Raw genomic sequence first — 114,167 nt, 5'->3', positions numbered from 1 at the left:
GCACGGACTCGCCGGCCGCCCGGCCCGCACTCCGGACTGGCGCCAGTGGACCGACCTGGCCCGCGGCTATCTCGCCCTCGTCCTCATCCTGGTCCCGAGATCCCGCCCCCGGCCCACGCTCACGGTCTTCGTCGCGCCCCTCACCGGGCGGCCGGGTGCTCCGGGCTCGCACCGACCACCTCGCCGGGACCCCCAGAGCCCGCACGGCCCCCAGGGCCCGCGGCCGGACGCCAGACCCTGACCGCGACGGCGTACAGCAGCAGCCCCAGGACCACCCCGGCGCCCACGCCGAAGCACAGAGTGGGCACCAGTTCCCACGGCCCCGCGGCCGTACCCCGCCGCTCCCGCCACCGTGCCGTCCGCTGCACCGCGCCCGCCAGCGCGCAGCCGCCGATCACCGCGAACGCGCACCACCGGTCCCGCGCGGACAGCTCCGGCACCCCCGCCGCCGCCCCGCCCGGCGCCCGCCGCACCGCGCGGACCACGAACACCGCGATCACCACGGCACCGGCCGCCGAGGACCCGTACTGCAGCCAGGTGAACAGCGGCATGCCCATCGGCCGGTCCCGGCCGATGGCCGGAATCAGCCGTGTGCCCCACCGGTCGTGGTGCGTGAACGCGTCCCACACCACATGGGTGAGCGCGCCGAGCACCGCGGAGACGTACCACCGGCCCACCGGCGCCGCCCGCACGCGCGCGCGTGGCGCACCGCAGCGCAGCAGCGCGGCCGGCCTCCCCTGCCAGGCCCGCGGCAGCAGCGCCGGCAACGGCTCGCGGACCAGCAGCCACAGCCCCACGAGGGCCCAGGCGATGAGGACGTCGACCGTGACGACCCCGGTGAACGCGTGCGTGACCGTGCCGAACTCCATGCCGCCCGGCAGGACACCGGCCGCGTAGTAGGGCATGTCGGGCGCGTAGGAGCCCGCGACGAGCACCGCCGGTACCAGCCGGCCCCGGCCGCTGCCGTCCCGGCGGACCGCGGGCAGCACGGCCGCCGCGTGACTGAGCGTGAACGGCAACAGAGCCCCCTAGAGCGTCCGACGGCCCCGGCCCCGGCACCGGTGATCGGCTGCGCCCAGTATGCGTGAGCACGGTCCGGGTCCCCGCCGGACGACGACAGTTGGCCAACCGGTGAATTCGGGGCGCGAACGGGTGCCCGCTCAAAGCAAGTTGTCGTAGGGTCACCTGCGTCGCCGTGCTGGGCGCACGGCCGCACACACATCACACAGAGGGAACGGCGGCACAGGGGCAACCAGATCACGGGGTCAACCGTCACACCAGAGCGAGGCAGACAGACGGAGACGGACGCACGGACGTCCATGGGAGGGGTTCACTCTATGGCGGCGCATTTCGGCAGGCGGCTGCGCAAGGGAGCGGCGACCACCGCCGTGGCCGCGGCGGCGGTCGCGGCTCTCTCCGCGTCCCAGGCTCCGGGAGTGACCGGCGAGGACCCCGGCAGACAGGCGGCGACCGGCGCCTCCGCCCCCGTACCCGACGGGTCCGCCGCCGGCAACGCCACCGGCAACTCGCCCTATTACACGGACCTGCCACCGCTGAAGAGCCCCAGCCCCAGCCCCTCGGCCGGCGTCGGCACCCCCGTCGCCCGGGGCGGGGCCGAGGCCGGCATCCCGGCGACGGTCCTCGACGCCTACAAGAAGGCCGAGGCCGAACTCCGCTCCGCCAAGCCCGGCTGCAACCTGCCCTGGCAACTGCTCGCCGCCATCGGCAAGGTCGAGTCGGGACACGCCCGCGGCGGCCGGGTCGACGCCGACGGCACCACCGTCGGCCGGATCCTCGGTCCGCAGCTCGACGGCAACGGCTTCGCGCTCATCCCGGACACCGACGACGGCGCGTACGACGGCAACAGCACCTACGACCAGGCCGTCGGCCCCATGCAGTTCATCCCGTCCACCTGGGCCTGGGCCGGCCGCGACGGCAACGGGGACGGCAAGAAGGACCCCAACAACGTCTACGACGCCGCCCTCGCCGCGGGCCACTACCTGTGCCGCAACGGCTGGGACCTGTCCACCGACGGCGGCCTGCGCAGCGCGATCCTCAGCTACAACAACTCGCAGGACTACCTCGCCCTGGTCCTGAACTGGCTGGAGTACTACCGCAAGGACAGCCACTCCATCCCCGACGGCACCGGCGGCGTGCCCGAGCACCGCAGCGACGGCGGCTCCCCGCGCACCACCTCCCCGGGCCCCGCGCAGCCGCCCACCACCAAGCCGCACCCGAAGCCCCACAAGCCCGGCGGCGACGGCGACGGCAAGGGCGGCCACGAGACCCCCGGCCCCAAGCCGCCGCAGCCGCCCACCCCGCCGACACCCCCGACGCCCACGCCCCCGACGCCCACCCCGCCCTCGCCCCCGCAGACGCCCACCGACCTCGTGGACCACCTGCAGGGCCTGGGCACCGGAAAGCTCACCGCGACGGCCGGCGACGCCTTCGCCGACCCGGTCGGCGTCCGCGCCGAGACCAAGGTCGGCAAGTCCGTCGCCAAGGTCAGGATCAGGTTCACCCTCACCGGCGACACGGACGCCACCTTCGCCGGCGGCGAGACCGTGGCCACGGTCGTCACCGACGCCAAGGGCCTCGCGGCCGCCCCGGCGCTCCAGGCCGGCGAGAAGACCGGCGACTTCAAGGTCACCGCGGCCGTCGTGGGACGCTCGGTCAAGGGGGTCGACTTCACCGCCACGGTCACCGCGCGCGCCGCCGACACCCTGGCCCGCACCGGCGACACCCCGCTGACCTGCACCGCCGGCGGCGAGTTCGCCGACCAGGTCCAGGTGAAGGCGACGTACAAGGGCGCCGTCGCCGGCAAGGTCGCGGCCACCGCCACGCTGATCAAGTCCGACACGGACGCCACGGAGAACGACAAGGGCCCCTACTTCAAGGACGCCGACGGCAAGGCCGTACGCACCCTCACCGGTCTCCAGACGGACGCCAAGGGCCTGCTCACCCTCCCGAAGCTGTACGCGGACGACACCACCGGCACCTTCCTGCTCCGCCTCACCACCACGGGCGGCGCCACGCTCACCGTGGAACTGAAGGTCACGGCCGGCACCGCGCAGAGCCCGGCCCCGAGCGAGTCCGCCTCCTGACGCACGGCGGCACCCAGGGCGCCCCTCCGCTCCGGCGGGAGGGCGCCCTCGTTCGTGCGCGCACCGCTGTTCTCATCTCGCCCGCCCGTTGCTACGGTGCCCGACCTGACGAACCATCAGCAAGCCGTCAGGCACCGACCGTCCGCCGGGAGGCCCCGCATGCGCGCCCTGATCGCCGCCGCGACCGGTCTCGCCCTCGCGTTCGCCCTGGTCCTCGCGATCAGCGCGCTGGGCACGCCGTCGGGCCGGACGTCCCCCAAGCCGCTGCTGACGACGGTGCCCGCGCACCCGTAGCCGCGCCCGTCCCGGAGGGAGGCCGCAATGCGCCGCACGGCAAGCCTGGTCCTGCTCGCCTGCGCCGTGTGCTGCGCGGCGCTGTCCCCGCTGCTGCGCTGGTACGCCTTCCCGCGCCTGGCCCGGATCCCCGCCGGGCAGTACCAGGAGATGGTCCTGGAGGCCCGGAACGCCACCCTCCTCGACTACGGCACCATGCGCGCCGAGAAGGTCCCGAAGATCACCATCGTGCAGACCCTCAAGGGCGACGTGGCGGCCGCGAAGAAGATCGGGAAGACGGCCGGACGGCCCGTCGTCGTCTGGGACGGCCTGTCCTACGTCCAGGGCCCCGACGGCAGGATGGTCTCCAAGGTGCCCGAACGCTACATCTTCGACGCCCACACCCAGGACCCCGTCCACGCCACCGGCGAGATGGTCGACGGCGACCCGGTCACCCGCGAGGGCATCGAGTTCAAGTGGCCCTTCCTGACCCGGAAACGGGACTACGAGTACTTCGACGCCCAGACCCGCACCACCAGCCCCATCCACTACGAGGGCACCCGCACCTTCCGCGGCCTGACCGTCTACTACTTCGAGCAGACCATCCCCTGGACCAGGGTTCCGATGCCGAGGACCATGCCCGTGCAGGGCATCACCCCCGAGTTGGTCGCCAGGACCGGCACCACCCGCTGGTACTCCACGGTCCGCAGGTTCTGGGTCGAACCGGTCACCGGGGCCCCCGTCTACGGTGAGGAGATCCACCGGGAGGAACTGCGCGGCGGCACCCTGCTCGGCGGCCGCGCCAAGGTCACCGCGTTCGCCGGGCACGTGAAGATGCGCGAGGACTACATCGCCCACACGGTCGCCCTGGTCAAGCACAACCGGATCCTCGTCCTCGCCCTCACCTCGTACGTCCCCTGGGGCTCCCTCGGCCTCGGCCTGCTGCTCCTCGCCCTCTCCCTCTGGCTGGAGGCCCGCGCCCGCCACCCCCGGGGACCCGCTCCCGCGCGGACGGAGGAGCCCGCACCGGTCAGCGCCTGAGCCGCGCGTTGGTGTGCCGCGTGGGCTCCGCCGCCGCCGGGTCCTCCGGCCACGGGTGCTTCGGGTACCGGCCGCGCAGCTCCGCCCGCACCGCCCGGTACCCGTCCCGCCAGAACGAGGCGAGATCGGCCGTGACGGCGGCGGGCCGCCCGGCCGGCGAGAGCAGATGCACGAGCAGCGGCACGCCCGCGACGGCCGGCGTCTGCCGCAGCCCGAACATCTCCTGCAGCTTGACGGCCAGCACCGGCCGCTCCGGATCCCGGTAGTCGATCCGGACCCTGGACCCGCTCGGCACGGTGATCCGCTCCGGCGCCAGCTCGTCCAGCCGGCCCGCCTCCCCGCCCGCCCAGGGCAGCAGCCGCGCGAGCGCCTGCCCGGCGTCGATCCGGCCCAGATCGGCCCGCCGCCGGGCCCGGCCCAGCTCCGGCTCCAGCCACTCGTCCACGCGCGCGTGCAGCGCCGCGTCCGACACGTCCGGCCAGGGCTCCCCGAGGTGAGCACGCAGGAACGCCAGCCGCTGCCGCAGCACCTCCGCCTCCGGCGACCAGTGCAGCAGGGCGAGCCCCTCCTGCCGGAGCCCGTCGAGCAGGGCGGCCCGCACGAGGGCGGGGCCCGGATCCTTCAGGGGCCGTACGGCCAGCTCGATCGCCCCGAGCCGCTCGACGTGCCGGGCCACCACGTCCCCGTCGGCCCAGTGCACCTCGTCCCGCTCGGCGAACAGCGCCCCGGCGGCGACGCGCGCCACGTCCTCCTGCACGGCCGCGCCGAGCCGCACCCGCGCGTGCCCCTGCCCCGTGGGCCGGTCGGCGACGGCCACGACGACCCACGGAGCACCGCGCAGCGCCGACCCCCCGGCCGGCTCCGCGCGCGTCCCGGACGCCATGAGGTACGACCCCCCGTCGAGCCTGGCGACCCGCTCGGGAAAAGCGAGGGCCGCGACGAGCCCGGCGAGCCTGTCGTCGCCGGTGTCCGGTCCGACCCGTAGGGCCTCTTCCCGCCGACCCGCACCGGCGGGCGGCCGCGAGGACTCCTCCGAGACGCCCCGCAGCCGCCGCACCTCCGCGGCCCACCGCGCGGCGTAGGCGTCACCCCCGCGCCGGGCCCGACGCAACGCACCGGCAAGATCGTCCCCGTAGTCCCGGGGCACTTCCTCGGACAGCAGAGCGACGACCTCGGCCCCTCGGCCGCCCGTGTCCAGCAACGCCCGCCCCAGCCGGGGATGCACCCCCAGCCGGGCCAACCGCGCCCCGAACTCCGTGGCCCGCCCGGCGGGGTCCACCGCTCCCACCGCCGCCAGCACGTCCCGTGCCGCCGCCATCGCCCCGCCCGGCGGCGGATCCAGCAACGCCAGCCCGGAGGCGTCCGGATCGCCCCAGCAGGCCGTCTGGAGGGCGAACGCGGTCAGATCGGCCACGTTGATCTCCGGCGCCGGAAAGGCCGGCAGACGGCCGTCCTCGGCCTCCGCCCAGCACCGGTACACCGCCCCCGGCGCCTCACGCCCGGCCCGCCCCGCCCGCTGCCGCCCGGCCGCCCGCGACGCCCGCACGGTCGTCAGCCCGCTCAGCCCGCGCGCATGGTCCACCCGCGGCTCCCGCGCCAGCCCCGAGTCGACCACCACCCGCACCCCGGGTACGGTCAGCGACGACTCGGCCACGGACGTCGCCAGCACCACCCGGCGCCGCGCCCCGGGCGCCAGCACCGCGTCCTGCACCGCGGCCGGCGCCCGCCCGTGCACCTGGAGCACCTCGACGTCGCCGAGGTCCCCGAGCAGAGCCGCCACGCGCGCGATCTCGCCCACGCCGGGCAGGAAGCACAGCACGTCCCCGGCCCGCTCGGCCAGCGCCCGCCGCACCACCGACGCCACGTGGGCCAGGAGCGCCGGATCCACCCGCATGCCGTGCGGCGGCGGCAGCGGACGCGCCGGGGGAGCCCACACGACCTCCACCGGATGCGCCACACCCGCCGCCTCGACCACCCGGGCCCCGCCGAGCAGCCGCGCCCAGCCCTCGGCGTCCGTGGTCGCCGACGCGGCTACCAGGCGCAGCTCCGGCCGCAGCGCCTGCCGCACGTCCCACAGGAACGCGGCCACCGTGTCGGCGTCCAGATGCCGCTCGTGGCACTCGTCGAGGACGACGGCGTCCACCCCGGCCAGCTCCTGGTCGCGCTGGAGCCGCTGCAGCAGGACACCGGTCGTCACGACCTCCACGCGCGTGTGCCGCCCCACCGTGCGCTCGCCGCGCACCGTGAAGCCGACGCTCTGCCCGGGCCGCTCGCCCAGCAGCCACGCCATGCGCCGGGCCGCCGCCCGCGCCGCGATCCGCCGCGGCTCGGCCACCACGACCCGCCGCGCGGGACCACCGCCGACCAGCCCTGCCAGCACCAGCGGCACCAGCGTCGTCTTGCCGGTGCCGGGCGGTGCCACGAGCACGGCGGTGCCGCCACCCTCCAGGGCGTCGGCCAGGGCGGGCAGGGCGGAGCGCACGGGCAGCGCGTCGAGAGCGTCGTAACGGATCACGCCCCCAGTGTCGTACGGCCTGGAAATCAGCCCGCCCGCGAATCAGCCCGCACGCGCGCGTGCACGTACGCGGGGGGTGAGGGGGGATACGGCGGCTCAGCCCCGGTCCGAACCCCCGGCCGGAGGCGCCTCCGGCCCGCTCCGCTCGCACACGAAGATCGCCGTGCCCGGGATCAGGTTTCCGCGCAGCGGCGACCAGCCGCCCCACTCGGCGGTGTTCCAGGCCGGCCACTCCGGCTCCACCAGGTCCACCAGCCGGAAACCGGAGGCCACGACGTCCCGCACTCGGTCGCCGAGCGTCCTGTGGTGCTCCACGTACACCGCGCGGCCCTGCTCGTCCTGCTCCACATAGGGCGTGCGGTCGAAGTACGACGAGGACACCGTCAGGCCCTCCGGGCCCGGCTCGTCCGCGAACGCCCAGCGGATCGGGTGCGTCACCGAGAACACGAACCGGCCGCCCGGCCGCAGCACCCGGCGCACCTCGCGCAGCACCAGCCGCGGATCGGCCACGAACGGCAGCGCACCGTACGCGGAGCACGCCAGGTCGAAGGACCCGTCCGCGAAGGGCAGCGCGCTGGCGTCGGCGCACACCAGCGGAAACGATCCGCCGATCCGCAGCGCGTGCTGCAACTGGCGGTGCGAGAGGTCCAGGGCCACCGGACGCGCGCCCTGGGCGGCCAGCCAGCGCGCGCACTGCGCCGCGCCCGCGCCGATCTCCAGGACCTCCTTGCCCTTCAGCTCCCCGGGCGGGCCCAGCAGCTCGGCCTCCACCTCGTCCAGCCCCTCCGGGCCCCACACGAAGCGGTCGTCGCCGAGGAAGGTGCCGTGCTCGGTCTGGTACTCGTCGGCGTTGCGGTCCCACCAGCCCCGGTTGGCTCGCGCGCTCTCCGTGACATCGGCGTCACGCCGGGTGGCCTCCGGCTCGAAACCCTCGGATCCCTCCGGGTCGTACGTTTCCGGCTCTTGGATGATCGGCTCCCTCGTCGTACTCTTCCGTCCAACCCGCGGGGGACCCGTACGAGGGGATCTCATGGGCCCGCGTGGCCTGTCGGGATGATTCTTCTGCCGGGAATGCGGCGATCCGCCCCCGGTGTGCGCCTTCGCGCATTGACCATGTCCGGCCGCCCCCGTATGCTACAAGTTGCGCTGCGGGCCTGCGCTCCTCAGACGTAGCAGGCTGCGCTCGCATCTGTTGTATGTCCCCTCGGTTGTCGAGGCGCCATCACCAGTTCCTGGTGGGGCGCTTCCTTGGCTGTCCGGCTTCTGCAGAGCGAAACGGGCTCCCGGCGTAAGCAGTACCTACGACTTCAATGTCCGTACCGGAGCCCTTTCCCACATGACGAGCAGCACCGAGACCACCGCCACCACCCCGCAGGTAGCGGTCAACGACATCGGTAACGAGGAAGCCTTCCTCGCCGCGATCGACGAGACGATCAAGTACTTCAACGACGGCGACATCGTCGACGGCGTCATCGTGAAGGTCGACCGGGACGAGGTCCTGCTCGACATCGGTTACAAGACCGAAGGCGTGATCCCGAGCCGCGAGCTCTCGATCAAGCACGACGTCGACCCCAACGAGGTCGTCGCCGTCGGTGACGAGATCGAGGCCCTGGTCCTCCAGAAGGAGGACAAGGAAGGCCGCCTGATCCTCTCGAAGAAGCGCGCCCAGTACGAGCGTGCCTGGGGCACCATCGAGAAGATCAAGGAAGAGGACGGGATCGTCACCGGTACCGTCATCGAGGTCGTCAAGGGTGGTCTCATCCTCGACATCGGCCTCCGTGGCTTCCTCCCGGCCTCGCTGGTCGAGATGCGCCGCGTCCGCGACCTCCAGCCCTACGTGGGCAAGGAGCTCGAGGCCAAGATCATCGAGCTGGACAAGAACCGCAACAACGTGGTCCTGTCCCGCCGTGCCTGGCTGGAGCAGACCCAGTCCGAGGTCCGCCAGACGTTCCTCACGACCCTCCAGAAGGGTCAGGTCCGCTCCGGTGTGGTCTCCTCGATCGTCAACTTCGGTGCCTTCGTGGACCTGGGTGGCGTCGACGGTCTGGTCCACGTCTCCGAGCTGTCCTGGAAGCACATCGACCACCCCTCCGAGGTCGTCGAGGTCGGCCAGGAGGTCACGGTCGAGGTCCTCGACGTCGACATGGACCGCGAGCGCGTCTCCCTGTCGCTGAAGGCGACCCAGGAAGACCCGTGGCAGCAGTTCGCCCGCACCCACCAGATCGGCCAGGTCGTGCCCGGCAAGGTCACGAAGCTGGTGCCGTTCGGTGCGTTCGTCCGCGTGGACGAGGGCATCGAGGGTCTGGTCCACATCTCCGAGCTGGCCGAGCGCCACGTGGAGATCCCGGAGCAGGTCGTCCAGGTCAACGACGAGATCTTCGTCAAGGTCATCGACATCGACCTCGAGCGTCGCCGCATCAGCCTCTCGCTGAAGCAGGCCAACGAGTCCTTCGGTGCCGACCCGGCCTCGGTCGAGTTCGACCCGACCCTGTACGGCATGGCCGCGTCCTACGACGACCAGGGCAACTACATCTACCCCGAGGGCTTCGACCCCGAGACCAACGACTGGCTCGAGGGCTACGAGAAGCAGCGCGAGGAGTGGGAGCGCCAGTACGCCGAGGCGCAGTCCCGCTTCGAGCAGCACCAGCAGCAGGTCATCAAGTCCCGCGAGGCCGACGCCGCTGCCGAGGCCGAGGGCGGCGAGGCTGCGGCTCCGGCCGCGACCGGCGGCTCGTACTCCTCCGAGGGCGCCGACACCTCCGGTGCGCTGGCCTCGGACGAGGCGCTTGCCGCGCTGCGCGAGAAGCTGGCCGGCGGCCAGAGCTGACCGCAGCAGCTGAGGCTTAGCCGATAGCCGGCTGAGGGGTCGTACCTTCCGGGGTACGGCCCCTCAGGCGTTCCCGGCCGGTGAAGCCGTGGCCCCCGCCGCCGTGCCGGAAGGAACGTGACACGCCGCAGGGCAATCGTCGCTCAGCGGCGTGTCGCGGGAATTCCGCTGTTCCAGGGCACGTTGTCCATGAGGAACACGAGGAGGAGCGGTCACAGTGCTTGATCCGCAGGGTTTGTACGCATGGGAGCCGAAGGGCCTCGCCGTGGTCGACATGGCGCTCGCCCAGGAGTCGGCCGGCCTTGTCATGCTCTACCACTTCGACGGATACATCGACGCGGGCGAGACCGGCGACCAGATCGTCGACCGGCTGCTCGACTCACTGCCCCACCAGGTCGTGGCCCGGTTCGACCACGACCGGCTCGTGGACTACCGGGCCCGGCGGCCCCTGCTGACCTTCAAGCGGGACCGCTGGACCGGATACGAGGTCCCGGCCATCGAGGTCCGCCTGGTCCAGGACGCCACCGGCGCCCCGTTCCTGCTGCTGTCCGGTCCCGAACCGGACGTGGAGTGGGAGCGGTTCGCGGCCGCCGTGCGCCAGATAGTGGAACGGCTCGGCGTGCGCCTGTCCGTGAACTTCCACGGCATCCCCATGGGCGTCCCGCACACCCGCCCGGTGGGCCTGACCCCGCACGGCAACCGCAGCGAGCTGGTCCCCGGTCACCGCAGCCCCTTCGAGGAGGCCCAGGTGCCCGGCAGCGCCGAGTCGCTCGTCGAGTACCGCCTCATGGAGGCCGGGCACGACGTCCTGGGCCTCGCCGCACACGTCCCGCACTACATCGCCCGTTCCGCGTACCCGGACGCGGCCCTGACCGTCCTGGAGGCCGTCACGGCCGCCACCGGCCTGGTCCTGCCGGGCGTCGCCCACGCCCTGCGGACGGACGCGCACCGCACGCAGACCGAGATCGACCGGCAGATCCAGGAGGGCGACGAGGAACTGACCTCGCTCGTCCAGGGCCTTGAGCACCAGTACGACGCCGCGGCCGGCGCCGAGACGCGGGGCAACATGCTCGCCGAACCCGTGGAGATCCCCTCGGCCGACGAGATCGGGCGCGAATTCGAGCGCTTCCTGGCGGAACGCGAGGGCGACAACTGACCCGCGCCCTGCGCGGCTCCGCCGCGCGGGCGCGGCCGGCCCCACCGGCCCCCACCTGCCGGACGGCCCACGCAGCGGAGCGTCTAGGCTTCCGCTCATGCTGACAGTGGGCCTGACCGGCGGAATCGGCGCCGGCAAGAGCGAGGTGTCGCGGCTGTTCGTGCAGCACGGGGCGGTGCTGATCGACGCGGACCGCATCGCGCGCGAGGTCGTGGCGCCCGGCACGCCCGGGCTCGCGGCCGTGGTCGACGCCTTCGGCGCGGACATCCTGGCCGCCGACGGCAGCCTGGACCGGCCCCGGCTCGGCTCGGTCGTCTTCGCCGACCCCGAGAAGCTCGCCGTCCTGAACGCGATCGTGCACCCCCTGGTTGGCGCCCGCTCCCGCGAGCTGGAGAGTGCCGCGGCCCCGGACGCCGTGGTGGTCCACGACGTGCCCCTGCTCACGGAGAACGGCCTCGCACCTCTCTACGACGTCGTGGTCGTCGTCGACGCGACCCCCGGGACCCAGCTCGACCGGCTCGTCCGGCTGCGCGGGATGACCGAGGAGGACGCACGCGCGCGCATGGCCGCGCAGGCGACCCGCGAACAGCGCCGGGAGATCGCGGACATCGTGATCGACAACGACGTACCCCTGGACGCCCTGGAGAAGCGCGTCGCCGAGGTGTGGGACGACCTCGCCCGCCGGGCCCGGGAGCGCGGCACGGGCGCGGAGGGCGCGGAATAGCGGTCCGGACCGGCGCGTTGAAACGCTGGAGTGAGGGAAGGACTCTGTCGTGCCCGAGACCAGCGGTTCCACCGGACGTACGCCGGAAACGCATGTCATCGACTTCCGTGCCGCCGAGCATCTGCTCAACGCGCGGGACCCCCGGGGCGCGGTGAAGCTGCTCGACGGAGTCATCGCCGCGCACCCCGAGAACACCGCCGCCCGGCTGCTCCGCGCACGTGCCTTCTTCGCCGCGGCACAACTGCGGCCCGCCGAACTGGAATTCACCATCGTGCTGGAGCGCGAGCCGGACAACGCGTTCGCGCACTTCGCCCTGGCCCGCACCTATGAGCGCCAGGGCCGTCCCGACCAGGCCAAGCGCCACTTCCGGCTGGCCGCGGCGCTCGATCCCAACCCGGAGTACCTGAGGGCGGCACGCTTCGACGACTGACCCGCCCGTTGATCCGGTCCGGCCGTCGCGGCCGGTCACGGACGCCGGTGCCCCCGTCGGCCGGGATACGGCGGTTGGCCGTCCGGCGGCTGGTACGGCGGGATGTCACGGCCCGGCTGGTAGTGCGGGCCCTGCCGGATGTGCCGCAGAATCATGGTCATGTCGAGGGTGACCAGCAGCAACAGCACCCCGCAGGCAACCGCCCAGCCCGGCCGTCCGACCAGTGCGAACGCCGCCGTACCGAAGGCCGCCCAGACCAGCCCCCACACGCTCAGCCAGAACCGCGCCCGCAGTGCACTGCGCGCAGTCACCGGTTCACTGCCCGTACGCATCGGATCACCACTCCTGCCTGCAACGTACTCCGCGCCGGCGACCAGCATCAACAGCCATGCCCGCCGCCTCCCGCCTCGCCCGCCGTACGTCCGTGGAGCGGGCGCGAGCAGGCCCGAGCGGGCCCGGGCGGCTTCGGGCGGGCCCGCGAGGACCATCCCCGGGCGGCCGGTCACCAGTGATATGTCGAGCGGGGATGGTTCCCGTCCCGGGCGGAATAGCTCGAAGGAGTGAACCGGGGGAGGGAGGGAACGGGCGTGCGGTCGCGGCCCGTTGTCCGGGCATGAGGATCGAGATGCGTGAGGGCTACGAGGGCACGGGACCCGGTGCGATCACCCCGGACGGCTGCGCGGTCGAGCTGTACGCACGGCTGCCGGTGGGCGACGAGCCGGACATCGTCGCCGCCGCGGCGCCGGCCGGGGCACACATCCTGGAACTGGGCAGCGGGGTGGGCCGGGTGACCCACCCCCTGCTGGAACGCGGCTTCAGGGTCACGGCGGTGGACGAGTCCGCCGACATGCTGGCCCGGATCCAAGGGGCGCGCACGATACGCAGCTCCATCGAAGACCTCGACCTGGGCGAGACGTTCGACGTGGTGATGCTCGCGTCGTTCCTGGTGCACGCCGGTGACGAGGAGGTGCGCAGGGGCCTGCTGCGCACCTGCGTCCGGCATGTCGCGGAGGGCGGCTGTGTGCTCCTCCAGCGGGAGGGCGCGGACTACCACACGAACGTGCCCAGAGAGCGGGTCGACCCGAGCGGTTTCACCGTGCGGATCGCCTCGGTGGAGCCGGCCGGGGACGGGGTGCATTCGGTCCACGCGGAGTACGTGTTCCCGGACGCGGTCTGGACCCAGACATTCCTGTCCAGACCGCTGACGGAGGAGCAGTTCGAGTCGGCGCTGGCGGAAGCGGGACTGGAGGTGGACTCCTGTCTGACACCCGACGGGATGTGGGTGAGGGCAGTACCCACGGGGTGAGACGGTCCCGGCCGTGCGATGAGTTCCCGGCTCCGCACCGGTCTACCCCGGTGAAAGCATCCGGCATCGCTGCACCAGGAGACTCCATGTCCGAGACCACCGTCACCGCCGGCTCCCCGACGACGTCCACGGCCCCCGCGGTTCCGCGCGCCGGCCGGGCACGTGCAGCTCGGATCGCCCTGCGCACGGTGCAGGTCCTGCTCGCCCTGTTCTACGGCCTCGCGAGCGCCCTGCCCAAGCTCATCGCGCACCCGACCGCCGTCGAGTCCTTCGACCGGATCGGCTGGGGCAGCGGGGCCATGTACACCATCGGCGCGCTCGAACTCGCCGGAGGTATCGCCCTGCTGGTACCGGTGCTGCAATCCGTGGCGGCGATAGCCCTGAGCGCGCTGATGGTGGGGGCGTTCATCGTCCAGCTCACCGCGTTCGACGGCCAGAACGCCGCGACCCCGCTGATCCTGATCGTCCCCCTCACCCTGATCGCCTGGGCCCGCCGGAGCCACAACACCGACCTGGTGCGTCTGTTGCGCCGACGGTGACACCGCCTCCCACGGACCTCCGGAGCGGCCCGCCCCGGCTCACTGCCCGCGGGACCGCCCGCCGGACCCGCCGCGTCCGGCGGAGGGGCCGGGATGGGCGAAACCGGGGACGCGCGGGGAGCTGACGGGGGTGCCGGAGGCGGCGAGCCCGCGGAGACGTTCGATCTCGCGCCGGTCCCGCTTGGTGGGGCGGCCGGCTCCGCGGTCGCGCAGGCCGGCGGGAGCGACGGCCTCGCGGGGCGGGGGCGGAGGGGAGTTGTCGATGTAGCACTGGACGGCCACGGGAGCGCCGACCCGCTTGCGGATCAGGCGCTTGACGATCACGACCCGTTCCCGGCCCTCGTTCCGCAGCCGCACCTCGTCGCCGACGCGTAGGGAGTAGGCGGGCTTCACCCGCTCGCCGTTCACGTGCACATGTCCGCCCCGGCAGGCGGCGGCGCCGAGGGAGCGGGTCTTGATCAGGCGGACGGCCCAGATCCAGCTGTCGATACGGACGGTCTCGCCGTTGCCGGGCCCGGCGGCCTCGGCGGCGGCCACCGCGGCAGCGATCTTGGGATCGAGCGGCTGATCGGAGGCGGTGGGGGAGGGGGTGGGGGCGGCGCTCACCCCGCCCGGCGCGTCCGTTCCCTCGCCGGTCCCACGGTCCACGTTCTCGTCCGCATCCTCGGAAGCCATGCCCCGACCTTAACTCGCGGGGCCCAGGTCACAGGAAGCCTTTTCCGGGGAGCCGGCACGGGGCAGGCGGGGCGCCCGGCATCCCTGGCATCACACTGGCCCGCCTGCGTGAGTAGCCGGGGTGTGGACCGGCCGGTCCCGGCGCCCGGGCAGGGAGCCCGGCATGGCCCTGCGCCCCAGGCCCTGCCATAAGCGGCAGGTCTGCGGGCATACGGTGGCGGTATGGACGACAGCAGTGCGCTCGCCCGGCTCGACCGGCGCGTCGCCGACTGCCGGGCCTGCCCCCGGCTGGTCGACTGGCGTGAGGAGGTGGCCCGCACGAAACGGGCCGCGTTCGCCGACTGGACGTACTGGGGGCGGCCGGTGCCCGGTTTCGGACCGGCCGACGCCCGGCTCCTGATCATCGGGCTGGCCCCGGCCGCGCACGGCGGCAACCGCACCGGCCGCATGTTCACCGGCGACCGTTCGGGAGACGTGCTGTACCAGGCGCTGTACGACGTGGGGCTGGCCTCGCAGCCCACCTCCGTCCACGCCGACGACGGACTGGAGCTGTACGGCGTGCGGGTCACGGCGCCCGTGCACTGCGCCCCGCCCGCCAACAAGCCGACCCCGGGTGAGCGGGACACCTGCCGGCCCTGGCTGGTCCAGGAGCTGACGCTGCTCCGGCCGACGGTGCGGGCCGCGGTCGTCCTCGGTGCCTTCGGCTGGCAGGCGGCGCTGCCCGCGTTCGCTGCGGCGGGCTGGACCGTGCCCCGCCCCCGCCCGGCGTTCGCGCACGGCGCCCGGGTCGCGCTCGACGGCCTGGACGTCTTCGGCTGCTTCCACGTCAGCCAGCGCAACACCTTCACCGGCCGGCTCACCGCAGGCATGCTCCGCGAGGTGCTGCGCACGGCGGCGGACGCGGCCGGGCTGCCGTAGAGCCGGCGCCGCAGCCGCGCCGGTCGTGGGCATCCCCGGGGCCGTCGCCCGCCTGGCCGTCTCCTGGGCGGTGCTACGGCGCCCCCACCACCCGGCCCCGGTCCGGCGGAATTCGAGGAGCGGACGCCGGCGTGGCTGCGCCAGGGTGGACGCATGCCTTCCTCCTCCGACGCCGGCTTCCTCGCCACCACGGCCGACCGGCTGGCCGCCCTCCCCGCCGTCCGGGCCGTGGCCCTCGGCGGCTCCCGCGCCGAGGGCACCCACGGCCCGGACAGCGACTGGGACCTGGCCGTCTACTACCGCGGCCCCTTCGACCCGGACGACCTGCGTGCCCTCGGCTGGCCCGGCGAGGTCTCCGACATCGGCGGCTGGGGCGGCGGTGTCTTCAACGGCGGGGCCTGGCTGACGATCGACGGGCGCCGGGTCGACGTGCACTACCGGGACCTGGACGCCGTCGAGCACGAGCTGGCGGAGGCGGAGCAGGGCCGCTTCCGTGTGGAGCCGCTGCTGTTCCACCTGGCCGGGATCCCCAGCTACCTGGTCGTCGCCGAACTGGCGCTCAACCGGGTGCTGCGCGGCGACCTCCCGCGCCCCGTCGGCTACCCGCCGGCACTGCGCCGCACCGCCTTCGACCGCTGGTCCGGCACCGCCCACGCCACCCTCTCGTATGCAGAGGCGAACCACGCCCCGCACGGCCGCCTCACCGAGACCGCCGGAGCCATCGCCACGGCCGCCGCCCAGGCCGCCCACGCCGTGCTCGCGGCCCGCGGCGAGTGGGTGACCAACGAGAAACGACTGCTGGAGCGGGCCGGGCTGCGGGACGTCGACCCGGTGGTGGGCGCCCTGCGCCCCGAGCCCGCGGCCCTCGCCGCCGCCGTCACCGCCGCCGGGAGGATCATCGCCGGGGCGGTGCGCGGATCGGCGGCGGTGCGCGGATCCGGGGGCTTGCGCGAATCCGCGGCACGGCGCGGGTCCGGGTGATTGCGTTCATAAAGAATGCGGCTGTCCCGGCAGCTTTCACACGGGCGAAACGTCATCGTCCCGTTTCCGGGGGGAACGCGCTCTACCGTGGGAGCACTCCACCGGCCGCCGTCGTCCGAAGGCCCACCCCTGCCCTCGTACGAACAGGAGCCCCGTGTCCCGGCCCGCCGTACCCCTCTGGCTCGCCCACGCCTTCCGCGCCCAGCGCGGACCCGTTCCCTGGAGCGCGGTCTGCCGGGGCGCGCTCTCCGCCGGGCCGCTGCTGGCCGCGGGGCTGCTCGCCGGGCAGACGGCGCTCGGTGTGATCGCCGCCATCGCCGCGATGCTCGTCGGCATCAACGACCGGCCCGGCAGCCGGCGGGCGTCGGTGAAGCGGCTCGGGGTGCCCGCGCTGGCCGGGGCGCTGGGGCTGCTCCTGGGGACGTATGCGGGGCAGGGCCTGGCCGCCGTACCGCTGACCTTGGCGCTCACCGCGCTGGGGCTGGTCGCCGGCGGTGTCAGCGCCGTCGGGCCCGTCGCCTCCGCCGCCGGTACGCAACTGCTGGTCGCCGCGTCCGTCGGCGCCGGGATGCCGGCCGCCGAGAGCGGCTGGTTGCGGGCCGTGGCCTTCCTGGCCGGCGCCGGCTGGCTGCTGGTGCTGCGGCTCGCCCTGCCCAGCCCCGGCTCGCTCGCCGGGGACTTCCGCTTCGACGGGGAGCGGCAGGCGGTCGCCGACGTGTACGACGCGATCGCCGCGCTCGTCGCCGCCGTGGGCGGGGAGCACGCCACCGCCCGTCGGGCCGCGCTCACCGCCGCGCTCGACCACGCCCAGGACGCCCTCGCCGGTCCCCGGCTGCGCCGGTACGCCGGCTCGGCCGCCGAGCGCCGGCTGCACGCCCGGTTCGCGGCCGCCCTGCCCCTCGCCGAGGCCGCCACCGCTCTGTACTGGGTGGGGGAGCCGGTTCCGGCGCGGGCGGCGGAGGGGCCCCGGCGGCTCGCCGCCGCCGTCCGCGGCGACACCGGCACCGGCCCGCTGCCCGCCCCGCACCGGTCGGCGCCGGCCCAGCGCGCCCTGGACGACGCCCTGCTGGGGGCCGCCGATGCCTTCGACCGGGGCGAGGGCGCCCACCGCGGACTGCTCGGCCGGCGCCGGGGTGCCCGGCACGCGCTGCGGGCCGCGCTCGGGGCCGGCGGGCGCGAGTACGGGCTGCGGGTCGCCCTGTGCTTCGGCGCGAGCGCGGCCATCGCCCAGGCCCTGCATCACAGCCGCTGGTACGGGCCGCACACGCACTGGTACTGGCTGCCCGCCACCGCCGTCTTCCTCGTCAAGCCCGACCTCGGCCCGCTCGCGTCGCGGGTGCTGTGCCGGGCCGCCGGAACCGTGCTCGGCGCCGTGGTGTTCGCCGGCTTCGCCGCGCTGCTGCCGCGCCCGGCCGGGCTGATCGTGCTGGTGGCGGTGTGCGGCGCCGTCATCCCGGTCGCCACCCGGAACTTCGCGGCGCTCACCGCCGTCGTCACCGTCCTGGTCCTCGCCCTGGTCATGGCCGGCGGGGAGCCGCAGGCCTCGGTCAGCAGGATCGGCGAGACCCTGCTGGCCTGCGTCCTCGTGCTGGTCGTGGGGCATCTGCCGATGCCGGGGGAGCGGGGCGGCGGGGTACGGGCCCGGCTCACGGCGGCCGGCGGCGCCGCGCACGCCTACCTCCTGCACGTCCTCGGCGAGTCGGGCGACCGCGCCGAGCGGTGGGCGCTGCGCCGGGAGGCCTACCGGACCCTCGCCGAGGCCCGGACCGCCATCGCGCTCGCCGCCGCGGAGCTGCCCGCCCTCGCCCGGCACACCGAGGGCACGGACGCCGTCGCCGAGGTGCTGGAACAGCTCGTGGACACCACCACGGCCTGCGCCGTCCACCTCGACGACACCGGCCGGCTCACCCCCCGGCACCTGCATCAACTGCGCGAGGCGCTCGGGGAGCTGGAGCAGCGGGGCATGCGGGTGCCGGTGCCCGCCGCCGCGTAGCCCTCCGGGCCGGCCGCACCGGCCTGCGCACCCGACCGGCCGGAAAACGACTCCGTGCCGGGCCGGCCGGAAAAAATATCCGTGCCCCGCGATGAGTTCCGCTCCCGCCGGCGGTCACCACCCCCGAACCGACCGTCGGACAGGAGGGCACATGTCGCTTCCCCGGATCGTCTCGCGCGAACAGTGGCGCGCGGCGCGCGAGGAGTTGCTGCGCAAGGAGGAGGCGGTCAGACGAGCGCGTGAGGTCCTGGGCGCCGAGCGCCGGGGGCTGCCCATGGTGGAGGTCGACCCGGAGTACGTCTTCGAGGGCGGCGACGGCAAGGCCACCCTGCTCGACCTCTTCGAGGATCGGGCCCAGCTCGTCGTCCACCACTTCATGTTCGCCCCCGAGTGGGACTCCGGCTGCCCGTGCTGCGCCGCCTTCCTGGACCAGGTCGGCCACCTCGCCCACCTGCGCGCCCGGAACACCGCCTTCGCCGCCGTCTCCCGGGCACCGTTCACCCGGATCCTGCCGTTCAAGGCGCGGATGGGCTGGGCGGTGCCCTGGTACTCCTCGGCGCACAGCGACTTCAACCGGGACTTCGAGGCCACCGTCGACTCGGACGGCGATCCGGTCGAACGGCCCGGCCTCAGCTGCTTCCTGCGTGACCACGACCGGGTCTTCCACACCTACTCGGTGTACGACGACGGGCTGGACGGACTGGGCACCACCGCGGCCCTGCTCGACCTGACCGCGCTCGGCCGCAGCCCCGCCGGCAGCGAACGGCTCCGCCTCCACGACGAGTACGACGACTGAAAGGTGCCGGAACACCGATACGGACGGTCCGCTTCGTGTCACAAGGTGAACGGATCCTCACGGTCCGCGCCGATCCGGTGTCGCCATTGTCTCAGTAGCGTCACTGAGCGAGCCGATTCCCCTCTCCAGGGCGTTAACTCCTACACGGACGACGCTTCCTGGAGGTGCGAGATGGTGAACGGGCGAACGGTGCTCGAACGCTTTCCCGCCGGTGGTCCGCGGGGATCTTGGCCCGCGGAGGAGTTCGCACACGCGCGGCGTCTGGAAGGCCTGCGCGCCGAGGTCGTCATGGACCTCGCGACGGACACGTTCCTGGTGATCGTCCGCGGCGCCGAGACCGCCGACTGAGCCTGTCCGGGAAAGCATGCCGGAAGAGTCGGCCGGGAGATTCGGCCAGGCGAGTTGACCAGGCGCGTCGGCCAGGCGAGTTGACCAGGCGCGTCGGCCAGGCGAGTCGGCCGGAGGACTCGCCCCAGCGACGTCAGCCCGGCCTCGGCGCCGGCACGCGCGCCGTGAACTGCTGCGCCTGGAGCGTGTACAGACCGGCGTAGACACCACCCCTGGCCAGCAGTTCCTCCGGAGTGCCGGATTCCACCAGGCGCCCGTGCTCCAGCACGTGCACCAGGTCGGCGTGCCGTACCGAGGCCAGCCGGTGAGTGATCAGGACCACCGTCTGCCCGCCCCGCGCCAGCGCCCGGATCTTCTCGAACACCTCCAGCTCGGCCCGCGCGTCCAGCGCCGCCGTCGGTTCGTCCACGATCAGGATGTTCCCGCGCCGGTAGGCCGCCCGGGCGATGCCCAGCCGCTGCCACTGGCCGCCGGACAACTCGTGCCCGCCGCTGAAGTTGCGGGCCAGCAGCGTGTCCAGGCCGCGCGGCAGATCCGCGACCACCTCCCCGGCTCCCGCCTCGGCGATCGACGCGGCCAGCCGCTCCTCGGTCATCGGGGCGGCGGAACGGCCGACGGCCACGTTCACCCGGGCGGTGAACGGCCAGCGCTTGAAGTCCTGGGCCACCATCGCGATGCGCTCGGCGAGCAGCCGCCGGTCGGCCCGCGCGGCATCGACGCCGTCCCACAGGATCCGGCCCCGGTCGGGGGTGTACAGCCCAGCGAGCAGCTTGACCAGCGTGGTCTTGCCCGAGCCGTTCTCCCCGACGAGCGCGATGATCCGGCCGAGCGGCAGGGTGAGGCTGACGTCGTCGAGGGCGGGGCGGGGCGGGGTGCCCGGACAGCCGCCGGATGGGTCCGCGTCATGCGGGTAACTGAACGTGACGTTCTCGAAGCGGACCTCCTTCGGTTCCTCCGGCAGCGGCTCCCCGCCCGCCGGGATGGCCCGCTCGGCCGCCGCGACGTACATCCGCTGCAGATCGCCCACGAACAGGGCCTCCTCGTGCAGCTGGTTGATCTCCAGCACCAGCGTGTCCAGGCTCGCCGCGCCCGTGCGGATCGCGATCACCGCCGTACCGGCCACCGACAGCGCCATCGCCCCGGCCAGCAGCAGCGCACCCAGCGTCGCGTACGTCGCGAGAGTCGCCAGGCCCGTCCAGGCCGCGGCGATCAGACCGGTCCGCGCGGCCAGCCGGGACAGCCGGGCCTGCTCCGCCTCCGCGGTCTCCGCCATGGCCCGGAAGTGGTGCAGCAGGAACGGGCCGACCCCGTGCACCCGGATCTCGGGAGCGGCGCCCGGCTCCGTGAGCAGGCTGCTGATCAGCTGGCCGGCCCGGGCGTGCTGCACCCAGGTGTGGAAGGACTCGTAGTGGCGCCGGGCGTTGGTCAGCGCGCTCCACGCGCTGGGCAGGGTCATGGTGACCAGCAGGGGCAGCAGTGCGGGATGCAGCACGGTGAGCACGCCCGCCGCGGCGACCAGCGAGATCATCGCGTTGATCACCTGGGCGCCGTAGCCGATCATGTGCCGGGCGGACCGCGCGCCGTACTGGGCGGTGTCCAGCAGCTTGTGGAAGGCGTGGTCCTCGATCGCGGCCAGCTCCACGTTCGCCGCCCGCTCCAGGTACAGCTCGGTCGCCAGTCGCTCCACCTTTGGCTCCAGGCGTCCGGTGGCGTAGGTGGAGGTGGCCCGCAGCAGCGCGGCGACCAGCAGCACGGCGGCCATCACCACGAGGGCCGGGGCGGCCGAGCGCAGCCGCTGCCCGATGTCGGGGCCGGTGAGCAGCTCGCCGAGCGCGCTGTTCACCGCCAGCAGGCTCACCGCCTGGGCCACGCCCCGGCCCAGCTCGGCGGCGAGCAGCATCCGGGCGGCCCGGGCGTCGGCCTGCCGGGCCAGCCGGAGACTGGACGCCAGCATGCCGGGCAGCCGGGTCAGCATCGCCCGGAAGCCGAGCGCCAGGAAGGCGTCCGCGTGCTGGTTCCAGCCCATGTCGTAGCGCAGCGGTCCGCCGAACAGCAGCCGCTCCGACGCGGACACCTCGGGCTCGGCCGCCTCCCGCCTCTTGCTCACCGTGACCTCCCGGACCCTGACGGAACGGCCACTATCCCGGCCGCAGCCGCCGCCCGGCAGGGCGCGAGAGACCGTACGCGGGGGCGTGGAAGGAGCGCGCCGGGCACGGGGCGCGCGACCTGGGGGGATGGCCCGGCGGTGGGCGGGCTGGCTGCGCCGGGACGGTCCGGACGGCTGGGACGGGTCGAGACGGGTCCGGGTGAGGGGGCTCCTGTCGAGTGGCGCGGGGCCAGGTGGCAGGGGGCCGCGTCCGGCGGGCGGTGCGGGGCCGTCGTGCCGCAGCGGCTCAGAGTCGGCCGGGACCCCGCGGGCGTACGGGAACGTGTCCTGCGGGCGTCCCGGTCACGCCGGGACGGCCCGGGACCAGTCCGGGGCGGTCCCCGTCGCCCGGCACAGGGCCAGGTACAAGGGGATCGGCGGGGTGTACGGGACCGTGCCCTCCGGGCGGTGGATCAGGCGGGCGGTACCCGTGCTCAGGGCGCCGGTGGCGTAGTGGGCCGGGGGCGGCCAGGGCAGGGCGTAGTCGGAGTCCGACGGAACGATCCACCACCAGCGGGAACCGTCGGCGTACACACACCCCACCCGCGGCAGCCGGGGTACGACGAGCGGACCGAGGCGATCGGGCACGGCCACGGCGTCGAAGCCGAGCGGAGCCGTCATGCCGTCGGGCAGCGTGAGGCGGCGGTCCGGTTCCGGGGCCGGCCGCCGGCGCTGCAGCCGTACCAGCGTGTTCAGGCCGATGGCCTGCTCCGCCCCGGCGCCGACGGCCCGTCCGGCGCCGGTCACGGCCACTCTCCGGGCAGCGGGCGCTCGGGTACGCGGTCCAGGGGCGCGGTGGGCCGGTGCCGGTCCGGTTGCGCCACAGGCCGGTGCTGAACCGGGTGGGCGGCGTGCTCGTGCGGGTCTCCGGCCCCGTGCCGGTGCTGCTCGGGCATCCGGCGCGGCGGCTGACCGGCGGGCACGTGCCGGTGGTGCTCCGCGTCCCCCTGCCCGAGCCGCCCCGGTCCCCCCTGCTGCTCCGTCTCTCCCCGTCCGTCCTGGTCCGGCGCCCGTCCGCTCGCCTCGGCCGGCCGGTCCTCGTCGGAGTCGTCCGGCCGGCCCGGCTTGGGGCGGGCACCCCAGCCCAGGTCACCGCGCGGTTCCGCGGTGTCCTGGGCGGCGTCGGCCTGGCGGGGCAGCTCCGCCCAGACCGACAGCCCGGGACCGTGCTCCTGGGCACCCCAGGCCCGGCACAGCGCGTCCACGAGAAGCAACCCCCTCCCGTGCTCCTCATCGGCTCGCTGCGGGGACGGGTGGGGTTCGCCAGGAGCACAGCCCTGGTCGTGCACGGCTATGCGCACCATGTCGTCGTGGTCCAGCAACTCGCACACGACTCGGCTGCTCGCGGTGTGCACGATCGCGTTGGTGACCAGCTCGGACATGACCAGAGCCGCGTTGTCGCAGGTGTCCGCGCAGACCGACCAGCCGGCCAGCCGGGCGCGCGTCAGGCGTCTGGCCTGGGCGACGGAACCCGGATGTGGGGCCAGCTCGAAGCGGAACCTGCGCTCGGCAGCACCCCGCTGGGGGGTTGCTCCCGCCGCGGCGCCCAGACCGGAAGGGTCTGCGGCCGCGTCTGTTCCTAAGGGCGCGGACGGAATCACGCCTGCCACTATCTCCCTGCCACGGACACTTGGCAAGAGTCACTCTGAAAATTGCAGAGTGCTGTGTGACTCGGTCAGAGGCCGTGGCACACTGCTCGCAACAGCACCTCGCGCGGCGCCAATTGGAGTCGTCGGAGATCCGACCCGGTCTTCGAATGAGCCTTCGAACGGCGCCGCAGGGCTGTCGGGAATCTTCAGGGCAAGAGGCTTCTGCAAGCAGCCTCGGTGAGAGGCGTTGGGTGGAGGTGGGAGCGTGAGCGAGCCGCGGTCCGCGCCGACGGTGGGCCAGGTGGTCCTCGGCCGGCGCCTGTTGGACCTGCGGGAACGCGCCGGACTGAAGCGCGAGGAGGCCGCCCGCGTGCTCCGCGTCGCCCCCGCCACCGTCCGCCGCATGGAGATGGCCGAGGTCTCCCTCAAAATCCCGTACCTGCAACTGCTGCTGAAGGCCTACGGCGTCCCCGACGACGAGGCCGAGGTCTTCGTCCAGCTGGCCGAGGAGGCGAACAGGCCCGGCTGGTGGCAGCGGTTCCACGACATCCTGCCGGGCTGGTTCTCGATGTACGTCAGCCTGGAGGGCGCGGCAGCCCTCATCCGCTCCTACGAACCGCACTTCGTCCCCGGCCTGCTGCAGACGGAGGACTACGCGCGCGCCGTGCTGAAGTCCGGCGCCGTCGGCCAGACCAGCCCGGACGACATCGAGCGGCACGTCGCCCTGCGCATGCAACGCCAGCAACTGCTCACCCGTCCCGACGCACCCCGATTCTGGGCGGTGATGGACGAGACCGCCCTGCGCCGCCCGGTCGGCGGACCGGAGGTGATGCGCGCGCAGATCGACAGGTTGCTTGAGGCCACGAAGCTGCCCCATGTGACCCTCCAGGTCGCCCCGTTCGCCAACGGGCCGCACCCGGGCACGTACGGGCCCTTCGTGCTGTTCCGATTTGCCATGTCGGAACTGCCGGACATGGTCTACAGCGAGTACCTGACCGGCGCCGTCTACCTGGACGCGCGCACCGAGGTGGCGACCCACCTGGAGGTCATGGACCGCATGGCGGCGCAGGCCGCTACGGCACAACGCACGAAGGAGATCCTCCGGGATCTCCGCAAGGAGCTGTGAATGGATCGAATCAAGCCGCGCGGACGCGTCTACAACGGCATGCCCGCGCGGGAGTTGGGCAGCGAGGGGTGGCACAAGCCCTGGAGCGGCGGCAACGGCGGCAACTGCCTGGAGGCGATGAAGCTGGCCGACGGCCGGATCGCGGTACGCCAGTCGACCGATCCGGACGGCCCGGCCCTGATCTACACCATGGACGAGATGACCGCGTTCATCGAGGGCGCCAAGGCGGGGGAGGCCGACTTTCTGCTGTCCTGATCATGGCGTGTGTTGTTTGTATGCGACTTCCTTGAGTTCCTTATGGTGTTGAGCAGTTGTGATGAGCAGTTGGTCACGGGTGGTGACCCTGGTGACCCTGTGACCCGCAAACGGGAGAGCCGGAAGCCGGGCCGTAGCCGGGCGAGGCCCTCCGCATCGGCCGTCGGCCCGCCTCACTCCGGGGGCAGCACCTCGCACAGGGCCTCCAGCGCCGCGCCGTAGGCGTGTTCGGCCGGGGCTGCGTATCCCACCACCAGGCCGTCGCCGCCCGCCGTCGGACTCTGCGGATGCCGGAACCCGGCCAGTCCGTCGAGGGCGATGCCCTGCCACGCCGCGGCCTTCACCGTCGACCGCTCCGTGCCGGGCGGCAGCCGCAGCACCGCGTGCAGCCCGGCCGCGATGCCCGTCACCTCGATGTGCGGCGCCTGCGCGGCGAGCGCGGCGACGAGCCGGTCACGCCGGTGCCGGTACCGCTGCCGCATGCGCCGCACATGACGGTCGTACGACCCGCAGCCCACGAAGTCCGCGAGCGCGAGCTGGTCCAGCACGCTCGACCACCCCTCCCGCTCGCCCTTCACCGCCAGCACCGGCTCCACATACCGCTCGGGCAGGACCATCCACCCCAGCCGCAGCGCCGGCGACAGACTCTTGCTGACCGACCCGATGTGGATCACCCGATCGGGATCGAGACCCTGGAGCGCGCCGACGGGCCGGCGGTCGTACCGGAACTCGCCGTCGTAGTCGTCCTCCAGCACCACTGCCTCCCGCGCGCGGGCCCAGTCGATCACCGCCGCCCGCCGCTCCGGGTGCAGCGGGCCTCCGGTCGGGAACTGGTGCGCGGGCGTCAGCAGCACGGCCCGCTCACGCCCCAGCGCGTCCACCCGCGCGCCGTGCTCGTCCAGCGGCAGCGGTACGGTGCGCACACCGGCCGCCGCGAGCAGCTCCCGGTGGAAGCCGAGACCGTACGCCTCCACGCCCAGCGGACCGCGCAGCACCCCGCCCGCCGCCGGGCCCTCCCGGGTGCCCCGGCCGAAGAGCAGTCGCAGCGCGTGCGCGAAGCCCGAGCAGATCACGATCCGGTCCGGCTGGGTACGCACCCCACGCGCGCGTGCCAGGTACTCCGTCAGCGTCTCCCGCAGCTCCCGGCGCCCGGCGGGATCGCCCGGCCCGAACGCCTCGCTCGGCGCCGCCTGCACCGCCCGGCGGTACGAAGCCGCCCAGGCCGCGCGCGGGAAGGCCGACGCGTCCGGCGTGCCCTGCCGCAGATCGTGCCGCGGCCCACGCGCGCGTGGGGGCGCCTTCACGGGCGTACGCAGGGCGCGGCGCAGCGGTTCGGTCCGCTCGGCGACCCGGGTCCCGGACCCCTGCCGGGCGGTCAGCCAGCCCTCCGCGACCAGCTCCGCGTACGCATCGGCCACCGTGTTGCGGGCCACGCCCAGGTCCGCGGCGAGCGACCGGTACGGCGGCAGCCGGGTACCCGGAGCCAGCCGGCCGCTGCGCACCGCCTCCCGCAGCGCCCGGGTCAGCGCCGCCCGCCGGCCGCCCGGTCCCGACAGCTCCAGATGCAGGTCCGCACCGATCCGCTCCGCGGAATTGACCCACGAATCCGTCATGGAAATGCACCCTACCGTCGGTCTTTCGGGGCTCTAAATTAGAGGACATGACGACGCACACGACTGCCGCAACCGCCACCACCGCCGACCTCACCACGGGGATCGCCGCGGCCGACGCCTCCCGCACCCGCCTGGACCTCGCGAAGGCCGCACCGAAGGTCTTCCGGGCGATCGTCGGCTTCGACGCCGCCGCCCGCGAGGGCCTCGACCCCGCCCTGGTCGAACTGATCCAGATCCGCGCCTCCCATCTCAACCACTGCGCCTACTGCCTGCACATGCACACCAACGACGCCCGCAAGGCCGGCGAGAACGAGGACCGGCTCCACATGGTCGCCGTCTGGCGTGAGGCCCGGCACTTCTTCACCCCGAAGGAACAGGCCGCCCTCGCCCTCACGGAGGCGGTGACCCTGGTCGCCGACGGCGGCGTCCCGGACACCGTCTACGCGGAGGCCGCCGCCCACTTCGACGACCGGGAACTGGCCCACGTGCTCTCGCTGATCCTCACGATCAACACCTGGAACCGCGTGGCCCTGGCCACCGGGAAGGTCGCCGGCACGGACGAACGCACCCGCTGACGCGCCGCCCGTCACCACGCGGGAGCCGCCCGGGGGTGACCGGGAGCCGACCGAGGATGCCGGCGGTGCCGCCGCTCAGACCACCATCGGCCGGTCCGTCGGCGCTATCGGAGCCGGGAGCCGGGAACTCCCCGTCAGATAACGGTCGACGGCCGACGCGACCGCCCGTCCCTCCGCTATCGCCCACACGATGAGCGACTGCCCGCGCGCCGCGTCTCCCGCGGCGAACACCCCGGGCACGTTGGTCGCGAAACCGTCGTCCCGGGCGATCGTGCCGCGCGGCTGCAGCGTCAGCCCCAACTGCTCGATCATCCCGTCCTCCTGGTCGGGTCCGGAGAACCCGAGGGCGAGCAGCACCAGATCGGCGGGGAGCGTCCGCTCGGTGCCCGGCACCGGAAGCCGCCGCTCGTCGACCTCCATCAGATGCAGTGACCGCACATCCCCCCTCCCGTCGCCGGTGAAGCGGAGTGTGGACGCCGCGAACAGCCGCGCGTCCGCATCCGCCGCCGGTGCCGTACGCAGGTCCCGAGCCTCCTCGTGCGCGGCCGACAGCCGGTAGATCTTCGGGTACGTCGGCCACGGCTCGGTGTCCTCGTCGCGCTCGGCACCCGGCTGTGCGTAGATGTCCAGCTGGGTCACGGACGCGGCCCCTTCGCGCACCGCGGTTCCCAGACAGTCCGCTCCGGTGTCCCCGCCGCCGACGATCACGACGTGCTTGCCGGCGGCCGACAGCGGCGAAACCTCCAGATCCCCCTCACACACCCGGTTGGCCAGCGGCAGATATTCCATCGCCTGGTGTATCCCGTTCAACGTCCGGCCCGGCACCGGAAGTTCCCGCCACGCCGTCGCTCCCGTGGCGATCACCACCGCGTCGTACCGGGTGCGCAGCTCGTCCGCCGGGATGTCCCGGCCGACCACCGTCGACGTGCGGAACTTCGTCCCTTCGGCGCGCATCTGCTCGATGCGCCGCTCCAGGTGCCGCTTCTCCATCTTGAACTCGGGGATGCCGTACCGCATCAGCCCGCCGATCCGGTCGTCCTTCTCGTACACCGCGACCGTGTGCCCGGCCCGGGTCAGCTGCTGCGCGGCGGCCAGCCCGGTGGGCCCCGAGCCGATGACGGCGACCGTCTTCCCGGACAGCCGCTCGGGCGGCCTGGGCGGGGTGAACCCCTCTTCCCATGCCCGGTCGGCGATCGCGCACTCGACGTTCTTGATGGTGACGGCCGGCTGGTTGATCGCCAGCACGCACCCGGCCTCGCACGGCGCCGGACACAGCCGGCCGGTGAACTCCGGGAAGTTGTTCGTGGCGTGCAGCCGGTCGCTCGCGGCCCGCCAGTCCTCTCGCGACACCAGGTCGTTCCACTCGGGGATGAGGTTGCCCAGCGGGCAGGCCTGGTGGCAGAACGGGATGCCGCAGTCCATGCAGCGGTCGGCCTGCTTGCTGATGATGGGCAGCAGCGCCCCCGGGACGTACACCTCGTCCCAGTCCCGCGCCCGCTGCTCGACGGGCCGCCGCGGCCACTCCTGGCGCGGCGTGGTCATGAACCCCTTGGGATCGGCCATGGGCGTCTTCCTCGCGTACGGGCACCGGAGGCACCGGGTGTACGAAGGGCCGTGCGTCATCGGGCGGCACTCTTCCGGCCACGATACGTCCCGTCCGACGCCCGCGCAGAGTGGCGGACAGCGCTTTCTGCCGTTGGCGTCAGGGCAGCACCGGACAAGCCAGGGCCACCATCGGATCAGGCGAGCGCCATCCTCGCCCCATCAGGCGAGGGCCACCATCCTCATCAGGCGAGGGCCGCCGTGTAGAGCAGGGCCGCCGTGGCCGAGGCGACGGTCCGTATGTGGTTCCAGAAGGTCCACTCGCGCACGTACGCCGGCCAGTACGCGGCGGCCTCGGGCGCCCCCGGGGTGAGCCTGGCCAGCCGGTCGTTGCGGGGCACGTTCGCGACGATCGTCAGCCCGAACGAGCCCGCCAGGTACAGCACGCTGCCCAGCAGCAGCTCCACCTTCCCCTCGCCCGGCCACACCACGAACGTCACCACCGCTATCACCACGCTCAGCGCCGCCGATCCGGCGAACACGGCCATGAAGGCCGGCCGCACCGCGGCGACGTTGATCGAGTTCATCGCCGCCACACCCTGCGCGGGCGGCAGCGCCGCCAGCCCCCGCATCACGAAGGCCGAGAACCCGTAGAAGACACCGGCCACCAGCCCGGCCCCGAGGATCCCCACCACGACCAGCACGAGGAACGGTCCCTCGATCATCCCCACACCCCCCTCCCGCTCCATTCGGATCAGCCGCCCCCCTTAGGGGCGGCACGGCCCCGGAAACCCGGCCGAGGCTGAGCGAGCCCCATGCCCACACGTCCCCCGGAACCGTACTCCGCACTTCCGCGCCCTCAGCACCTCCTTGCTTTCCCCGTCCTCACCCCGCGTCCTCCGCCCCGGCCCCCTGCCACGCACGCAGCACCCGCTCCACCGTCGGGGCGATCCGACGTCGAGCCTCGTTCCACGGCACCCCGCGCATCAGCAGCTCGTCGTACGGCGTGTCCACGTGTCGTACGCCCGCCACCACCGCCGATATCACCGCCCCCTCGGTCAGCGCCCGCCCGGCCGGGCTGCGCCCGACACGGCCACTGCCCCGCACCGAGGCGTGGGCCGCGACCGCCCGGGCCCGCTCGGCCGGACAACCGGGGAACAGCCGCAGGATCTCGGCCGCGAACGCCGCCACGAACCGCTCGTCCTCCACCGCCCTGCGTCGCGCGTCCCGCGCCCGCCGCCGACGCCGCGCCTCCGCGTCCGCCAGGCACCGGGCCTCGGCCCGGGCCAACGCGTCCTCCTCCACGAGCACGCCCTGGCGTTCGTAGCGGCTCTTGCGCCGGTTGAAGCGCACCACCACCGCCGACAGCGTGCTCTCCTCGCGCGACCTGCGAGTCAGGGCCGTGTCGCCGCGCGGCAGGAACACCAGGTGCCCGAGATCGGCACAGACCAGGCACCACGGTGCCCCGTCCGCCAGCACCAGCAGCGACAGCGGACCGCGCCGGCAGCGGGCGCACCGCTTGCGCTTGAGCGCCTGGACGACCACAAGCCGACCGGGAAAACGGGGAGTTGCGGAAAGCGCCATACGCGGTACTTTCCCCGTCACCGCCCCCGGCTCCCACGCCCGCCCCTGCTCGTCTCCGTCCGCCAGCACCCACCTCCCTCCTCCCGGAAACCCCGCCAGGAGCGAAGCCACCACCCCAGGCTGCCCGCGGCCCGCCGCACGGCCGACCACCTCTCCTGACCGACCTCGCAGCCCCGGCCCGGGAACGACCCCGCTCTCTCATGGCTCCCCGCACCGCCGTCTCCATCGCGGGCACCCCCGACGCTCCCCCCGGCCACCCGGCATCATGGGCCGTGTGCGACTCGAAGCGATCACCTGGGACCTGCTGGCCGAGCGGCTCGCCGACCGGCTGGCCGGTGCTGCGACGGCCGATGGAGGGGCCTGGCCGCGCGTCGGCTTCGACGGTGCCCCGGCCGCCCAGCCCGGAGACCTCGCCGAGCGTGTCGGGGAGGCGCTGCGGGTGCGCGGCCGGCCCGCGCTCGTGGTGGGCACCGAGGGCTTCCTGCGCCCCGCCTCGCTCCGCCTGGAGCACGGGCGGCGGGACGCGGAGTCGTACTACAGCGGCTGGTTCGACACGGGCGCCCTGTGGCGCGAAGTCTTCGGTCCGCTCGATCCCGGAGGCAACGGCCGGGTCCTGCCCGACCTGTGGGACCCGGCCACGGACCGGGCCACCCGCAGCGCGTACGTGCAACTCCGGCCCGGCGCAATCCTGTTGCTCCACGGCCCCCTCCTGCTGCGCCACTGGTTCCCCTTCGACCTGACCGTGCACCTCCTCCTCTCCCCGGGCGCCCTTCGACGCCGCACCCCCGAGTCCGGCCACTGGACCCTGCCCGCTTTCGAGCGCTACGAGGCCGAGACCGACCCGGCCGGCACGGCGGACGTCCTGGTGCGCGCCGACGACCCGCGCCACCCCGCCTGGAGCGGCTGATGCGCATGCGGCCGTCAGGGCATCCGGCCGGGCGATTCGGTGAAACCCCTTTACATGCGCGTGCATGTAACTAGGGTGGCTGTCATGACGATCTCACCGGCCACTTCTGTCACTTTCGACGACTCCCTCCGTGCCCTGCTGGACGGCAGGAACTTCGCCAGCGTCGCCACGCTCGGCCCCGACGGCGCTCCGCAGAATTCCGTGGTCTGGATCAAACGTGAGGGCGACAGCGTGCTCTTCTCGTCCGTCGACCGCCGCCAGAAGGTGCGCAACCTCCGTCGCGACCCGCGCATCAGCCTCTCCGTGTTCGACCTGGCGAACCCCTATCACTCGGCCGAGATCCGAGGCGTCGCCGAGATCCTGCCGGACGAGGGCAAGCGACTCCCTCACGACCTGTCCCACAAGTACCTCGGCATCGACCCGCCGGCCGAGAACGACGACGAGGTCCGCGTGATCGTCAGGATCGTCCCGCGGAAGGTCGTGGCCTTCTCGGTCTGACCGTGACCGGGCGTACCACCGGCCCCGCACCCCGCACCCCAGGCGCCGCGGCCCCGTCGCTCAGAGCCAGCCGTTGCGCCGGAAGCCCCGGTACAGCACCACACACGCCGTCGCCATCACGGACATGACCAGCGGGTACCCGAACGACCAGTGCAACTCAGGCATGTGGTCGAAGTTCATGCCGTACACCCCGCACACCATCGTGGGCACGGCGATCACCGCGGCCCAAGCCGTGATCTTCCGCATGTCCTCGTTCTGCGCGACCGTCACCTGCGCGAGATGTGCCTGCAGGATGGAGTTGAGCAGCTCGTCGAACGCGGCGATCTGTTCCTTGGCCCGGATCAGATGGTCGAGCACGTCCCGGAAATACGCCTGTATCTCCGGGGCGACGACCCGTATCGGCCGGGTGGCCAGGTCCTCCACCGGGCGGCCCAGCGGCACCACCGCCCGTTTCAGCTCCAGCAGTTCACGCTTCATCTGGTAGATGCGGCCCGGGTCCAGACGTGCGCCGTTCTCCGAGAACACATCCGTCTCCACCTGGTCCATGTCGGCCTGCACCGCGTCCGTGACGTGCAGGTAGTCGTCGACCACATGGTCCGCGATCGCGTGCAGCACCGCGGCCGGCCCCTTGGCGAGCTGCTGCGGGTCCGCCTCCAGTTCCTCGCGCAGCGGGCCCAGCGAGCCGTGCCGGCCGTGCCGCACCGTGATCACGAAGTCGGCGCCGACGAACAGCATGATCTCGCCGGTGTCCACCACTTCGCTGGTCGCCGTCAACTGCTCGTGCTCCACGTAGCAGACGGTCTTGAACACCGCGAAGAGCGTGTCCCCGTAGTGCTCCAGCTTCGGCCGCTGATGTGCCTCGACCGCGTCCTCCACCGCCAGCGGGTGCAGGTCGAACAACTCGGCGATGCCCGCGAACTCACGGTCCGTCGGCTCGTGCAGCCCGAGCCAGACGAAGCCCTCGCCGGTCTTGCGCACCAGCCGCACGGCATCCACCAGATCGGTACACCCCGGCACGCGCACGCCGTCCTGATACGTCACGCAGTTCACCACCGACGAGCCCAGCGGTGACCTGGCGGGGTGGCTCAGGTCCACGCGCGGCCGGCGCCGGGCCAGCCGCGCCACCTTGCGCAGGCCGCCGACCCTGCCCAGCCCCGTGACCTTCCGCAGATTCCCTGCCATGGACATCTGGATCTCCTCGCGTGGATCTCCTCGCTCAACGCTTTCGCGCTTTGCCCGGCAAGTCTGCCAGTCCCGGGCAAAGCGCGGGCAAGCCTGTGTGAACAGGGAGTTCCGCTTGGTTCCCGCCTGTGGACGACGGGGTGAGCGGCCGCGAGAGCCCGCTCACTGGGATGATCGGAGCATGACGCGCTCGGACGGGTACCTCCTCGGCAACCGGCAGAAAGAGGCGGGCGAACGCTTCGACGCCTTCACCGCGCTCTTCGACCCCACGACCTTCCGGCAACTCGAAGGACTCGGCATCGGTCCCGGCTGGCGCTGCTGGGAGGTCGGGGCAGGCGGAACCTCCGTCGTGTCCTGGCTGGCCGAAAAGGTGGGCCCCTGCGGCCAGGTCGTCGCCACCGACATCGACACCTCCCGGCTCACCGCCGCGGCCCGACCGCCGGTACAGATCCGCGTCCACGACGTGGGCGCCGAGGAGCCGCCGGGCGACGGGTTCGACCTGGTCCACGCCCGGCTGGTCCTCGTCCACGTACCCGACCGGGAACGGGCACTGCGATCCATGATCAAGGCCCTGCGCCCGGGCGGACGACTGCTGATCGAGGATGCCGACCCCGCCCTCCAGCCCCTGACCTGCCCCGACGAGTACGGCCCCGAGCAGCGGCTCGCCAACCGGCTGCGCCAGGGCTTCCGCAAGCTCCTCGCCGACCGCGGCGCCGACCTCTCCTACGGTCGCAAACTCCCGCGACTGCTCCGCGAGGCCGGCCTGCACGACGTCGAGGCCGACGCGTACTTCCCCGTGACCTCGCCCGCCTGCACCGCGCTGGAGACCGCGACCGTCCGGCAGATCCGTGCCCGGCTCGTCGCCGCCGGCCTGGCCACCGACGCGGAGATCGACCAGCACCTGGCCAATGTGGAGGCGGGCGCGATGGACCTGACCACCGCACCGATGATCTCGGCGTGGGGCCGCAAGGAGTAACCGGCGGTGCCGGGGCCCTCCGGGGTGGAGGATCCTTTCAGCGGGCAGCGGGCAGCGGGCAGCGGCGAGTGGCCGGCGATGGGCGGTGTGCAGCCGGGCGCGACCGGCAGCCGACTGCCGAGCGGGACCGCACCCGCCGCCGTCGGCCGCGCACGTGCACGGCGGGCGTCATCCGGGCGTGAGGCCCCCTAACCCCCGCTCCCCGAAGCCGGTGGTCTGCCCCCCACCCGCCGTACCGCTTCCGCGCCCGCCCGGCACCCCCGTGCCGCCGCGTCCTTCGGGCCCGCACCCGCCAGCAAGGCGGCGAGACACGCGCCGGTGAAGGCGTCGCCCGCGCCCGTGGTGTCCCGGGGCGTCGCCGGGACGGCCGGGACCCGCGCCACCACGGTTCCGGAACGGGCCACCAGCGCCCCGTCCGCACCCGCCTTGGCCACCACCAGCGGCACGACCCGGCTCAGTTTGGCCGCCGCGTCCGCAGGATCCGGCAGCCCGGTGAGCAGGCAGGCCTCGTCGCGGCTGGGCAGCAACAGGTCCAGCCGCTCCGCGAACGCCAAAAAGCGGTCCACTCCCAACTCGATCAGGAAGCCGGCCGACGCCGGGTCCAGGCTGACCGGCACACCCCGCGCGCGGGCCGCCGTGACCGCCGTCTCGGCGAGCGCCCGGCTGGCCTCCGTGAACAGCAGGTAGCCCGACAGGTGCAGCCGGGCCACCCCGTCGAGCAGGGCGTCCGACCAGTCGGCAGGGCTCAGCCGCAGGGACGCCCCGCTGTCCGTCAGGAACGTCCGCTCGGCCGCCGCACCCGCGTCGACGAGGCAGATCACCGTGCCCGTCGCCGCCTCCGCGTCCACCACGAGGGAGGGCCGCACCCCGGCCGCGACCAGCTCCCGCTCGTGCCACACGGCGGCGTCCGCGCCCACCCGCCCCAGCAGCCGTACGTCCGCGCAGCCCGCGTGGGCGGCCCAGCAGGCCACGTTGGCGCCCGCGCCGCCCGGCAGGGTCCGGATCACGGCGGCCGTGTCGGTGCCGGCCGCGAGCGGTCCCCGGTGCCGGGCGACCACGTCCGTGACCACGTCCCCGACGACCAGCAGCGCTCCGTTCCGGCCCGGGGTCACCCCCTGGCCCACGCCGTGGCGATCCGCGCCGCGAGCCGTACGTTGCCGCGCACCGCCGCCAGGTTGGCGCCGAGCGAGGCACCGTCGGTGTGCCGGACCAGGTAGTCCAGCAGGAACGGAGTCACCGCCTGCCCGGTGACCCCCTGCTCCCCACAGGCGCGCAGCGCGTCGGCGAGCACGCGCGCGTGCAGCCCGGGATCGAGTTGTTCCGCCTCCGGGACGGGGTTGGCGACGATCAGCGCCGACGCCGGCGCGTCCAGCGCGTCCTGGGCGCGCATCACGGCGGCGACCTGCTCCGGGGTGTCGAGCCGCCAGTCGACCGGATGCCCCGAGTCCGACAGATAGAAGCCGGGGAACCGGTCCGTGCCGTATCCGGCGACGGCCACCCCCAGTGTCTCCAGCCGCTGCAGCGTCGCAGGGACGTCCAGGATCGACTTCACGCCGGCGCACACCACCGTGATCCGGGTGCGCGCCAGCAGCCCCAGGTCGGCCGACTCGTCCTGGGTCACCGTCCACTCCCGGTGCACACCGCCCAGGCCGCCGGTGGCGAACACCCGGACCCCGGCCAGCGCCGCCAGCTGCGCCGTCGCCGACACGGTGGTCGCCCCGCTCGCCTCCGCCGCCACCGCGAGCGGCAGATCACGGTGTCCCAGCTTGCGGATGCCTTCCTCGTTCGCGACCCGCTCCAGTTCCTCCTTGTCCAGACCGACCCGGGGCCGCCCGTCGAGCACGGCGACGGTCGCCGGGACGGCACCCTCCCGCCGGACCGCCTCCTCCAGCTCCAGCGCCACCTGCAGGTTGCGCGGACGGGGCAGGCCGTGCGCGATGATCGTGGACTCCAGGGCCACCACCGGCCGTCGCGCGTCTATCGCCTCGCGGACTTCTTCCGACACCACCAGCACCACGTGCCCGCCTCCTGTCCGTCGTCCTTCCTCATCTCTGGCGGGCGCCGGCCCCGGCTAAACGCTTGTGGCCCGCGGGGGAGGCCACCAGCCTGGGTCACATGACGAACAACACCACGCGCCTCGACCACGTCGTCCTGTGGGTGGCCGACCCGGCCGCCGCGGCCGCCTTCTACGAGACGGCCGTAGGACTGGAGCCGATCAGGGTCGCCGAGTTCGTGCAGGGGAAGGTGTCCTTCCCCTCCGTCCGCGTCAACGAGGAGACCATCCTCGACCTCGCCCCGCACACTTTGGCCGACCGCATGAACATGCTGCCCGGGTCCGCCGACAGCGCGGGCCACCCCGTCAATCACGTCTGCCTGTCCCTGCCGGCCGACGCCTTCGACGCCCTGCGGGCCCGCCTCCAGGACCGCGGCGTCCCGGTCTCGGACATCGACCACGGGCTGTCCGGCGCCCGCGGCGACGCCAAGCGCAGCTTCTACTTCCGCGACCCCGACGGCAACGTCTTCGAGGCCCGGCACTACGACGACTAGCCGCGTCCCGGGCCGGTCAGAACAGCGGCTCGGGCAGCATGCCCTCCAGGGCGAGCAGCTTCCGCTTGGTCTCCAGCCCGCCCCCGAAACCGCCGATGCCGCCGCCGCTCTCCACCACCCGATGACACGGCACGACCACCGGCAGCGGATTCGCCCCCATCGCGGCCCCCACCGCCTGCGCCCCGCCGGGCTGCCCGACCCGCCCCGCCAGATCGCCGTACCCCACCACCGTGCCGTACGGCACACCGGAGGCCAGCTCGCGCAGGACCTGCCGGTTGAACCCGGAGATCAGCGACCAGTCCAGCGGCAGGTCGAAGTCGTGCCGATCGCCCGCGAAGTACGCCCGCAGCTGGCGTATCGGCTCCGCCAGCAACGGTGAGTCCGGATCCTCCACGGGTCGGCCGCCCAGCCGGGCGGCGAGCCGCTCCAGCGCCCGGTCGCGCACCGCGTCCGAGGCGTGGAAGACGACGTTGACCAGGCCGTCACGGGTCGCGGCCAGCATCAGCGGCCCGATGTCCGTCCCTACCACGGCCCACACGACCCGCTGTTCATCCTGCCCCTGGCTGTCCATGCGCCCACGGTACGACCCGCCACCGACAACGCCGGCCGGGCTCAGTGCGAACCGAGCGCCGCCCGCACCACGTCGGGCCGGTTGGTGATGAGCCCGTCGACCCCGTAGCCGGCCGCTCGGCGGGCGCCGGCCGCGTCGTCGACCGTCCAGGCGAACACCCCGAGCGGCCTGCCGTGCGGCCCGTCGAAGGCGTGCACGGCGGTGACGTAGCGGCGGGACAGCGACGCGTACGAGGGGTTGACCAGATCGGTGAAGCGGGCGAACCCGTGCAGCTGCGCCATGGTGGGGGTGCCGAGGTAAGCGGTGATCACCGCGGGCTTCAGCTCGTGCACGGTGCGCACGCTGTCGGCGCTGAAGCTCTGCACGATCAGCCGCCCCAGGTGCCGGTGGTCCAGCCAGCCCTCGTTGCCGAGGAGCTTCAGCGTCTGCTGCTCGATGCCCGGGTACAGCTCGGGGTTCTTGATCTCCAGGAGCAGCTTCTCGTGGTTGTGCTCCACCCGGCGCATGTACTGCTGCAGCGTCGGCACGCGCACGCCCGCGTAGGCGGGGGAGAACCAGCTCCCCGCGTCCAGCCGGGCGATCTCGGCGGCGGTGAAGTCCTGCACCTTCCAGGGCGCCCGGCCGGGAAAGACCTCCTCGACGTTCGTGGTGCGCCGCAGGCTGTCGTCGTGCAGGACGACCAGTTCGCCGTCCTTGGTGCGCTGGACGTCGTTCTCCACCCAGGTGAAGCCCAGCTGGGCGGCCTTGTCGATGGCGGCCAGCGTGTTCTCGGGCGCGTAGGCGGAGGCGCCCCGATGGGCGATCACCGTGGGCACGCGGATCTCGCGTGCCCGGGCTTCGGAGGTGGGGCTCAGCAGAGCCGCCGCCGTTCCCAGGGCTACGGCGACGGTGGCGGCGACTACGCGCGCGTACATGCGTCCTCCTCGCATCGAGCAATACCGACAGCATCAGACTGACAGCAGCGGGTCAACGGCACCCGGGCGCACTATGACCACAGATTGAATGGTGCTGTCCAAGTCCGCTCACCAGTGCCGCACAAGTGGGGCAAGGCCGTGTTTCTTTGCCGGAAAATCGTTCGACCATTCCGGTGGGGGTCATACTCTCTGCGACAACCCTGACCGCCGACGCGGTCCTGGGACGGGGGCATATTCGAGTATTCCGGGACGCAAGAAGGCGGAAGGGCAGCCGCGGATGCAAGGCACGGTCGACGGATTCAGCTACGGGGCCGTCACCCCGTTGGTGGCCTACCTGATGGCGTGCCTGGGCGGCGCCCTCGGCCTGCGCTGCACCACCCGGTCCCTGCTGGTCACGCACTCCTGGCGGCCCGCCTGGCTGGCCCTCGGCTCGGCGGCGATCGGCTCGGGCATCTGGACCATGCACTTCGTCGCCATGATGGGCTTCACCATCGCGGACACGCCGATCCACTACGACAAGCCGATCACCTACGCGAGCCTCGGCCTCGCCATCGTCATGGTCGGCGTCGGGGTCTTCATCGTCGGCTACCGCGGCGCCACCGGGATCCCCCTGTTCACCGGCGGCACGATCACCGGTCTGGGTGTCGCCTCCATGCACTACCTCGGGATGGCCGGCGTCCGCTTCCACGGGCGGTTCACCTACAACACGCTCACCGTCGCGGTCTCCGTCGTCATAGCGGTCGTCGCCGCCACCGCCGCCCTGTGGGCCGCCGGACAGGTGCGGGGCTTCCTGTGGAGCGTGGGAGCGAGCCTCGTCATGGGGCTCGCGGTCAGCGGCATGCACTACACCGGCATGGCCGCCCTCGGCGTCCACCTCGACGGGGCCGCCCACGGCGGCGGGAGCGGGCCCGAGGCGTCGGTGCTCGCGCCGATGCTGATCGGCCCGCTCGCCTTCCTGCTCCTCGCCGGCGTCCTCGTGATCTTCGACCCGTTCGTGATCATGGGCCGGCCGCAGCGGACACCCGTCGAGCACAAACCGGGTGTCCCGGCCGCCGCCGTCGCCGCGCACACCGACCGCCGCCCCACTCTCCACGAGGGCCGCCAGCCGGCTCGCCGGCCCGAGGACCACCGTTCCCGCACCCCGCAGAACCGCTGATCGGAACCCGTTGTCAGTGCGGGGTCGTACGGTGGATGTCATGCGGCCCGTTTCCCACATCGAACGCACGGTGGCGCCTTTCGAGGTCGTCAGCCCCTACCAGCCCAACGGCGACCAGCCGGCGGCCATCGCCGAGCTGGCCAAGCGCATCGAGGCCGGTGAGAAGGACGTCGTCCTCCTGGGCGCGACCGGCACCGGCAAGTCCGCCACCACCGCGTGGATGATCGAGAAGCTCCAGCGACCCACCCTCGTGATGGCGCCGAACAAGACGCTGGCCGCCCAGCTGGCCAACGAGTTCCGCGAGCTGCTGCCGAACAACGCGGTCGAGTACTTCGTCTCGTACTACGACTACTACCAGCCCGAGGCCTACGTCCCGCAGTCGGACACCTACATCGAGAAGGACTCCTCGATCAACGAGGAGGTCGAGCGCCTGCGCCACTCGGCGACGAACTCGCTGCTCACCCGCCGCGACGTCATCGTGGTGGCCTCGGTGTCCTGCATCTACGGCCTGGGTACCCCGCAGGAGTACGTGGACCGGATGGTCCCCCTGAGGGTCGGCGACGAGATCGACCGGGACGAGCTGCTGCGCCGCTTCGTCGACATCCAGTACCAGCGCAATGACATGGCCTTCAGCCGCGGCACCTTCCGGGTCCGCGGCGACACCATCGAGATCTTCCCGGTCTACGAGGAGCTGGCCGTCCGCATCGAGATGTTCGGCGACGAGATCGAGGCGCTCTCCACGCTCCACCCGGTCACCGGCGAGATCATCAGCGACGACCGGCAGCTCTACGTCTTCCCCGCCTCCCACTACGTCGCCGGCCCCGAGCGCATGGAGCGGGCCGTCAACGACATCGAGAAGGAGCTGGTGGAGCGGCTGGCCGAGCTGGAGAAGCAGGGCAAGCTCCTGGAGGCCCAGCGGCTGCGGATGCGCACCACGTACGACATCGAGATGCTCCGCCAGATCGGCACCTGCTCCGGTGTCGAGAACTACTCGATGCACTTCGACGGCCGTCTGCCCGGCTCCCCGCCCAACACCCTGCTGGACTACTTCCCGGACGACTTCCTGCTCGTCATCGACGAGTCGCACGTCACCGTCCCGCAGATCGGCGCGATGTACGAGGGTGACGCCTCCCGCAAGCGCACCCTGGTGGACCACGGGTTCCGCCTGCCCTCCGCCCTGGACAACCGCCCCCTGAAGTGGGAGGAGTTCCAGGAGCGCATCGGGCAGACCGTCTACCTGTCGGCCACTCCGGGCACCTACGAACTGTCCCGCTCGGACGGCGTCGTCGAGCAGATCATCCGCCCGACCGGCCTGGTCGACCCGGAGGTCGTGGTCAAGCCCACCGAGGGGCAGATCGACGACCTGGTGCACGAGATCCGCAAGCGCACCGAGAAGGACGAGCGGGTCCTCGTCACCACCCTGACCAAGAAGATGGCCGAGGACCTCACCGACTACTTCCTGGAACTCGGCATCCAGGTGCGCTACCTGCACAGCGACGTCGACACCCTGCGCCGCGTCGAGCTGCTGCGCGAGCTGCGCTCCGGTGAGTACGACGTCCTGGTCGGCATCAACCTCCTCCGCGAGGGCCTCGACCTGCCCGAGGTGTCCCTGGTGGCGATCCTCGACGCCGACAAGGAGGGCTTCCTCCGCTCGGGCACCTCGCTGATCCAGACCATCGGCCGTGCGGCGCGCAACGTCTCCGGCCAGGTCCACATGTACGCCGACAAGATCACCCCGGCGATGGAGAGGGCCATCGACGAGACCAACCGCCGCCGGGAGAAGCAGGTCGCCTACAACAAGGCGAACGGCATCGACCCCCAGCCCCTGCGCAAGAAGATCAACGACATCGTCGCGCAGATCGCCCGGGAGGAGATCGACACCGAACAGCTTCTGGGCTCCGGTTACCGCAGGACGAAGGACGGCAAGGCCGCGAAGGCCCCCGTCCCGGCGCTCGGCGAGAAGGCGGCCAAGGGCGCGAAGGCCGGCAAGGCGGCCAAGGGCAAGACCGTGCCCACGGACCGTCCGGCGGCCGAACTGGCCGAGCAGATCGAGGAGATGACCGAACGCATGCGCGCCGCCGCCGCGGAGCTGCAGTTCGAGATCGCGGCCCGGCTGCGCGACGAGGTCTCCGAGATGAAGAAGGAGCTGCGACAGATGCGGGAGGCAGGCATCGCCTGAGCCTCCGCCCCGCTGCCGGACCTCGGCATAAGCGCCAAGTGTTGCAACACCGACACAAAGCGCGAGCCGAGGGTCGGCACGGTCGGCGGCCCTGCGTAGGGTGCTGAGCAACCGCGCGGTGCGCAGCGACAGCCCGGCGCGGCAACAGGGGACCTTCGAGAGGGGATTCAGTCGTGTCCGTCAACTTGTCCAAGGGCCAGGCCATCAGCCTGGAGAAGAAGGACGGGGCCACCCTGACCGCGGTCCGCATGGGGCTCGGCTGGCAGGCGGCGAAGCGGCGCGGCCTGTTCGGCTCCCGCACCCGCGAGATCGACCTGGACGCCTCGGCGGTCCTGTTCGCCGGTGCGGAGCCCAAGGACGTCGTCTTCTTCCGCCACCTGGTGAGCGACGACGGTTCCGTGCGCCACACCGGTGACAACCTCGTCGGCGGCGCCGGCCAGGGCGGGGACGACGAGGCGATCCTGGTGGACCTCCAGCGCGTTCCGGTCCACATCGACCAGATCGTCTTCACGGTGAACTCCTTCACCGGACAGACCTTCCACGAGGTGCAGAACGCGTTCTGCCGGCTCGTCGACGAGACCAACGGGCAGGAACTCGCCCGCTACACCCTGGCCGGCGGCGGCGAGTACACCGCCCAGATCATGGCCAAGGTGCACCGGTCGGGCTCCGGCTGGACGATGACGGCCATCGGTGCCCCGGCCAACGGACGCACCTTCCAGGACCTGATGCCGGCGATCGTTTCGCACCTCTAGGACCGGACCGTCCGCCGAGGACGGGCCCTCCGCTCGCACCCGGCGAGGCAGGCACGGCAGAACGACACAGGGGGGCGACGGCGATGGCGGCCGAGCTGGTGCGGGGACAGAACCACCCTCTGGCCCAGGTACGGCTGGAGATCCGGATATCGGCCGGGGTGCCCGTCCTGGCCGGGGTCACACTCGGCGACGAGCACGGCACGGTGCCCGGCCGCCAGTGGGTGGCCCACCCCGGCGTCCCCGCACCGCCCGGTGTCGAGGCGCCCGGGCAGGCCGCCGCCGAGCACCTCCTGGCCGTCGACCTCGCCGCCCTGCCCGAGGCCGTACACCGTGTCGAGGTGTTCCTGGCCCTGCCCGCCGGCACCGCGGTCGCGTCCCGCTTCGGAGCCGTCCCGGCCCCGCACACCACGGTCAACGGCATGGACGGCACCGAACTCGCCTCCTACACCCTCACCGGTCTGGACGCCGAGACGGCCGTCATCGCCCTGGAGCTGTACCGCAGACAGGGCGCCTGGAAAGTGCGGGCAAGGGGCCAGGGCTACGCGGGCGGTCTCCCCGCCCTCCTCGCCGACAAGGGTCTGAGCGACCCCGGCGGCCTCGCCACGGTCATCCAGGAGGCGGCTGCCTCCGGCCGGGCCGGCGCGGCCACCGTGCCGACGGCCCGTCCCGAGCCGCGCACCACCGCGTCCCCTTCCCGGGCCGACTCCACCGCCGAGCCGGTGCAGCCGCCCCGACCGTCCGGCCCGCAGAACGCGGGCGGTCCCGCTCTCCGGACTTCCGGCGGCCCTGTCGACTACACGCATCCCCACCGCACCCCCAGCGTCCCTTCCTCGCCCCCGTCGGCCGCCGGCGGGCAGCCCGCGCGGCCCGTCGCCGGAGACGCCGTGGGCTGGTCGATGGAGGAGCGGCTGTACAACCAGGTCTGGGGCATGTTCGAGGACCTGGCCCGCGCCACGGCCGCCTACCGCGGTGCCGTCGAGTTCGCCGACTCCCGCCTGGAGAAGGAGCTGGACCAGGTACTCGCCGATCCGCGGCAGCGGCTCGGCTCGGCGGGCGACGCCGCCCGGGAGGCGGCCCGCGCTCGCCGGACCCTCCTGGCCGGCCAGGCGCGTGCGGCCCTCGACCGAGACCTGGCCCAGCTCACCGCCGAGGCCGAGGTGGTCGAACCGGCGCTCCCGGCCGCCTACGCCCGCTGGGACAGCCCCGTCTGGCACACCTACCGCGCCCCCGCCGAACCGCCCATGGCCCTGCGGCTCGGCGACCTCCACCTCCCCGAGAGCGCGCCGCTGCGCATCCCCCTGCTGGTCAGGATGCCGCTGGAACGAGGACTGTGGATCGACAGCGGTCCGGCACCGGCTGCCGACGGGCGTGTACCGGACCCCGCCGGGCTGCGGGAGCCGGCCATGGCGGCGGCGGTCGCCCTCGCGGCGCGCCTGCTCGCCGTACACCCGCCCGGGGAGTTCGCCGTGCAGGTCGTCGACCCGGCCGGCACCGCCACCCAGGCGCTGCTGCCGCTCACGGAGACCGGAGTCCTCGCGGAGCCGCCCGCGACGGGGGCAGCGGGCATCTCGCAGACGCTGGAGCGGTTCACCCGGCGGGTCGACCTGGCGCAGATGGCGGTGCGCGGCGGCGTGGCCGAGTCGCTGCCGGCCGACATGGGCACCGGTCGGCAGCTCCTGATCGTCAACGACTTCCCGCACGGCTTCGACGACCGGGCGGTGGCCCGGCTCCGCTTCCTCGCCGACGACGGGCCGGCCGTCGGCGTGCACCTCCTGCTGGTCGCCGACCGCGCGGACGCCGCCGCCCACGGCCCCTTGCTCGATTCGCTGTGGCGTTCGCTGCTGCGACTCACCCCGCTCCCCGACGACCACCTCGCCGATCCGTGGGTCGGTCACGCCTGGACGTACGAGCCCTCGCTCGCTCCGCACGGCAGCCGACTCCTGCAGCAGGTGCTCACCGAGGTGGCCAGGGCACGTGCCAAGCACTGGTAAAAGGGCTGCGAGCAGCAAGTTTGGTGATTCTTTTACTTTTCGCTTTACCTTCCCTTGGTGATTGGGGTACTGTTTTCCGTACGGAGGGGAGTACTCCCTGACTGCGGCGCACCCGTCAGTACGGACCGGTTCCGGTCCCGGGACGTCGGCCCATCGCGGGTGGAAGAGACCTCCGGCAGCGACAAAGCTGATGTGTTTGCCGTCTCGTCATGCCGGAGGTGCAGTGGAAGTCTCCATGGGCCTGTGGGTCCTCACCATCGTGGGCCTCGCCGCCCTGATCGCAGTCGACTTCTTCATCGGTCGCAAGCCGCATGAAGTGTCGATCAAGGAAGCGGGTGCCTGGACGGTCGTCTGGGTCGCCCTGGCCGGCCTCTTCGGCCTCGGCCTCCTCGTCTTCGGCGGTGGACAGCCGGCCGGCGAGTTCTTCGCCGGCTTCATCACCGAAAAGTCGCTGAGTGTCGACAACCTCTTCGTCTTCGTCCTGATCATGGCGAAGTTCGCGGTGCCCACCCAGTACCAGCAGCGCGTCCTGCTCGTCGGCGTCCTCATAGCCCTGGTCCTGCGGGCCGTCTTCATCGCCGCCGGGGCCGCCATCATCGCCAGCTTCTCCTGGGTGTTCTACCTCTTCGGTGCCTTCCTGATCTGGACCGCCTGGAAGCTCGTCCAGGAGGCCCGCGCGGACGAGGACGACGAGGAGTACGAGGAGAACAAGCTGCTGAAGGCAGTGGAGCGCAAGTTCGGCGTGGCCGACCGGTACCACGGCACCAAGCTGTGGATCCAGCAGAACGGCAAGCGCGTCATGACCCCGATGCTGGTCGTGATGCTCGCCATCGGCACCACGGACGTGCTGTTCGCCCTGGACTCCATCCCCGCGATCTTCGGACTGACCCAGGACCCGTACATCGTCTTCACCGCCAACGCCTTCGCCCTGATGGGCCTGCGCCAGCTGTACTTCCTCATCGGCGGGCTGCTCAGGAAGCTGGTCCACCTCTCGTACGGGCTGTCGATCATCCTCGGCTTCATCGGCGTGAAGCTGGTGCTGCACGCCCTGCACGAGTCCGGTGTCCACGTGCCCGAGATCAGCATCCCGGTCTCCCTCGGGGTGATCTGCGCGGTCCTGGCCGTCACCACGGTCACCAGCCTGCTGGCCTCCAGAAAGCAGGCCGCCGCCGAAGCAGAGCGCGCTGGCGGCGAGGGTCCCCGGAAGGACAGCGTCGATGCCTGACGGCGGCGGCCTCGCGGGAGCCCGCCATCCCGCATAGCCCCTCAGCGGGGGCTCCGTCCCGACGCGGGGCCCGGTCCCACCGGCACCGGGCCCCGCACCGGAAAGGATGAGAGGTATCCGAAAGACACGGAATGCGAACCCTGTAGGCCTCTGCGACCATCGCCGCATGATCACTCGGCTCCGGTCGCTCACCCGTTCATGGACGATCCTCGTGCCGGTGCTCGCGGTCGTCCTGCTGGCCCTGACCTGGGGCCGGCACCTGCCCGGCGTGATCGTCGGCCTGGTGACGGTGGTACTCGCCGGTTCCGTCCTGGCGGCGGTGCACCACGCCGAGGTGATCGCCCATCGGGTCGGCGAGCCCTTCGGCTCCCTGGTGCTCGCCATCGCTGTCACGATCATCGAAGTGGCCCTCATCGTCACCCTCATGGCCGACGGCGGCGACAAGAGTTCCACCCTGGCCCGGGACACCGTCTTCGCCGCCGTGATGATCACCTGCAACGGTGTCGTCGGAATCAGCCTGCTGGTCGCCTCCCTGCGGCACGGCACGGCGGTCTTCAACCCCGAGGGCACCGGCGCGGCGCTGGCGACCGTGGCGACGCTGGCCACCCTCAGCCTGGTGCTGCCGACGTTCACCACGAGCAAGCCCGGACCGGAGTTCTCCACCGTCCAGCTGACCTTCGCCGCGCTGTCCTCACTGGTCCTCTACGCGCTGTTCGTGGCCACCCAGACCGTGCGCCACCGGGATTACTTCCTGCCCATCACCCGGCAGGGCGAGGTCATCACCGTCGACGACCACGCCCAGCCTCCGTCCGTGCGTACCGCCTGGACCAGTCTCGGCTTGCTCGCACTCGCCCTGATCGGCGTGGTCGGCCTGGCCAAAGGCGTGTCGCCCACGATCGAGTCGGGCGTGGCCGCGGCGGGTCTGCATCAGGCCGTCGTCGGTGTGATCATCGCCTTGCTCGTCCTGCTGCCCGAGACGATCGCCGCGGTGCGCTCCGCCCGCCGCGACCGGGTGCAGACCAGTCTCAACCTCGCGCTCGGCTCCGCGATGGCCAGCATCGGCCTGACCATCCCGGCCGTCGCACTCGCCTCCGTGTGGCTGCCCGGGCCGCTCGTCCTCGGCCTCGGCTCCACCCACATGCTGCTGCTTGCGCTGACCGTGGTGGTCAGCTCCCTGACCGTGGTGCCGGGCCGGGCCACCCCGCTGCAGGGCGGCGTCCACCTGGTGCTGTTCGCGGCCTACCTGGAGCTGGCGATCAACCCCTAGCCGGCGGTCGTGCCCGGCGCGTTCGGGCGGCCGGCTCCCGGGGCGTCCGGTCAGCTCCCGGCCGGCTCCCTCAGCTCCCGGCCGGTTCCACGGCCGGTACGGGCACCGGCCGCGTCTCCGGCAGCAGCGCGAAACACACCAGGCTGATCAGCGCGATGCAGGTCAGATACACGCCGACGCCCCACGGGACACGCCCGCCCCGCTCGGCGAGTGCCGTGGCCACGATCGGGGTGAGGGCGCCGCCGAGGACACCACCGAGGTTGTAGCCCACGGCGGCGCCGGTGCAGCGGACCCGGGGCTCGTACAGCTCGGGCAGGTAGGCGGCGATCACCGCGAACATGAGGACGAAGGCGAGCAGGGCGCCCTGGATGCCGAGGAACATCAGCAGCGGCTCCCCGGTCGACAGCAGCGCCACCATCGGCAGCATCCACAGGACGCACGCCGCGCACCCCGTCAGACACATCGGCCGACGCCCGTAGCGGTCGCCGAGCATTGCCACCAGGGGCGTCAGCGCGCCCTTCACGACCACCGCACCCATGACGCACACCAGCATGACCGTACGGCTCACACCGAGCCGTTCCGTCGCATACGCCAGCGACCAGGTCGTCACCGCGTAGAACACCGCGTAGCCGACCGCCAGCGCCCCGGCCGTCAGCAGCACCAGCCGCCCGTGGTGCCGTACGACCTCCACGATCGGCACGCGCGCGTGGTCGTCGATCTCCAGGAACCGGGGGCTCTCCACGAGGGACGAACGCAGCCACAGTCCGGCCAGCGCCAGCGCGCCGGCCGCCCAGAACGGCACCCGCCAGCCCCAGCGCGCGAACTCCGCGTCCGACAGGGCCGCCGACAGGGCGAGCACCACCCCGTTGGCCAGGACGAACCCAAGCGCCGGCCCCACCTGGGGAAAGCTCGCCCACAGGGCGCGCCGCTGTGCGGGGGCGTGTTCGGCGGTCAGCAGCACCGCCCCGCCCCACTCCCCGCCGAGCCCCAGCCCCTGCAGGAAACGCAGCACGAGCAGCAGCACGGGCGCGGCCGTGCCGATGGTGCCGTAGGACGGCACGCAGCCGACCGCGACCGTCGAGGCGCCGGTCAGCAGCAGGGAGACGACGAGCACCGGACGCCGCCCGCGCCGGTCCCCGAGATGCCCGAACAGCACCGAGCCCAGCGGCCGGGCCACGAACCCCACGCCGAACGTCGCGAACGCCGCCAGCGTCCCCGCGAGCGGCGAGAACGTCGGGAAGAACAGTGGTCCCAGGACCAGGGCCGCCGCGGTGCCGTACACGAAGAAGTCGTAGAACTCGATCGCTGTGCCGACCAGGGAGGCCGCGGCGAGCCGCGGCATCGAAGGGGTTACGGTGCGTACACGGTGCATGTGGCGTCAACTACCCCTGGTGATCACGGGTTACGGGGGCGTGCGGTGGCGATCATGAAGGCCGGAGCGCACGCCCGGGCGACCGGCGCGCACGGCCCGCTGTCCGCCCTGGCGGGCGTGATACACCGGGTGCGAGCAGCGGTCGCAGACCCACCGCCCCGAACCGACCGGAGGAACCGTGCCCCGCACCCTGGCCAACGCCCCGATCATGATCCTCAACGGGCCCAACCTGAATCTGCTCGGCCAGCGCCAGCCCGAGATCTACGGCAAGGACACGCTGGCCGACGTGGAGGCGCTGTGCGTGAAGGCGGCGGGCGCGCACGGCGGCACGGTGGACTTCCGGCAGTCCAACCACGAGGGCGTACTGGTCGACTGGATCCACGAGGCGCGGCTGAACCACTGCGGGATCGTCATCAACCCCGGGGCCTACTCGCACACCTCGGTCGCCATCCTGGACGCGCTCAACACCTGTGACGGCATGCCCGTGCTGGAGGTGCACATCTCCAACATCCACCAGCGCGAGTCGTTCCGGCACCACTCCTACGTCTCGCTGCGCGCCGACGGCGTGATCGCCGGGTGCGGTGTGCAGGGCTACGTGTTCGGTGTGGAGCGGGTCGCGGCGCTGGCCGGGGCGGCGCAGACGGAAGCCTGACCTCCCGCGCGCGGGCCTACAGCCGGCCCGCCTCCACGAGCCGCCGCAGGAAGCGCCGGGTGCGCTCCTGCCGCGGCTCGCCGAAGATCTGCTCGGCGCTTCCGCGTTCCAGCACGACCCCGCCGTCCAGGAAGCACACCTGGTCGGCGACGTCCCGGGCGAAGCCCATCTCGTGCGTCGCCAGCACCATGGTCATGCCCTCGTCCTTCAGGCCGCGCACCACGTCCAGCACCTCGCCGACGAGTTCCGGGTCGAGCGCGGCCGTGATCTCGTCCAGCAGCAACAGCCGGGGCCGTACCGCGAGGGCCCGTACGATCGCCACCCGCTGCTGCTGACCGCCGCTCAGCCGGTCGGGGTAGGCGTCCGCCTTGTCCGCCAGTCCGAGGCGTTCCAGCAGCTCCCTGGCCCGTTCCTCGGCCTCCGCACGGGAGGCGCCGTGGACGCGGCGAGGCGCGAGCGTGATGTTGTCGAGCACGGTCATGTGAGGGAAGAGGTTGTACGCCTGGAAGACGACGCCGATCCGGCGCCGTACCGCGTCCTGGTCCGTACGCGGATCGGTGATCTCCTCGCCGTCCAGCCAGATGGCGCCGTCGTCGATCTCCTCCAGCAGGTTGGCGCAGCGCAGCAGCGTCGACTTGCCCGACCCGGAGGCGCCGATCAGCGCGGTCACCGTGTGCGGGGCGACCTCCAGATCGACGTCCCGCAGGACGACCGAGCCGCCGAAGGTCTTGCGGACCGACTCCATCCGCAGGACGGGCGCGTTGCTCACGGATGTGCTCTCCGTCGTGCTCACAGGGCTCCTCCCCGAACGCTCACAGGGACCCTCCCTGGGCCCGCCGCCGGTCCATCCGGGCCGTCACCCAGTCGGTGAACCGGGTCATCGGGATGGTCAGCGCGACGAACACCAGCCCCGCGACGATGTACGGCGTGTAGTTCAGACTGCGGCCCACGATGATGTCGGCCGCCCGTACGGCGTCCACCGCGCCCCCGATGGACACCAGACCGGTGTCCTTCTGCAGCGACACCAGGTCGTTGAGCAGCGGCGGCACCTGACGGCGCACCGCCTGCGGCAGGACGACGTAGCGTAGGGCCTGCCGGTTGGTCAGGCCCAGCGAGCGGGCCGCCGCGCGCTGCGAGGGGTGGATGGACTCGATGCCGGCGCGGAACACCTCCGCCACGTACGCCGAATACGTCAGCGTCAGCGCCGTACCGCCGAGCAGCACCGGATCGACCGTGACACCCTGCAGCCGCAGCGCCGGCACACCGAGGACCACGATCATGAGGTTGATGATCAGCGGCAGCCCGCGGAAGAAGTCGGTGTACGCCGCGGCCAGGACCCGCAGCGGGAAGAAGACCGGGCCGCGCAGGGTCCGCGCCACGGCGATCAGCATGCCGAGGACCAGGACGGCGGCACCGCAGATCAGCAGCAGGCGGACGTTCAGCCACAGTCCTTCGAGGACCTTCGGGAACGCCTCGCGCGCATAGTGCGCGCTGAAGAACGTTTCCTTGGTGCGCGGCCAGCCTGGTGCGTTGACGACGACGAGGTAGAGCACGGCGGCCGTGACGAGGGTCGACAGGGCCGCGATGGCCGTGGCGCGACGGGTCCGCGCGCGTCGGTAGCGCTCGCGCGCCAGCCGGCGTTCGGACGGTACGTAGCCGTCGGCGGACAGGCCGGCGCCCTCGGGCATGTCGCCCTTGCCGTCCGCCCCCTCGCGGGCCGGCTCTCCCTTGGTGACCGTCACTTGAGCACCGGGGCGTCGACGGCGTCGGAGAGCCACTGCTTCTCGATGCGGGCCAGCGTGCCGTCCTTGCGCAGGGCGTCGACGGCGGTGGTCAGGCACGGGGTCAGCGCGCTGCCCTTGTCCAGCACCAGCCCGAACTGCTCGGGCGTGCCGCCCTGGTTCTCGAACTGGCCGACGATCTTCGCCTCCGTCACCTCGGCCGCGGTGATGTAGAACGCGGTCGGCAGGTCGGTGACGATGGCGTCGACCTGCCCGTTCTTCAGGGCCGACTTGGCCTGGTCGTTCTTGGCGTAGACGGCCGCCTGCGCGGCCGGCTTCACGACGTCGCTGATGTAGTCGAGGCTCGTGGTGCCGACCTGGGCGCCCAGCTTCAGCTTCTTCAGATCCGCGATGCCCGTCGCCTCGGCGGCCTTGCTGCCCTTCAGCGCGACGACTGCCTGGCGCACGTCGTAGTAGCCGGAGGAGAAGTCCACGGCCTTCTTGCGCTCGGCGCTGATCGACACCTGGTTGATGTCGAAGTCGAAGGTCTTCACCCCCGGCGCGAACGCCTTGTTGAACGGCACGCTCTGCCAGACGACCGCACTCTTGTCGTATCCCAGCTGCTCGGCCACGGCATAGGCGACCGCCGACTCGAAGCCCTTGCCATTGGCGGGCTTGTCGTCCTTGAACCAGGGCTCGTACGCCGGTTCGTCCGTCGCGATCGTCAGCTTCCCGGAGGTCTTGGTGGCGAGCTTGCCCTTGGCGCAGCTCTTCGCGGCCGAACCAGACGGGGCGGCCGACGCGTTCTCCTCGGGCTGCGGAGCACAGCCGACAGCGGTGGCGAGCAGGGCTACGGTGACAGCGGCGAGGGCGCGGCGCAGGGCGCGAGGGGCAGCATGCATGGCGGGAGAGTGGCAGCGAACTCCGCGTTTGTCCAGGTCACAGCGCTAGTTGTCCGCATACTGGGAACGGGTGTTGCGGCCGTGTGAACGCGCCTTGCGCGCGGCCCACAAGCGCGTGTGCGTGGGCCTGGGCCGCCGGCCGAGGGCGGGGTTGGAGACCGGCGGCCCCTACCGCTCAGGAACCGTCGTCCTGTGCGGTGCTGTTACCAGTTGACCGCGGCCGACGGCTCTCCGGGAGTGCGCACGGGGGCCCGTTGCATGCGAAAGGTTCACACGGGGCGCGCAGGGGTGGTGCACGCCGGGCGTGCGGATGAGGAGTGCGACCGGCGCGTACGCAACTTGCCTACGAGGGGCGCGCGTACGACCTGTGCGCCGGAGCACGAGGCGCTTCCTGCGGCCGGGTGCGTGCGCGAGATTCGCGCCGACGCCTGCCACCCTTCCCACGCGCCCGGGCGTCCCTCCGGATGGGCAGCCCCCGCTCACCACCCGCGCGCGTGCCACTCCGGCAGATGCGGCCGTTCCGTGCCCAGCGTGGTGTCGTTGCCGTGCCCCGGGTAGACCCACGTCTCGTCCGGCAGCACGGCGAAGAGCTTCGTCTCCACGTCGTGGATCAGGCTGGCGAACGCCTTCGGGTCCTTGCGCGTGTTGCCGACACCGCCCGGGAACAGGCAGTCACCGGTGAAGAGGTGCGGGTGGCCGTGCGGGTCGTCGTAGACCAGCGCGATCGAGCCGGGCGTGTGCCCGACCAGATGCCGGGCGGTGAGCTCCACGCGGCCCACCCTGATGACGTCGCCGTCGTCCACGAGGACATCGGTGGGCACCGGGATGCCGGAGGCGTCGTCGCGGCCGGCGTACGTACGCGCGCCCGTGGCCGCGACCACGTCGGCGAGCGCCTGCCAGTGGTCGCCGTGCTGATGCGTGGTGACGACGGACGCGATGCCGTCGTCACCGATCATGCCGAGGAGCGTCTCCGCCTCGTTGGCGGCGTCGATCAGGAGCTGCTCGTCGGTGGCCCGGCAGCGCAGCAGATAGGCGTTGTTGTCCATCGGGCCGACCGCGATCTTGGTGATCATCAGGTCTTTCAGCTCGTGCACATCCGCCGGTCCGCCGACCTTGACCTCTCCGGAGTACGTCATGACGGCCAGCCTATAGCCGGGAAGCCCCGGTCGGCGGCCGTCCGCACGCGCCTGCGGACGGTCGTCGTCCTGCACGGAGGCGGCTGCGGCGATCTACAGCGGAGGCAGCTTCGGCAGGGCTCCGCCCCGCACCTCCAGCGCCGCCCCGTCCCGGCGACCGGCGAGCCAGCCCACCAGGTCCGCCGGCCGGCCGGTGACCGTGATCTCCGGCACGTCCGCCGCACGCCCCGTGCTCCACGCCCGCGTGCCGTCCGTGAGGCGGGTCGCCGGGACGTCGGCGTGCCCGGAGAACCGGTCGGCGAGGAAGCCGGTCTCCCGCTCCAGGAACTCCGCGGGGAGATCCTCCAGCTCGTACCCGGTACCGAGGTCGACGTGGTGCAGCTCCACCTCGGCCCACCGGCGGAACGGCACCCGGGACGCGGAGTCGGTGACCCCGTTGCGCAGCTCCACCGTCCGCGTCCAGTCCGCGGGCTCGTCCCCGGTCGCCTGGAAGCGGGCCGCGCTCTCCCGGAGGTCGGCGGCCTGGACCTCCACGGGCCGCGAAGCGTCCCGCTCGATGTCGGCGTCCCGTGCCTCGGCGCTGACGTACATGGGGCGGCCCCGCAGAACGTTCACCAGCGCGTCCGCGTTCCGGGCGAGGTGGGCGAGGACGTGTCCGCGGCTCCAGCCCGGAAGCCGTGACGGCTCGGCGAGCGAGGCGTTGTCCATTTTCGCGACCGCGTTGAGCAGTCGCTCGGTCGCTTCACGTACACGGGCCAGGTCATGAGCGTGATCAATCATGGTGCTGACCCTAGCCGTGTCACACCTTCGGGTGAAGGTGATGAACCTCGACCGCAAATCGAATGCACGTGCTATATGGTCGAAGGCGGCGTCGGGCATGCTGGAGGGTCGGGGGTTGTTATGCAACCGGGCAATCCGACCGGCGTTGTCAGTGGCTCCCCCTAGTCTGAAGAAGCACGGGGGCCCCGCCCCTGTCACTTCTCTCAAGAAAGGTGCGGACCGGCGTGGCCGACCGTCTCATCGTCCGTGGCGCGCGCGAGCACAACCTGAAGAATGTCTCGCTCGACCTGCCTCGTGACTCGCTCATCGTCTTCACGGGCCTGTCCGGGTCGGGCAAGTCCTCCCTGGCCTTCGACACGATCTTCGCGGAGGGCCAGCGCCGCTACGTGGAGTCGCTCTCCTCGTACGCACGGCAGTTCCTCGGCCAGATGGACAAGCCCGACGTCGACTTCATCGAGGGCCTCTCCCCAGCGGTCTCCATCGACCAGAAGTCGACCTCGCGCAACCCGCGCTCGACGGTCGGCACGATCACCGAGGTCTACGACTACCTGCGTCTGCTCTTCGCGCGCATCGGCAAGCCGCACTGCCCCGAGTGCGGCCGCCCGATCTCGCGCCAGTCGCCGCAGGCCATCGTGGACAGGGTCCTGGAGCTGCCGGAGGGCAGCCGCTTCCAGGTGCTGTCCCCGCTGGTCCGCGAGCGCAAGGGCGAGTTCGTCGACCTCTTCGCCGACCTCCAGACCAAGGGCTACTCCCGGGCGCGCGTGGACGGCCAGACCGTCCAGCTGTCCGAACCGCCGGTCCTGAAGAAGCAGGAGAAGCACACCATCGAGGTGGTCGTGGACCGCCTCACGGTGAAGGACTCCGCCAAGCGCCGCCTCACCGACTCGGTGGAGACGGCCCTCGGCCTGTCCGGCGGCATGGTCGTGCTCGACTTCGTCGACCTCCCCGAGGACGACCCCGAGCGCGAGCGCATGTACTCGGAGCACCTGTACTGCCCGTACGACGACCTGTCCTTCGAGGAGCTGGAGCCGCGCTCCTTCTCCTTCAACTCGCCCTTCGGCGCCTGCCCCGAGTGCACCGGCATCGGCACGCGCATGGAGGTCGACCCGGAACTGATCGTCCCGGACGAGGACAAGTCCCTGGACGAGGGCGCCATCCACCCCTGGTCCCACGGGCACACCAAGGACTACTTCAGCCGTCTGATCGGCGCCCTCGCGGACGCCCTCGGCTTCCGCACGGACATCCCCTTCGCGGGGCTGCCGCAGCGCGCCAGGAAGGCCCTGCTGTACGGCCACAAGACCCAGATCGAGGTGCGCTACCGCAACCGGTACGGCCGGGAGCGCGTCTACACCACCCCGTTCGAGGGCGCGGTGCCCTTCGTCAAGCGCCGGCACAGCGAGGCCGAGAGCGACGCCAGTCGCGAGCGCTTCGAGGGCTACATGCGCGAGGTGCCCTGCCCCTCCTGCCAGGGCACGCGCCTGAAGCCGATCGTCCTCGCGGTGACGATCATGGACAAGTCGATCGCCGAGGTCGCCGCGATGTCGATCAGTGACTGCGCGGACTTCCTGGGCGAACTGAAGCTGAACGCCCGCGACAAGAAGATCGCCGAGCGGGTCCTGAAGGAGGTCAACGAGCGGCTGCGCTTCCTGGTCGACGTCGGCCTGGACTACCTCTCGCTCAACCGCGCGGCGGGCACCCTCTCCGGCGGCGAGGCCCAGCGCATCCGCCTGGCCACCCAGATCGGCTCCGGCCTCGTCGGCGTCCTGTACGTCCTGGACGAGCCGTCCATCGGCCTGCACCAGCGGGACAACCACCGCCTGATCGAGACCCTGGTCCGGCTACGCGACATGGGCAACACGCTCATCGTCGTGGAGCACGACGAGGACACCATCAAGGTCGCCGACTGGATCGTGGACATCGGCCCCGGCGCGGGCGAGCACGGCGGCAAGGTCGTGCACAGCGGCTCCGTGAAGGAGCTGCTGGCCAACACCGAGTCGCAGACCGGCGCCTACCTCGCGGGCCGCAAGTCGATCCCGCTCCCGGACGTGCGCCGGCCCCGTGACCTGTCCCGGCAGCTCACCGTGCACGGCGCCCGGGAGAACAACCTGCAGGACATCGACGTGTCCTTCCCGCTGGGCGTGTTCACGGCCGTCACCGGTGTCTCCGGCTCCGGCAAGTCGACCCTGGTCAACGACATCCTGTACACGCACCTGGCCCGTGAGCTGAACGGCGCCCGGACCGTTCCCGGACGGCACACGCGCGTGGAGGGCGACGACCTGGTCGACAAGGTCGTGCACGTCGACCAGTCGCCGATCGGCCGTACCCCCCGGTCCAACCCGGCCACGTACACCGGTGTCTTCGACCACATCCGCAAGCTGTTCGCCGAGACCACCGAGGCGAAGGTCCGGGGCTACCTGCCCGGCCGCTTCTCCTTCAACGTCAAGGGCGGTCGCTGCGAGAACTGCGCGGGCGACGGCACGATCAAGATCGAGATGAACTTCCTCCCGGACGTCTACGTCCCGTGCGAGGTCTGCCATGGCGCCCGGTACAACCGGGAGACCCTGGAGGTCCACTACAAGGGCAAGTCCATCGCCGAGGTCCTGAACATGCCGATCGAGGAGGCCATGCACTTCTTCGAGGCGGTGCCGGCGATCTCCCGCCACCTGAGGACGCTGCACGACGTCGGCCTCGGCTACGTCCGCCTCGGCCAGTCCGCCACCACCCTCTCCGGTGGTGAGGCGCAGCGCGTCAAGCTCGCCAGCGAACTGCAGAAGCGGTCCACCGGGCGCACGGTCTACGTCCTGGACGAGCCGACCACCGGTCTGCACTTCGAGGACATCAGCAAGCTGCTCAAGGTCCTCGGCGGGCTCGTCGACAAGGGCAACACGGTCATCGTCATCGAGCACAACCTCGACGTGATCAAGACCGCCGACTGGATCGTGGACATGGGCCCCGAGGGCGGCGCTGGCGGTGGCCTGGTGGTCGCCGAGGGCACGCCGGAGGAGGTCGCCGGGGTTCCGGCGAGCCACACGGGCAAGTTCCTGCGCGAGATCCTCGGCGCCGACCGCATCAGCGACGCCGAGCCGGTCCCGGCACAGCGCGGTGGTACGGCCCGGAAGACGGCCGCGGCCAAGTCGTCGGCGAGGAAGACGGTGACGGCCAAGGCCAACAGCACGTCGACCAAGAAGGCGGCGACGGTGACGAAGAAGGCAGCGACGGCCACGAAGAAGGCGACGCCCGCGAAGAAGACGACGCGGGCCCGCAAGGCCTGACATCGCTCCGAAAGCCCGGACATCGCCTAGGACGTCCTGACGAAATATCAAAAAGCCGGCGCCCCGCGGGAACTTCCCGCGGGGCGCCGCTCGTTCCACTGTCAGCCAGCCCGGTCCAGCGGTCCGACAGGCTCCCGCACACCGCCGGCCCGGTCGCACCTTGTCAACAGCACAGGGAAATCAGCCGCTCACCAAGCGGTCGGCCCAGCCAGCTCCGCCGCGTACGGCGGCTCGGCCCCCGCCCGCGAGCAGGTGATCGCCGCCGCCCGTGCCGCGAAGCGCAGCAGCCGCGTCCAGCCCTCCGTGCCGAGGGCGGCGAGCGCTTCCGGTGACAGCGCGTCCCGGGCGGCCAGCCCGTGCAGCAGGGCCGCGTTCACCGTGTCACCGGCGCCGATGGTGTCCACGACATCGACCTTCTCACCCGGCACGGAAAGCTCCCCGCCGTCCCGGGTGAACACGGTCAGACCGTCGCCGCCCCGCGTGACCACCACGGCCGCCGGTCCCGCGGCCAGCCACTCGCGCGGGCTGCCGCCGAGCCACGCCGCATCCTCCGCGGACAGCTTCAGCAGCGTCACCGAGGGCAGCCAGCTCTTGAAACGCGCCCGGTAGGCGTCCGCGTCCGGGATCAGCCCCGCCCGGATGTTGGGATCCAGCGCGGTGAACAGGCCCTGCCCGGCTGCCGCGCGCATCAGTTCCTCGTAGGCGCTCGCCCCCGGTTCCAGGACGAGCGAACAGGTGCCGAACGACACCGCGCGCGTACCGATGGGGAGCGCGGCAGGGGCGGTGAACAGACGGTCGGCGGTGCCGTCGACGTAGAAGGAGTAGGCGGCCGAGCCGGCGGCGTCGATCGTGGCGACGGCGAGGGTCGTCGGCTCCGGCCCCCGCTGCACGCCCGACACGTCGACGCCGTCCCGTCGCAGCCCGTCGAGCAGGGCCTCGCCGAAGGCGTCGTCCGACGTCCGGGAGCAGAAGGCGGTGGGGGAGCCGAGCCGGCCGAGGGCCACGGCGGTGTTGTACGGGCCGCCGCCGAGCGCCGGTTTCAGGTCCGCGAGGGCACCAGGGCCCTGCGGTACCAGGTCGATCAGTGCCTCACCGGCGACGACGATCACGTGGCGGTTCCCTTCTCGGACAGCGTGGATGACGCGGTGGGTCCGCCCGCCCCGGCGGGGCCCGGCTCCTCCGGGCAGCCGCAGGACGTGCGGTGGACGAAGGTGCACTGCAGCCGGAGCGTGCGGACCGGACGGTCCGGCTCGGCCAGCCGGTCCAGGAGCACCCGGACCGCCTGGGCGCCCAGCTCCCGGCTGGGCTGGGCGATGGCGGTCAGCCGGGGCGAGAACAGGTCGGCCCAGGCGAAGTCGTCGAAGCAGCACAGGGCGATGTCGTCCGGCACGGACCGGCCGTGCCGGCGCAGTGCGCGCAGGGCGCCGATGGTCATCGCGTTGTTGGCGGTGACGAGCGCCGTGGGCGGATCGGGCAGGGCGAGCAGGGCGGACGTGGCCCGCTCTGCCCCGGCGGACTCGGAGTTGCCGCAGACGAGGAGACGTCCGTCGTACGCCAGACCGGCGGCGGCGAGTCCCTCCCGGTAACCGGAGACGCGCTCGCTGGTGGTGCTGAGCCCGGGCAGGCCGGCGACCAGGGCGATCCGGCGGTGCCCCAGTTCGGCGAGGTGGGCGACGAGCAGGGCCGTCGGCGCGGTGCCCTCGGCACAGACCTGGTCGAAACGCGGTCCGCCGAGGACGGAGGCGGCGCCGGCACCCTCGCCCGGCGAAACGTCCTCCGGCGCGCTCGCGTCGACCAGCCGGTCCAGGAACACCGTCGGCACCGCGTGGCGGCGCAGATAGCCGACGAGGTCACCGGGGTCCGCGGACGCGGCGACGATCATGCCGTCCACCCGGCGCTCGTGGAGGAGCTGGACGACCTTGCGCTCGTGCCGGGGGTCGTCGTGCGGATCGGCGATGAGCAGGCTGTAGCCCGCCTCCAGGGCAGCGGACTCGACACCCTGCAGGATCTCGGTGAAGTACGGATTGCTGATGGCCGACACCGCGAGGCCGATGGAGCGGGTGCGCGAGGTGACCAGGGAGCGGGCCAGGGTGTTGGGGGTGTAGCCCAGGGCGTCGACGGCGTCGAGTACGGCCTGGCGGGTGTGGGGTCGCACCGGACGCGTGTCGTTGAGGACATGGGAGACGGTCGCCACGGAGACCCCGGCGCGCCGGGCGACATCTGCCATGGTGGCCATTGCGCTCCCTTTCTGAGTCGACATAACGACAAGTCGACGAATCGCATGCTCGAAACCGCTCCGGAGCTGCGGGTCCACCGAACCGCCGGCCCCTCGAATCGCCGGTCGCCGAACCCCGCCATCCGGCCGGGACGCTATCCCATCCTCCCGCCTCGCGTAAACGCTTACGCAAACGTTTACGTCACGCCCTATGCTCGCTCCCCGTCGAACACGGCCGGACCTCGCCCCCTGCGGCGCACGTGGCGCACCCGGCGCACACCGCCCCGTGCCCATCGCCCCCGCCCGCCCCGGCCTCCACCGGCCCCCGCTCCCATCCCGACCCCTCTGTCCGGGTATCGTCGCCCTGCACGCCCCTTGACCAGTGGAGTACCAGATGCCCGCCCGATCCTCCGCGAGCCGCCGTACCGTCCTTCGAGGGGCCGCTGTCGCCCCGGTCGCCGGGCTCGGCCTGGCCGCGTGCTCGGCTCCCGGCGGGAATGGCGCGGCCGCGGCCACCCCGACCGCGCCGGTCGACCTCGGTGCCGAGACCGAGGTCGCCAAGGGCGGGGCGAAGCTCTACCGGGACCACAACGTGGTCGTCAGCCGCGACGAGGACGGCGCGTTGAGGGCGTACAGCACGATCTGCACGCACGCGGGGTGCCCCATCAACAAGCTGCAGGGGACGACCTTGATCTGCCCTTGTCACGGCAGCCAGTTCGACGCCGTGACGGGCAAGGTGGTCCAGGCGCCGGCCACCGTGCCCCTGAACGAGCTGTCGGTGAAGGCCACGAACGGCAGGATCGTCGCCGGCCCGGCGGCGGACTGACCGGAGGGCCGCGAGGTCAGGGATTCCGGTCTCAGCGCCGGGAGCCACCCTTCGGCGGGCGGGGGTGCGAGGGACCGCTCACTCCCAGTCCCAGGCGATTCCCACGATGCCCGGCCGGATCCGCGGCTCGACCACGTGGGCCGAGTGGTGCGGGCCGGTCACGGGCAGTCCCTGCCGGCCGCTGCGCGGGGCCGCCGCCGAGTGCTGGGTGAAGCGGTGGCAGCGCACCGGCAGGACGGCCGTGTCGAAGCGCACCTGGAGCGCGTACTGGCCACCGGGGCAGCCGAACCGCTGGAGATACTCGTGGGAAGGCCCGGCCGTGCCGTCCTCGATGCCGTACCGGAAGAGGAAGGTGTCGCCGGAGCCCAGTCGCGTGCCGAAGAGCAGCTCGGCCACCAGGACCCCGGTGCCCTGGTCCCAGTGGAGGCGACCGGTGCGGCAGTTCTCCAGGGCGTGCACAGTGATGCGGCGCGGGTCGCAGCCCGGGTCGCCGTGGTGGACGGCGAGGAAGCGGTCGACGCCGTCGCGGTGGGCGCGCACGATGTGGTGGGCCTCGCGGCTCGCCAGCTCGCGCCGGGCGCCGATCCGGACGCACTCGTGGTGGCCCAGGGTGTGCAGCCCGCCGTCCACGGGCCGGCCGAGGTCGGCGGTGAGCCGGTCCACGACATCGGAGGCCTCGACCAGGGAGCGGTAGGAGCGGCCCGCGGGACGGCCGGCCGCCGTGTGCTCGTCCGACTCGGCGAGCAGGCGGATCAGGGACTCGTCCGGCAACTGGAGGATCTCCTCCAGTGCCCGTACGGCCCGCAGCGACTCGGGGCGCTGCGGGCGGCGGGCGCCCTGTTGCCAGTAACTGAGGCTGGTGACGCCCACCTTGACCCCGTGGCGCGACAGGTGGTGCTGCACGCGCTGGAGCGGCAGTCCGCGTGCGGCGATCGCGGCGCGCAGCGCCACGTGGAAGGGGCCGCCGCGCAGGGCCGTGTCCAGTTCCGCGGTGGGGGCGTCCGCGTGCTCTGTGGCATGCCGCATGCCGAGAGGCCTTTCTGTGAAGTGTCGCTACGGCTGGTCAGACCGCCTGTGCGGGTGTGCGGGGCCACCCCCCCCGTGGGCACTGCGGACGCCCATGGCCGGGCATGCCGCGCGCCCGTACGCATGTGTGCGCGGGCCCCGAGTTCCCCCGCATTGAAGCGTGTTGACCAGAACCCGACAACACCTCGGACCCGGCTGTTCCGGAGGACTGGCCGGACCCTGCCGTTCCCCGGACGGGGGAAGGGGTTGCGCGGGGGGCGCCCCGGGCCTGATCAAGGGGCTCGCCGGGGAGACGGTGATACGCGACACGTCCCCGGCATGGCCGGAAGGCGTCCGTCGTATGCGCCCGGAGCGCGGCTCGGCGCGCCGGGGAGGGGAATGCCGCCCGTCCTGGACCGTCCCGCCTGTCCGGAGAGCCCCCGGGGAGTGCCCGGAGAGTCCTCGGGGAGTGCCCGGGGACGCCCGGGGGATGTCCGGGGAAGGCCCGGGGAGGGGGACACCTCCCGCCCGGCGACCGAGGTGCCGTCCGTCCGGGACCGTCCACAGGCCCGACGCGGTGTCGGTGCTCGTTAGTAGGGTGTGAGACATGGCCGACCCTTCCAGCTACCGCCCCAGGCCGGGAGACATCCCGGACTCTCCCGGGGTGTACAGGTTCCGCGACGAGCACCGCCGGGTGATCTACGTCGGAAAGGCGAAGAGCCTGCGCCAGCGCCTGGCGAACTACTTCCAGGACCTGGCGAACCTGCACCCGCGCACCCGGACCATGGTGACCACCGCCGCGTCCGTGGAGTGGACCGTGGTGTCCACGGAGGTGGAGGCGCTGCAGCTGGAGTACTCCTGGATCAAGGAGTACGACCCCCGGTTCAACGTCAAGTACCGCGACGACAAGAGCTACCCGTACCTCGCGGTCACGATGAGCGAGCAGTTCCCGCGGGTGCAGGTGATGCGGGGTCACAAGAAGAAGGGCGTGCGTTACTTCGGGCCGTACGCGCACGCGTGGGCCATCCGGGACACCGTCGACCTGCTGCTGCGGGTGTTCCCGGTGCGCACCTGCTCGGCGGGCGTCTTCAAGAACGCCGCCCGCACCGGCCGCCCCTGCCTGCTCGGCTACATCGGCAAGTGCTCCGCCCCGTGCGTCGGCCGGATCACTCCCGAGGAGCACCGGGAGCTGGCCGAGGACTTCTGCGACTTCATGGCCGGCCGCACCGGCACCTACCTCCGCCGTCTGGAGAGGCAGATGATGGAGGCGGCCGAGGAGATGGAGTACGAGCGGGCGGCCCGTCTGCGCGACGACATCGAGGCCCTGAAGAAGGCCATGGAGAAGAACGCGGTCGTGCTCGCCGACGCGACCGACGCCGACCTGATCGCCGTCGCCGAGGACGAGCTGGAGGCGGCCGTGCAGATCTTCCACGTGCGCGGCGGCCGGGTCCGGGGCCAGCGCGGCTGGGTGACCGACAAGGTCGAGGAGGTCACCACCGGCGCCCTGGTCGAGCACGCGCTGCAGCAGCTGTACGGCGAGGAGACCGGCGACGCGGTCCCCAAGGAGGTGCTGGTCCCGGCGCTGCCCGAGCCGGTCGAGCCGGTCCAGGAGTGGCTGACCGGCCGCCGCGGGTCCAACGTGTCACTGCGCATCCCGCAGCGCGGCGACAAGAAGGCGCTGATGGAGACCGTGCAGCGCAACGCCCAGCAGGCCCTCGCGCTGCACAAGACCAAGCGCGCCTCCGACCTGACCACGCGCTCGCGGGCGCTGGAGGAGATCGCCGAGGCCCTCGACCTGGACAGCGCCCCGCTGCGCATCGAGTGCTACGACATCTCGCACCTCCAGGGCGACGACGTGGTGGCCTCCATGGTCGTCTTCGAGGACGGTCTGCAGCGCAAGGGCGAGTACCGCCGCTTCCAGATCAAGGGCTTCGCCGGCCAGGACGACGTCCGTTCCATGCACGAGGTGATCACCCGCCGGTTCAGGCGCTACCTCGCCGAGAAGGAGCGGACCGGGGAGTGGGCCGACGGCACCTCCGCCGATGTCTCCGCCGCCACTGGCCCCGGAACGCACGGCTCCGGCGCGGCGGGCCCGGCCGTCGACGGCTCCGGTACCCCGGCTCCCGTTGCTGACGGCTCCGGTACCCCGGAGCCCCTCGTCGACGGCGACGCCGCGCTCACCGGCACGGACGTGATCACCGACTCCCTCAAGGACGACGACGGCCGCCCCAGGAAGTTCGCCTACCCGCCCCAGCTGGTCGTGGTCGACGGCGGGCAGCCGCAGGTCGCGGCGGCCCGGCGCGCGCTGGACGAGCTGGGTATCGACGACATCGCCGTCTGCGGCCTCGCCAAGCGCCTGGAGGAGGTCTGGGTGCCCGGCGAGGACGACCCGGTGGTCCTGCCCCGCACCAGCGAGGGTCTCTACCTGCTCCAGCGCGTGCGTGACGAGGCCCACCGGTTCGCGATCACCTACCAGCGCACCAAGCGGGCCAAACGGTTCCGCGCGGGCCCGCTGGACGACGTCCCCGGCCTCGGCGAGACCCGCAAACAGGCGCTCATCAAGCATTTCGGCTCGGTGAAGAAGCTGCGGTCCGCCACAATCGAGCAGATCCAGGAAGTGCCCGGGATAGGCCGCAAGACGGCCGAGACCATCGCCGTGGCCCTCGCCCAGGCGGCCCCGGCCGCACCCGCCGTGAACACGGCGACCGGAGAGATCATTGAGGACGAGGAACCCGACACGACGGGGGGTTCCTCGGGGGAGCCCGTGACCGCGGGTGCCCCGGACGAACGACGGGGGCAGGAGACATGACCGAGCACGAGGCACAGCCCACAGCACGACGAGATCAGGCGCACGGCGCCACGGACGACGACGTCGTCCGGCAGGACACCGGCCAGGACGCCGGCCGGCAGGACACCGGCCGGTCCACGGGCCAGGACAACGGAGCACAGGTGAGTACGGGCAGCGAGACAGCCGGGGCCCCCGAGGCGGCCATCCCCGAGCTGGTGATCATCTCCGGCATGTCCGGGGCCGGCCGGTCCACGGCCGCGAAGTGTCTGGAGGACCTCGGCTGGTTCGTCGTGGACAACCTGCCGCCCGCCCTCATCCCCACCATGGTGGAGCTGGGTGCCCGCTCGCAGGGCAACGTGGCGCGGATCGCGGTCGTCGTCGACGTGCGCGGCCGGCGCTTCTTCGACAACCTGCGCGAGTCCCTGGCCGACCTGGACACCCGGGGCGTCACCCGGCGGATCGTCTTCCTGGAGTCCTCCGACGAGGCCCTGGTCCGCCGCTTCGAGTCGGTGCGCCGTCCGCACCCGCTCCAGGGCGACGGGCGCATCGTGGACGGCATCGCCGCCGAGCGGGAGCTGCTGCGCGAACTGCGCGGTGACGCCGACCTGGTGATCGACACCTCCAGCCTCAACGTGCACGAGCTGCGCGCCAAGATGGACGCCCAGTTCGCCGGCGAGGAGGAGCCCGAGCTGCGGGCCACCGTGATGTCGTTCGGCTTCAAGTACGGCCTGCCGGTCGACGCCGACCTGGTCGCGGACATGCGGTTCCTGCCCAACCCGCACTGGGTCCCGGAGCTGCGCCCCTACACCGGCCTCAACGAGGAGGTCGCCGCCTATGTCTTCAACCAGCCCGGCGCGAAGGACTTCCTCGACCGGTACGCCGAACTGCTGCGGCTCATCGCGGCCGGCTACCGGCGCGAGGGCAAGCGCTACGTGACCATCGCCATCGGCTGCACGGGCGGCAAGCACCGCTCGGTCGCGATGTCGGAGAAGCTCGCCGCGCGCCTCGCGGCCGAGGGCGTGGAGACGGTGGTCGTGCACCGGGACATGGGACGGGAATGACGGGACGTACACCGCGGCTGGGCAGGCTGCGCCGGATGGTGCCCGACGCGCGCGCCGGCCGCCCGGCCGAGGCCCGCGGAGGCCGGCCGCGCCGCCGCGGCACCCAGCCCAAGGTGGTCGCGCTCGGTGGCGGCATGGGCCTGTCCGCGTCGCTCGCCGCGCTGCGCCGGATCACCGGCGATCTCACCGCCGTCGTCACCGTGGCCGACGACGGAGGTTCCAGCGGACGCCTGCGCGACGAGCTGGGCGTGCTGCCGCCCGGCGACCTGCGCAAGGCGCTGGCCGCGCTGTGCGGCGACGACGACTGGGGCCAGACCTGGGCCCGGGTCATCCAGCACCGCTTCCAGTCCCAGGGCGACCTGCACGACCACGCGGTCGGCAACCTGCTGATCGTCGCCCTGTGGGAGCAGCTCGGCGACCATGTGCAGGCCCTGGACCTGGTCGGCAAGCTGCTCGGCGCGCACGGGCGGGTGCTGCCCATGTCGGCCGTGCCGCTGGAGCTGCAGGCCCTGGTCAAGGGGCACGACCCGGACCGCCCGGAGGACGTGGACACGGTGCGCGGGCAGGCGACCGTGGCCCTGACGCCCGGCGAGGTGCAGTCGGTGCACCTCGTGCCGCACGACCCGCCCGCCGTCCCCGAGGCGGTGGCCGCGGTGCTGGACGCGGACTGGGTGGTGCTCGGTCCGGGCTCCTGGTTCTCCTCGGTCATCCCGCACCTGCTGGTCCCGCAGCTGCTGGACGCCCTCACCGAGACCAAGGCACGCCGTGTGCTCTCCCTCAACCTGGCGCCGCAGCCCGGAGAAACCGAGGGCTTCTCCCCGCAGCGTCATTTGGAGGTTTTGGGGCGACACGCCCCTAAACTCGCCCTGGACGTGGTGCTGGCTGACGAGGCCGCCGTGCCCGACCGCGACTCGCTCACCGAGGCCGCCAAGCGGCTGGGAGCGGCGGTGGAGCTGGCGCCGGTGGCCAGGCCCGACGGTTCCCCCCGGCACGACCCGGAGCTGTTGGCCGCCGCGTACGACCGTATTTTTCGGATGCATGGAAGGATCGGCCCATGGCGATGACGGCAGCGGTGAAGGACGAGATCTCCCGGCTCCCCGTCACCCGGACCTGCTGCAGGAAGGCGGAGGTCTCCGCCATTCTGCGGTTCGCCGGCGGCCTCCACCTGGTGAGCGGGCGCATCGTGATCGAGGCGGAGCTGGACACCGCGATGGCGGCGCGCCGGCTCAAGCGGGACATCCTGGAGATCTTCGGGCACAGTTCCGAGCTGATCGTGATGGCGCCCGGCGGACTGCGCCGCGGTTCGCGGTACGTCGTGCGGGTCGTGGCGGGCGGTGACCAGCTGGCCCGGCAGACGGGTCTGGTCGACGGGCGGGGCCGGCCGATCCGCGGGCTGCCCCCGCAGGTGGTCTCGGGGGCCACCTGTGACGCGGAGGCGGCCTGGCGCGGGGCCTTCCTGGCGCACGGTTCGCTCACCGAGCCCGGCCGCTCCTCCTCCCTGGAGGTGACCTGCCCGGGCCCGGAGGCGGCGCTCGCACTGGTCGGGGCCGCCCGCAGACTGTCGATCGCCGCGAAGGCCCGCGAGGTGCGCGGGGTGGACCGGGTGGTCGTCCGGGACGGTGACGCGATCGGCGCCCTGCTCACCCGGCTGGGCGCCCACGAGTCGGTGCTGGCCTGGGAGGAGCGCCGGATGCGCCGCGAGGTGCGGGCCACCGCCAACCGGCTCGCCAACTTCGACGACGCCAACCTGCGCCGCTCGGCCCGTGCCGCCGTGGCCGCCGGGGCCCGGGTGCAGCGCGCCCTGGAGATCCTGGGCGACGAGGTGCCCGAGCACCTCGCGGCGGCCGGCCGGCTGCGCATGGAGCACAAGCAGGCCTCCCTGGAGGAGCTGGGCGCGCTCGCCGACCCGCCGCTGACGAAGGACGCGGTCGCGGGCCGTATCCGCCGGCTGCTGGCGATGGCCGACAAGCGCGCCTCCGACCTGGGCATCCCGGGCACGGAGGCGAACCTCAGCGAGGAGCTCGCGGACAACCTCGTCGGCTGACCGGACGGGGCGTCAACTCGCCGGTGCCGTCCTCCGATCGGGTGGTCGGCACCGGCGTTCGCGTGTCTGTGAGGCGCTCTTGACTCGATCATGATGTGACATGAGCCTGGCAACCTGTTCGCCGCTGTGGCGGACCACCGCTAGGGGGGTTCATGAGACACAGAGCGAGATCGATCCTCGCTGTCGGCGCGCTTCTGATCGGCGGAGCGAGCCTCGCACCCACGGCACAGGCACAGAGCGCGAGCCCGGCACCCTCCGGACCGGACGAGGTCAAGGTCTTCCGCGCCGAGGTCACCCAGAAGCAGGTACCCCTCCTGCTCAAGGCCGGCCAGGACGGACACGAACTCGGTGAGCAGGCCGCCGCGGGGGGCAGGACCCGGGTGGAGGTCTACCTCACCGAAAAGCAGGCCGCGCAGCTGCGCAAGCAGGGCGTCACCCTCACCGAGCACACCCTGTCCGCCCGGGCGGAGGCCCGGGTCGAGGACGCCGCGCAGGGCGTGTTCCGCCCGTACAGCGGCAGCGGCGGACTCAGGGAGGAGATCCTGCGGACCGCCCGGGCCCACCCCGGCCTCACGAAGGTCGAGTCCATCGGCAGGACCGTCAGGGGCCAGGACATCCTCGCGCTCAAACTGACCAGGGACGCGAAGAAGTCGAAGGACGGCTCCAAGCCCTCCGTGCTGTACATGTCCAACCAGCACGCGCGCGAGTGGATCACGCCGGAGATGACCCGGCGGCTGATGCACTACTACCTGGACCGCTACCGGACCGACAAGCGCGTCAAGAAGATCGTCGACTCGACGGAGCTGTGGTTCGTCCTCTCGGCCAACCCCGACGGCTACGACTACACCTTCAAGGACTCCGGCACCCGCCTGTGGCGCAAGAACCTGCGCGACGTCAACGGCGACGGCGTCATCAGCACGGGTGACGGCGTCGACCTGAACCGCAACTTCGCCTACAAGTGGGGCTACGACGACGAGGGTTCGTCCCCCAACCCCACCAGCCAGACCTACCGCGGCGCGAGCCCCGGCTCCGAGCCCGAGACCAAGGCGCTGGACGGCTTCGAGAAGCGCGTCGGCTTCCGGTACGCCATCAACTACCACTCCGCCGCCGAACTCCTCCTCTACGGCGTCGGCTGGCAGGTGGCCACGCCCACCCCCGACGACGTCCTCTACAAGGCGCTGGCCGGCACCCCGGGCAACTCCGCCGTCCCCGGCTACCACCCGCAGGTCTCCTCGGAGCTGTACACCACCAACGGCGAGGCGGACGGCCACGCGTCGAACGTCAACGGGATGGCGATGTTCACCCCGGAGATGTCGACCTGCCAGACCGCGTCGGACCTCGATCCCGACGACGCCTGGAAGAGCCAGGACTGCCAGTCGGTCTTCAACTTTCCCGACGACGAGAAGCTGATCCAGCAGGAGTTCGCCAAGAACGTCCCGTTCGCGCTCTCCGTCGCCGAGACCGCCGTACACCCCGACAAGCCGGCCTCCTCGGTCGGCCTGAGCGCCGCCGACTTCACCCCGGCCGCGCTCTCCACGTCGTACGCCCGCGGTGCCGGCCAGGAGGTCTCCGTCGTCGTCCGCAAGGCGGTCCGGCACAAGGAGCTCAAGTACCGCGTCGACGGCGGCCGTACGCGCGTGCGGGCACTGAAGTCCTGGAAGGGCGGCGAGACCTACGGCGGCGAGGACGACCTCTACTTCGACGAGTACCGCGCCGAGGTGAAGGGCGGCGAGCCGGGTGACAAGGTCGAGGTGTGGTTCACCGGCGAGACCGGCAAGGGGAAGAAGGTCTCCAGCACCCACTTCACCTACACCGTCGCCGAACGGCCGCGGGCGGACACCCTCGTGGTGGCCGAGGAGGGCACGGCTGCCACGCAGGCGCGGACGTACGTGGACGCGCTGAAGGCCGCGGGGCACCGGGCCCTCGTCTGGGACGTGGCCACGCAGGGCGCCCCGGACGCGCTCGGCGTGCTGAAGCACTTCCGGACGGTCGTGCACTACTCCGGCGCGAACGGCCCCGCCAACGCCACCCAGCTCCAGCTGCGCGCCTACCTCAACGAGGGCGGCAGGCTGATCGAGGCCGGCGAGCTGGCCGGCGGCAGCGTCGACCTCGGCGACGGCACCCTGTCGGACGACTTCAGCCAGTACTACCTGGGCGCCTACAGCCGTACGTCGACCAAGGGGGCCACCGGTTTCACCGGCTCCGGTGCGCTCGGCGGCTTCACCGGCGCCCTCGGCGACGCGCCCGGCAACCCGCTGGACAAGGCCGGCACCTACGGCGTCACCTCCGACGAGCTGCCGGTCGCCGCGTACCCCCAGTTCAAGAGCGCGGGCGCGGGCACCTTCGCGGGGACCGTCAACCCGTACGGGCCGTACGCGGGCTCCGCCATGGCGGCCGCCGTGCACACCGACGACGCCTACAAGCGCCTCACCCGCACCATCGACCTCACCGGTGTCACCGCGGCCGACAAGCCGGCCCTGAGCACCCGTCTGCTGTGGGACACCGAGCCGGGCTACGACCACGCGGTGGTCGAGGCGCACACCGTGGGCGCCGACGACTGGACGACCCTGCCGGAGGCCGGAGGGGCCACGGCGACGACCGTGCCGGAGGACTGCGGGGCCGGGTTCCTGATCAACGAGCACCCCTGGCTGAAGCACTACTTGACGCTCACGGGCAACGCCTGCACCGCGACCGGAACCACCGGGTCCTGGCACAGCCTCACCGGCAGCTCCGCCGGCTGGCAGCAGGTGAGCTTCGACCTGAGCGCGTACGCGGGCAAGTCCGTCGAGGTCTCGCTCGGCTACATCACCGACCCCGGCACCGGCGGGCACGGCGTCCTCGCCGACGACGCCTCGCTGGTCGTGCGCGGCGCGGCGCGGGAGACCGAGGGCTTCGAGTCGTCGCTGGGCGCATGGAGGACGGCCGGCCCGCCCGCCGGCAGCCCGGCGGTGCTGAAGGACTGGGCGCGCACCGGAACTTTGTTCCAGACCTATGGAGCGGTCACCACGGACGACACGGTGCTGCTCGGTTTCGGCCTGGAGCAGGTGTCGTCGGCGGCCGGCCGGGCGGCTCTGCTGCGGAAGGCGTACGACGCGCTCGACAGGTGAGCGGAACCCCCTCTCAACGGTGCGGAAACGGGGTACTCATCAACTGAGCCGACCCGCTCACGAACGAGTGAAAAAAGCGTCAGAAGTGCCCCGCATTCCGTAATGAATACGGATGAAACCGCTGTCGATCCGAGGCGGTCCGTACCCCTACTGACGGGTACGGACCGCCTGCCCGTGTATGGGACATCTCGATGTCACCTCGGGGCCCTCAGAGAGGTAGGGTCGGTGGTGGTCGGGGACATCCCAAACAGAGCTCGCCGGCACCGCATGGCCGGCGTACCAACGAGGAGATCGGTTCGTGACGATCCGCGTAGGCATCAACGGCTTCGGCCGCATCGGGCGTAACTACTTCCGCGCACTGCTGGAGCAGGGCGCGGACATCGAGGTCGTGGCTGTCAACGACCTGGGTGACACCGCGACCACCGCTCACCTGCTCAAGTACGACACGATCCTGGGCCGCCTCAAGCAGGAGGTCTCCCACACCGCCGACACCATCACGGTCGACGGTCACACCATCAAGGTGCTGTCCGAGCGCAACCCGGCGGACATCCCCTGGGGCGAGCTGGGTGTCGACATCGTCATCGAGTCCACCGGCATCTTCACCAAGAAGGAAGACGCCGCGAAGCACATCGCCGGCGGCGCCAAGAAGGTCCTCATCTCGGCTCCGGCCAAGGACGAGGACATCACCATCGTGATGGGCGTCAACCAGGACAAGTACGACCCGGCGAACCACCACGTCATCTCCAACGCCTCCTGCACCACCAACTGTGTGGCGCCGATGGCGAAGGTCCTCGACGAGAACTTCGGCATCGTCAAGGGTCTGATGACCACGGTGCACGCGTACACGAACGACCAGCGCATCCTGGACTTCCCGCACAAGGACCTGCGCCGCGCCCGTGCCGCCGCCGAGAACATCATCCCGACCACCACGGGTGCCGCGAAGGCCACCGCGCTGGTCCTCCCGCAGCTGAAGGGCAAGCTGGACGGCATCGCCATGCGCGTCCCGGTCCCCACCGGCTCCGTCACCGACCTGGTCGTGGAGCTCGGCCGCGAGGTCACCAAGGAAGAGGTCAACGCCGCCTTCCAGAAGGCCGCCGAGGGCGAGCTGAAGGGCCTCCTGGAGTACACGGAGGACGCGATCGTCTCCTCCGACATCGTCAACGAGCCGGCCTCCTGCACCTTCGACTCCTCCCTGACCATGGTCCAGGAGGGCAAGAACGTGAAGGTCATCGGCTGGTACGACAACGAGTGGGGCTACTCCAACCGCCTCGTCGACCTCACGGTCTTCGTCGGCAACCAGCTCTGATCGCCAGCAGGACCCCGAAGTGAGAGCAGGGCCCGTGCAGCGCACCGCCGCGCTGTCCGGGCCCTGTCCCACGTACTGACCACGTCCTTTTACGATCAGGTGCACCACGAGCCCTCCTGTAGGAGTCCACTCAATGAAGACGATCGACGAACTTCTCGCCGACGGCGTGAGCGGCAAGCGGGTCTTCGTCCGCGCCGACCTCAACGTGCCGCTGGCCGACGGGACGATCACCGATGACGGCCGCATCCGCGCCGTCCTGCCGACCATCAAGGCCCTCGCCGACGCCGGCGCCAAGGTGGTCGTCGCCTCGCACCTGGGCCGCCCCAAGGGCGCCCCGGACCCCGCCTTCTCGCTGCTGCCCGCCGCCGAGCGCCTCGGCGAACTCCTCGGCGCCCCGGTCGCCTTCGCCCAGGACACCGTCGGTCCGGCCGCCCACGACGCCGTCGACGGCCTCCAGCCCGGCCAGGTCGCGGTCATCGAGAACCTGCGCTTCAACCCCGGCGAGACCGCCAAGGACGACTCCGAGCGTGGCGAGTTCGCCGACCGGCTGGCCGCCCTCGCCGACGTCTACGTCGGTGACGGCTTCGGCGCGGTCCACCGTAAGCACGCCTCCGTCTACGACCTCCCGGCCCGGCTGCCGCACTACGCCGGCTACCTGATCGCCACCGAGGTCGGTGTCCTCAAGAAGCTCACCGAGGACGTCAAGCGCCCCTACGTGGTCGCGCTCGGCGGCGCCAAGGTCTCCGACAAGCTCGCCGTCATCGACCAGCTGCTCGGCAAGGCCGACCGGCTGCTCATCGGCGGCGGCATGGCCTACACCTTCCTCAAGGCCAAGGGCTACGAGGTCGGCATCTCCCTCCTGCAGGAGGACCAGATCCCGGCCGTCACCGAGTACCTGGAGCGCGCCGAGAAGCAGGGTGTGGAGCTCGTGCTCCCCGTCGACGTCGTGGTCTCCCGGGAGTTCCCGGACCTGAAGACGAAGGCGCCCACCGAGAACACCGTGGTCGACGCGGACAAGATCCCCGCCGACCAGGAGGGCCTGGACATCGGCCCGAAGACCCGAGAGCTCTACGCCTCGAAGCTCGTCGACGCCGCGACCGTCTTCTGGAACGGTCCCATGGGCGTCTTCGAGCACCCCGACTACGCCGAGGGCACCAAGGCGGTCGCCCAGGCACTCGTCGAATCGGACGGCTTCAGCGTCGTCGGCGGCGGTGACTCCGCCGCGGCCGTGCGTACGCTCGGCTTCGACGAGAACGCGTTCGGCCACATCTCGACCGGTGGCGGCGCCTCCCTCGAATACCTTGAGGGCAAGACGCTCCCCGGCCTCGCCGCACTGGAGGACTGACCCCGCATGACGACCCGCACGCCGCTGATGGCGGGCAACTGGAAGATGAACCTCAACCACCTTGAGGCCATCGCACACGTCCAGAAGCTCGCCTTCGCCCTGGCCGACAAGGACTACGAGGCCGTCGAGGTCGCCGTCCTGCCCCCCTTCACCGATCTGCGTTCGGTGCAGACCCTGGTCGACGGCGACAAGCTCAAGATCAAGTACGGCGCCCAGGACATCTCCCAGCACGACTCCGGCGCCTACACGGGCGAGATCTCCGGCCCGATGCTGGCCAAGCTCAAGTGCACCTACGTGGTCATCGGCCACTCGGAGCGCCGCCAGTACCACCAGGAGACCGACGAGACCGTCAACGCCAAGGTCAAGGCGGCCTACAGGCACGGCCTGACCCCGATCCTGTGCGTCGGCGAGGAACTCGACGTCCGCCAGGCCGGCAACCACGTCACCCACACCCTCGCCCAGATTGAGGGCGGTCTGAAGGACCTGCCGGCCGAGCAGGCCGAGACGATCGTGGTCGCCTACGAGCCCGTCTGGGCCATCGGCACCGGCCAGGTCTGCGGCGCCGACGACGCCCAGGAGGTCTGCGCCGCCATCCGCGCCAAGCTCGCCGAGCTGTACTCGCAGGACGTCGCCGACAAGATCCGCATCCAGTACGGCGGCTCCGTGAAGTCCGGCAACGTCGCCGAGATCATGGCCAAGGCCGACATCGACGGCGCCCTGGTCGGCGGTGCCTCGCTGGACGCCGACGAGTTCGTCAAGATCGTGCGCTTCCGCGACCAGTGATCCTGGTTGTGAGTAGGCGGTAGCCGCGATACGTCGTACTCTTGCGGGGGCACGGCCGGCGTGCTGTGCCCCCGTCGTCCATCCGATTCCGAGGAAGTTGGTCCAGCCGTGGTTTTGGGGTTCTCGATCGCCCTGATCGTCTTCAGCCTGCTGCTGATGCTGCTGGTGCTGATGCACAAGGGGAAGGGCGGCGGCCTCTCCGACATGTTCGGAGGCGGCATGCAGTCCTCCGTCGGCGGTTCCTCGGTCGCCGAGCGCAACCTCGACCGGATCACCATCGTGGTGGGCCTGCTGTGGTTCGCGTGCATCATCGTCCTCGGCATGCTGATGAAGACGACCAGCTGACACGCGAACAGCACAATCCGCTCGTAAAGCCCCATGTTCGGCACGCGCCCCCGAGCGCGGCCTATCATGGGGCTTGCGTCTGGATATGGGGGGCCGGTAACTCCAATCACTGGACGCGCGTTGGGCCTTACGTAGACTGAGGCGCTCGCAGCGAAGCGAAACGCCGACTCACTTCGCGGCACCATCACGCAGGGAGTTACGACCGTGGCAAGTGGCAACGCGATCCGAGGAAGCCGGGTCGGGGCGGGGCCGATGGGCGAGGCCGAGCGCGGCGAGTCCGCGCCGCGTCTGCGCATCTCCTTCTGGTGCTCCAACGGGCACGAGACGCAGCCCAGCTTCGCCAGCGACGCGCAGGTTCCCGAGACCTGGGACTGCCCGCGCTGCGGCTTCCCGGCCGGCCAGGACCGGGACAACCCGCCGGACCCGCCGCGCACCGAGCCGTACAAGACGCACCTCGCGTACGTGCGGGAGCGGCGCAGCGACGCGGACGGCGAGGCGATCCTCGCCGAGGCGCTCGCCAAACTGCGCGGCGAGATCTAGGACTTTCACCGGCCGGGTGCCCGCGGGCGCCCGGCCGGAGCCGCATCACCGCCCGGCGCCGGCCGATTGTCAGTGGTGCCCTCTACGGTTCTCGTGAAGGCGGGAACCGTCAGGGGGAGTTGTGACAGGGATCGGGACAGCTGTGACAGCCGGGGCGGCGCAGAGGCGTGCGCTCGCGTGGCGCGGAGGTTTCGGACGGCTGTGGAGCGCCGCCGTGCTCTCCAGCTTCGGTGACGCGCTGCGTACGGCCGCGCTGCCGCTGCTCGCCGCCTCGCTGACCGACCGGCCCCTGCTGATCGCCGCCGTGACCGCCTGCGGCTACCTGCCGTGGATCGTCTTCGGACTGCTCGGCGGGGCGGTCGCCGACCGGGTGGACCAGCGGCGGGCGATGTGGACGGTGGACGCGGTACGCGGACTGCTCGTCGCCTCCTTCGCGGTGGTCGTCGCCCTGGGGCACGCCTCGATCACCCTGCTCGTCGCGCTCGCCTTCACCCTGACCACCCTTCAGACGCTCTTCGACAACGCCGCCACGGCCCTGCTGCCGGCGCTGGTGGACCGGGAGGCACTCGGCGGCGCCAACGCCCGGCTGCTGACCGGACAGAAGATCACCGGTGGGCTGCTCGGGGCACCCGCCGTGCCGGTCCTGATCGCCGCGGGGGCGGCCGTGCCCTTCGCGGCCGACGCGGCCACCTTCCTCGTGGCCGCCGCGCTGGTCGGGTTCCTCAGGACCAACGCGGTCGAACGCGCGCCGAGACCGGCGGGCGGCACCCTGCGCCGGGACATCGCCGAGGGACTGCGCACCCTGTGGCACGACCGGGCCCTGCGCGGACTGTGCGCCTCCACGGCCCTGTGCAACGTCGGCATGGGCGCCCTGATCGCCACCCTGGTCGTCCTCGTGACCGGCTGGCTGGGCGCGGGCAGCGGCGGATACGCGGCCGCGGCCACCGCGTACACCGTCGGCGGGCTGGCCGGGGGAGTCGCGCACCGGTGGGTCACGGCCCGGACCGGCGCCCTGCGGGCCGTGCTGCTCGCCGGCACCGTGCAGACCGGCGCCCTCGTCGTCATGGGCACCGTGCGCAGCCTGGCCGCCCTGACGGTGGCCCTCGCGGTCTTCGGGTTCATGGGCATGCTGTGGAACGTCAACTCCACCACCCTGATGCAGCAACGCACCCCCGCCGACCTGCTCGGCCGGGTCGGCTCGGCGTTCCGCACCCTGGCCGTCGCGGGAGCGCCGCTGGGCGCGCTCCTCGGCGGTGCCGTGGCCACGGCGTGGGGGCCCGGCACGCCGGCCCTGCTCACGGCCGTCTTCTTCGTCCTGTCCGTCCTGTCGCTGATACCGGTCCGCACGGCGGACGTACCTGTTGTCGCGCCGGACGACGGCGTCACGACGGCTCACACCGTGCGGTGATCAATTAGGTTGGAACAGCTGGGACAGGCACGAAAGAAGGCTGAAGTCGGATATGAACGCAGACGGCCGTACCAGGCTCAACCAGACGCCCGAATGGGCCGCGCTCGCCAAGCACCGGGAGGAGCTGGCGGACACCCACCTGAGGGACCTGTTCGCCGCCGATCCCGCGCGGGGCAGCGGGTACACGCTCCAGGTCGGCGACCTGTACATCGACTACTCGAAGCACCTGGTCACCGACGAGACGCTGCGGCTGCTGCGCGAGCTGGCCGCGGCGACGGACGTCTTCGGCCTCAGGGACGCCATGTTCCGCGGCGAGAAGATCAACGTCACCGAGAACCGGGCCGTGCTGCACACCGCGCTGCGCGCCCCGCGCGACGCCGTCGTCGAGGTCGACGGCGAGAACGTGGTTCCGGCCGTGCACGCCGTGCTCGACAGGATGAGCGACTTCGCCGAGCGGGTCCGCTCCGGCGCGTGGACCGGCCACACCGGCGAGCGCATCAGGAACGTCGTCAACATCGGCATCGGCGGTTCCGACCTCGGCCCCGCGATGGCCTACGAGGTGCTGCGCAGCTTCACCGACCGCGATCTCACGGTCCGCTTCGTCTCCAACGTGGACGGCGCCGACCTGCACGAGGCCACCCGGGACCTGGACCCGGCTCAGACGCTGTTCATCATCGCCTCCAAGACCTTCACCACCATCGAGACCAGCTGCTGGGCATCTGGTACGGCAACTTCCACGACGCCCAGACCCACGCGGTGCTGCCGTACAGCCACTACCTCTCCAAGTTCACCGCCTACCTCCAGCAACTCGACATGGAGTCCAACGGCAAGTCGGTGCACTACGAGCACAAGGTGTTCGTGCAGGGCGCGGTGTGGAACATCGACTCCTTCGACCAGTGGGGCGTGGAGCTGGGCAAGGTCCTCGCCAAGCGCGTCGAGCCCGCGCTCACCGAGGGCGCCGAGGTCCCGGGCCTGGACGCGTCGACCAAGGCGCTGGTCGCCACGTACCGGGAGCTGCGCGGCCGGAGCTGAACCGTCCGCGGGCCACCGCCGCAGCGGCCCCGGCCGGTTTCGTCCGCCCGCTCGGGCTCCCGCTCAGCCCACCGCGCTCAACGTGTCCGCGAGGCGGCGGCGGGCCGAGCGGGCCGCCGGCAGCGTGGCCAGGGCCGCCGCGCCCAGCACGGCGGCCGTGCCCAGCAGGAGCAGCAGACCGGGGGAGGGGGACTGGGCGATGCCGGCCCCGATGCCGCTGGAGCCGCCCTGGGCGTCGATCAGCCGGCGGGCCAGCGGCAGCCCCAGCGCCGTCCCGGCGACGACCGCCGCCAGGGCCGTACAGCTCGTCGCCGTCACGGTGATCGCGGTGATCTGCCGGGGGGACATGCCGATCGCCCGCAGCGCCAGCACGTCCCGCTCGCCCTCGCGGACGCTGCCGCCGATCGCGGTGAGCAGCTCGACCAGTCCGATGAGGGCCAGGACGGCGATCAGCCCGGCGACGACACCGCGCAGCGGGGACAGCCCGTCGGCGGGGTTCGTCACGGGATGCACCTCCAGGTGGCCGCGGCCGGCCGAGACGAGCGCGGCGGCCACCCGGTGCGGGTCGGCGTCGGCGCGCAGCCGCAGTTCGTAGAAGGCGGGGACCAGCCCGGGGTCGTTCTCGCGGAGGGTGTCCAGGGAGGTGGTCACGACCCGGCCGGCGTTGCGCGGTTCGAGGACGCGGCCCACGATGTGCAGGATCTGCGGCCGGTCGCCCACCGTCATCCGCACCCAGTCGCCGACCCGCGCGTGCAGCAGGTCGAGCAGGCCCTGGCCGGCCACCGCCTCGTCCGGTCCGCGGGCGGCGCGGCCCTCGGCGAGGGCGTACGGGTAGGGCTCGGCGCGGGTGCCGACGCCGCGCAGGGCGATGGTGCCGGTCTGGCCGGGGACCAGCGCGGCCACCTCGACGCCCGGGTAGGCGGCGCGGACCCGGGTGTCGCGCGTGAGCACGGCCCGTACGCCGGACGCGTCCAGGGCGCCGTCCGAGCGGACCGTGAGCGTCGTCGGCAGCCCGACCCGCTCGGGGCTGCTGTGGAAGCGGTCGAGCGTGGTCCAGGAGCTGAGCGCCACCACGATGAGCAGCAGCGGAAGGGTCAGCCGGGCCACGGTGGCCAGGGACCGGCCGCGCCCGGCGAACGCCTTGTGGCAGCCGAGGACCAGCGCGGCCGGCAGCCGCAGACCGAGCGCCCGCCGGGCCGGTCCGCTCAGCCCGCCGCCCTTCGGGGCGGCCGGACGCGGCACCGGAACCGGCGGCACCCGGCCCGCCCGCCAGGCCGCGAGCCCGGTGGTCAGGCCGATGAACAGCACCGCGCCCGCCGGGACCGCGCACAGCGCCAGACTGTGCCCGGGCAGCCCCTGCCACACCCCCACCGCGTCCCCGAGCCGCCCCGGGACCAGGCTGCCCAGCCCCTCGGTGAGCGCCGCCGCGGCGACGGCCCCGAGCACGGCGTACGCCAGGTGCTGGAGCAGGTAGATCCGGACGACCTGGCCGGGTGTGAAACCGATCGCCTTGAGGACCGACAGGTCGCGCAGGTGTCCGCGGATGCGGGTGGCGATCGCGCCGTGCACGGCGAACCCGGCGGCGACCAGGGCGCCCAGGCCGAACAGCCCGAGCACCTGGCCGAGCAGCCGGCCCGTGCCCTGGGCCTCGGCGCGGGCCTGCTGCCAGGTGGAGACCTCCCCGACCGCGCCGGCGCCCAGCACGGTGACGGCGCGCTGGACGGCGTAGTCGGTGTCGGCGGGGTCGTCGAGCCGCAGCCCGATGACCTGGCCGGCCGGGGCGCGCACCGCGGAGGGCGGCGCCCACACCAGGCCCGGCTGCTCACCGGGGCGGTAGGGGGGTTCGGCGCTCTCCGCGATGCCCTCGACGGTGAGGGTGCGGGCCGTGCCGGGCAGCGTCAGGGTGTCGCCCGGCTCGGCCAGCAGGGCGCGGGCGAGGCTGCTCTCCAGCACCACCCCGTCCGGCAAGGCCGGGTCCAGCCAGCGTCCGGCGGTGAGCAGGGGCCGGCCGATGGCGGGCGGGCGCGGGGTGCCGCGCAGTTCCACCAGGGCGCGGGTGCCGCGGGCGGCGACGGTGGCGGACTCGGTGCGGTAGGGGCCGGCGACGGAGGTCACGCCGTCGAGCCGGGCCAGCTCCCGGGCGTCGGCGGACGGCGCGGTGTGCAGCCACACGTGCGCCCCGCGCGCCTCGGCGAAGGTCCGCTGCCAGGGGTTGGTGGCGTACCCGAACAGGGCGGTGGCGAGCAGCAGGGAGGCCACGATGCCGGCGGTGGCCAGCACCAGGAACAACGCCTCGCCGCGGTGCGTCCGCAGGTCGGAGTGCGCCCAGCGCAACGTGGCCCGCACGTCCCTCAGGTCCGGCACGGTCAGTCCCTCAGCTCCAGCACCCCGGAGATACCGCCCCGCCGGGGCGACGGCGTGGCGTCCAGGGTCGCGTCGTCGGCGATGCGGCCGTCGAAGAAGCTGATCACCCGGTCCGCCGCGCTGGCCAGCCGGGCGTCGTGGGTGACCAGGACGATGCTCTGGCCGCGCGCGTGGAAGCGCGACAGCAGCCGCATCACCTCGCGGGTGCCCTTGCTGTCCAGGCTGCCGGCCGGTTCGTCGGCGAGCAGCAGCGGCGGATGGTTGACCAGCGCCCGGGCCAGCGCGACCCGCTGCTGCTCGCCGCCGGACAGCTCGCCCGGCATGCTGCGCTCCTTGCCCTCCAGGCCCAGCTCGGCCAGGAGCGCCTCGCGCTCGGCGCGGGCCTTCTTCTGCGGGACGCCGGCCAGCAGCGCGGGCAGCTCGACGTTGTCGGCGACGGACAGGTTCGACACCAGGTTGAAGAACTGGAAGACGATCCCGATGGCCTTGCGGCGCTCCACCGCCCAGCGGGCCTCGCCGAAGGCGTCCGTGCACCGGCCGTCGAGCCAGACGCTGCCGGCGTCCGGCCGCTGCAGCCCGCCGAGCAGGTGCAGCAGCGTGGACTTGCCGGCCCCGGACGGCCCGGTGATCGCCACGAACTCGCCGCGGGCCACGCTCAGGTCCACCCCGCGCACGGCGTGCGCGGGCGCGCCCTCGCCGTGGTGGGTCTTCACCAGACCCTCGGCGCGCAGCACCGGAGCGGGGTGCTCGGTCATTCCAGTTCCTCCTGGCACCGCTCCAGCCAGTCGAGGTCGGCCTGCAGGTGCAGCATCGCGCCCTCGATCAGCAGCTGGGCGATTCGGTTGTCCCGGTTCTCGGCCGCGGCCAGTTTCGACAGGTCGCGCATGGTGTTGAGGTACTGGCGCCGCTGGCGGTTGATGAGGGCGATCTGGTCGGCGATACCGGTCTGCGGGGCCAGGGCGAGCTTCATGAAGAACTCGTCCCGCACCCGCGGCTCGTCCTCGGTCTCCTCGAACCAGACGCGCAGCGCCTCACGCCCGGCCTCGGTGAGGTGGTAGACCTTCTTGTTGGGCCGGCTGGACTGCTCGACGTCCTCGCCCGCGATCAGCCCGGACTTCTCCAGGCGGCCGAGGGTGACGTAGATCTGGCCGACGTTCGGCTGAGGGTACGCGGAGCCCAGCAGTTGCTCAAGGTCCTGTTTCAGCTCGTAGCCGTGGGCCGGGCCGCGGGCCAGGAGTGCCAGGAGGGGCAGGCGCACTCGTGCTGTCCTCCTGTCTGCTCCATGTGCTCCAGGCCCTAGTATCGCGCATACCTAACGGGTATACATGGCCTCGGTCCTCGGACGAGGGTGGGCAAGGGTGCCCGTGGTGCCGGTGTACAGGGAGGAACCTATGCGGTGGATACGCGCCGCCGGTAGGGGCCTGCTGGTTCTCGTGGTGATCATGACCGGGTACGTCACCTCCGGCGCCCGCGCCGACGAGGCGGCCGGCGGCGGGCGCGGCCCGCTCACCCTGGCCACCGCGGGTGACCTCACCGGCTATCTGGGCCCGCTGCTCCAGGGCTGGAACCGCACGCATCCCGGTGAGAAGGTCACCCTGGTCGAGCTGCCGGACTCCGCCGACGAGACGCACGCGCAGATGACGACCGACCTGCGCGGCGGCGACCGGGGCCGGTTCGACGTGCTGAACATCGACGTCGACTGGACCCCGGAGTTCGCGGCGGCCGGCTGGATCCGCCCGCTGCCGCGCGACCGCTTCCCGCTGGACAGCTTCCTGCCGCCGGTGGTGGACACGGCCACGTACGACGGTCGGCTGTACGCGGTCCCGTATGTGACGAATGCCGGACTCCTCCTGTATCGCAAGGACATTCTCGCCAAGGAGGGCGTGTCCCCGCCGCACACCTGGGGCGAGCTGGAGCGCGACGCGAGGACCATCGCGCCGAAGTACGGGCTCGACGGCTACGCGGGCCAGTTCCTGCCCTACGAGGGCCTGACCGTGAACGCGGCCGAGGCGGTGTACTCGGCGGGCGGCACGATCCTCGGCGGCGAGGGCACCCGGGTCACGGTCGACTCGGCCGCCGCCCGCGAGGGCATCGGCTTCCTCGCCCGCGGCCTGCGCGAGGGCTGGATCCCGAAGCGGGCGCTGACCTACAAGGAGGAGGAGTCCAAACAGGCCTTCCAGGACGGCAGGCTGCTCTTCCTGCGCAACTGGCCCTACGCCTACGCCGTCGCCTCGGAGCGGGGCTCGAAGGTCGCCGGCCGGATCGGCGCCGTACCGCTGCCAGGCCCCGACGGCCCGGGGACCAGCGTGCTCGGCGGCTCCAACCTCGCGGTCAACTCCCACGCCCGGCACCCGGACTCCGCCGCGCGCCTGATCGCCTACCTCACCAGCGCGCCCGTGCAGCGCCAGGTGCTCACCCGGGGCGCGCTGCCGCCCGTACGCGCGGGGCTCTACGAGGAGCCCGCGCTCGCCAGGCGGTTCCCCTATCTGCCGACCCTGCGCACCGCCGTGCTCACCGCCCGGCCGCGCCCCAAGAGCCCGCACTACGACCAGGTGAGCCTGGCCGTGCAGGCGGTCGTGCAGGACGCGCTCACCGGACGCCAGACGCCCGGGCAGGCCGTGCGCCGGCTGGCGCGCGAACTCGACGCCATCGCCCGACGCTAGTTACTTGTTAGGTAACGCCACCATCACGACTGCTGTCGCCTTGGGGTGATTTGTTGGCGTTTGCGAGCCCAACCGGCCAGTATCTTCCGTTCACTTCGTTGACACCTGAGTGCGCCGCCTACCTAACATGCATGCATAACAGCCCCCCTTTCAGAGACAGGTTCCACAGGGTTGAACAGGCATCATTGGTGGCGGGACGCCGTGATCTACCAGGTGTACGTCCGCAGCTTCCTGGACAGCACCGGCGACGGCATCGGCGACCTCTCGGGCGTCCGGGCCGGGCTGCCGTACCTGAAGAAGCTCGGCGTCGACGGGATCTGGCTCAGCCCGTTCTACCCCTCGCCGCAGCACGACCACGGCTACGACGTCGCCGACTACCGTGACGTCGACCCGGTCTTCGGCGACCTCGCCGAGTTCGACCTGCTGATGGCGGCGGCCCGGCGCCTCGGCATCAAGGTGCTCCTCGACATCGTCCCCAACCACTGCTCCAGCGAGCACCCCTGGTTCCGCGAGGCCCTCGACAGCGCCCCGGGCAGCCCGGCCCGCGCCCGCTTCCACTTCGCCGACGGCCGCGGCCCCGACGGCAGCGAGCCGCCCAACAACTGGCACGCCATGTTCGGCGGCCCGGCCTGGACCCGCGTCGCCGACGGCCAGTGGTACCTGCACATGTTCACGCCCGAGCAGCCCGACTGGAACTGGCGCAACCCCGAGATCCCCGCCGAGTTCGACCGCACCCTGCGGTTCTGGCTCGACCGGGGCGTGGACGGCTTCCGCATCGACGTCGCCGCCGGCCTGTTCAAGCACCCGGACCTGCCCGACTCCGACGACCCGGAGGCCGACGCCCGCACCCGCGACTCGGTCAACCCGCTCGCCTGGAACCAGCCCGAGGTGCACGAGGTGTGGCGCCGCTGGCGCGCCACCTGCGAGGAGTACGGCGCCCGGGACGGCCGCGAACGCCTGCTGGTCGGCGAGGTCTCCGTCCCCACCGCCCGCGAACACGCCCTGTACGTGCGCCCCGACGAACTCCACCAGGCCTTCTTCTTCGACCTGCTCGGCGCCGCCTGGGACGCCGACGCCTTCCGCAAGGTCATCTCCGAGGCGATGCAGGACATCGCCGGCACCGGCTCCACGGTCACCTGGGTCCTCAACAACCACGACCAGGTCCGCACCGTCACCCGCTACGGCGAACCCGCCCCCGAGGGCAGCGGACTCGGCACCGCCCGCGCCCGCGCCGCCGCCCTGCTGATGCTGGCGCTGCCCGGAGCCGCGTACATCTACCAGGGCGAGGAACTCGGCCTGCCCGAGGTCGTCGACCTGCCCGACGACGTGCTCACCGACCCGATCTTCCGGCGCACCGGCAGCCGCGCCCGGATCCGCGACGGATGCCGGGTGCCGCTGCCCTGGTCCGGGCAGGCCTCCCCGTTCGGCTTCACCTCCGGCGCCGAGGGCGCCAAGCCCTGGCTGCCCCAGCCGGAGTACTTCGCCGAGTACGCCACCGACCGCGCCCTCGCCGACACCCGCTCCTTCTGGCACCTGTACCGGGAGGGTCTGCACCTGCGCAAGACCCTGCCCCAGCTGGGCGACGGCCCGCTGGACTGGCTGGACACCCCGCCGGGCGTCCTCGCCTTCGTCCGCGGCGACGGCCTGGTCTGTGCCGTCAACTTCGGTACCGCCCCCACGCCCGCGCCGGTCTCCGGCACCCCCCTGCTGTCCAGCGGCCCCTGTGCACCGGGCGTCCTGCCCGGCGCCACGGCGGCCTGGTGGCTGAACGACCTCTGATCCACCGCCTCTTGAAGGGACATCAACGATGATGCGACGCCGCACCACCCTGCTCACCAGCTGCATCGCCCTCACGCTCGCCCTCGGTGCCACCGCCTGCGGCGGCGGGGACGTCTCCGCCGGCGGCGGCGACAAGGCCCTGAGCGGCCAGACCGTCACCGTGGCCGGCGTCTGGTCCGGCAGCGAGCAGAAGAACTTCCAGAAGGTGCTGGACGCGTTCACGGAGAAGACCGGCGCGAAGACCCAGTTCGTGTCGACCGGCGACAACGTCTCCACCGTCGTCGGCAGCAAGATCGAGGGCGGCAACGCACCCGACGTCGTGATGGTCCCCCAGGTCGGCGTGCTGCAACAGTTCGCCAAGAAGGGCTGGCTGAAGCCGCTCTCGCCGACCGCGCAGCAGACCATCGACGCCGACTACGCCCCCGTGTGGAAGAAGTACGGCAGCGTCGACGGCACCCTCTACGGCCTCTACTTCAAGGCCGCCCACAAGTCGACGGTCTGGTACAGCCCCGACGCCCTCACCCAGGCCGGTGTCAAGCCCCCGAAGACGTACGCCGACCTGCTCAAGGCCGGGCACACCGTCTCCGACTCCGGACTCGCCGCCTTCGCCGTCGCCGGACAGGACGGCTGGACCCTCACCGACTGGTTCGAGAACGTCTACCTCTCCCAGGCCGGCCCCGAGAAGTACGACGCCCTCGCCGCCCACAAGCTCAAGTGGACCGACCCGACCGTGGTCGAGGCGCTCACCACCCTCGGCAAGCTGTTCAAGGACAAGCAGCTGATCGCGGGCGGCCAGAAGGGGGCCCTGAACACCGACTTCCCCGGCTCCGTGGAGAAGGTCTTCGGGCCCAAGCCCGAGGCCGGCATGGTCTACGAGGGCGACTTCGTGGCCGGGGTCGCCCACGACCAGTACGGCAAGGCCATCGGCAAGGACGCCGGCTTCTTCCCCTTCCCCGCGGTCGACGGCGGCACCGCCCCGGTGGTCAGCGGCGGTGACGCGGCCGTCGTCCTCAAGGACGCCAAGAACGCCAAGGCCGGCATGAAGCTGCTGGAGTACCTCGCCACCCCCGAGGCCGCGGCCGTCTGGGCGAAGGCCGGCGGCTTCCTGTCCCCGAACAAGAAGCTGGACCCCGCCGCGTACGGCGACGACGTCACCCGTGCCACCGCCAAGTCCCTGGTCGGTGCCGGCGACTCGGTCCGCTTCGACATGTCCGACCAGGCCCCGGCGGCCTTCGGCGGCACCAAGGGGGCCGGCGAGTGGAAGCTGCTCCAGGACTTCCTGCGCGACCCGTCGGACCCGAAGGGCACCGCGGCGAAGCTGGAAGCCGCGGCGGCCAAGGCCTACCAGGACTGAACGGCAGCACCATGACCGCCACCACTGCTCTGAAGCGGCAGGCGGCCCCGCGGGCCGCCGGCCCGGCGCCCGCGCGCCGCGGCCGGCGGCGCGGCCGGCTCATCGCCCTGCTCTTCGTCCTCCCCGCGCTGCTCCTGCTCGGCGCCCTCGTCGTCTACCCGGTGCTGTTCTCCGTCGGCCGCAGCTTCTTCGACGCCTCCGGCACCCGGTTCGTCGGCGGCGCCAACTACACCGAGATGTTCCGCGACCCGGCCACCCTGAAGGCCATCCGGAACACCACCATCTGGGTCGTCGTCGCCCCCGCCCTGCTCACCGGCCTCGGCCTGATCCTGGCCGTCCTGGTGGAGAAGGTCCGCTGGGCGACCGCCTTCAAACTCCTGCTGTTCATGCCGATGGCGGTGTCCTTCCTCGCCGCCGGCATCATCTTCCGGCTCGCCTACGACGAGGACCCGGACAAGGGCGTGCTGAACGCGGCCGTCGTCTCCGTCCACGACGCCTTCCAGGGCACGTCGACCTACCCGACCGCCCGCGGCCGCACCGGCCTGCTCACCCAGGACCCGGACGGCTCCTACCGGACGACCGCCTCGGCGGGTGACACCGTGACCCTCCCGATGGTCGGCGTCCTGCCCAAGGACCTGCCCCGGGACGCCGCACCCGCCCGCACGGCGGCCGGCCGCAAGGCCGCGCCCGGCGAGCTGCGCGGAGTCGTCTACCTGGACTTCACCCCCGGCGGCGGCGGGAAGCAGGGCGCGGTCGACCCCGAGGAGAGCGGTCTGCCCGGCATGACGGTCCAGGCGGTGCGGGACGGCAGGACGGTCGCGAGCACCACGACCGCCGCCGACGGCTCCTTCCGCTTCCCGGGGCTGGAGCGCGGCTCCTACACGGTGAAACTGCCCGAGTCGAACTTCGCCCCGCCCTACCAGGGCATCTCCTGGCTCGGCCCGACCCTGGTCACCCCGGCGATCATCGGCGCCTACCTGTGGATCTGGACCGGCTTCGCGATGGTCCTGATCGGCGCCGGCCTGTCCACGCTGCCCCGGGACGCGCTGGAGGCGGCCCGCATGGACGGCGCGAACGAGTGGCAGATCTTCCGCCGGATCACCGTGCCGCTGCTCGCACCCGTCCTCACCGTGGTCTTCGTGACCCTCGTCATCAACGTGATGAAGGTCTTCGACCTCGTCTACATCATCGCGCCCGGCCCGGTGCAGGAGGACGCCACCGTCCTCGCCACCCAGATGTGGCTGGTCTCCTTCGGCGGCGGCAACGACCAGGGCCTCGGCAGCGCCCTCGGCGTCCTGCTCCTGCTCCTGGTGATCCCCGCGATGGTCTTCAACGTCCGCCGTTTCCGACAGAGTCAGCGATGAGGAGTCAGCGATGAACGCGATCAGGCGCGGCCTGGGCAGCGGCCTGGTGCAGGCCTTCCTGGTGGTCATCGGGCTGGTCTGGCTGACCCCGCTGGCCGGACTGTTCGTGTCCTCCCTGCGCTCGGCCCAGGACACCGCGAAGGGCGGCTGGTGGACGGCGCTGGCCGCGCCCGGCCGGCTGTCCTTCGACAACTACTCGGCGCTGCTGAAGAACTCCGGCATGACGCAGGCCTTCTGGAACACGGTGCTGATCTCGGTACCGGCCACCACCCTGGTCGTCGTCATCGCCGCCCTCGCCGGATACGCCTTCGCCTGGCTGGACTTCCCGCTGCGGGAGCCGCTGTTCCTGCTGGTGGTGGCCCTGCTGGTGGTGCCGGTGCAGATCGGCCTGCTGCCCGTCGCCAAACTCTTCGGCGCGCTGGGCCTGTTCGGCACGATCCCCGGGGTCGTCCTCTTCCACGTCGCCTACGGCCTGCCCTTCGCCGTCTTCCTGCTCCGCAACTACTTCGCGGACATCCCGAAGGAGATGCTGGAGGCGGCCCGGATGGACGGCGGCACCGAGTGGCGCATCTTCACCCGGCTGGTGCTGCCGGTGGGCCGCCCGGCGCTCGCCTCGCTCGCCATCTTCCAGTTCCTGTGGGTCTGGAACGACATGCTGGTCGCCCTGCTCTTCGCGGACAGCTCCGCCCAGCCCCTGACCGTGGAACTCCAGTCGCAGATCCGCCAGTTCGGCAGCAACATCGACGTCCTCGCGCCGGGCGCGTTCCTGTCCCTGATCGTGCCGGTCGTGGTGTTCTTCGCCTTCCAGCGGCACTTCGTGCAGGGCGTGATGGCGGGGTCGGTGAAATAGCGGCGGCGGGGGCCGGAGCCCCCGCCGCGGCTACACCCCCGCGGGCGTCACGGAGACGCCGGCGGATACAGCGACCTGGGCAGCCGGGAGGCCGCCGCCGAGTCCAGGAGCCACAGGGTGCGCGAGCGGCCGTACGCGCCCGCCGCCGGGGCCTGGATCTCGCCCGCGCCCGACAGGGCGATGGCCGCGGCCTCCGCCTTGTCCTCGCCGGCCGCGAGGAGCCAGACCTCGCGGGCCGCGCGGATCGCCGGAAGGGTCAGCGAGATCCGGGTGGGCGGCGGCTTCGGGGCACCGTGCACGCCGACCACCGTGCGCTCGGTCTCCCGTACGGCCGGCAGCTCCGGGAAGAGCGAGGCCACGTGGGTGTCCGGGCCGAGGCCCAGCAGCAGGACGTCGAAGGCCGGCACCGCACCGTGGTTCTCCGGTCCGGCCGCCTTCGCCAGCTCCGCCGCGTACGCCTCCGCGGCGGCCTCGACGTCCGAGCCGTACGGGCCGTCGGAGGCGGGCATGGCGTGCACGCGCTCCGGGTCCAGCGGCACCGAGTCCAGCAGGGCCTCGCGGGCCTGCGTGACATTGCGCTCGGGGTCGCCCTCGGGAAGGTAGCGCTCGTCGCCCCACCACAGGTCCAGGCGGCCCCAGTCGACGGCGTCCCGGGCGGGGGCCGCCGCCAGCGCGGCCAGCAGGCCGTTGCCGTTGCGACCGCCCGTGAGGACCACGGACGCGGTGCCCCGGGAGGCCTGCGCGTCCACGATCTTCGTGATCAGGCGGGCCGCGGCGGCCTGCGCCATCAGCTCCTTGTCGTGGTGGACGACCAGCTGCGGAGTGCTCACTTCGCCGTCGCCTTCCTCGCCGGTGCCTTCTTCGCGGTCTTGGCCGCCGCCTTCTTCGCGGGGGCCTTGGCCGCATCCTCGACCGGTTCCGGTTCCGCGGCCGGCTCGGCCGTGGTCCCGGTCTCGGAGGTCTGCTGCGCGACCGTGTCCAGCCGGTCCACGCCGTAGCGCAGCGCCGACGCGTAGGTGTCGTCCGGGTCCAGCCGGCGCAGCTCCTCCGCGATCAGCTCGGCGGTGTCCCGCCGCTTCAGCGCCACCGCGCGGGCCGGCTGGCCCTCGATGGACAGCGTGGCCAGCGAGCCGTCGGCCCGGTCCAGCACGATCGGGCCCTGGCTGGTGTCCATGCGAACCGCGGTCAGACCGGGACCGGAGGACAGCGAACGCCTCACGGGCAGGTCCAGCCGGTCCGCGAGCCACATCGCCAGCAGCTCACAGCTCGGGTTGAACTCCTCGCCCTCCACCTCGACGGCCTTCACCTCGCAGGTGACCTGGTCCAGGGCCGCCGCCAGCATCGAGCGCCACGGCGTGATCCGGGTCCAGGACAGGTCGGTGTCGCCGGGCGTGTAGGCCGAGGCACGGGCGGACAGCTCCCGCACCGGCTCCTCGGCGGCGTAGGTGTCGGTGACCCGGCGCTGGGCGAGCGCGCCCAGCGGGTCCTTCGCCGGGTCCAGCGGGGCGTTCACCGGCCACCACACGACCACCGGGGCGTCCGGCAGCAGCAGCGGCAGGACCACCGAGTCGGCGTGGTCGGCGGCCTCGCCGTACAGCCGCAGGACGACCGTCTCGCCGGTGCCCGCGTCCGCGCCCACCCGCACCTCGGCGTCCAGCCGCGAGGACGTACGGTCGCGCGGCGAACGCGAGACCCGCTTGATGACCACCAGCGTGCGCGAGGGGTGCTCGCGCGAGGCGTCGTTGGCGGCCTTCAGCGAGTCGTAGGCGTTCTCCTCGTCGGTGACGATGACGAGGGTGAGGACCATGCCGACGGCGGGCGTGCCGATGGCGCGGCGGCCCCGCACGAGCGCCTTGTTGATCTCTCCGGCGGTGGTGTCGGTCAGGTCTATCTTCATGGCCGCCGCCAGCTCCGTCCGTCTCGTGCGAGCATCTCGTCCGCCTCCACGGGACCCCAGGTGCCCGACTTGTACTGTGCGGGCCTGCCGTGCTTGTCCCAGTACTCCTCGATCGGGTCGAGGATCTTCCAGGACAGCTCGACCTCCTCCGTGCGCGGGAAGAGGTTGGCGTCGCCGAGCAGCACGTCCAGGATGAGCCGCTCGTACGCCTCCGGGCTGGACTCCGTGAACGACTCGCCGTAGGCGAAGTCCATGGAGACGTCCCGGATCTCCATCGAGGTGCCCGGCACCTTCGAGCCGAAGCGGACCGTGATGCCCTCGTCCGGCTGGACGCGGATGACGATCGCGTTCTGGCCCAGTTCCTCCGTCGCCGTGTGGTCGAAGGGGGAGTGCGGGGCCCGCTGGAAGACGACCGCGATCTCCGTCACCCGGCGGCCGAGGCGCTTGCCGGTGCGCAGGTAGAAGGGGACGCCCGCCCAGCGGCGGTTGTCCACCTCCAGCTTGACCGCGGCGTAGGTGTCGGTCTTCGACTTCGGGTCGATGCCGTCCTCTTCGAGGTAGCCGATGACCTTCTGGCCGCCCTGCCAGCCCGCCGCGTACTGCCCGCGCACCGTGTTGGCGCCCAGGTCCTTCGGCAGCCGGACGGCGCCGAGCACCTTCTCCTTCTCCGCGGCCAGCGCGTCCGCGTCGAAGGAGGCGGGCTCCTCCATGGCGGTGAGGGCCATGAGCTGGAGCAGGTGGTTCTGGATGACGTCGCGGGCGGCGCCGATGCCGTCGTAGTAGCCGGCCCGGCCGCCGATGCCGATGTCCTCGGCCATCGTGATCTGTACGTGGTCCACGAAGGACCGGTTCCAGATCGGCTCGAACATCGTGTTGGCGAAGCGCAGCGCCAGGATGTTCTGGACGGTCTCCTTGCCGAGGTAGTGGTCGATCCGGAACACCTGGTCCGGCTCGAACACCTCGTGCACGACCTTGTTGAGCTGCTCGGCCGACGCCAGGTCGTGCCCGAACGGCTTCTCGATGACCGCACGCCGCCAGGAACCGCCGGTCTGGTCGGCCAGACCGTGCTTCTTCAGCTGCTGGATGACCACCGGGAAGGAGCGGGGCGGCACCGACAGGTAGAAGGCGAAGTTCCCGCCCGTGCCCTGTGCCTTGTCCAGCTCCTCGATGGTGGCGCGCAGCCGCTCGAACGCCTCGTCGTCGTCGAAGGTGCCCTGGACGAAGCGCATCCCCTGGATGAGCTGCTGCCAGACCTCCTCGCGGAAGGGGGTGCGCGAGTGTTCCTTGACCGCGTCGTGGACGACCTCGGCGAAGTCCTCGTGCTCCCAGTCGCGGCGGGCGAAGCCCACCAGCGAGAAGCCCGGCGGCAGCAGACCCCGGTTGGCGAGGTCGTACACCGCGGGCATCAGCTTCTTGCGCGACAGGTCGCCCGTGACGCCGAAGATGACCAGGCCCGACGGCCCCGCGATACGCGGGAGCCGCCGGTCGGCCGGGTCACGAAGCGGGTTCGCTCCGGAACCGGAAACGGGTGACAACTCAGCCCTCCGAAGGGGCGAGGCGCTCAAGCTCCGCCTGGGTCGACTTGAGCAGGTCGTTCCAGGACGCCTCGAACTTCTCGACGCCCTCTTCCTCCAGCACCCGCACGACGTCGTCGTACGCGATGCCGAGGTTCTCCAGCGCGTCGAGGTCGGCGCGCGCCTGCTCGTAGGTGCCGGCGATGGTGTTGCCGGTGATCTCGCCGTGGTCCTCGGTGGCCTCCAGCGTGGCCTCCGGCATGGTGTTGACGGTGTTCGGGGCGACCAGCTCGGTCACGTACATCGTGTCCGGGTAGGCCGGGTCCTTCACACCGGTCGACGCCCACAGCGGACGCTGCTTGTTGGCGCCCGCCTTCTCCAGCGCGTTCCAGCGGTCGGAGGAGAAGACCTCCTCGTACGCCTGGTAAGCGAGCCGGGCGTTGGCGATGGCGGCCTTGCCGCGCAGCGCCTTGGCCTCGTCGGTGCCGATCGAGTCCAGGCGCTTGTCGATCTCGGTGTCCACGCGGGACACGAAGAAGGACGCCACCGAGTGGATCTTGGACAGGTCCAGGCCGCGTTCCCTGGCCTTCTCCAGACCGGTCAGGTAGGCGTCCATGACCGCGCGGTAGCGCTCCAGCGAGAAGATCAGCGTGACGTTGACGCTGATGCCGAGGCCGATGACCTCGCTGATCGCCGGGATGCCCGCCATGGTGGCCGGGATCTTGATGAGGGTGTTCGGGCGGTCCACCAGCCAGGCCAGCTGCTTGGCCTCGGCGACGGTGGCGTGCTCGTTGTGCGCCAGACGGGGGTCGACCTCGATGGAGACCCGGCCGTCCTGGCCGTTCGTGGCGTCGAAGACCGGGCGCAGGATGTCGGCGGCGTCGCGGACGTCCGCCGTGGTGATCATGCGGATGGCCTCTTCGACCGTGACCTTGCGGGCGGCCAGGTCGGACAGCTGCTGGTCGTAGCCGTCGCCCTGCGAGATCGCCTTCTGGAAGATCGTCGGGTTGGTGGTGACGCCCACGACGTGCTGCTGGTCGATCAGCTCGGCGAGGTTGCCGGACGTGATCCGCTTGCGCGACAGGTCGTCCAGCCAGATCGCGACGCCCTCCTCGGAGAGGCGCTTGAGTGCGTCTGTCATGGAATTACATCTCCTACGTGTCGTATATGAGCGTCAGCGCTGAGCGTCGGCGAGGGATTCCCGCGCCTTCGCGGCCACGTTCTCCGCGGTGAAGCCGAATTCCTTGAAGAGCACCTTGGCATCGGCGGAAGCACCGAAGTGCTCCAGGGAAACGATGCGGCCGGCGTCCCCCACGTACTTGTGCCAGGTCAGGCCGACGCCCGCCTCCACGGCGACTCGGGCCTTCACGGACGGCGGCAACACGGAGTCCCGGTACCCCTGGTCCTGCTGCTCGAACCACTCCACGCACGGCATCGAGACGACCCGGGTCGCGATGCCCTCGGCCTGGAGCTGCTCACGCGCCTCCACGGCCACGTGCACCTCGGACCCGGTGGCGATCAGGACGACCTGCGCCTCGCCGCCCTCGGCCTCGAACAGCACGTAGCCGCCCCGGGCGGCGTCCTCGTTCGGCTCGTACGCCGGCACACCCTGGCGGGTGAGCGCCAGGCCGTGCGGCTGGCCCTTGCCGAACTCCTTCGTCCAGCGCCCGAGGATCTCGCGCCAGGCGATCGCGGTCTCGTTGGCGTCCGCCGGGCGCACGATGTTCAGACCCGGGATCGCGCGCAGCGAGGCCAGGTGCTCGACCGGCTGGTGGGTGGGGCCGTCCTCGCCGAGGCCGATGGAGTCGTGCGTCCACACGTACGTCACCGGCAGGTGCATCAGGGCCGACAGGCGCACCGCGTTGCGCATGTAGTCGGAGAAGACGAGGAAGGTACCGCCGTAGACGCGGGTGTTGCCGTGCAGGGTGATGCCGTTCAGCTCCGCGCCCATGGAGTGCTCGCGGATACCGAAGTGGATCGTGCGGCCGTAGGGGTTGGCCTCCGGCAGCGGGTTGCCCTCGGGCAGGAAGGAGCTGTTCTTGTCGATCGTGGTGTTGTTCGAGCCGGCGAGGTCGGCGGAGCCGCCCCACAGCTCGGGGATCACCGCGCCGAGCGCCTGCAGGACCTTGCCGGACGCGGCACGCGTGGCGACGGCCTTGCCGGGCTCGAAGACCGGGAGCTTCTCCTCCCAGCCGGTGGGCAGCTCGCCCTTGCTGATCCGGTCGAACTCGGCGGCCCGCTCCGGGTGGGCGTCCCGCCACACCTGGAAGGACTTCTCCCACTCGGCCTTCGCCTCGGCACCCCGCTCCAGCGCCTTGCGGGTGTGCTCGATGACCTCGTCGGCGACCTCGAAGCTCCGCTCCGGGTCGAAGCCGAGGACGCGCTTGGTGGCGGCGACCTCCTCCTCGCCCAGCGCCGAGCCGTGCGCGGCCTCGGTGTTCTGCGCGTTCGGGGCCGGCCAGGCGATGATCGAGCGCATCGCGATGAAGGACGGCCTGTCCGTGACCTTCTTCGCCTCCTGGATCGCGGCGAAGATCGCCTGCGGGTCCAGGTCGCCGTCGGCCTTGGCCTCCACCCGCTGCACGTGCCAGCCGTAGGCCTCGTACCGCTTGACGGTGTCCTCGGAGACGGCGGTCTCGGTGTCGCCCTCGATCGAGATGTGGTTGTCGTCCCACAGCAGGATCAGGTTGCCCAGCTTCTGGTGGCCGGCCAGCGAGGACGCCTCGGCGGAGATGCCCTCCTGGAGGCAGCCGTCACCGGCGATGCAGTAGACGAAGTGGTCGAAGGGGGACTCGCCCTGCGGGGCCGCCGGGTCGAACAGACCGCGCTCGTAGCGGGCGGCCATCGCCATGCCCACCGCGTTGGCCACACCCTGGCCCAGCGGGCCCGTGGTGGTCTCGACACCCCTGGTGTGCCCGTACTCCGGGTGACCGGGGGTCTTCGAACCCCACGTGCGGAACGCCTTGAGGTCGTCCAGCTCCAGACCGAAGCCGGCCAGGTAGAGCTGGGTGTAGAGGGTCAGGGACGAGTGGCCGGCGGACAGCACGAAACGGTCGCGCCCCACCCACTCGGGGTCGGCCGGGTCGTGCCGCATCACCTTCTGGAAGAGGGTGTAGGCGGCCGGGGCCAGGCTCATCGCCGTACCGGGATGGCCGTTGCCGACCTTCTGTACGGCGTCTGCGGCCAGGACACGGGCGGTGTCCACGGCCCGCTGGTCCAGCTCGGTCCACTCAAGGTCTGTGGTGGTCGGCTTGGTGCTCACCCTGGGTCAGGGCTCCTCTCCACATGTCGGTCGCCGGTCGTCGGGGCATGGGCCCACCCGGCCGCCGGGGGGCGTGGCGCCCACCGGCCGTTGTCGAGCCTACCCCCGTGAGGACGTGCGTTTTTTCGAGTGTTTACAGACTGCCGGGACTCGGTGCGATCCGCCTCCCGACTGGCCGACGAGCCGTTCGGCACATGAATACGGAGGCGGTCATCTGAGCGCTCAATCGAGTACCCGCTCCCCTCTTATGGGGCGCGCTCCAACACGACCCCACCCCCGCGGAGGCCGGGGTATGGGCAACGTCTAAAGTGGCGTGGTACGCGCGAGCCTTTACCGGGTCCTCACACCGGGAGGCTCGCTGGGATGTCTCTGTCAGGGGTGTGCGTGACGGCCGTCGAATCCCGGCCTGGGGGCACCTCCCAGGCCGTCAAGGCACTGGGGGAGGGTGCGCTCGGTGCGAGCCAAAGCCCGGTTCACCGGCCGTTCGGGGCCCGTGTCAAGGCGTTCGTGGCGCTGACCAAGCCGCGGATCATCGAGCTGCTGCTCATCACCACCGTTCCGGTGATGTTCCTGGCGCAGCAGGGCGTGCCCGACCTCGTGCTGGTCCTGCTCACCTGCGTCGGCGGCTATCTGTCCGCGGGCGGCGCCAACGCGCTCAACATGTACATCGACCGGGACATCGACGCGCTCATGGACCGCACCTCGCAGCGGCCCCTGGTGACCGGCATGGTCAGCCCGCGCGAGTGCCTGGCCTTCGGCATCTCCCTGGCCGTCGTCTCGACGCTGCTGTTCGGGCTCACCGTCAACTGGCTGAGCGCCTGGCTCTCGCTCGGGGCTCTCCTCTTCTACGTCGTCGTCTACACGATGATCCTCAAGCGGCGTACGTCGCAGAACATCGTGTGGGGCGGCATCGCGGGCTGCATGCCGGTGCTCATCGGCTGGTCGGCCGTGACGAACTCGCTCTCCTGGGCGCCGCTCATCCTCTTCATGGTGATCTTCTTCTGGACGCCGCCGCACTACTGGCCGCTGTCCATGAAGGTCAAGGAGGACTACGCGCGCGTGGGCGTGCCGATGCTGCCGGTCATCGCGTCCAACAAGGTCGTCGCCCGGCAGATCGTGATCTACAGCTGGGTGATGGTCGCCGTCTCCCTGCTGCTCACCCCGCTCGGCTACACCGGCTGGTTCTACACGGCCGTCGCGCTGGCCTCGGGCGGCTGGTGGCTGTGGGAGGCGCACGCCCTGCAGAACCGGGCCAAGGCCGAGGTCACGGGCGGGAAGCTGAAGGAGATGCGGCTCTTCCACTGGTCCATCACCTACGTGTCCCTGCTGTTCGTGGCGATCGCGGTGGACCCGTTCCTGCGCTGACGCGCGGCGGGCGTATGTCACAGGGCCCTGATCTCGCCAGCCGATCTACCCGTCGGTAGCATCCTGGGCATGGCAGACACGCAGCAGGTTGACGCGCGGGCCGAGCGCAAGGTGTCCCGGCTCGCCCACCGGATCACCGCCTTCGCGAAGGCGCACGGCGGCGCGGAGGGCCAGGTCGCCCACATCGGCGAACGCGGCGCCCGCATCGTCCTCGTCGGCGAGGACGGCGGCTGGGGCGACCTGGTGGCGCCCAGCACCGACATCGCCCGGCAGGCGGTGGAGAAGGCCGGCATCACGGTCCACGAGTCCTTCGACGGCGAGTTCGCGGCCAAGGTGCGGACGGGCGCGTACGAGTGGAAGCGGATGGCCGGCATCCAGGTGGGCGGCTGAACCACGCGGCGCCCGGGCGGCCGGCCCGGGACGGCCCGCGGCCGGCGGACCGCGAACAGTCCCGGTCCCATCCGCGACCTCACGCCCCGTTCACCCGTTAGGCCGGTCAAAGCCGACGGACGCGGGGAGGCCCGGGATGATCGAGACACCGTCCCTCGTGGACCAGTACTGCCACGGCGTACTGCGGACGGAACTGGGCCTCGGCACCTTCGAGGCCCAGCTGGCCCGCACCGAGGGACCACCGGCCCCGGGCACCACCCTCTTCGACACCCAGACCGGCTTCGCCGTACGGCGCTGGTGCCCGCCCCTGCTCGGCCTGGAACCGCACTGCCCGCCGGCCCGCTATCTGGCCCGGCGCCGGGAACTGGGCGCTCTGGAGGCGGGCCGTCGGCTGCTGCGCGGCAGCGGCATCACGATGTACCTGGTCGACTCGGGCCTGCCGGGCGACCTCACCGGTCCCGCCGAACTGGCCTCCGCGGCGGCGGCCCGGGCCCAGGAGATCATCCGGCTGGAGCCGCTCGCCGAGCAGGTCGCCGACACCTCCGGCACCGTCGAGTCCTTCCTGGCCAACCTCGCCGAGTCGGTGCACGGCGCCGCGGCGACCGCCGTCGCCTTCACCTCCGTCGCGGGCCTGCGGCACGGCCTGGCCCTCGCGCCCGAGCCGCCGGGGCCGGGGGAGGTGCGGGGCGCGGCGGGCCGCTGGCTGGCCGGGCGGCGGGTCGGGGGGGCGCTCACCGACCCGGTGCTGCTGCGCCACCTGCTGTGGATCGCGGTCGCCTCGGGCCTGCCCCTGCAACTGCACGCCGGCCTCGGCGAGCCCGGCTCCCGCATCGACCGCACGGACCCGGTGCTGCTCACCGACTTCGTCCGGGCCACCGCCGGCCTCGGCACCGACCTGATCCTGCTGCACGGCTATCCGTACCACCGCCACGCCGCCCACCTGGCCGGGGCCTTCCCGCACGTCTACGCCGACTCGGGCGCCGCGCTCGTGCGCACCGGCGCCCGGGCGGCCACGGTCCTCGCCGAGATCATGGAACTGGCCCCCTTCGGCAAGATCCTCTTCTCCACCGGCGCCCAGGGCCTGCCCGAACTGCACCTCGTCGGCGCCCGCCTCTTCCGGGAGGCCCTGGGCCGGGTGCTGGGCGGCTGGGTCGCGGAGGGCGCCTGGTGTCTGGAGGACGCCCAGCGGGTGGCCCGGCTGATCGCCGCGGACAACGCGCACCGGGTGTACGGGCTGGAGTGAGGGATGTACAGCGCGGGCGGCGCTGTACAGACTGGGGCGATGCCGACCGACACGCTGCTCGACGCCTTCCTGCGCGGCCTCGCGCCCTTACATCCCCTCGCCCTCTGGGCCCACGGCTCCCTGGCCGGCGGCGACTACCAGGAGGGGCGCAGCGACCTGGACCTCATCGCCGTCCTGCCCGGGCCGCTCGGGCCGGGGCGGGCCTGGCGGGTGGCGGCCCTGCACGCCCGGCTGCGCGCCGCCGGACCGCTCGCCGCGAAGCTGCACTGCAGCTACCTGACCCCGAAGACGCTGGCCGACCCCGGGCGGCGGCACCTGACCTGGGCGCACAACGGGCTGCGGCGCCGCAGCGTCACCCCCGTCACCCGGCGCGAGCTGCACGACTTCGGGCGCGTGCTGCACGGTCGGGCACCGGGCGAGCTGCTGCCGCCGGTACCGGACCTCCAGCTCGACGACTTCGTCGTACGCGACCAGCGGGACTTCTGGCGGCCGGCGGTGGACAGGGCCCGGCTGTGGCGGCAGGACATCTGGGTGGACCTGGGGCTGCTGACCTTCGCCCGGGCCACCGTGACCCTCCGCGACGGCCGGCTGATCACCAAGCGGGAGGCCCTCGCCGAACTCCCGTCCCTCGGCGCACCGTCCGAGGTCGTCGACGACATCGCCCGGCGCCGTTACGACGCCCCGGCCCCGCCCACCCGGGACTGGCTCGCCCACCGCGCCGACACGACCCGGGCGTTCCTGGGGCCGGCGATCGATGCGCTGATCACCACGTACGGGTGAGTCAGGCGCGCGTGCCGACGGTCACCCCGGCCGAGGGGCCCGGCACGTCCAGGACGGCCTCCGGGCGCTCACGCAGCGAGAGCAGCACGCGGAGGGCGGCGATCCAGATCAGGCACGAGCCGAGCATGTGCAGGCCGACCAGCAGCTCGGGCAGGTGCGTGAAGTACTGCACGTACCCGATCACGCCCTGCGCGAGCAGGACCACGAACAGCTCCCGCGTCCGGGCCAGGGGGCCGGGCGGGGCGTCGACCGCCTTCAGGACGAACCACAGGGCGAACGTCAGCGTCACGACGATCCAGGCGAGCACCGCGTGCAGCTTGGAGACCGTCTCCCAGTCGATCGGGATGCGCTCGACCTCGCTGGAGTCGCCGGCGTGCGGTCCGGACCCGGTCACCACCGTGCCGACCGCGATGAGCAGCACGGTGGCACCCACCAGGAACCACACCAGCTGCTGCACCGCCGCGCCGACCAGCGGACGCGGCGCCCCGTCACCCTCCCGGGTGCGCTGCCACATCACGGTCGCGATGGCGATCAGCGCCGAGGAGAGCAGGAAGTGCGCGGCCACCGTGTACGGGTTGAGGCCGACCAGGACGACGATGCCGCCGAGCACCGCGTTGCCCATGACCACCCAGAACTGGGCCCAGCCCAGCCGGGTCAGGCTCCGCCGCCACGGCTTCGCGGCGCGGGCCGCGACGATCGCCCAGCCGACGGCCGCGCACAGCACGTACGTCAGCATGCGGTTGCCGAACTCGACGACCCCGTGGAAGCCCATGGCCCGGGTGGTGGTCAGCGAGTCGTCGGTGCAGGTGGGCCAGGTCGGGCAGCCGAGGCCCGAGCCGGTGAGGCGGACGGCGCCGCCGGTGACGACGATGACGACCGACATCACGAGCGCGGCGAGCGCGGCCCGCCGGACGGTCCGGGGGTCCGGGGTCCAGCGGTCGGCGATGAAGGCGAGCGGGTTGCGCAGGGCGGCTTCGGCGTCGGCGCGGTTCAGCTTGGGCACGCCCACCATCGTAGGCCGCCGCTTGTGCACGCGTTCACGAGGGTGGCCCTCCGGGGGTGCGGCGCTGGTCACTCCCAGCGGAAGAACCTCCCGGCGGCGGCCAGCGCGGCCACCGCCCAGACGGCCAGGATCCCCAGGTCCGCCCACGGCGTGCCGGAGCCGTGCTGGAGCACGTCCCGCAGGCCGTCCGACAGGGCGGAGATCGGCAGCAGACCGAGCACGTGCTGCCCCGTGGAGCCGAACTTCTCCAGCGGCACGACGACCCCGCCGCCCACGAGGAGCAACAGGAAGACCAGGTTGGCCGCGGCCAGCGTGGCCTCGGCCCTGAGCGTGCCCGCCATCAGCAGGCCGAGCCCGGAGAAGGCGGCCGTGCCGAGCAGCAGCAGGAGCAGGACGGCCGCCGGGTTGCCGTGCGGGGACCAGCCCAGCGCGAACGCGATGACGGTCAGCAGGGCGACTTGGAGAACCTCCGTGACCAGCACGGACACCGTCTTGGCGGTCATCAGGCCCCAGCGGGGCAGCGGCGAGGAGGCGAGCCGCTTCAGCACGCCGTAGCGGCGTTCGAAGCCGGTGGCGATGGCCTGGCCGGTGAACGCCGTCGACATCACGGCCAGCGCCAGGATGCCGGGGGCCAGGAAGTCGACGGCCTCGCCCTTGCCGGTGTCCACGATGTCGACCGAGCTGAAGAGGACCAGCAGAAGGGTCGGGATGAACACCGTCAGCAGCAGCTGCTCGCCGTTGCGCAGCAGCATCCTGGTCTCCAGCGCCGCCTGCGCCGCGATCATGCGGGGGAGCGGTGCGGCACCCGGCTTCGGGGTGTACGTACCAACGGTCACGAGCGCAGCTCCTTGCCGGTCAGCTCCAGAAAGACGTCCTCCAGGGTGTGCCGCTCCACCGAGATCCGGTCCGGCATCACCCCGTGCTGGGCGCACCAGGAGGTGACCGTGGCCAGCAGCTGGGGGTCGACCTTGCCGACGACCCGGTAGGAGCCCGGGGTCAGCTCGGCGGCCGTGCAGTCGGCGGGGAGGGCCTTGAGCAGGGAGCCGACGTCGAGGCCGGGGCGGCCGGTGAAGCGCAGGGTGTTCTCGGCGCCGCCCTTGCACAGCTCCTCCGGGGAGCCCTGGGCGATGACCCGGCCGCCGTCGATGATCGCGACGTCGTCGGCGAGCTGCTCGGCCTCGTCCATGTGGTGCGTGGTCAGGATCACCGAGACGCCGTCGGCGCGCAGGTCCCGGACCAGGTCCCAGGTGGCGCGGCGGGCCTGCGGGTCGAGTCCGGCGGTCGGCTCGTCCAGGAAGACCAGTTCCGGGCGGCCCACGACGGCCATGGCGAGCGCGAGCCGCTGCTGCTGGCCGCCGGAGAGCCGCCGGTAGCCGGTCCGCCCGCAGGAGCCGAGGCCGAGGCGCTCGATCAGGGCGTCCACGTCCAGCGGGTGCGCGTGCAGCTTCGCCACGTGCCGGAGCATCTCGTCGGCGCGGGCACCGGAGTAGACACCGCCGGACTGGAGCATCACGCCGATGCGGGGCCGCAGCTCGGCGGAGTCCCGGACGGGGTCGAGGCCGAGGACGCGCACCGTGCCGGAATCAGGCTTCCGGTACCCCTCGCAGGTCTCGACCGTGGTCGTCTTCCCCGCCCCGTTGGGGCCGAGTACGGCGGTCACGCCCGCTTCGGCCACCAGGTCGAGGCCGTCCACCGCGGTCTTCGGGCCGTACCGCTTCACCAGGGCCTGGACCTGGACCACCGACTGACTTCCCATGGCATCAGAGTCTAGGGAGACCGCTTGCCCCTCAGGCGCGGGGGTGGGAGAAGTCCTCCGCACGGGGCCGGTGCAGCGGCAGCCACCGCTCGGCGTAGGCCACGGCGTCCGCCAGCGGGAACAGCCGGACCTGCGCCGCGCCCACCGTGCCGCGTACGACGGGCCGGTCCCGTTCGTAGTCGTGCCCCAGCTCGTCGAACCGGTCGGAGGTGATCGAGACCTCGACCACGGTCTCCCAGCCGCCCCCGGGAGCGGGCCGGCCGACCTCGACGGGGGGTGCGGGTATCCGGTACTCGGCGAGGTGGAAGGCGGTGCAGGCGTCGTAGCCCGCGCCGAGCAGCAGCACCCGGGCGCCCAGCTTCTCCAGCCGGGCCAGCGGGCTCTGCTCGCCGAGCCGGCAGTCGCAGGCGTGGCCGTCGGTGATCTCCCGCGCGCGCGGGCCGAGCGCGGCGAAGGAGGTCTGCGGGTGCGCGCTGCGCAGGGCGCCGGGCCAGGTGCGTACGGTCTCGGGGACGACGCCGACCCCGCGCGAGGGGGTGATCAGGGGGTCGTACGGGGGCATGGTGGCGCGGATCCGGTCCCACCACTCCGCGGGGACGGGCGGATTCCCCCATACGGCCGGATCGGACTGGTCGCCGGTCTGGGCCGGGACGACGAGCGTCCCGGAGGGCCCGAGGGTGTCGAGGAGGGCCTGGACGACGGCGACCGCGCCGCCGTTCACCCAGCCGAGGGAGCTGAGCGATGAGTGCACGAGGAGGGTCTCGCCGGTTTCGACACCGAGCAGGCGCAGACCTGCCGCGAGTGAGTCGCGGGTGACAAGAGGGCCGGTCGGCGGGGGTGCGGACATGGTGGGGAGTCTTCCCGACAGGGCGTGGAACCGCTACCCGTCCGGCCGGCGGGCAGGCACGAAGAGGCAGGAAGGCAGGCTGCGCGGAGCGCGAGCAATGATCGATCAGAAGATCGTTTCCCCAGGTCGGATTAGGTTTGCCTAAGTGACGCAGGGCACCGTGCGGTGATCCGAACGGCGCTTGTCAGTCTCCGCGGAATTACGCAACAATGGCGTTGTGAAAAACGTCGGCGAGGCTCGGGAGACCCCCACGGGTGCCCCCCAGGAGGAGCTAGCGACCGGTGAGCGCTCCACGCGCAACCGGGTCGCGCGGTCCATCCTGGACCACGGTCCGTCGACCGTCGCCGAACTCGCCGGCCGGCTGGGACTGACCCAGGCGGCCGTCCGGCGTCACCTGGACGCGCTGGTCGCCGACGACGTCGTGGAGTCCCGCGAACAGCGGGTGTACGGCACGCGCACGCGCGGGCGCCCCGCCAAGGTCTTCGCGCTCACGGACTGCGGCCGGGACGCCTTCGACCAGTCGTACGACAAGCTCGCCGCGGACGCGCTGCGCTGGATCGCCGAGCGGGAGGGCGGCCCCGAGGCGGTCGCCGCCTTCGCCCGGGCCCGGATCGCCGCCCAGGCGGGCGCGTACCGCGAGGCGATCGAGGCCGTGACGCCCGACAAACGCGCCGAAGCGCTGGCCAGGGCCTTGAGCGCCGACGGGTACGCTGCTACGGCGCGCAGCGCACCGGTCGGCGAGCAGCTCTGCCAGCACCACTGCCCGGTCGCCCACGTCGCGGAACAGTTCCCGCAGCTGTGCGAGGCGGAGACGGAGATCTTCGCCGAGCTGCTGGGAACCCACGTCCAGCGACTGGCGACCATCGCGCACGGCGACGGCGTCTGCACGACGTTCATCCCCAAGATTTCCACTGACGCACCTGCAAGCACGGCCGGGAGGAACCCCGCATGACTCTCCCCACGGAGACTGCCCACCCCGAACTTGAGGGCCTGGGCAAGTACGAATACGGCTGGGCCGACTCCGACGTGGCCGGTGCCTCCGCCAGGCGCGGCCTGAACGAGGACGTCGTCCGCGACATCTCGGGCAAGAAGTCCGAGCCGGAGTGGATGACGAAGCTGCGCCTGAAGGGCCTGAAGCTCTTCGAGAAGAAGCCGATGCCGAACTGGGGATCCGACCTCTCGGGCATCGACTTCGACAACATCAAGTACTTCGTGCGCTCCACGGAGAAGCAGGCGGAGTCCTGGGAGGACCTGCCCGAGGACATCAAGAACACCTACGACAAGCTGGGCATCCCGGAGGCCGAGAAGCAGCGCCTCGTCGCCGGTGTCGCCGCCCAGTACGAGTCGGAGGTCGTCTACCACCAGATCCGCGAGGACCTGGAGGAGCAGGGCGTCATCTTCCTCGACACCGACACCGCCCTGAAGGAGCACCCGGAGCTCTTCAAGGAGTACTTCGGCACGGTCATCCCGGCCGGTGACAACAAGTTCGCCGCGCTGAACACGGCCGTGTGGTCCGGCGGCTCCTTCATCTACGTGCCCAAGGGCGTCCACGTCGAGATCCCGCTCCAGGCCTACTTCCGTATCAACACGGAGAACATGGGCCAGTTCGAGCGGACCCTGATCATCGTCGACGAGGGTGCCTACGTGCACTACGTCGAGGGTTGTACGGCCCCGATCTACAAGTCGGACTCGCTGCACTCCGCGGTCGTCGAGATCATCGTCAAGAAGAACGCCCGCTGCCGCTACACGACCATCCAGAACTGGTCGAACAACGTCTACAACCTGGTCACCAAGCGCGCCGTGGCCTACGAGGGCGCGACCATGGAGTGGGTCGACGGCAACATCGGCTCCAAGGTGACGATGAAGTACCCGGCCGTCTACCTGATGGGCGAGCACGCCAAGGGCGAGACCCTGTCCATCGCCTTCGCGGGCGAGGGCCAGCACCAGGACGCCGGCGCCAAGATGGTCCACATGGCGCCGAACACCTCGTCCAACATCGTCTCCAAGTCGGTCGCGCGCGGTGGCGGTCGTACGTCCTACCGCGGTCTGATCGAGATCGGCGAGGGCGCCGCCGGGTCGAAGTCCAACGTGCTGTGCGACGCGCTGCTGGTGGACACCATCTCCCGGTCGGACACGTACCCGTACGTCGACGTCCGCGAGGACGACGTGTCCATGGGCCACGAGGCCACCGTCTCCAAGGTCTCCGAGGACCAGCTCTTCTACCTGATGAGCCGCGGCCTGTCCGAGGACGAGGCCATGGCGATGATCGTGCGCGGCTTCGTCGAGCCGATCGCCAAGGAGCTGCCCATGGAGTACGCGCTGGAGCTCAACCGGCTGATCGAACTGCAGATGGAGGGCTCGGTCGGTTAGGACCGTCCCCATCGCCAGCAGACGTCTTACTCAGGAAAGAGAGCACTACGACAGCCATGGCTGAGGCCCAGAACATCCCCGTGGGGTCGACCACCGCGGGCTCGATCGCGGTCGCCGCGGAGTCGACCGTCGTCTCGCGCATGAGCGCGCCCCCGTCCTTCGACGTCGCGGACTTCCCGGTCCCGCACGGCCGTGAGGAGGAGTGGCGGTTCACCCCGCTGGAGCGCCTGCGCGGTCTGCACGACGGCACCGCCGTCGCGAACGGCGACGGAGTGAAGGTCGACATCCAGGCCCCCGAGGGCGTCACCGTCGAGACCGTCGGCCGCGACGACGCGCGCCTCGGCAAGGCGGGCACCCCCGTGGACCGCGTCGCCGCGCAGGCGTACTCCGCCTTCGAGAAGGCCTCGGTCGTGACCGTCCCCAAGGAGACCGTCCTCACCGAGCCGATCCGCGTCGCGGTGCACGGCCGGGGCGGCACCGCCTTCGGCCACCACGTGATCGAGCTGGGTGCCTTCGCCGAGGCCGTCGTGGTCATCGACCACACCGGTGACGCGGTGCTCGCCGCCAACGTCGACTACGTCCTCGGGGACGGCGCCAAGCTGACCGTCGTCTCCGTCCAGGACTGGGACGACAAGGCCGTCCACGTCGCCCAGCACAACGCGCTGATCGGCCGGGACGCCGCCTTCAAGTCCGTGGTCGTCACCTTCGGCGGTGACGTGGTGCGCCTGCACCCGCGTGTGGAGTACGCCGGCCCCGGCGGCGAGGCCGAGCTGTTCGGCCTGTACTTCACCGACGCCGGGCAGCACCAGGAGCACCGCCTGCTGGTCACCCACAACACCCCGCACTGCAAGTCGAACGTCGTCTACAAGGGCGCGCTCCAGGGCGACGACGCGCACGCGGTCTGGATCGGTGACGTGCTCATCGAGGCCAAGGCCGAGGGCACGGACACCTACGAGATGAACCGCAACCTGGTCCTCACGGACGGCTCGCGCGTCGACTCGGTGCCGAACCTGGAGATCGAGACCGGCGAGATCGTCGGCGCCGGCCACGCCTCCGCCACCGGCCGCTTCGACGACGAGCAGCTCTTCTACCTGATGGCCCGCGGCATCCCGGAGCACGAGGCCCGCCGCCTGGTGGTCCGCGGCTTCTTCGCCGAGCTGGTCCAGCAGATCGGTGTCGCCGACATCGAGGAGCGCCTGCTCGCCAAGATCGAGGAAGAGCTGGAGGCTTCGGTCGCATGACCCAGTTCGACCGTGCCCGTTTCGTTCGGGCCTGTGGGCTGAGCGAGCTGGAGGAGGACACCCCGAAGCGGGTGGAACTCGACGGCACGCCGGTCTCGGTCGTGAAGACCGAGGGCGAGGTGTTCGCGATCCACGACATCTGCTCGCACGCGAACGTCTCCCTCTCCGAGGGCGAGGTGGAGGACTGCCAGATCGAGTGCTGGCTGCACGGCTCCAGCTTCGACCTGCGGACCGGCAAGCCGTCCGGCCTCCCCGCGACGCGCCCCGTCCCCGTATACCCCGTAAAGATCGAAGGGGACGACGTTCTCGTCTCCCTCACCCAGGAGTCCTGAGGCACCCATGGCAACGCTTGAAATCCGAGACCTGCACGTCACCGTCGAGGCCGACAACGCCACGAAGGAGATCCTCAAGGGCGTCGACCTCACCGTGAAGCAGGGCGAGACGCACGCCATCATGGGCCCCAACGGCTCCGGCAAGTCGACCCTCGCCTACTCGCTCGCGGGTCACCCGAAGTACACGATCACCAGCGGCACCGTGCTGCTCGACGGCGAGGACGTCCTGGAGATGTCCGTCGACGAGCGCGCCCGCGCGGGCCTGTTCCTGGCGATGCAGTACCCGGTCGAGGTCCCCGGCGTCTCGGTCTCCAACTTCCTGCGCACCTCCGCCACCGCCATCCGCGGCGAGGCCCCCAAGCTGCGCACCTGGGTGAAGGAGGTCAAGGAGGCCATGGCGCGCCTCAACATGGACCCGTCCTTCGCCGAGCGCAACGTGAACGAGGGCTTCTCCGGCGGTGAGAAGAAGCGCCACGAGATCCTTCAGCTGGAGCTGCTCAAGCCGAAGGTCGCGATCCTGGACGAGACCGACTCCGGCCTGGACGTCGACGCGCTCCGCATCGTCTCCGAGGGCGTCAACCGCGTCCGTGAGACCGGCGAGGTCGGCACCCTGCTGATCACGCACTACACGCGCATCCTGCGCTACATCAAGCCCGACTTCGTCCACGTCTTCTCCGCCGGCCGGATCGTGGAGTCCGGCGGCGCCGAGCTCGCCGACAAGCTGGAGGACGAGGGCTACGAGGCATACACGAAGGGTGGCGTATCCGCGTGACACAGCTGCCGGGCCTCCTCGACACCGAGGCGATCCGCAAGGACTTCCCCGTCCTGGACCGGCTGGTCCACGACGGCAAGAAGCTCGTGTACCTGGACAACGCGGCGACCTCGCAGAAGCCGCGCCAGGTACTGGACGCCCTGAGCGAGTACTACGAGCGCTACAACGCCAACGTCCACCGCGGTGTGCATGTGCTCGCCGAGGAGGCCACGGCGCTGTACGAGGGCGCGCGCGACAAGGTCGCCGCGTTCGTCAACGCGCCGAGCCGCGACGAGGTGATCTTCACCAAGAACGCCTCCGAGTCGCTGAACCTCGTGGCGAACATGCTGGGCTGGGCCGACGAGCCCTACCGGGTGGACCATGAGACCGAGATCGTCATCACGGAGATGGAGCACCACTCCAACATCGTGCCGTGGCAGCTGCTGGCGCAGCGCACGGGCGCGAAGCTGAAGTGGTTCGGCCTCACCGACGACGGCCGGCTGGACCTGTCCAACATCGACGAGGTCATCACGGAGAAGACGAAGATCGTCTCCTTCGTGCTGGTGTCGAACATCCTGGGCACGGTCAACCCGGTCGAGACGATCATCCGCCGTGCCCAGGAGGTCGGCGCCCTCGTCTGCATCGACGCCTCCCAGGCCGCCCCGCACATGCCGCTGGACGTGCAGGCCCTGCAGGCCGACTTCGTGGCCTTCACCGGTCACAAGATGTGCGGCCCGACCGGCATCGGCGTCCTGTGGGGACGCCAGGAGCTGCTGGAGGACCTGCCCCCGTTCCTCGGCGGCGGCGAGATGATCGAGACCGTCTCGATGCACTCGTCCACCTACGCCCCGGCACCGCACAAGTTCGAGGCGGGCACGCCCCCGATCGCCCAGGCGGTCGGCCTCGGCGCGGCGATCGACTACCTCCAGTCGATCGGCATGGACAAGATCCTCGCCCATGAGCACGCACTGACCGAGTACGCGGTGCAGCGCCTGGCCGAGGTCCCCGACCTGCGGATCATCGGTCCCACGACGGCCGAGGACCGCGGTGCGGCGATCTCCTTCACGCTCGGGGACATCCACCCGCACGACGTGGGCCAGGTCCTCGACGAGCAGGGCATCGCGGTCCGGGTCGGCCACCACTGCGCCCGTCCGGTCTGCCTCCGCTACGGAATTCCTGCGACCACGCGAGCGTCGTTCTATCTGTACTCCACGCCGGCCGAGATCGACGCACTGGTCGAGGGGCTGGAGCACGTACGGAACTTCTTCGGCTGAGAGGCGTGAGCTGAGACCGTGAAGCTGGACTCGATGTACCAGGACGTCATCCTGGACCACTACAAGAACCCGCACGGGCGGGGCTTGCGGGATGGCGACGCCGAGGTGCACCACGTGAACCCGACGTGCGGCGACGAGATCACGCTGCGCGTGAAGTACGACGGCACGACGATCGAGGACGTCTCCTACGAGGGCCAGGGCTGCTCCATCAGCCAGGCCTCCGCCTCCGTGCTGAACGAGCTGCTGGTCGGCAAGGACCTCGACGAGGCGCGGAAGATCCAGGAGACCTTCCTGGAGCTGATGCAGTCCAAGGGCAGGATCGAGCCCGACGACACGATGGAGGAGGTCCTGGAGGACGCGGTCGCGTTCGCCGGTGTCTCCAAGTACCCCGCGCGGGTCAAGTGCGCCCTCCTGAGCTGGATGGCGTGGAAGGACGCGACGGCCCAGGCGCTGGGTGGCGCCGAAGCCGAAAGGAATACCGCATGAGCGACACCGTCGAGATGAAGCCGGCCTCGGAAGAGGAACTCCGCGAAGCCCTGATGGACGTCGTCGACCCGGAACTGGGCATCGACGTCGTCAACCTCGGCCTGATCTACGGCATCCACGTCGACGACTCCAATATCGCGACCGTGGACATGACCCTCACCTCGGCGGCCTGCCCGCTGACGGACGTCATCGAGGACCAGGCCAAGTCCGCCACCGACGGGCTGGTCAGCGAGCTGCGCATCAACTGGGTCTGGATGCCGCCGTGGGGCCCGGACAAGATCACGGACGACGGCCGCGAGCAGCTGCGGGCGCTCGGGTTCAACGTCTGATCCCACCGTGCGCGGGAAGCGGCGGCACCCTGTCGGGTGCCGCCGCTTCCGTGTGTTCAGGCCAGCCCGTCCACCAGCAGGAACGCCGAGTCGGACCGGTAGAGGCCGGTGTTCTGGTAGGGGTCCAGCCGCAGCTGGAAGTTCTGATGGCGCAGGAAGCGGCCGGGGTAGTTGACCGACTCCAGCATGACGGCACCGGGGGAGGCGGAGGCCCGGGGGCAGAACGTGGCGTCCTGCGCGAACAGGGGGGAGCCGTCGGCGGGTTCGGCGCGGAGCAGGAAGTCGCGGTGGCGCAGGTAGCTGCCGTCGGCCGTGGTGAAGGAGGAACAGCGGGCGTCGGCAAGGCCCTTGACGCGCGTGAAGGTGGCGGCGCGGCGGTCCGCGGCCGAGCCGACGGGGCCGAGCTTCACCAGGCCGCCGCTGACGTGCCAGTAGCGGTCGGGGTAGTTGAGGGAGCGGACGGACGTCCCGTGTTCCGCCGGGCGGGGTGAACCGGCCGTGGGCGTCGGGGACTTCGCGGGCGTGCGCCGCGGGTGGGCGGGGGAACCGGGGGCGGAGGACGCGGGAGCCGGCGGGGCCGTGCGGTTCCTCGCGGGAGCCGGTGCGGGCGTCGGCGGGGCGGACGGGGAGGCGAAGGAGAGCAGGCCGGGGCCGGTGTCGGGCGGCGTCGCCGGTGCGGTGGCCTTCGTCCCGTGGGGCCGGTCGTTCATGGCGGTCACGGTCACGCAGGCGGCGGCGACCGCCAGCGCCAGTGCGGCGGCCGGCCAGAGTCTTCGGGTGCGGGGGGTGTTTTCGGGCACGGGCCCGCACAGTAGTGGAGGCGGGGACGGCTGCGAGCGGTTTCTATGAAAGTGGAACTTTCTCGTTGCGTACGCTCGTACACATGGGATATCTGCTGCTCGCCGGCGCCATCGCCACCGAGGTCGCCGCCACGACGGCGATGAAGTACAGCGCGGGGTTCAGCCGGCTGGGGCCCTCGCTCGTGACGGCACTCGGCTACGTCGTGTCCTTCGCGCTGCTCGCCAGGACGCTCAGGACCGTGCAGATCGGCACGGCCTACGCCATCTGGTCCGGCGTGGGAACCGCCGCCGTCGCCGTCCTCGGCCTGCTGCTGTTCGGCGAGGGGCTGAACCCGACGAAGGTCGCCGGGATCCTGCTGATCATCGGCGGGGTCGTGGTGCTGAACCTCGGCGGGGCGCACTGATGCCCCGACGGTACGACCCCGGGCGCCGGCAGCGGATCATCGACGCGGCGATCCGCGTGGTCGGCCGGGACGGCATCGCCGGGCTGAGCCACCGCACGGTCGCCGCCGAGGCGGACGTACCGCTCGGCTCCACGACGTACCACTTCGCCACCTTGGAGGAACTGCTGGTGGCGGCGCTGCGGCAGTCGAACGAAGGGTTCGCCGGGGTGCTGGCCGAGCTGCTGCCGGAGGGCGGCGGCGACGGCGGCCTGGCAGCGGATCTCGCCCGGGCGCACGGGCAGTGGCTGGCCGGCGAGCGCACCGGCGTGGAGCTGGAGTACGAGCTGTACCTGGCCGCGCTGCGCCGCCCCGCGCTGCGTCCCGTCGCCGCCGAGTGGACCGAGCAGGGGGCCGCGCTGCTGGCCCGCCGCACCGACCCGGTCACCGCGCGGGCCCTGCTCGCGCTGATGGACGGCATCTGCCTCCAGGTGCTGCTGACGGGCGGTTCCTACGACGAGGAGTACGCGCGCGCCGCGCTGGCTCGGCTGATCCCCTGAAACCGCCGCCCGGCACGTGAGACGCGGTTCGCCCTCACCACCCCGCCCACGTTAGGTTTTCCTCCATGACCGAGTCTGCAACCCGTACCACCGGCGCCGTCGCCGCCGGCCTCGCCACGATCGCCTCCGACGGCACCGTTCTCGACACCTGGTTCCCGGCCCCCGAGCTGGTCGAGGAGCCGGGCCCGGCCGGCACCGAGCGGCTGGCCGCCGAGCAGGCGGCCCAGCTGCTGGGCGGCGGCGCGACCGCGGCGATCGGCCCGGACGCCCGCCGGGGCGTCGAGGTGGTCGCGGTCCGCACGGTCATCGCCTCGCTGGACGAGAAGCCGGTCGACGCGCACGACGTCTACCTGCGCCTGCACCTGCTCTCGCACCGCCTGGTCAAGCCGCACGGCCAGAACCTGGACGGCATCTTCGGCCACCTCGCCAACGTCGCCTGGACCTCGCTCGGCCCGGTCGCCGTCGACGACATCGAGAAGGTGCGCCTGAACGCCCGCGCCGAGGGCCTGCACCTCCAGGTGACCTCGATCGACAAGTTCCCGCGCATGACGGACTACGTCGCCCCCAAGGGCGTGCGCATCGCCGACGCCGACCGGGTCCGCCTCGGCGCGCACCTCGCGGCCGGCACCACGGTCATGCACGAGGGCTTCGTCAACTTCAACGCCGGCACGCTCGGCACCTCCATGGTCGAGGGCCGCATCTCCGCGGGTGTCGTCGTCGGCGACGGCTCCGACATCGGCGGCGGCGCTTCCACCATGGGCACCCTGTCCGGCGGCGGCAACGTGATCATCTCCATCGGCGAGCGCTGCCTGGTCGGCGCCGAGGCCGGCGTCGGCATCGCGCTCGGCGACGAGTGCGTGGTCGAGGCGGGCCTGTACATCACCGCGGGCACCCGCGTCACCATGCCCGACGGCCAGATCGTCAAGGCCCGCGAGCTGAACGGCGCCTCCAACATCCTCTTCCGCCGCAACTCGGTCACCGGCACGGTCGAGGCCCGCCCGAACAACGCGGTCTGGGGTGGCCTGAACGACATCCTGCACAGCCACAACTGATCACGGGCGGCCGTGACCTTCGGCCGCCACCTCGCCCAACGCTGTGACCTGCTGCCGAGCTGTCGGCACCTGTCGACGTTGGTCACCATTGAGCGCCCTTCCACGGCCCCAGGACGGCCCGGGAGGGCGCTTTGTTGTCCGGTGGCAGGCCCCTGGACACGCCCGGCGAGTGATGCACTCCATTTGGCTAGTCACGGAACGTAGCAATTTCACTTCCCGCGCCGTGTCGTACCCTCGATGTACCGGCAGGGTGTGATCTCGAACACGGTGGAGGCTTCAATGACTTAGAGCTAAAAATCTCCCCCCTTACCTGCTGTTCTCCATTCAACCTTGTAGGAGTTTCCCTATGAAGCTTTACGTTTCGTTTACCTTGGTTATGCTGGGCCTGCTGGTGGCCTTTGGATGTCTGCTTACTGTCGGTTACCTGGATGTCTCGGAGGCCACCGCGGTCCTTCTGCCCGCCTCTGCACCGCTGATCATCTTCTGGTGCCAGACGTGGACGGACGTCGCCGGGTCGCCTCGCGTCGCTCATGTTGTGTTTGCGATTTGGATGTTGATCATGTACACGGTTGCGGTACTGCTGGTGACCGTGGTCATGTGCTCGGTTCCCGAGGCGACGGACACGGTTAGTGCCTTGTCCGTGATGACGATCATCCCGCTCTTTAGCTGGCCGCAGGGTCCGCAGCCGGTACTTGCTGGAGGGGGCGTGGGTCCGGCTGCCCCCGATGCGCGGGTCGGTGGGGACCGAGACACCTTCCGTGGGCTCTGTCAGGGCTTCGCCGTGGCAGTGCTCTCCAAGGCGGCGGAGAGGATGAAGTCGGACTAACCTTCGTGCACCCTGCCGGTGCTTACTGTGGACCTGCCCGGTAAAGCACGACGTTGGGGCCATGATCTTCGAGGCTCGCGCCAAAGTGGCTGCCTAAAGCCGTGGAGCCGACCGCCCCAGCCACAGAGGGTTTTCCTACCTCTGCCCGCATGCACGTAGCGCGCCGCCGGGCGGGGCCGCCGCTGGCGAAGACAGGGCGGCGGCCCCGCCGACAAGGCGGCGCGCGCCCGCGCCGTGCGCGGGCCTTGATGGAGTAGGGAAAGTTGTACCGCACCCATGATCAGCATCGCTCGATCGTGGCCCTGTTGGCTCACCACGCGTCTCGACTACCGTTCCGGGTATGCCTTCTGCACTGGACACGCCTCAGGGAGCTTCTGCAGTCGCCGAGTCTCTGCTTCCTCAGCTCGGGAACCGCTGGCTGCACACTCAGGCGGTGGCTGCTCGTGCTCAAGAGGCTGCCGCGGCTGTGCGTGAGACTGATCGGGACCTCCTCGTCGCCGCAGCCTGGCTGCATGACATCGGTTACGCCCCCGAACTGCGTGACACCGGGTTCCATCCCCTCGATGGTGCCCGTCACCTGGAAGCGCTGGGTGCGCCGGCGCGCCTGGTGCGGTTGGTCGCCCATCACTCCGGAGCTGTGTACGAGGCAGAGCAACGAGGGCTGTCGACAGAGCTGGCCGTCTACGAGCGGGAAGACTCTCCGGTCCTCGACGCGCTCATCTTTGCTGACATGACGACCGGTCCCGCCGGGCAGTCCTTCGACTTCGACACCCGCATTGACGAGATCCTGGTCCGCTACGAACCGGGCAGTGAAGTGCACAACGCGATCAGCAAAGCGCGCCCCTACCTCGGTGCTGCGGTGGAGCGCACCCAGCGACGGATCGCAGCGTTCACGTCACTGCCGCCGAGTCAACGGGCGGTCATCGACGGGAGCGGTTGGTGGCCTCCGACGCTCTTCGCGGTGGAGCACCAGGACGTGGAACTACTGGCTCGACTGCTCGATGCCGGCGCAGACCCTGACGAAGGCAACGGTGCGACTCCGCTGACGCACGCGATTGGGACGGAAGGCGACGTCGCGCTGCAGAGTGGTAATCCGCTCACCGTGGCAACGACGGCAGTACTCCTCGCATACGGAGCAGACCCGGAGCTGCCGGATGCGACTGGCGAGACGCCGCTCCAGGTAGCCGAGCACTACGACCACGCCCCTGCGATCCGGTTGCTGCGCCAGCATCTGTCGGGCGATCGCTGAGGGCAGCCTCAGCCGATGTAAGGCTCGGTCCGGCCGGCCAACCCGTGCTCGATCCGCATGCGCATCGACGGGTGGATGGTCAGCTCATCCAGCCTGCTCGGATCGACGAACGCGACCTCCTTGCTCTCGCTGCTCGTCCGCAGCTGGCCGCCGACGATGCGGGCGTGGAAGCAGATGGAGAACTGCTGGCGGACCTCCCCGTCGTCGTACGCCATGACGTGTCCGGGGTTCGTGTAGATCCCGACCAGGCCAGTGACCTCGACGTCGAACCCGGTCTCCTCCTTGGTCTCGCGTACAGCCGCGTCGGGAGCTGACTCGCCCAGGTCGATGCCGCCTCCAGGGAGGGCCCACAGGTCGTTGTCGGTCTTGTGGATCAGCAGGACCTCCCCGGCCTCGTTGCGGGCCACGGCGGTCACAGACGGGACGAGGCTGTTCGCCTTCGGGGCGTTTGGATCGTTGAAGTAGTCGACGCGTGCCATGTGTTCAGCGTCGCACGCTGGGAGCCGGTTATGCCTTCCGGCCCTGCTCCCACGCGTAGTCGAAGCTCCGCATGTAGTGCCGGAACGTCCGTGCTCCCGGCAGGTACTTGAAGTGCATCACCGGGTTCTGCCCTGCGGGAGCTCCCAGCACGTGGGGGTTCACCAGTACGTCGTCGTCGAACCGGTAGATCGAGTTGTAGAGGATCGTGTCGTGTAGCCGGATCTCGACGCCGGGTGTCGACATGGCGGGCTGCAAGTACCGGCGAGTGATCCGCGCTCGCGCCGCCAGGTCGTCGCCGATGCCCTCCTCCTCGCCGCGCTGCCGCACAGCCGCGGACTCCGGGTCGCCCAGCAGGATGCGGACCTGCGCGCCGGCCTTCGCCTTCTCGGCCAACTGGTCCGGCAGGTCCGGGTGGCTGTCGAAGAGGAACAGCCCCGCGTACACCAGGATGTCGACCTGGTCCGTCGCCTTCTCGATCAGGGAAGACCATAGTGGGGCAGGGACCGCACCGCGGTGCGGGTAGTACGTGATCAGCTCGGATGCGCTCGCCTTCTCGGCCTGCTTCTCGGCTGACGGCCAGAGATAGACCTCGTCGGCCCCGAGAAAGCTCGCGGCCTTCCAACGGTGCCCCCGGTGGGGAGTCCGGTTGGTGGTGATCCAGCGCTCGACGCTCTTGGGGTCCACTCCGACGTGCTCGGCAACGGATTGGATCGTCTCGCCCTTCGCTGAAATCGCTGCGCGCAGACGCTCGTTCGCCATGACGTGTCCTCCCTCAGGACCCGTAGGGACGTTTTGACGGTACCTCAGACGTCCCTGAACGTCCATACGGACCGTGATGCGTCCACCCCTCCTCACGGTCTCCTGGTCTCACCGACGGGACGTCGGCCAAACACCCACCACAGCACTCCAAGGCGGCCTGATCATGACCGCGTTAACGGTCGCTGTGGTGCTGGTCGTCGCCGCTGCGGGTCTCCTGCGGTGGCGGCGCCCCGCCTGGTACTGGATGACCTTCGGTGTCACCCTGACGAGCCTGCGGGTCCTGGTCTGCTACGCCTCCGTCATGGACGCGTGCGGGCTGACGGTCCCGCCCTCGCGCTGGCGTCTGGCTCTCGCCCGGGTCACCGACCGGCCCGTGCCGGAGTCCCGGCCGCCGCGCATCCTGCGCTTCCGTCCGACCCGGACCGGACTGGTCCTGCGGCTGGGACTGCGCCCCGGCCAGGACGCCTTCGACGTCGCCGCCGCCTCGGACCGGCTTCGGCATTCGTTCTCGATGTACGGCGTCACCTCGCGTGAGGTGCGTTCGGGGGTCGTGGAGGTGCGGATGACCGGCTACGACGTCCTCAAGCGGGTGCAGATGCCCGCCAAGGTCGACACCCGGCCGATGCGGGTGCCGGTCGCCCTGCGCGAGGACGGCTCGGTGCACTACCGCGACTACCGCGCCGTCCCACACGCTCTCACCCTCGGCGCCACCGAGTCCGGCAAGTCCGTCTACCAGCGCAACCTGGTCGCCGGACTCGCTCCGATGGACGTCGCCCTGGTAGGCATCGACTGCAAACAAGGGGTCGAGCTGTTCCCGCTGGCCCGCCGGTTCTCCGCCCTCGCCGACAACCCCGATACCGCCGCCGACCTGCTGGACGCGCTCGTGACCCGCATGGAAGGGATCTACCAGCTCATCCGTGCCGAACAGCGCATCACCGCCGCGGTGCCGGACGCGGAGATAGCCGCCGACATCTGGGACCTGCCCG

The 114,167-nt window shown here is 71.8% G+C and carries 105 protein-coding genes and 2 pseudogenes (1 of these 107 running past the window's edge); 66 read left to right on the top strand and 41 right to left on the bottom strand.

Annotated elements, in window-relative coordinates:
• Positions 1-241, top strand: partial view of a hypothetical protein gene (locus IG05_RS48060; RefSeq protein WP_158839073.1) — the 3' portion only. It extends 179 nt beyond the left edge of the window; the window shows 241 of its 420 coding nt (coding positions 180-420); the start codon falls outside the window, past its left edge; the stop codon is at positions 239-241.
• On the opposite strand, the gene IG05_RS0134670 is transcribed toward IG05_RS48060, so the two are convergent.
• Positions 141-1,019 (bottom strand): DUF4184 family protein, encoded by an 879-nt coding sequence (locus IG05_RS0134670; protein WP_030348048.1) that lies wholly within the window; start codon positions 1,017-1,019, stop codon positions 141-143. The two genes, IG05_RS48060 and IG05_RS0134670, sit on opposite strands and share 101 nt — an antisense overlap.
• Positions 1,020-1,337: 318 nt before the next feature.
• On the opposite strand from IG05_RS0134670, the gene IG05_RS0134665 reads away from it, so the two are divergent.
• The 3 genes from IG05_RS0134665 (at position 1,338) to IG05_RS0134655 (ending at position 4,418) form a co-directional block, all read left to right on the top strand.
• Positions 1,338-3,104, top strand: a complete 1,767-nt coding sequence (locus IG05_RS0134665; protein ID WP_030348047.1) for a lytic transglycosylase domain-containing protein — start codon at positions 1,338-1,340, stop codon at positions 3,102-3,104.
• A gap of 159 nt (positions 3,105-3,263) precedes the next feature.
• Complete coding sequence (locus tag IG05_RS47245) at positions 3,264-3,398, top strand: SPW_0924 family protein (protein ID WP_107051474.1); 135 nt, start codon at positions 3,264-3,266, stop codon at positions 3,396-3,398.
• Between the two features lie 27 nt (positions 3,399-3,425).
• A complete protein-coding gene (locus IG05_RS0134655) occupies positions 3,426-4,418 on the top strand; it encodes a DUF3068 domain-containing protein (RefSeq protein WP_030348046.1) in 993 nt (330 codons plus the stop codon).
• On the opposite strand, the gene hrpB is transcribed toward IG05_RS0134655, so the two are convergent.
• Positions 4,408-6,933, bottom strand: a complete 2,526-nt coding sequence (gene hrpB / locus IG05_RS0134650) for an ATP-dependent helicase HrpB (protein ID WP_030348045.1) — start codon at positions 6,931-6,933, stop codon at positions 4,408-4,410. The two genes, IG05_RS0134655 and hrpB, sit on opposite strands and share 11 nt — an antisense overlap.
• Before the next feature lie 96 nt (positions 6,934-7,029).
• The gene (locus IG05_RS0134645) at positions 7,030-7,965 is read right to left on the bottom strand and encodes a class I SAM-dependent methyltransferase (protein WP_199808429.1); all 936 of its coding nucleotides are present in this window, start codon (positions 7,963-7,965) and stop codon (positions 7,030-7,032) included.
• A gap of 304 nt (positions 7,966-8,269) precedes the next feature.
• Here IG05_RS0134645 and rpsA point away from each other — a divergent pair, with 304 nt between their 5' ends.
• The 4 genes from rpsA to IG05_RS0134625 all read left to right on the top strand — a co-directional run bounded on the left by rpsA (position 8,270) and on the right by IG05_RS0134625 (position 12,070).
• Positions 8,270-9,760 (top strand): 30S ribosomal protein S1, encoded by a 1,491-nt coding sequence (gene rpsA, locus IG05_RS0134640; RefSeq protein ID WP_030348043.1) that lies wholly within the window; start codon positions 8,270-8,272, stop codon positions 9,758-9,760.
• 217 nt (positions 9,761-9,977) lie between these two features.
• On the top strand, positions 9,978-10,916 hold the full coding sequence (locus IG05_RS0134635) for a PAC2 family protein (protein WP_030348042.1): 939 nt from the start codon (positions 9,978-9,980) through the stop codon (positions 10,914-10,916).
• Between the two features lie 97 nt (positions 10,917-11,013).
• Entirely contained in the window at positions 11,014-11,640 is a 627-nt protein-coding gene (gene coaE, locus IG05_RS0134630; RefSeq protein WP_030348041.1) for a dephospho-CoA kinase, read from the top strand.
• Positions 11,641-11,689: 49 nt separating this feature from the next.
• A complete protein-coding gene (locus IG05_RS0134625) occupies positions 11,690-12,070 on the top strand; it encodes a tetratricopeptide repeat protein (protein WP_030348040.1) in 381 nt (126 codons plus the stop codon).
• Positions 12,071-12,105: 35 nt separating this feature from the next.
• Here IG05_RS0134625 and IG05_RS0134620 read toward each other — a convergent pair whose 3' ends face one another.
• A complete protein-coding gene (locus IG05_RS0134620; protein WP_030348039.1) occupies positions 12,106-12,402 on the bottom strand; it encodes a DUF6343 family protein in 297 nt (98 codons plus the stop codon).
• Between the two features lie 281 nt (positions 12,403-12,683).
• Here IG05_RS0134620 and IG05_RS0134615 point away from each other — a divergent pair, with 281 nt between their 5' ends.
• Together IG05_RS0134615 and IG05_RS0134610 are read left to right on the top strand one after the other, a co-directional pair.
• Positions 12,684-13,376 carry a class I SAM-dependent methyltransferase gene (locus IG05_RS0134615; RefSeq protein ID WP_234336142.1) on the top strand — a complete coding sequence of 231 codons (693 nt, stop codon included), beginning with the start codon at positions 12,684-12,686 and terminating at the stop codon, positions 13,374-13,376.
• An 86-nt stretch (positions 13,377-13,462) separates the two neighbouring features.
• Positions 13,463-13,915, top strand: coding sequence for a DoxX family protein (locus IG05_RS0134610; protein ID WP_030348037.1), 453 nt, complete (start codon positions 13,463-13,465; stop codon positions 13,913-13,915).
• 39 nt (positions 13,916-13,954) lie between these two features.
• Here IG05_RS0134610 and IG05_RS0134605 read toward each other — a convergent pair whose 3' ends face one another.
• Positions 13,955-14,590 carry an RNA-binding S4 domain-containing protein gene (locus tag IG05_RS0134605; RefSeq protein ID WP_030348036.1) on the bottom strand — a complete coding sequence of 212 codons (636 nt, stop codon included), beginning with the start codon at positions 14,588-14,590 and terminating at the stop codon, positions 13,955-13,957.
• A 222-nt stretch (positions 14,591-14,812) separates the two neighbouring features.
• On the opposite strand from IG05_RS0134605, the gene IG05_RS0134600 reads away from it, so the two are divergent.
• From IG05_RS0134600 to IG05_RS48590, 5 genes are all read left to right on the top strand, one after another.
• Positions 14,813-15,508 (top strand): uracil-DNA glycosylase, encoded by a 696-nt coding sequence (locus IG05_RS0134600; protein WP_030348035.1) that lies wholly within the window; start codon positions 14,813-14,815, stop codon positions 15,506-15,508.
• Between the two features lie 153 nt (positions 15,509-15,661).
• The gene (locus IG05_RS0134595) at positions 15,662-16,489 is read left to right on the top strand and encodes a nucleotidyltransferase domain-containing protein (protein WP_051790549.1); all 828 of its coding nucleotides are present in this window, start codon (positions 15,662-15,664) and stop codon (positions 16,487-16,489) included.
• A gap of 154 nt (positions 16,490-16,643) precedes the next feature.
• Positions 16,644-18,482, top strand: coding sequence for an FUSC family protein (locus IG05_RS0134590; RefSeq protein ID WP_030348033.1), 1,839 nt, complete (start codon positions 16,644-16,646; stop codon positions 18,480-18,482).
• Between the two features lie 151 nt (positions 18,483-18,633).
• Positions 18,634-19,278 carry a DUF899 domain-containing protein gene (locus IG05_RS0134585; RefSeq protein WP_030348032.1) on the top strand — a complete coding sequence of 215 codons (645 nt, stop codon included), beginning with the start codon at positions 18,634-18,636 and terminating at the stop codon, positions 19,276-19,278.
• A 171-nt stretch (positions 19,279-19,449) separates the two neighbouring features.
• Positions 19,450-19,626 (top strand): hypothetical protein, encoded by a 177-nt coding sequence (locus tag IG05_RS48590; RefSeq protein ID WP_199808428.1) that lies wholly within the window; start codon positions 19,450-19,452, stop codon positions 19,624-19,626.
• A 133-nt stretch (positions 19,627-19,759) separates the two neighbouring features.
• Here the strand turns inward: IG05_RS48590 and IG05_RS0134575 are convergent, their stop codons facing one another.
• From IG05_RS0134575 to IG05_RS0134565, 3 genes and pseudogenes are all read right to left on the bottom strand, one after another.
• Positions 19,760-21,733, bottom strand: coding sequence for an ABC transporter ATP-binding protein (locus tag IG05_RS0134575; RefSeq protein ID WP_030348031.1), 1,974 nt, complete (start codon positions 21,731-21,733; stop codon positions 19,760-19,762).
• Between the two features lie 342 nt (positions 21,734-22,075).
• Positions 22,076-22,519 (bottom strand): hypothetical protein, encoded by a 444-nt coding sequence (locus IG05_RS0134570; RefSeq protein ID WP_030348030.1) that lies wholly within the window; start codon positions 22,517-22,519, stop codon positions 22,076-22,078.
• A 287-nt stretch (positions 22,520-22,806) separates the two neighbouring features.
• Positions 22,807-23,382: pseudogene (locus IG05_RS0134565) on the bottom strand (ATP-binding protein); the annotation flags it as partial.
• 244 nt (positions 23,383-23,626) lie between these two features.
• Between IG05_RS0134565 and IG05_RS0134560 the strand changes: the two are divergent.
• Both IG05_RS0134560 and IG05_RS0134555 read left to right on the top strand, forming a co-directional pair.
• Entirely contained in the window at positions 23,627-24,487 is an 861-nt protein-coding gene (locus IG05_RS0134560) for a helix-turn-helix domain-containing protein (RefSeq protein ID WP_030348028.1), read from the top strand.
• Positions 24,488-24,742, top strand: coding sequence for a DUF397 domain-containing protein (locus IG05_RS0134555; RefSeq protein ID WP_030348027.1), 255 nt, complete (start codon positions 24,488-24,490; stop codon positions 24,740-24,742).
• A gap of 173 nt (positions 24,743-24,915) precedes the next feature.
• Here the strand turns inward: IG05_RS0134555 and IG05_RS0134550 are convergent, their stop codons facing one another.
• Complete coding sequence (locus IG05_RS0134550; RefSeq protein WP_030348026.1) at positions 24,916-26,355, bottom strand: PLP-dependent aminotransferase family protein; 1,440 nt, start codon at positions 26,353-26,355, stop codon at positions 24,916-24,918.
• A 47-nt stretch (positions 26,356-26,402) separates the two neighbouring features.
• On the opposite strand from IG05_RS0134550, the gene IG05_RS0134545 reads away from it, so the two are divergent.
• On the top strand, positions 26,403-26,930 hold the full coding sequence (locus tag IG05_RS0134545; protein ID WP_030348025.1) for a carboxymuconolactone decarboxylase family protein: 528 nt from the start codon (positions 26,403-26,405) through the stop codon (positions 26,928-26,930).
• A 75-nt stretch (positions 26,931-27,005) separates the two neighbouring features.
• Here the strand turns inward: IG05_RS0134545 and IG05_RS0134540 are convergent, their stop codons facing one another.
• The 3 genes from IG05_RS0134540 to IG05_RS0134530 form a co-directional block, all read right to left on the bottom strand.
• Complete coding sequence (locus tag IG05_RS0134540) at positions 27,006-28,493, bottom strand: glutamate synthase subunit beta (protein WP_030348024.1); 1,488 nt, start codon at positions 28,491-28,493, stop codon at positions 27,006-27,008.
• A gap of 224 nt (positions 28,494-28,717) precedes the next feature.
• Complete coding sequence (locus IG05_RS0134535) at positions 28,718-29,197, bottom strand: DUF1772 domain-containing protein (protein ID WP_030348023.1); 480 nt, start codon at positions 29,195-29,197, stop codon at positions 28,718-28,720.
• Between the two features lie 160 nt (positions 29,198-29,357).
• Positions 29,358-30,056, bottom strand: a complete 699-nt coding sequence (locus IG05_RS0134530; protein ID WP_199808427.1) for a DUF2293 domain-containing protein — start codon at positions 30,054-30,056, stop codon at positions 29,358-29,360.
• A 274-nt stretch (positions 30,057-30,330) separates the two neighbouring features.
• Between IG05_RS0134530 and IG05_RS0134525 the strand changes: the two genes are divergently transcribed.
• Entirely contained in the window at positions 30,331-30,963 is a 633-nt protein-coding gene (locus tag IG05_RS0134525) for a uridine kinase (protein WP_037815229.1), read from the top strand.
• An 84-nt stretch (positions 30,964-31,047) separates the two neighbouring features.
• Positions 31,048-31,461, top strand: a complete 414-nt coding sequence (locus tag IG05_RS0134520) for a PPOX class F420-dependent oxidoreductase (RefSeq protein WP_030348020.1) — start codon at positions 31,048-31,050, stop codon at positions 31,459-31,461.
• Between the two features lie 60 nt (positions 31,462-31,521).
• Here IG05_RS0134520 and corA read toward each other — a convergent pair whose 3' ends face one another.
• A complete protein-coding gene (gene corA / locus IG05_RS0134515) occupies positions 31,522-32,649 on the bottom strand; it encodes a magnesium/cobalt transporter CorA (RefSeq protein ID WP_030348019.1) in 1,128 nt (375 codons plus the stop codon).
• 175 nt (positions 32,650-32,824) lie between these two features.
• On the opposite strand from corA, the gene IG05_RS0134510 reads away from it, so the two are divergent.
• Positions 32,825-33,619, top strand: coding sequence for a methyltransferase (locus IG05_RS0134510; RefSeq protein WP_030348018.1), 795 nt, complete (start codon positions 32,825-32,827; stop codon positions 33,617-33,619).
• A 188-nt stretch (positions 33,620-33,807) separates the two neighbouring features.
• Here the strand turns inward: IG05_RS0134510 and IG05_RS0134505 are convergent, their stop codons facing one another.
• Both IG05_RS0134505 and IG05_RS0134500 read right to left on the bottom strand, forming a co-directional pair.
• Positions 33,808-34,743 carry a carbohydrate kinase family protein gene (locus tag IG05_RS0134505; protein ID WP_030348017.1) on the bottom strand — a complete coding sequence of 312 codons (936 nt, stop codon included), beginning with the start codon at positions 34,741-34,743 and terminating at the stop codon, positions 33,808-33,810.
• Positions 34,728-35,636: a pseudouridine-5'-phosphate glycosidase gene (locus IG05_RS0134500; RefSeq protein ID WP_030348016.1), complete on the bottom strand. Its 909-nt coding sequence runs from the start codon at positions 35,634-35,636 to the stop codon at positions 34,728-34,730. Before IG05_RS0134500 ends, IG05_RS0134505 begins: the two co-directional genes overlap by 16 nt.
• 98 nt (positions 35,637-35,734) lie before the next feature.
• Here IG05_RS0134500 and IG05_RS0134495 point away from each other — a divergent pair, with 98 nt between their 5' ends.
• Positions 35,735-36,166 (top strand): VOC family protein, encoded by a 432-nt coding sequence (locus IG05_RS0134495; RefSeq protein ID WP_030348015.1) that lies wholly within the window; start codon positions 35,735-35,737, stop codon positions 36,164-36,166.
• 16 nt (positions 36,167-36,182) lie between these two features.
• Here the strand turns inward: IG05_RS0134495 and IG05_RS0134490 are convergent, their stop codons facing one another.
• Both IG05_RS0134490 and IG05_RS0134485 read right to left on the bottom strand, forming a co-directional pair.
• Entirely contained in the window at positions 36,183-36,737 is a 555-nt protein-coding gene (locus IG05_RS0134490) for a methylated-DNA--[protein]-cysteine S-methyltransferase (protein WP_030348014.1), read from the bottom strand.
• A gap of 41 nt (positions 36,738-36,778) precedes the next feature.
• Entirely contained in the window at positions 36,779-37,651 is an 873-nt protein-coding gene (locus IG05_RS0134485; RefSeq protein WP_030348013.1) for a glycerophosphodiester phosphodiesterase, read from the bottom strand.
• Positions 37,652-37,928: 277 nt separating this feature from the next.
• On the opposite strand from IG05_RS0134485, the gene IG05_RS0134480 reads away from it, so the two are divergent.
• From IG05_RS0134480 to IG05_RS0134455, 6 genes are all read left to right on the top strand, one after another.
• Positions 37,929-38,807: an MHYT domain-containing protein gene (locus IG05_RS0134480; RefSeq protein WP_030348012.1), complete on the top strand. Its 879-nt coding sequence runs from the start codon at positions 37,929-37,931 to the stop codon at positions 38,805-38,807.
• A gap of 40 nt (positions 38,808-38,847) precedes the next feature.
• A complete protein-coding gene (gene uvrB, locus IG05_RS0134475; RefSeq protein WP_030348011.1) occupies positions 38,848-40,986 on the top strand; it encodes an excinuclease ABC subunit UvrB in 2,139 nt (712 codons plus the stop codon).
• A gap of 173 nt (positions 40,987-41,159) precedes the next feature.
• Positions 41,160-41,738 (top strand): TerD family protein, encoded by a 579-nt coding sequence (locus IG05_RS0134470; protein ID WP_030348010.1) that lies wholly within the window; start codon positions 41,160-41,162, stop codon positions 41,736-41,738.
• An 83-nt stretch (positions 41,739-41,821) separates the two neighbouring features.
• Complete coding sequence (locus IG05_RS0134465; RefSeq protein WP_030348009.1) at positions 41,822-43,729, top strand: TerD family protein; 1,908 nt, start codon at positions 41,822-41,824, stop codon at positions 43,727-43,729.
• 223 nt (positions 43,730-43,952) lie between these two features.
• Positions 43,953-44,954, top strand: a complete 1,002-nt coding sequence (locus IG05_RS0134460; protein WP_030348008.1) for a TerC/Alx family metal homeostasis membrane protein — start codon at positions 43,953-43,955, stop codon at positions 44,952-44,954.
• A 166-nt stretch (positions 44,955-45,120) separates the two neighbouring features.
• Complete coding sequence (locus IG05_RS0134455) at positions 45,121-46,221, top strand: calcium:proton antiporter (protein WP_030348007.1); 1,101 nt, start codon at positions 45,121-45,123, stop codon at positions 46,219-46,221.
• Between the two features lie 70 nt (positions 46,222-46,291).
• Here IG05_RS0134455 and IG05_RS0134450 read toward each other — a convergent pair whose 3' ends face one another.
• Positions 46,292-47,563 (bottom strand): MFS transporter, encoded by a 1,272-nt coding sequence (locus tag IG05_RS0134450; RefSeq protein WP_030348006.1) that lies wholly within the window; start codon positions 47,561-47,563, stop codon positions 46,292-46,294.
• Between the two features lie 208 nt (positions 47,564-47,771).
• Here IG05_RS0134450 and aroQ point away from each other — a divergent pair, with 208 nt between their 5' ends.
• Complete coding sequence (gene aroQ / locus IG05_RS0134445; protein WP_030348005.1) at positions 47,772-48,245, top strand: type II 3-dehydroquinate dehydratase; 474 nt, start codon at positions 47,772-47,774, stop codon at positions 48,243-48,245.
• A gap of 16 nt (positions 48,246-48,261) precedes the next feature.
• On the opposite strand, the gene IG05_RS0134440 is transcribed toward aroQ, so the two are convergent.
• From IG05_RS0134440 to IG05_RS0134420, 5 genes are all read right to left on the bottom strand, one after another.
• Positions 48,262-48,990 (bottom strand): amino acid ABC transporter ATP-binding protein, encoded by a 729-nt coding sequence (locus tag IG05_RS0134440; protein WP_051790560.1) that lies wholly within the window; start codon positions 48,988-48,990, stop codon positions 48,262-48,264.
• 67 nt (positions 48,991-49,057) lie between these two features.
• Positions 49,058-49,987 (bottom strand): amino acid ABC transporter permease, encoded by a 930-nt coding sequence (locus tag IG05_RS0134435; RefSeq protein WP_030348003.1) that lies wholly within the window; start codon positions 49,985-49,987, stop codon positions 49,058-49,060.
• Positions 49,984-50,868 carry an ABC transporter substrate-binding protein gene (locus IG05_RS0134430; RefSeq protein WP_030348002.1) on the bottom strand — a complete coding sequence of 295 codons (885 nt, stop codon included), beginning with the start codon at positions 50,866-50,868 and terminating at the stop codon, positions 49,984-49,986. The genes IG05_RS0134435 and IG05_RS0134430 overlap by 4 nt, the downstream gene beginning before the upstream one ends.
• 479 nt (positions 50,869-51,347) lie before the next feature.
• Positions 51,348-52,004 carry an MBL fold metallo-hydrolase gene (locus tag IG05_RS0134425; protein ID WP_030348001.1) on the bottom strand — a complete coding sequence of 219 codons (657 nt, stop codon included), beginning with the start codon at positions 52,002-52,004 and terminating at the stop codon, positions 51,348-51,350.
• A 93-nt stretch (positions 52,005-52,097) separates the two neighbouring features.
• Positions 52,098-52,784: a maleylpyruvate isomerase family mycothiol-dependent enzyme gene (locus tag IG05_RS0134420; protein WP_030348000.1), complete on the bottom strand. Its 687-nt coding sequence runs from the start codon at positions 52,782-52,784 to the stop codon at positions 52,098-52,100.
• Positions 52,785-53,008: 224 nt separating this feature from the next.
• On the opposite strand from IG05_RS0134420, the gene uvrA reads away from it, so the two are divergent.
• Positions 53,009-56,056, top strand: coding sequence for an excinuclease ABC subunit UvrA (gene uvrA, locus IG05_RS0134415; protein ID WP_030347999.1), 3,048 nt, complete (start codon positions 53,009-53,011; stop codon positions 56,054-56,056).
• A 188-nt stretch (positions 56,057-56,244) separates the two neighbouring features.
• Here uvrA and IG05_RS0134410 read toward each other — a convergent pair whose 3' ends face one another.
• Together IG05_RS0134410 and IG05_RS0134405 are read right to left on the bottom strand one after the other, a co-directional pair.
• Positions 56,245-57,165, bottom strand: a complete 921-nt coding sequence (locus tag IG05_RS0134410) for a carbohydrate kinase family protein (protein ID WP_030347998.1) — start codon at positions 57,163-57,165, stop codon at positions 56,245-56,247.
• A complete protein-coding gene (locus tag IG05_RS0134405) occupies positions 57,162-58,292 on the bottom strand; it encodes a LacI family DNA-binding transcriptional regulator (RefSeq protein ID WP_030347997.1) in 1,131 nt (376 codons plus the stop codon). The genes IG05_RS0134410 and IG05_RS0134405 overlap by 4 nt, the downstream gene beginning before the upstream one ends.
• Before the next feature lie 373 nt (positions 58,293-58,665).
• Here IG05_RS0134405 and IG05_RS0134400 point away from each other — a divergent pair, with 373 nt between their 5' ends.
• On the top strand, positions 58,666-59,097 hold the full coding sequence (locus IG05_RS0134400; RefSeq protein WP_030347996.1) for a Rieske (2Fe-2S) protein: 432 nt from the start codon (positions 58,666-58,668) through the stop codon (positions 59,095-59,097).
• 78 nt (positions 59,098-59,175) lie between these two features.
• On the opposite strand, the gene IG05_RS0134395 is transcribed toward IG05_RS0134400, so the two are convergent.
• Complete coding sequence (locus IG05_RS0134395) at positions 59,176-60,123, bottom strand: hypothetical protein (RefSeq protein WP_030347995.1); 948 nt, start codon at positions 60,121-60,123, stop codon at positions 59,176-59,178.
• 586 nt (positions 60,124-60,709) lie between these two features.
• On the opposite strand from IG05_RS0134395, the gene uvrC reads away from it, so the two are divergent.
• The 12 genes and pseudogenes from uvrC (at position 60,710) to IG05_RS42745 (ending at position 75,861) form a co-directional block, all read left to right on the top strand.
• On the top strand, positions 60,710-62,911 hold the full coding sequence (gene uvrC / locus IG05_RS0134390) for an excinuclease ABC subunit UvrC (protein WP_030347994.1): 2,202 nt from the start codon (positions 60,710-60,712) through the stop codon (positions 62,909-62,911).
• Positions 62,908-63,951, top strand: coding sequence for an RNase adapter RapZ (gene rapZ / locus IG05_RS0134385; RefSeq protein ID WP_030347993.1), 1,044 nt, complete (start codon positions 62,908-62,910; stop codon positions 63,949-63,951). Before uvrC ends, rapZ begins: the two co-directional genes overlap by 4 nt.
• A complete protein-coding gene (locus IG05_RS0134380; protein ID WP_030347992.1) occupies positions 63,948-65,015 on the top strand; it encodes a gluconeogenesis factor YvcK family protein in 1,068 nt (355 codons plus the stop codon). The genes rapZ and IG05_RS0134380 overlap by 4 nt, the downstream gene beginning before the upstream one ends.
• Positions 65,006-65,995 (top strand): DNA-binding protein WhiA, encoded by a 990-nt coding sequence (gene whiA, locus IG05_RS0134375; protein ID WP_030347991.1) that lies wholly within the window; start codon positions 65,006-65,008, stop codon positions 65,993-65,995. Before IG05_RS0134380 ends, whiA begins: the two co-directional genes overlap by 10 nt.
• A 152-nt stretch (positions 65,996-66,147) precedes the next feature.
• Positions 66,148-69,102, top strand: a complete 2,955-nt coding sequence (locus IG05_RS0134370) for a M14 family metallopeptidase (protein WP_030347990.1) — start codon at positions 66,148-66,150, stop codon at positions 69,100-69,102.
• Positions 69,103-69,400: 298 nt separating this feature from the next.
• Positions 69,401-70,408 carry a type I glyceraldehyde-3-phosphate dehydrogenase gene (gap, locus tag IG05_RS0134365; RefSeq protein WP_030347989.1) on the top strand — a complete coding sequence of 336 codons (1,008 nt, stop codon included), beginning with the start codon at positions 69,401-69,403 and terminating at the stop codon, positions 70,406-70,408.
• Positions 70,409-70,541: 133 nt separating this feature from the next.
• Entirely contained in the window at positions 70,542-71,753 is a 1,212-nt protein-coding gene (locus tag IG05_RS49605; RefSeq protein WP_030347988.1) for a phosphoglycerate kinase, read from the top strand.
• Positions 71,754-71,759: 6 nt separating this feature from the next.
• Complete coding sequence (gene tpiA, locus IG05_RS49600; protein ID WP_030347987.1) at positions 71,760-72,536, top strand: triose-phosphate isomerase; 777 nt, start codon at positions 71,760-71,762, stop codon at positions 72,534-72,536.
• A gap of 108 nt (positions 72,537-72,644) precedes the next feature.
• Positions 72,645-72,881, top strand: a complete 237-nt coding sequence (secG, locus tag IG05_RS0134350; protein WP_078894678.1) for a preprotein translocase subunit SecG — start codon at positions 72,645-72,647, stop codon at positions 72,879-72,881.
• A 204-nt stretch (positions 72,882-73,085) separates the two neighbouring features.
• Positions 73,086-73,421, top strand: a complete 336-nt coding sequence (locus tag IG05_RS0134345; RefSeq protein WP_003976875.1) for an RNA polymerase-binding protein RbpA — start codon at positions 73,086-73,088, stop codon at positions 73,419-73,421.
• Positions 73,422-73,563: 142 nt separating this feature from the next.
• Entirely contained in the window at positions 73,564-74,829 is a 1,266-nt protein-coding gene (locus tag IG05_RS0134340) for an MFS transporter (protein ID WP_030347985.1), read from the top strand.
• 52 nt (positions 74,830-74,881) lie between these two features.
• A pseudogene (locus tag IG05_RS42745) lies at positions 74,882-75,861 on the top strand (hypothetical protein).
• Between the two features lie 63 nt (positions 75,862-75,924).
• Here the strand turns inward: IG05_RS42745 and IG05_RS0134330 are convergent.
• From IG05_RS0134330 to IG05_RS0134320, 3 genes are read right to left on the bottom strand one after another with little or no spacing between them, the layout of a single operon-like run.
• Positions 75,925-78,207, bottom strand: a complete 2,283-nt coding sequence (locus tag IG05_RS0134330; RefSeq protein ID WP_030347984.1) for an FtsX-like permease family protein — start codon at positions 78,205-78,207, stop codon at positions 75,925-75,927.
• Positions 78,208-78,227: 20 nt separating this feature from the next.
• Complete coding sequence (locus tag IG05_RS0134325; protein WP_030347983.1) at positions 78,228-78,980, bottom strand: ABC transporter ATP-binding protein; 753 nt, start codon at positions 78,978-78,980, stop codon at positions 78,228-78,230.
• Entirely contained in the window at positions 78,977-79,483 is a 507-nt protein-coding gene (locus IG05_RS0134320) for a PadR family transcriptional regulator (RefSeq protein ID WP_030347982.1), read from the bottom strand. Before IG05_RS0134320 ends, IG05_RS0134325 begins: the two co-directional genes overlap by 4 nt.
• 133 nt (positions 79,484-79,616) lie before the next feature.
• On the opposite strand from IG05_RS0134320, the gene IG05_RS0134315 reads away from it, so the two are divergent.
• From IG05_RS0134315 to IG05_RS0134295, 5 genes are all read left to right on the top strand, one after another.
• Positions 79,617-80,888, top strand: coding sequence for an ABC transporter substrate-binding protein (locus IG05_RS0134315; protein ID WP_030347981.1), 1,272 nt, complete (start codon positions 79,617-79,619; stop codon positions 80,886-80,888).
• 171 nt (positions 80,889-81,059) lie between these two features.
• The gene (locus IG05_RS0134310; RefSeq protein ID WP_030347980.1) at positions 81,060-82,667 is read left to right on the top strand and encodes a glycoside hydrolase family 13 protein; all 1,608 of its coding nucleotides are present in this window, start codon (positions 81,060-81,062) and stop codon (positions 82,665-82,667) included.
• A 28-nt stretch (positions 82,668-82,695) separates the two neighbouring features.
• Positions 82,696-84,021, top strand: a complete 1,326-nt coding sequence (locus tag IG05_RS0134305) for an ABC transporter substrate-binding protein (protein ID WP_030347979.1) — start codon at positions 82,696-82,698, stop codon at positions 84,019-84,021.
• An 11-nt stretch (positions 84,022-84,032) separates the two neighbouring features.
• A complete protein-coding gene (locus IG05_RS0134300) occupies positions 84,033-85,385 on the top strand; it encodes an ABC transporter permease subunit (protein ID WP_030347978.1) in 1,353 nt (450 codons plus the stop codon).
• A gap of 10 nt (positions 85,386-85,395) precedes the next feature.
• Positions 85,396-86,235 carry a carbohydrate ABC transporter permease gene (locus tag IG05_RS0134295; RefSeq protein WP_030347977.1) on the top strand — a complete coding sequence of 280 codons (840 nt, stop codon included), beginning with the start codon at positions 85,396-85,398 and terminating at the stop codon, positions 86,233-86,235.
• Between the two features lie 47 nt (positions 86,236-86,282).
• Here IG05_RS0134295 and pgl read toward each other — a convergent pair whose 3' ends face one another.
• The 5 genes from pgl to tkt are packed head-to-tail and all read right to left on the bottom strand — an operon-like array spanning position 86,283 to position 92,908.
• Complete coding sequence (pgl, locus tag IG05_RS0134290) at positions 86,283-87,065, bottom strand: 6-phosphogluconolactonase (RefSeq protein ID WP_030347976.1); 783 nt, start codon at positions 87,063-87,065, stop codon at positions 86,283-86,285.
• A complete protein-coding gene (gene opcA / locus IG05_RS0134285) occupies positions 87,062-88,132 on the bottom strand; it encodes a glucose-6-phosphate dehydrogenase assembly protein OpcA (protein WP_030347975.1) in 1,071 nt (356 codons plus the stop codon). Before opcA ends, pgl begins: the two co-directional genes overlap by 4 nt.
• Positions 88,129-89,667: a glucose-6-phosphate dehydrogenase gene (gene zwf, locus IG05_RS0134280; protein ID WP_030347974.1), complete on the bottom strand. Its 1,539-nt coding sequence runs from the start codon at positions 89,665-89,667 to the stop codon at positions 88,129-88,131. Before zwf ends, opcA begins: the two co-directional genes overlap by 4 nt.
• Before the next feature lies 1 nt (position 89,668).
• Positions 89,669-90,787 (bottom strand): transaldolase, encoded by a 1,119-nt coding sequence (tal, locus tag IG05_RS0134275; RefSeq protein ID WP_030347973.1) that lies wholly within the window; start codon positions 90,785-90,787, stop codon positions 89,669-89,671.
• A gap of 33 nt (positions 90,788-90,820) precedes the next feature.
• Positions 90,821-92,908 carry a transketolase gene (gene tkt / locus IG05_RS0134270; protein ID WP_030347972.1) on the bottom strand — a complete coding sequence of 696 codons (2,088 nt, stop codon included), beginning with the start codon at positions 92,906-92,908 and terminating at the stop codon, positions 90,821-90,823.
• 378 nt (positions 92,909-93,286) lie between these two features.
• Between tkt and IG05_RS0134265 the strand changes: the two genes are divergently transcribed.
• From IG05_RS0134265 to IG05_RS0134250, 4 genes are all read left to right on the top strand, one after another.
• Complete coding sequence (locus IG05_RS0134265) at positions 93,287-94,273, top strand: heme o synthase (protein ID WP_030347971.1); 987 nt, start codon at positions 93,287-93,289, stop codon at positions 94,271-94,273.
• 69 nt (positions 94,274-94,342) lie between these two features.
• Positions 94,343-94,663, top strand: a complete 321-nt coding sequence (locus IG05_RS0134260; RefSeq protein WP_030347970.1) for a hypothetical protein — start codon at positions 94,343-94,345, stop codon at positions 94,661-94,663.
• A 136-nt stretch (positions 94,664-94,799) separates the two neighbouring features.
• On the top strand, positions 94,800-95,906 hold the full coding sequence (locus IG05_RS0134255) for an amidohydrolase family protein (RefSeq protein ID WP_030347969.1): 1,107 nt from the start codon (positions 94,800-94,802) through the stop codon (positions 95,904-95,906).
• A gap of 39 nt (positions 95,907-95,945) precedes the next feature.
• Positions 95,946-96,686 (top strand): hypothetical protein, encoded by a 741-nt coding sequence (locus IG05_RS0134250; RefSeq protein ID WP_030347968.1) that lies wholly within the window; start codon positions 95,946-95,948, stop codon positions 96,684-96,686.
• A 1-nt stretch (position 96,687) separates the two neighbouring features.
• On the opposite strand, the gene IG05_RS0134245 is transcribed toward IG05_RS0134250, so the two are convergent.
• From IG05_RS0134245 to IG05_RS0134230, 4 genes are read right to left on the bottom strand one after another with little or no spacing between them, the layout of a single operon-like run.
• Positions 96,688-97,698 (bottom strand): COX15/CtaA family protein, encoded by a 1,011-nt coding sequence (locus tag IG05_RS0134245; protein ID WP_030347967.1) that lies wholly within the window; start codon positions 97,696-97,698, stop codon positions 96,688-96,690.
• Positions 97,699-97,757: 59 nt separating this feature from the next.
• The gene (locus tag IG05_RS0134240; protein WP_051790551.1) at positions 97,758-98,474 is read right to left on the bottom strand and encodes an ABC transporter permease; all 717 of its coding nucleotides are present in this window, start codon (positions 98,472-98,474) and stop codon (positions 97,758-97,760) included.
• 47 nt (positions 98,475-98,521) lie between these two features.
• A complete protein-coding gene (locus IG05_RS0134235) occupies positions 98,522-99,445 on the bottom strand; it encodes an ABC transporter ATP-binding protein (protein ID WP_030347965.1) in 924 nt (307 codons plus the stop codon).
• 31 nt (positions 99,446-99,476) lie between these two features.
• Positions 99,477-100,292 (bottom strand): aminoglycoside N(3)-acetyltransferase, encoded by an 816-nt coding sequence (locus IG05_RS0134230; RefSeq protein ID WP_030347964.1) that lies wholly within the window; start codon positions 100,290-100,292, stop codon positions 99,477-99,479.
• A 217-nt stretch (positions 100,293-100,509) separates the two neighbouring features.
• Here IG05_RS0134230 and IG05_RS0134225 point away from each other — a divergent pair, with 217 nt between their 5' ends.
• The 8 genes from IG05_RS0134225 to IG05_RS0134190 are packed head-to-tail and all read left to right on the top strand — an operon-like array spanning position 100,510 to position 107,075.
• Positions 100,510-101,244 (top strand): helix-turn-helix transcriptional regulator, encoded by a 735-nt coding sequence (locus tag IG05_RS0134225; RefSeq protein WP_030347963.1) that lies wholly within the window; start codon positions 100,510-100,512, stop codon positions 101,242-101,244.
• Positions 101,241-102,662, top strand: coding sequence for a Fe-S cluster assembly protein SufB (gene sufB, locus IG05_RS0134220; protein ID WP_030347962.1), 1,422 nt, complete (start codon positions 101,241-101,243; stop codon positions 102,660-102,662). The genes IG05_RS0134225 and sufB overlap by 4 nt, the downstream gene beginning before the upstream one ends.
• Positions 102,663-102,718: 56 nt before the next feature.
• Positions 102,719-103,903 carry a Fe-S cluster assembly protein SufD gene (gene sufD, locus IG05_RS0134215; protein WP_030347961.1) on the top strand — a complete coding sequence of 395 codons (1,185 nt, stop codon included), beginning with the start codon at positions 102,719-102,721 and terminating at the stop codon, positions 103,901-103,903.
• Entirely contained in the window at positions 103,900-104,235 is a 336-nt protein-coding gene (locus IG05_RS0134210; RefSeq protein ID WP_030347960.1) for a non-heme iron oxygenase ferredoxin subunit, read from the top strand. Before sufD ends, IG05_RS0134210 begins: the two co-directional genes overlap by 4 nt.
• 7 nt (positions 104,236-104,242) lie before the next feature.
• Positions 104,243-105,007: a Fe-S cluster assembly ATPase SufC gene (gene sufC / locus IG05_RS0134205; RefSeq protein ID WP_030347959.1), complete on the top strand. Its 765-nt coding sequence runs from the start codon at positions 104,243-104,245 to the stop codon at positions 105,005-105,007.
• Positions 105,004-106,260: a cysteine desulfurase gene (locus tag IG05_RS0134200; RefSeq protein WP_030347958.1), complete on the top strand. Its 1,257-nt coding sequence runs from the start codon at positions 105,004-105,006 to the stop codon at positions 106,258-106,260. Before sufC ends, IG05_RS0134200 begins: the two co-directional genes overlap by 4 nt.
• A gap of 18 nt (positions 106,261-106,278) precedes the next feature.
• On the top strand, positions 106,279-106,746 hold the full coding sequence (gene sufU, locus IG05_RS0134195) for a Fe-S cluster assembly sulfur transfer protein SufU (protein ID WP_030347957.1): 468 nt from the start codon (positions 106,279-106,281) through the stop codon (positions 106,744-106,746).
• Positions 106,743-107,075, top strand: a complete 333-nt coding sequence (locus tag IG05_RS0134190; RefSeq protein ID WP_030347956.1) for a metal-sulfur cluster assembly factor — start codon at positions 106,743-106,745, stop codon at positions 107,073-107,075. The genes sufU and IG05_RS0134190 overlap by 4 nt, the downstream gene beginning before the upstream one ends.
• A gap of 56 nt (positions 107,076-107,131) precedes the next feature.
• On the opposite strand, the gene IG05_RS0134185 is transcribed toward IG05_RS0134190, so the two are convergent.
• The gene (locus IG05_RS0134185; RefSeq protein ID WP_234336137.1) at positions 107,132-107,875 is read right to left on the bottom strand and encodes an AbfB domain-containing protein; all 744 of its coding nucleotides are present in this window, start codon (positions 107,873-107,875) and stop codon (positions 107,132-107,134) included.
• An 83-nt stretch (positions 107,876-107,958) separates the two neighbouring features.
• On the opposite strand from IG05_RS0134185, the gene IG05_RS0134180 reads away from it, so the two are divergent.
• The 5 genes from IG05_RS0134180 (at position 107,959) to IG05_RS50335 (ending at position 111,942) form a co-directional block, all read left to right on the top strand.
• The gene (locus IG05_RS0134180; RefSeq protein WP_030347954.1) at positions 107,959-108,279 is read left to right on the top strand and encodes a DMT family transporter; all 321 of its coding nucleotides are present in this window, start codon (positions 107,959-107,961) and stop codon (positions 108,277-108,279) included.
• A complete protein-coding gene (locus IG05_RS0134175; RefSeq protein ID WP_030347953.1) occupies positions 108,279-108,815 on the top strand; it encodes a TetR/AcrR family transcriptional regulator in 537 nt (178 codons plus the stop codon). Before IG05_RS0134180 ends, IG05_RS0134175 begins: the two co-directional genes overlap by 1 nt.
• A 65-nt stretch (positions 108,816-108,880) precedes the next feature.
• Positions 108,881-109,867 (top strand): 2,3,4,5-tetrahydropyridine-2,6-dicarboxylate N-succinyltransferase, encoded by a 987-nt coding sequence (dapD, locus tag IG05_RS0134170; protein WP_030347952.1) that lies wholly within the window; start codon positions 108,881-108,883, stop codon positions 109,865-109,867.
• A 346-nt stretch (positions 109,868-110,213) separates the two neighbouring features.
• Positions 110,214-110,693: a hypothetical protein gene (locus tag IG05_RS0134165; RefSeq protein ID WP_030347951.1), complete on the top strand. Its 480-nt coding sequence runs from the start codon at positions 110,214-110,216 to the stop codon at positions 110,691-110,693.
• A 340-nt stretch (positions 110,694-111,033) separates the two neighbouring features.
• Positions 111,034-111,942 carry an HDIG domain-containing metalloprotein gene (locus IG05_RS50335; RefSeq protein ID WP_324605036.1) on the top strand — a complete coding sequence of 303 codons (909 nt, stop codon included), beginning with the start codon at positions 111,034-111,036 and terminating at the stop codon, positions 111,940-111,942.
• A gap of 8 nt (positions 111,943-111,950) precedes the next feature.
• Here the strand turns inward: IG05_RS50335 and IG05_RS0134150 are convergent, their stop codons facing one another.
• Positions 111,951-112,421, bottom strand: coding sequence for an NUDIX hydrolase (locus tag IG05_RS0134150; RefSeq protein ID WP_030347950.1), 471 nt, complete (start codon positions 112,419-112,421; stop codon positions 111,951-111,953).
• A 28-nt stretch (positions 112,422-112,449) separates the two neighbouring features.
• Entirely contained in the window at positions 112,450-113,181 is a 732-nt protein-coding gene (locus tag IG05_RS0134145) for an XRE family transcriptional regulator (protein WP_030347949.1), read from the bottom strand.
• Between the two features lie 163 nt (positions 113,182-113,344).
• Here IG05_RS0134145 and IG05_RS0134140 point away from each other — a divergent pair.
• Positions 113,345-114,167, top strand: an 823-nt coding sequence (locus tag IG05_RS0134140; RefSeq protein ID WP_030347948.1) for an FtsK/SpoIIIE domain-containing protein, incomplete at its 3' end; no start/stop codon positions are given.

It is taken from the genome of Streptomyces sp. NRRL S-1022, assembly GCF_000720135.1.
Taxonomy (GTDB): Bacteria; Actinomycetota; Actinomycetes; order Streptomycetales; family Streptomycetaceae; genus Streptomyces.
This window is presented reverse-complemented; position numbering and strand designations above follow the sequence as displayed.

Bases quoted from the DNA above. Each gene is read 5' to 3' on its own strand.
- IG05_RS0134665 (WP_030348047.1), top strand. From the start codon at position 1,338: ATGGCGGCGCATTTCGGCAGGCGGCTGCGCAAGGGAGCGGCGACCACC.
- IG05_RS47245 (WP_107051474.1), top strand. From the start codon at position 3,264: ATGCGCGCCCTGATCGCCGCCGCGACCGGTCTCGCCCTCGCGTTCGCC.
- IG05_RS0134655 (WP_030348046.1), top strand. From the start codon at position 3,426: ATGCGCCGCACGGCAAGCCTGGTCCTGCTCGCCTGCGCCGTGTGCTGC.
- IG05_RS0134645 (WP_199808429.1), bottom strand. From the start codon at position 7,965: ATGAGATCCCCTCGTACGGGTCCCCCGCGGGTTGGACGGAAGAGTACG.
- rpsA (WP_030348043.1), top strand. From the start codon at position 8,270: ATGACGAGCAGCACCGAGACCACCGCCACCACCCCGCAGGTAGCGGTC.
- coaE (WP_030348041.1), top strand. From the start codon at position 11,014: ATGCTGACAGTGGGCCTGACCGGCGGAATCGGCGCCGGCAAGAGCGAG.
- IG05_RS0134620 (WP_030348039.1), bottom strand. From the start codon at position 12,402: ATGCGTACGGGCAGTGAACCGGTGACTGCGCGCAGTGCACTGCGGGCG.
- IG05_RS0134615 (WP_234336142.1), top strand. From the start codon at position 12,684: ATGAGGATCGAGATGCGTGAGGGCTACGAGGGCACGGGACCCGGTGCG.
- IG05_RS0134610 (WP_030348037.1), top strand. From the start codon at position 13,463: ATGTCCGAGACCACCGTCACCGCCGGCTCCCCGACGACGTCCACGGCC.
- IG05_RS0134605 (WP_030348036.1), bottom strand. From the start codon at position 14,590: ATGGCTTCCGAGGATGCGGACGAGAACGTGGACCGTGGGACCGGCGAG.
- IG05_RS0134600 (WP_030348035.1), top strand. From the start codon at position 14,813: ATGGACGACAGCAGTGCGCTCGCCCGGCTCGACCGGCGCGTCGCCGAC.
- IG05_RS0134595 (WP_051790549.1), top strand. From the start codon at position 15,662: ATGCCTTCCTCCTCCGACGCCGGCTTCCTCGCCACCACGGCCGACCGG.
- IG05_RS0134585 (WP_030348032.1), top strand. From the start codon at position 18,634: ATGTCGCTTCCCCGGATCGTCTCGCGCGAACAGTGGCGCGCGGCGCGC.
- IG05_RS48590 (WP_199808428.1), top strand. From the start codon at position 19,450: ATGGTGAACGGGCGAACGGTGCTCGAACGCTTTCCCGCCGGTGGTCCG.
- IG05_RS0134555 (WP_030348027.1), top strand. From the start codon at position 24,488: ATGGATCGAATCAAGCCGCGCGGACGCGTCTACAACGGCATGCCCGCG.
- IG05_RS0134550 (WP_030348026.1), bottom strand. From the start codon at position 26,355: ATGACGGATTCGTGGGTCAATTCCGCGGAGCGGATCGGTGCGGACCTG.
- IG05_RS0134545 (WP_030348025.1), top strand. From the start codon at position 26,403: ATGACGACGCACACGACTGCCGCAACCGCCACCACCGCCGACCTCACC.
- IG05_RS0134540 (WP_030348024.1), bottom strand. From the start codon at position 28,493: ATGGCCGATCCCAAGGGGTTCATGACCACGCCGCGCCAGGAGTGGCCG.
- IG05_RS0134535 (WP_030348023.1), bottom strand. From the start codon at position 29,197: ATGATCGAGGGACCGTTCCTCGTGCTGGTCGTGGTGGGGATCCTCGGG.
- IG05_RS0134530 (WP_199808427.1), bottom strand. From the start codon at position 30,056: ATGGCGCTTTCCGCAACTCCCCGTTTTCCCGGTCGGCTTGTGGTCGTC.
- IG05_RS0134520 (WP_030348020.1), top strand. From the start codon at position 31,048: ATGACGATCTCACCGGCCACTTCTGTCACTTTCGACGACTCCCTCCGT.
- corA (WP_030348019.1), bottom strand. From the start codon at position 32,649: ATGTCCATGGCAGGGAATCTGCGGAAGGTCACGGGGCTGGGCAGGGTC.
- IG05_RS0134510 (WP_030348018.1), top strand. From the start codon at position 32,825: ATGACGCGCTCGGACGGGTACCTCCTCGGCAACCGGCAGAAAGAGGCG.
- IG05_RS0134495 (WP_030348015.1), top strand. From the start codon at position 35,735: ATGACGAACAACACCACGCGCCTCGACCACGTCGTCCTGTGGGTGGCC.
- IG05_RS0134490 (WP_030348014.1), bottom strand. From the start codon at position 36,737: ATGGACAGCCAGGGGCAGGATGAACAGCGGGTCGTGTGGGCCGTGGTA.
- IG05_RS0134485 (WP_030348013.1), bottom strand. From the start codon at position 37,651: ATGTACGCGCGCGTAGTCGCCGCCACCGTCGCCGTAGCCCTGGGAACG.
- IG05_RS0134480 (WP_030348012.1), top strand. From the start codon at position 37,929: ATGCAAGGCACGGTCGACGGATTCAGCTACGGGGCCGTCACCCCGTTG.
- uvrB (WP_030348011.1), top strand. From the start codon at position 38,848: ATGCGGCCCGTTTCCCACATCGAACGCACGGTGGCGCCTTTCGAGGTC.
- IG05_RS0134465 (WP_030348009.1), top strand. From the start codon at position 41,822: ATGGCGGCCGAGCTGGTGCGGGGACAGAACCACCCTCTGGCCCAGGTA.
- IG05_RS0134455 (WP_030348007.1), top strand. From the start codon at position 45,121: ATGATCACTCGGCTCCGGTCGCTCACCCGTTCATGGACGATCCTCGTG.
- IG05_RS0134450 (WP_030348006.1), bottom strand. From the start codon at position 47,563: ATGCCGCGGCTCGCCGCGGCCTCCCTGGTCGGCACAGCGATCGAGTTC.
- IG05_RS0134440 (WP_051790560.1), bottom strand. From the start codon at position 48,990: ATGGAGTCGGTCCGCAAGACCTTCGGCGGCTCGGTCGTCCTGCGGGAC.
- IG05_RS0134430 (WP_030348002.1), bottom strand. From the start codon at position 50,868: ATGCATGCTGCCCCTCGCGCCCTGCGCCGCGCCCTCGCCGCTGTCACC.
- IG05_RS0134425 (WP_030348001.1), bottom strand. From the start codon at position 52,004: ATGACGTACTCCGGAGAGGTCAAGGTCGGCGGACCGGCGGATGTGCAC.
- IG05_RS0134420 (WP_030348000.1), bottom strand. From the start codon at position 52,784: ATGATTGATCACGCTCATGACCTGGCCCGTGTACGTGAAGCGACCGAG.
- IG05_RS0134405 (WP_030347997.1), bottom strand. From the start codon at position 58,292: ATGGCCACCATGGCAGATGTCGCCCGGCGCGCCGGGGTCTCCGTGGCG.
- IG05_RS0134400 (WP_030347996.1), top strand. From the start codon at position 58,666: ATGCCCGCCCGATCCTCCGCGAGCCGCCGTACCGTCCTTCGAGGGGCC.
- IG05_RS0134395 (WP_030347995.1), bottom strand. From the start codon at position 60,123: ATGCGGCATGCCACAGAGCACGCGGACGCCCCCACCGCGGAACTGGAC.
- uvrC (WP_030347994.1), top strand. From the start codon at position 60,710: ATGGCCGACCCTTCCAGCTACCGCCCCAGGCCGGGAGACATCCCGGAC.
- rapZ (WP_030347993.1), top strand. From the start codon at position 62,908: ATGACCGAGCACGAGGCACAGCCCACAGCACGACGAGATCAGGCGCAC.
- IG05_RS0134380 (WP_030347992.1), top strand. From the start codon at position 63,948: ATGACGGGACGTACACCGCGGCTGGGCAGGCTGCGCCGGATGGTGCCC.
- whiA (WP_030347991.1), top strand. From the start codon at position 65,006: ATGGCGATGACGGCAGCGGTGAAGGACGAGATCTCCCGGCTCCCCGTC.
- IG05_RS0134370 (WP_030347990.1), top strand. From the start codon at position 66,148: ATGAGACACAGAGCGAGATCGATCCTCGCTGTCGGCGCGCTTCTGATC.
- IG05_RS49605 (WP_030347988.1), top strand. From the start codon at position 70,542: ATGAAGACGATCGACGAACTTCTCGCCGACGGCGTGAGCGGCAAGCGG.
- tpiA (WP_030347987.1), top strand. From the start codon at position 71,760: ATGACGACCCGCACGCCGCTGATGGCGGGCAACTGGAAGATGAACCTC.
- IG05_RS0134325 (WP_030347983.1), bottom strand. From the start codon at position 78,980: ATGACCGAGCACCCCGCTCCGGTGCTGCGCGCCGAGGGTCTGGTGAAG.
- IG05_RS0134315 (WP_030347981.1), top strand. From the start codon at position 79,617: ATGCGGTGGATACGCGCCGCCGGTAGGGGCCTGCTGGTTCTCGTGGTG.
- IG05_RS0134305 (WP_030347979.1), top strand. From the start codon at position 82,696: ATGATGCGACGCCGCACCACCCTGCTCACCAGCTGCATCGCCCTCACG.
- IG05_RS0134300 (WP_030347978.1), top strand. From the start codon at position 84,033: ATGACCGCCACCACTGCTCTGAAGCGGCAGGCGGCCCCGCGGGCCGCC.
- IG05_RS0134295 (WP_030347977.1), top strand. From the start codon at position 85,396: ATGAACGCGATCAGGCGCGGCCTGGGCAGCGGCCTGGTGCAGGCCTTC.
- opcA (WP_030347975.1), bottom strand. From the start codon at position 88,132: ATGAAGATAGACCTGACCGACACCACCGCCGGAGAGATCAACAAGGCG.
- tal (WP_030347973.1), bottom strand. From the start codon at position 90,787: ATGACAGACGCACTCAAGCGCCTCTCCGAGGAGGGCGTCGCGATCTGG.
- IG05_RS0134260 (WP_030347970.1), top strand. From the start codon at position 94,343: ATGGCAGACACGCAGCAGGTTGACGCGCGGGCCGAGCGCAAGGTGTCC.
- IG05_RS0134255 (WP_030347969.1), top strand. From the start codon at position 94,800: ATGATCGAGACACCGTCCCTCGTGGACCAGTACTGCCACGGCGTACTG.
- IG05_RS0134250 (WP_030347968.1), top strand. From the start codon at position 95,946: ATGCCGACCGACACGCTGCTCGACGCCTTCCTGCGCGGCCTCGCGCCC.
- IG05_RS0134245 (WP_030347967.1), bottom strand. From the start codon at position 97,698: ATGGTGGGCGTGCCCAAGCTGAACCGCGCCGACGCCGAAGCCGCCCTG.
- IG05_RS0134240 (WP_051790551.1), bottom strand. From the start codon at position 98,474: ATGATCGCGGCGCAGGCGGCGCTGGAGACCAGGATGCTGCTGCGCAAC.
- IG05_RS0134235 (WP_030347965.1), bottom strand. From the start codon at position 99,445: ATGGGAAGTCAGTCGGTGGTCCAGGTCCAGGCCCTGGTGAAGCGGTAC.
- IG05_RS0134230 (WP_030347964.1), bottom strand. From the start codon at position 100,292: ATGTCCGCACCCCCGCCGACCGGCCCTCTTGTCACCCGCGACTCACTC.
- sufB (WP_030347962.1), top strand. From the start codon at position 101,241: ATGACTCTCCCCACGGAGACTGCCCACCCCGAACTTGAGGGCCTGGGC.
- sufD (WP_030347961.1), top strand. From the start codon at position 102,719: ATGGCTGAGGCCCAGAACATCCCCGTGGGGTCGACCACCGCGGGCTCG.
- IG05_RS0134210 (WP_030347960.1), top strand. From the start codon at position 103,900: ATGACCCAGTTCGACCGTGCCCGTTTCGTTCGGGCCTGTGGGCTGAGC.
- sufC (WP_030347959.1), top strand. From the start codon at position 104,243: ATGGCAACGCTTGAAATCCGAGACCTGCACGTCACCGTCGAGGCCGAC.
- IG05_RS0134190 (WP_030347956.1), top strand. From the start codon at position 106,743: ATGAGCGACACCGTCGAGATGAAGCCGGCCTCGGAAGAGGAACTCCGC.
- IG05_RS0134180 (WP_030347954.1), top strand. From the start codon at position 107,959: ATGGGATATCTGCTGCTCGCCGGCGCCATCGCCACCGAGGTCGCCGCC.
- IG05_RS0134175 (WP_030347953.1), top strand. From the start codon at position 108,279: ATGCCCCGACGGTACGACCCCGGGCGCCGGCAGCGGATCATCGACGCG.
- dapD (WP_030347952.1), top strand. From the start codon at position 108,881: ATGACCGAGTCTGCAACCCGTACCACCGGCGCCGTCGCCGCCGGCCTC.
- IG05_RS0134165 (WP_030347951.1), top strand. From the start codon at position 110,214: ATGAAGCTTTACGTTTCGTTTACCTTGGTTATGCTGGGCCTGCTGGTG.
- IG05_RS50335 (WP_324605036.1), top strand. From the start codon at position 111,034: ATGCCTTCTGCACTGGACACGCCTCAGGGAGCTTCTGCAGTCGCCGAG.
- IG05_RS0134150 (WP_030347950.1), bottom strand. From the start codon at position 112,421: ATGGCACGCGTCGACTACTTCAACGATCCAAACGCCCCGAAGGCGAAC.
- IG05_RS0134145 (WP_030347949.1), bottom strand. From the start codon at position 113,181: ATGGCGAACGAGCGTCTGCGCGCAGCGATTTCAGCGAAGGGCGAGACG.